The organism is Mesorhizobium sp. P160187 (assembly GCF_057766425.1).
In genome coordinates, this window is sequence record NZ_JBYMDX010000004.1 from 1464100 (window position 1) to 1576308 (window position 112209).

Here is a 112209-nt window from a genome sequence, read left to right on the forward strand (position 1 = left end):
ATCTTATTGACGACCAATGCTCCACGCCCCTCGCAGGCTGTTCGCAATGGCGAGCCCTTTCGGGATCGAGATATTTGCGCAAACTTTTTTGCCCGGCATGCGTTGTTCGTTCTCCGAGCACAGGAGAAAGCCATGCAGACTAAGTCGCAGACTTCAGCCGAAGCCGCCAAGCAACGCCATATCCAGCGTGGTATCGATGCCAAAGACGAGACGAAGAGCAATGGCAAAATGCAACAAGCGATGCAAGCCGGCGCCCGCAAATATCCCGAGCCACCTTTTCCCGAGCAGCATCAACCCAAACCGGGGCATGAATGGGCGATCGAGCCCGCTCCGCTCTACGATGCGCCTTACTACCTCGGATCGAAAAAACTCGACGACAAGGTAGCGCTTATCACGGGTGGTGATTCCGGCATCGGCCGTTCGGTGGCAGTCTTGTTCGCCCGCGAGGGCGCCGACATTGCGATCGTATACTTGAGTGAAGACAGGGACGCCGAAGCGACCAAAAACGCCGTCGAAAAGGAAGGCCGGCGTTGCATACTGATAAAAGCCGATGTCAGTGAACGCGAGCATTGCCGCAACGCCGTGGCGCTGACGGTCGAAAAATTCGGCAGGATCGACGTGCTGGTCAACAACGCCGCTTTCCAAATTCATTCCAGTGACTTCAACGACCTGACCGAGGAACATTTCGACACGACGCTGAAGACCAATCTTTACGGCTATTTTCATATGGCGCAGGAGAGCGTGCCGCACATGGAGCCGGGCTCCGCGATCATCAATACCGGTTCGGTGACCGGCATCGACGGTTCCAAGCAACTGGTTGACTATTCGATGACCAAGGGCGGCATTCATGCCTTCACGCGAGCGCTTTCGGGCAATCTGATCGGCAAGGGCATCCGGGTAAACGCGGTCGCGCCAGGTCCGGTGTGGACGCCGCTCAACCCTTCGGACAAGGAAGCCGACGACGTCTCGAAGTTCGGCGCGGATACGCCGATGAAACGGCCAGCGCAACCGGAAGAACTTGCCCCGGCCTACGTGTTCCTCGCCTCGTCGCATTGCTCAAGTTACATCACGGGAGAGATCCTGCCGGTGGTCGGTGGCTACTGAGGTCGCGGAACGTATTTCATTGCGTTGGCTACCGAGTAGACGGCACGCGACGACGTCGTCTCCAGGGAGACGCTTGCCGCGCTCGATCGCTCAAGAAACGCGTGATCGGTGCCGTGCGCCGCCGCTACACGGCACCCGCCACGGCTCCGGAGCAATAGCGCTCCGTGTTGGTCGAAATCCTCGCTCGCGTTTTCAGTTTCTGAATTTCCGCTTGGAACTCTCCCGCCGGCATACCGTTCAAACATCATTGAGCCAGGAGAACGACCATGCCACGAGGCGACAAATCGAAATACAGCGACAAACAGGAACGCAAAGCCGACCACATTGCCGAAGGCTATGAGAAGCGCGGTGTTTCCGAGAAGGAATCCGAGCGCCGGGCATGGGCGACCGTCAACAAGGACGATGGCGGCGGCAAGAAAGAAGGCGGCTCGGGTCGTGGTAAACACACCGGACACCCCGCGGCCCACAAGGGTGGGAAAAGCGGCGGCAAGGCATCGGCTTCACGGTCAGCCGCAAGCCGATCGGAATCGGCAAAGAAGGCAGCGGCAACCCGCAAGCGGAATGCCGAGCACCATGCCCATTAACTGCCCCGCAACAGGTTCGGAACGCGATGAAACCCAAGCTCGCTAACCAGGTCAGCGGGCAAAGAACTTTCGTCGTGGTGCTCGACCTCGGCGACGAAGGGTTCGGCGCGCTGACAGCCTTCGCAACCGACCAAAACCTCGGCAGTGCCTCTTTGACTGCGATCGGAGCGTTCGGCGCCGCCTTGATCGATCTTAATGCGTGAGGTTGGCAAGCGCCTGCCCGGTTCCTTGGCCATCCATGGCGGATGTCTCTGTGGCAGGATCCGATTCAGCGCCGGGATCGAACCGAGGGTTCACTACTGCCACTGCGATATGTGCAGACGAGCGACCGGCAGCGCGTTTGCAGTTCTTGCCTGGATGCCCTGCCAAAGCCTGACCTGGAATTCCGGAAAGCCAACATATCGAAGGTCTTCGCCGATTGCGCAAAGAGGCTTCTGCCCAGAATGCGGGTCGCCGCTCAGCCTTTGCTACGACGCGTCGCCAACCGAGATCGCGCTGCACGTCGGTACCTTCGATGATCCGGCTCACCTTGTGCCTCGGTACAACTACGGTTCAGCGCGGCGCCTTGGTTGGGTGTGCTGCGGAGTAGACCTACCAGACCGCGACACCGAGGAGCGCTGGTAGCGCCGCCTGTTGCGAATGACCCAGATTGCCGATCAGGAATGCGGCCCTTGTCGCCGTGCCCCGAAGTGCGGTCTCGATCTGCCCGGCCTGCCGACGTGGCCAAACCGCGACAATCCCTAAGCGCTAGCCGGTTTTGATCCTTTGGGGGGCCGCATTCTCTATCGCGAGGAAAATCGCTTCGAACAGATCCTCGTCGCGGAAGGGCTTGCCGAGCAAGGGCACGTCGGCTGGCCGATCGGCAATCTCCCGGGCATCGGCATAGCCCGTGATCATGACCGCTGGCCAGTCCGAGCGCAAATTGCGCGCGAAGCGGATCACGTCGACGCCGGATACGAGCGGCATGGCGAAGTCGGTGATAATGACGTCGAACTCGTCGGGAGTGCGCTCCATCATGGCCAGCGCCTCCGCCCCTCCTCCCGCGCAGGTCACCTCGAAACCACGCTGGCGAAGGGACTCGGCGGTCAATTGCCGCAAAACATGGCTGTCGTCGATCAGGAGGATTGATGGGTGCTCCATCCCGGCATCGGCGAACGCTCGTTCAATGTCGGGTTCCACCACAGGATCGACCGGCTGTTCGGTCGATCGTGGCAGCCAGAGTTGCATGGTAGTTCCGCGATTGACGACGCTTTCTATGCGAAGTGTCCCGCCTGACTGCTTCATGAAGCCGTAAACCGTGCTGAGGCCGAGGCCCGTTCCCTTACCGACCGGCTTGGTGGTGAAGAACGGTTCGACGACCTTGGCGACAAGATCGGGGGGTATGCCGGATCCGGTGTCCTTGACGGCGATCAGCACATAGTCGCCCGGCGGAATATCCTCTGTTGGCGTCCCGATCGATCGATTCTGCGCATGCACGGTTATTGTCCCGCCAGAGGGCATGGCGTCACGCGCGTTGAAAACCAGATTCATCAAGGCCAATTCAAGTTGGCCTGCATCGACATGCACCGGCCAGATCGTGTCATCGATCTGCCAGTCGAAACGGATCAACCCCCCCAGCACAGGCGCCACCAATCCATTCATCGTGTCGCCCAGCGCAGCAAGGCGCACCGCTTCCGGCTTCAGGGTCTGGCGCCGAGAGAATGCCAGCATTCGCGCGACAAGGTCAGCGCCTTGTTTTGCAGAACGCCGCGTCAGGTCGAGTACCTGTTGCGCCTGATCATCCAACGCAGCTCGGCGTTCAAGCAGCCCTAACCCACTGAGAATTGCGGCGAGCAGGTTGTTGAAATCATGCGCCAGGCCGCCGGTTAGCTTGCCGATAGCGTCGATGCGCTGGGATTGAAGCAGCTGGTCCTCAAGACCGCGCCGCTCGGTGATGTCAAGCAATGTGCCGATAATTTCCGGTTCACGGCCATCTGAGCCGTCCGACATCACGCCCTGGTCGAGAAAGATGCGATACTCGCCATTGGCGCATTGCCAGCGGAACTCGCACGTATAGGAGCCGGTGGTTTTTGCCGCCAGCAGCGCTTCCCTCAATCGCGGCAGGTCGTCGGGATGAACGCGGCTGAGACCGAACTCTGGATCCGATGTCAGGTATTCAGGCGCAAAGCCGGTCAAGCGCTCGACGCCCTCGGTAACAAAGCGCGCCGCGAAGGGTGGCTCGGCTGCCCGAGCATGAAAGCAGACCGGCAACGAATTCAGGATGGCGTCCTGCCGTTGCTCGGCGCCGCGCAGCGCGCGTTCGGCCTGAAGCTTGTCCTTGTGCGCCTGCAACGCCTGCGCCAATAGTCCCTGCTCGACCTCCGCCTTGCGCTGGATCTCGAGCGTCTTCTCGTGGAGTTCGACGAAAACCGCGACTTTCGAACGCAGCATGATCGGATCGAATGGCTTGAACACATAGTCGACCGCGCCGGCGTCGTAGCCGCGCAGCATATGCGCATCCTCCTTGTTGATGGCGGTCAAGAAGATGATTGGGGTGCGCTTGGATTGCTCGCGCTGGCGGATAAGTGCGGCCGTTTCATACCCGTCCAACCCTGGCATGAGGACATCCAGGAGAATGACGGCGAACTCCTCTTTCAGCAGAAAGCGCAGAGCCTCTTCGCCCGATTGGGCGCAGATGACCTCTCCGATAGTCGCGAGCACTTCGCTGATCGCCAGCAGATTGCGCTCATCGTCGTCCACCGCCAGGATACGGGCTCTTGCCGGCCCTTCGGCAAGAGCTGCCACCTCAAGTTTCCTTACCCTGTTTCTTGCCAGCTTTTGCATCGAACGGCCGTCAGTTCGCTGCCAGGAGAATTTTTTCCGGGCTCTCGACACGGGATCGGGCACGTCCGATCCAGACACGAAGCAGCGCCAGCAGGAGATCCAGATCGACGGGTTTGGCGATGTAGTCGGAAGCCCCGGCATCCAGACATTTTTGCCGATCCCCCTTCATCGCCTTTGCGGTGACGGAAATCAGCGGGATATGAGCAATCGCCGGTGTGCCGCGAATCCGCCGCATCGTCTCGTAGCCGTCCATCTCCGGCATCATGATATCGATCAATGCCACGTCTACATCGGGCGCCTGTTCAAGAAGCGCGATGCCATCACGGCCCCGCTCGGCATGCAGAACCTGTATGTCATAGGTCTCCAGAACACTGGTGAGCGAATAGATGTTGCGAATGTCGTCGTCGACGATGAGAACTTTCGCCCCAGCGAGATCGGACTTGCCGTTGTGTTCAGTTCCTGCCCAGGCCTCTTGGCGACCTTCTCCCGGCAGCGTTGCCGAAATATGCAGCGCCAATTGAGCGAAGTTCTCCGCCCGCGGTGCTTCCGCCAAGGCCGGGTTCAATGCCAGCACCTGTTCAAGCGCGTCCGGGTGAGGCGTAAAGAACAGCAGCTGCGGCAAGGCTTCGCCGAATTGGCCGGTGATCTCGTCCAGCGCCTTTGCGTTGTCCTTGGCGGAGCGTCCAAAGCCGAGCACGACGGCATCATAGGAGGCGAGGCCAACGTCTTCTGCATTTGCCGCAACACGACCGATCGCGGTGACCGACGTTACGCCGTCGCGGATTGCCTCGACCAGCGCCAGACGCCGCTCCGGGTCAGGGTCCACGACCAGAACGCGGCGCTGAACGCGGAGCTTCTTCGAGTGAATATCCTGAAACACCTTCATCAGCTCGTCCGAGGAAACGGGCTTGGTGGAAATGCTGGACGCCCCCTTGCGTGCGAGACTGTCGATGTCTTCGGCACCCGAGATGACATGGATGGGAATTCCTCTCGTCTTCTGGTCATGCCGCAGCAGATCGAAAAGCACCCAGCCATCGATATCCGAAAGTCCGAGATCAAGTGTGATTGCGTCGGGAACGAGCTTGCGGGCCAATGCCAGCGTGCCGGAACCTGCAGTCGACAGAACGCCTTTCAGCCCGGCCGACCGGGCGAGGCCAAGCAGCAACCCGCCAAAGGTCGGATCGTCTTCGACGATCAACACGATCCGATCGGTGGGTAGGATTGAATCGCGGTCGTCGATCAGCTCTGCCGAGGGCGGACTGCTGAGCAGAGCTGTCGCAGCAACCGCCTCCGCCGCCGGAGCCAAGGTCGACTGTACTGTCGTCACGCGGGGGCCGTCGAACGGGATGATGAGGGTAAATGTCGACCCCTTGCCCGGCGTGCTTTCGACCCGCAATTCGCCGCCAAGCAAGCGAGCGATCTCGCGGCTGATCGAGAGCCCAAGGCCGGTGCCGCCATACTTGCGGCTGGTGGTGCCATCGGCCTGCTGGAAGGCCTCGAAAATCAGCTTCTGTTTGTCTTCTGGAATGCCAATGCCGGTGTCGGTGACGGCGATCGCGAGAGCCTTCACCGGCTGCGTCGCGCCATTGCGGCGGCCGGCCTTCTCAACCCGGAAGTTCAGGCTGACCTCGCCTTCCGAGGTGAATTTGAATGCGTTGGAAAGCAGGTTGAGGACAATCTGCTGCAAGCGTTTCTCATCTGTGCGGACCGTGTCGGGAAGCGCCGGATCGACCTTGATGGTGAAGCCAAGTCCCTTGTCGGCTGCCAGCTGACGAAAAGTTCGTTCCATATGCTGGCGAAGATGCGTCACCGGCATATCGTTGATGTCGATGGAAACAGTGCCCGACTCGATCTTCGACAGATCGAGGATATCGTTGATGAGGCTGAGAAGATCGGTTCCTGCCGAATTGATGGTGCGGGCGAACTCTACCTGTTTTTCGTTGAGGTTGCCGTGCTGGTTGGTCGCCAGCAGGTTTGACAAAATGAGCAGCGAATTGAGCGGCGTGCGCAGTTCGTGGCTCATATTGGCCAGGAATTCGGATTTGTATTTCGACGTGAGCGCCAGTTGCTCGGCTTTTTCCTCCAGCGCGCGTCGCGCCATCTCGATTTCGAGATTCTTGTTTTCGACCTGCTTCTTTTCGTTCTCGAGCAGCTGCGCCTTTTCCTGCAGCTCCTCGTTCGTCGCATGCAGCTCTTCCTGCTTTTTTGTCAGCTCGGTTTGACGCGCTTGCAATTCCGACGTCAGCAGTTGCGACTGCTTGAGCAGGCCCTCCGTGCGCATCGTCGCAGCGATGGTGTTGAGAACGATGCCGACGGATTCCATGAGCTGGTTGAGGAACGACTGGTGTGTGTCACGAAACTCGCCGAACGAGGCGAGCTCGATGACGGCTTTGACTTCATCCTCGAACAGGGCAGGCAGGATGATGACATTGGCTGGCGAGGCGCTGCCAAGACCAGATGTGACCCGAAGGAATTCTGGCGGCACATTGTCCAGCATGATGGCGCGCTTGTCGGCGGCACTTTGCCCAACGAGGCCCTCTCGCAGATCAAGCCGCTGCTTGATGGCAGCTTTGCTCTCGGCGCCATAGGAAGCCGCCAGCTCAAGATAGGATTCCTCCTCGTCGCGATTGGTGACGTAGAACACCCCATACTGGGCGTTCACCAGAGGAGCGAGTTCGGACATGATGAGCCGCGAGACGGTGGCAAGGTCGCGCTCGCCTTGCAGCATGCGCGAAAACCGGGCGAGATTGGTCTTCAACCAGTCCTGCTCGGCATTCTTCAGCGTCTGATCCTTCAGATTGCGGATCATCTCGTTGATGTTGTCTTTTAGCGCGGCGACCTCGCCGGAGGCTTCGACGCTGATCGAACGGGTAAGATCGCCCTTGGTCACCGCCGTCGAAACCTCGGCGATGGCACGCACCTGGGTGGTCAGATTGGCAGCGAGTTGATTGACATTGTCGGTGAGGTCGCGCCAGAGGCCGGCGGCACCTGGCACACGCGCCTGACCGCCGAGCTTGCCCTCGATGCCCACCTCACGGGCGACGTTGGTCACCTGGTCGGCAAAGGTGGCAAGCGTCTCGATCATTCCGTTGATGGTGTCGGCCAGCAGGGCGATCTCTCCCTTCGCGTCGACCGTCAGTTTGCGCCTGAGATTGCCTTGCGCGACAGCCGTCACGACATCGGCGATGCCACGCACCTGATTGGTCAAGTTCGTCGCCATCAGGTTGACGTTGTCGGTCAGGTCCTTCCAGGTACCGGCAACACCTTCGACGCGCGCCTGGCCACCAAGCTTGCCCTCGGTGCCAACCTCACGCGCGACTCGGGTGACCTCGCCGGCGAAGGAGTTCAACTGGTCCACCATGGTGTTGATGGTCGACTTGAGCTCCAGGATTTCGCCCTTCACATCGACGGTGATCTTCTTCGACAGGTCGCCGCGCGCCACGGCGGTCGTGACTTCGGCGATGTTGCGCACTTGGCCGGTCAGATTCTCGGCCATCGAGTTCACATTGTCTGTGAGATCCTTCCACGTGCCGGCAACGCCGCGCACCTGCGCCTGGCCTCCCAACTTGCCTTCCGTGCCGACCTCGCGTGCCACGCGCGTGACTTCCGAAGCGAAGGAATTGAGCTGGTCCACCATTGTGTTGATGGTGTCCTTCAGCTCCAGGATCTCGCCGCGGACATCGACGGTGATCTTCTTCGAAAGGTCCCCGAGCGCCACGGCGGTGGTCACCTCGGCGATGTTGCGCACCTGGCCGGTCAGGTTGGCTGCCATGGCGTTGACGTTTTCTGTCAGATCCTTCCACGTGCCGCCTATGCCCCGCACCTGCGCCTGGCCGCCAAGCTTGCCGTCGGAGCCGACCTCGCGCGCCACACGCGTCACTTCCGAAGCGAAGGAATTGAGCTGGTCGACCATCGTGTTGATGACGTCCTTAATCTGCAAGATCTCGCCCAGCGCGTCGACGGTGATCTTCTGGGTCAAGTCGCCGGTCGCAATGGCCGTTGCCACCTTCGACACGTCGCGCAATTGCACCGTCAAATTGCCGGCCATGGCGTTGACGTTGTCGGTCAGATCCTTCCAGGTGCCACCGACGCCTTCGACATGCGCCTGGCCACCAAGCTTGCCTTCCGATCCCACTTCGCGGGCCACACGCGTGACCTCAGAGGCGAAGGAGTTCAGTTGGTCGACCATCGTGTTGACGGTGTCCTTGAGCTCCAGGATCTCGCCTTTGACGTCGACGGTGATCTTCTTCGACAGGTCGCCGCGCGCCACGGCGGTGGTGACTTCTGCGATGTTTCGAACCTGGCCAGTCAGGTTGGCGGCCATGAGATTGACGTTGTCGGTCAAATCCTTCCATGTGCCGCCGACGCCCCTCACCTCTGCCTGGCCGCCCAGCTTGCCTTCGGTGCCGACCTCGCGTGCCACGCGCGTCACTTCCGAGGCAAAGGAGTTCAGTTGGTCGACCATCGTGTTGATGGTGTCCTTGAGTTCCAGGATTTCGCCTTGCACGGCGACCGTGATCTTCTTGGACAGATCGCCCGACGCGACCGCCGTGGTCACCTCGGCGATATTGCGCACCTGACCGGTCAGGTTCTCGGCCATCGAGTTGACGTTGTCGGTGAGGTCCTTCCAGGTGCCGGCGACGCCGCGCACCTGCGCCTGGCCGCCAAGCTTGCCTTCGGTGCCAACCTCGCGTGCCACGCGCGTGACCTCGCCCGCGAATGAATTCAGCTGGTCCACCATCGTGTTTATCGTGGATTTCAGCTCGAGAATCTCGCCCTTCACGTCGACCGTAATCTTCTTCGACAGGTCGCCCAAAGCCACCGCGGTCGTCACTTCGGCGATGTTGCGCACCTGGCCAGTCAGGTTCTCGGCCATGGAATTCACATTGTCGGTCAGATCCTTCCACGTGCCACCAACACCCTCAACGCGCGCCTGGCCGCCAAGCTTGCCTTCAGTGCCGACCTCGCGCGCCACGCGCGTCACTTCCGAAGCGAAGGAATTAAGCTGGTCCACCATCGTGTTGATGGTGTTCTTCAGTTCGAGGATTTCGCCCTTGACATCGACTGTGATCTTCTTCGACAGGTCGCCCGACGCGACTGCGGTCGTAACCTCCGCGATGTTGCGCACTTGCCCGGTCAGGTTCGTGGCCATCGCGTTGACGTTGTCGGTCAGATCTTTCCACGTGCCGGCGACGCCCTTGACCCGGGCTTGGCCGCCGAGCTTGCCTTCCGTACCGACCTCGCGCGCCACGCGCGTCACCTCGGAGGCGAAGGAGGCCAACTGGCCGACCATGGTGTTGACGATCTTGCCGATGCGCAGGAATTCGCCGCGCAGCGGTCGGCCGTCAATTTCGACCATCATGGTCTGCGACAGGTCACCCTTGGCGACGGCGCCGATAACGCGCGCAACCTCAGCCGTTGGCTGAACCATGTCTTCTATGAGATCATTGACTGAACGGACACTGGATTCCCAACTGCCGGTGGCATTGCGAACCCGGCCGCGCTCGCCTATCCGCCCTTCCTTGCCGACGACCCGGCTCAAGCGCTCGAACTCGCGCGTCACTTGGTCGTTGAGGTCAGCGATCTCATTGAAAGTCTCAGCTATCTCGGAATCGAGGCCTTCATAAACATTGTCGATGCGGACGGAGAAATCGCCGCGCCGGAAGGCTTTCAGAGAATTCAGGATGCTTCGACGGTCCAATTGCTTCTTGGATGCCTGCACGGTCACAGCGCCACTCCCAGCCCTATGGATTTATACGGATAAAGTTGCCCCCGCGGCTAATGGTGGATCGCGCCGCAAGACGCCAAACGCGGCATTTTCAATTTTGTTCCATCGTGCCGTGAATTCCAGGCCGACGATTGCGCCTTGGTTTGAACGCCGGATTTCATGATGCGGTTGTGGATTTATCGGGCTTTAGCCGACCACGACACGCCATCGCCGTTTGCCATTGCCAGAGAGGCATGAATTGCGTTGCGCAACTCGGAAGGCGAGGCAGGCTTTGCGACCCATGTCCCTTGAAGGAAAATCGGATCGTGAAAACCCGAATTGGCGTAGCTTGCCGAATGGACGACAAAGGGGATGTTTCGGGCGTCAAGCAACGTAGCTATTCGTACGCAATCCCCATCCGCCAGGCCGATATCCATGACAACGATGTCGGGAGAACTGCCCCTGAACCATTCCAGCGCGTCGGCGCAGGACGAAAAGACCCCAGCGATGTCGAACCCCGCGTCGCGCAACATGTCTTCAAGTTCGAGCGCGATAAACGCCTCGTCTTCCAAAATCGCAACGGACCTATGGTGGTCCAATTATCGCAGTCCTTTGCTCTCCGAAGCGATCGGCAGCGCAGCACGCCGCCTGACCGGTTCCACCCGGTGGTCGAAGCTCACGGCAATTTTCTTGCCGGACACGGCATGGACCATAAGCCCGACCAATTCCTCGTCGTCGCAGCGACACTCAGGAAACCTTGCGCGGATTTCATCGACCGCAAACGCCGTCGAGATAATGTCGTCAGCGCGATAGCCAGAGATCACCGCGTACTGCGCTATAGGTTTCAAGGTCAATGACTTCGGTTTTCAGCACATCATCCTCCCTGCGGAAGGCCGACGGCAGAGGCGCCGGATGTCTCGCAAAGATTGCTAGATGCCGGCATCGAGTCTTCGGCGCTGTATCCTGTTCATTCTATGACGGTTGGCCGCGCTGTCGATAGCTCTGCAAGGCTTTGTACGCTTCCAGACACTGATTCACGCGAGCGACCAGATCAGGCAATCGTGCCGTTCATATACGTTTTCCGGTTCACTGTAGTGCCGTCCGCCAACTGAAACAGTCCACCCGACCAGAATGACGATTGTCGGCCCTTTCACTTGAAGCCCCCCAGATCAGCGAGTGAGTTGTGGCCAACACTCCAACACCTCCGCCATGCTGGCCGCCTCAATCTGCTCACTGAAGCGGGAATGGTAGACTTCCATCAGTGCGTCATGGGTCTGGTCGGCAGAGCTGCAGATGGCATCGGTGACGAGAATGACGCGGAAGCCACGATCGATGGCGCCAAGCACGGTCGCGAGAACGCAAACGTCGGTTTCGCCACCGGTGATCACGAGCGCACGCACGCCGGAGCCACTCAGCAGCGCGTCGAGCCGCCCCTCGGTCCAGGGCGAATAGACATGTTTGTCGACCACCGTCGCCGGCGGTACAAATCGTGCAAGTTGAGGCATCAGCTCAATCAGGCGCGGATCGATGTTGGAAAGGGTTACCTCCGCCCACCGACGATAGTAGTTTGCCCACATTCCCGGCGCCTCGCCCGGGCGGGCGGCAGGAATGAAGCGCGTGAACAGGGTACGGCTGGCATGTCTGGCGACCAGTTCTTCGATCGCCGGGACCACCTTTTCAGCCCACGGCACGGGCCAAGGTCCACCCGGCGCAAACAGGCGCTGCATGTCGACGCACAGATGCAGGCCATCGTCGCCTATTGGTCCGTGAATCAATCCTTGGGCGGCCACTGGTGGATTCCGTCGGGTTTGGGTTACTGGCCTGCCTGCCGCGCTGCATCGGCCTCAGCCACATCAACAGTGTAAAGCAATTCACCGTTTTCGTTGGATACCCTCACAAGCCAGCCGGACAGAGCGTCCGTGCCAGGCTGCAGGTCGGCAAGAAGATCGATTGCGCAGCGGATAGCTTCGGACCGGGCCGCCTCAAGGCTCGCCATCCTCGACGGCGGTATGCGTCGGCTGGTTTCGCCATCGCGATACTCAAAGACATATACGTCGCCGGCGCCGTCGCTTGCAGAGGTTATCTCGACCTGGTCGAAATTGCCGTTGCTGCTCGCGTCATATCCATTGGCTGCGAGATCAAAGGTCGCTGTCTGGACCAGGATTGCCTTTGCGCGGGCAAGCACGTCATCTTCAGCTTGTATCCCGACGTTTGCCATGTCCACCGTAACGCAGTCGCCGCCCTCGCCGCAAAATATCACCCGGCGAACCGACTGCCCGTCTGGCGCCCTGGCATTCACCACTTCGGTCCGAACGACTTGCATGACACTCTCCTGCCTGTGTCTGACAATGTTCATGGTGCGCTTTCGGTTCCTGCGGATGCAGGCGCTGGCCGGGCAACTTAACGGCTTGCGCCGCCAAAGGCCATTCGGAACCCAAGGCCAACAATGAAGAGGCCGGCGATCCGCTGCTGCCAAAGCCGCACACGAGGGCGCTTCAGGATCCAGGCGCCTATGCTGCCGGAGGCCACGGCATAGGTCCCCAACACCAACACGCCCGTCATTTTCTGAGTTGCTCCCAGCAACAACAGTTGAAGCGTCACGGAACTCCCATGCGGATCAACGAACTGAGGCAGGAACGCTACCATAAACGTGATGGGCCACGGATTGAACAGATTGGCAATCATGCCTTCCCGTGCCGCGGCAACGGCCTTGATCGGCGTCGTATCCGGCCGGGCCTGTGTTTCCGGCTTCGTGAAGACCAGCCCTAGCCCGAGCCATACGAGATACGCCGCCCCAAGCCATTGCAGTGCTCCAAAAGCTAGTGGGGAGGTTCGCACGAGAGACGAAACACCGAACGCTATGAGAGGAAGCTGAACCATGCCGGCGCCGGCCGTCATCCCCAATACCGTGAACAGCGCAACCCTGCGTCCCTGCCCTATGCCGCGCGCCGTTACCAGCATGCTATCCGGCCCGGGCGGCATCTGCAGCAGGACGACCGTTCCCACGAATGCTATCCAGTGGGCGGGATCGATGACTTGTTCCTCTCAACAATGATGCTCTTGTTGGACTTGGAGCGGCGATATAGCCGGTCAACGCGAAGCTGCGGCGCCGAGGCCCTTGCGCAGAAGTAGCTCATGTCTGGTTCAGAATTAACTGCAGAGCCGCGACCGCCTTGCTCCACGATCATCTCGGCAATGTACTCCTTGAGGTCCCCGACTTCGTCCTGAATGTCCTCGGGGGCGATGCCTTCCTCGTCTGCATCCGCGATGCATTGGCTTGCGAGTTCCTCTGCGGCATCGACGCCCTTCCGCATGAGAGCAGGCTTTTCGATCACATGCTCCTCAATCCATACTCCGACGAAATGGACTGTACGATTTACGATGAGGTCAGCGTCTTCCGAGAGCTGCGCCTTGGTTTTCAAATCGTCCCTCGTCGACACTTTCATGGAACTCACCTCGGCAAATGGGCTCACTTCCAACGCCGACGGGTTGCCAAAAGATGCATCGTGCCGATGAAAATCGCTGTCTAGACCGACAGGATTTCCCCGCCGGACATTCACGGTGCACCGAGCCCCCGCCGCAGGAACAATTCGAACGGAAACGCGTTGCCCTAGCTGGAAACGGGATAAGCGCAAAATGGCCGCGCCACGTGCTGCCTGGAAGGGCTTCTTGAAGGTTGGTTCGGTTACTTGCGGCGTGAAGATTGTCGGCGCAACCAGCGAAGCATCCAAGATCCATTTCAAGATTTTGAACCGCAAGGACGGTCTCCCGGTCAGGAGCGTCTACGCCGACGAGGAAACCGGACAGCTGGTGGATGCAGCGGATCAGGTGAAGGGTTTCGAGATCGAAAAGGACGAATTTCTCCAGATCGAACCTGACGACATAAAGGCGTTGAAGCTGACGTCGAAGCACACGCTCGAAGTCGGCGAATTCGTATCGATTGACGATATCGATACGCGCTATCTCGAGAAGCCCTACTATCTGATCCCGGCCGACGGCGCCGCAATCGAAGCATACGGAGTGATCCGCGATGCCATGAAGAACAAGGGCGTGGCCGCTCGATCCTGCGTGGTGCTCTACCAGCGCGGCCGCGAAGTGCTGATTCAGCCCTATGGCAAGGGCATGGTGATGACCGAGCTTCGCAACCACAACGAAATGGTTTCGGAAAGCACTGTGTTCGATGGATTGACCAAGCAGAAATACGACCCCGATCTGCTCGAAATCGCCGGCATGCTTATTGACAAAAAAGTGACGACCTTCGATCCCTCGAAATTTGAAGACAGCTATGAAGACGCGCTGATCGCCATGATCGATGCAAAGCGCAAAGGCAAGAAGCTGCCGAAGCCCGCACCAAGGCCACAGGAGAATGTCATCAACCTCGCTGAGGTGCTGAAGAAGAGCCTCAAACAGGAAGGGCTGGCGAGATCCACAAAGAGAGCCTCACCGAAACGCAAGACAGCATAGTTGATAACTGCCCAGCCAGAAGGTCCGCACAGCAGCTCCAGCCGCCCTTAATAGCTCGGAACAATTCTCGCGGTTGCCCGTTGGCCACCAAGGACGATGCCTTATGGCCGAGATCAAGAACGTCGACAGGGCAGTCCTCAAAGAGCCAGAGGCAGCGGATGCCAACATTGCGCTCAAAGGAGCCGGAACGCAGGACTCTGATCGGGCGCCGACAAGCCCCAGGACCGCTGGCCATCGGTAAAAATACATGGGGTGTGAAAAGACCCTTTCGCCTCCAGACGCGGCGACGCGCGACCGGTGGCGGGCCGAACCCCACGCCCAAGCGAAACCCGGAGAATAGATGTGCCCCCCAAACCAGAGCCAACCGAAGAGCCGCCAGTGGATGCGCCGACGTGGACGCCGGACATACGCGAGCCTGAGCCGGATCTTCTTCCCGACGAAGTGCCAGTTCCTAATCCGGACGAGAACCGTGATCCGCCAAAGCGAGGCGTGGTGACAGACTGAACAACGAGTTTGGTCCGGCATCCTCCTGCAAAGGCGTTTATCTCGCCGCCGGGTTCAAGATCGCCAGTGAAATGCGACTGGATTTGGCTGCGCCGAATGCTTGACGGATTTGGTCTCGATGGTGTGGACCTATCGACGCCTCGCCAAGCCTCATTTTCCAAGTATCTGTTCGAACGTGCATTGCTTCGGGCTTTTGTCAGGACGCCATCGCAGAAATTTGGTGCCATGACGGAAACGATCGCCGGTGACATGATCGAACCGCACCTCCGCCACCAGTTCGGGCCGCAATGGCTCCCATTGTCCGCTTCTTTCCGTGCTCCACCGACTGGGACCGCCCGGTGCTTTTCCCGTAAAGCCAGGAGCCGATCGCAAAGCTTCAAGTTGTCGCGTAAGCTTGGCCCTGTCCTCCCGGGCGATCGTCGAAGTGAACCCGACGTGGTCGAGTTGCCCCTGGTCATTGTACAGGCCGAGCAACAGGGAGCCGACTTCACGCGAATTCGCCAGGTAGCGGAACCCTCCGACGACACAATCGGCCGTGCGCAGGCGCTTGACTTTGATCATGGCGCGCTCGCCGGGTCGATATTCGTCATCGAGAAGCTTGGCAACGACCCCGTCGGTCGAACCTTGTCCGGATTGGCCTAGCCATCTGCCTGCCGCCGCCAAATCAAGCGTTGCCCGAGACAGTTCGAGATCCTTTCGCCCGGCCGACTTTACGAACAGTTCGAGTGCAGCGCGCCGAACCGAGAGCGGCTGCTGCATCAAGACGCCCTCGGAGGTCGCCAACATGTCAAAGAGGATCAGCTTTGCCGGCGTCGCGACCGACAGTTTCCGGATCCTGCTTTCCGCCGGATGCAGCCGCATCTGCAAGGCGTCGAAAGAAAGAGAGCCTGCAATTTCGATGACGATCTCACCATCGACCACGAACTCTTTTGTTTTCAGTTCATGCAACATCGCGACGACTTCCGGGAAATACCGCCCTAACGGCTTGCCGGATTTTGCACGCAACTCCACGGCCGCGCCGGATTTAAAGGCCAGGCAGCGGAACCCGTCCCATTTGGGTTCGTATTGCCATCGGCCAGCATCGGCCGGCAACGTGTCGGCAGCCTTTGCTTCCATCGGCGCCGTGCTCAACGCCACGCCGAAAGACGATTTTACACTCGTCGGCAGATCGCGAGAGATGGCAGATTCGCCCGTCATGAAAGTTCCGTGGACAACGATGGAGATCGACTCAACGCAGCACTGGTGCCGGTTTTGGAAAAATCATGCTTCAACAGGGTTAGGTCATGATGAGATTTCAACCAAATCTCATCATGACCTAGGACGGTCTACTCGGCAGCCTGCATGTTGATCTTGCTTTCCGCCATTTCGGTGAGCTTGCGATCGGTCGCCTGCTCTTCCTTCAGGTTCTTGGCCAATACGTTGGCGCAGTCACTGCGGCCAAGCTGCTTGGCCCAGGCGATGAGCGTGCCATATCTGGTCATCTCATAATGTTCGACCGCCTGCGCCGAGGCTATCAGTGCCGCGTCTAGGACCTCCTTGTCGTCAACGTCGCCGCTCACATCGTCGGCTTCCTCCAGAATGCCGTCTATCGCCGGGCAGTTGACCTCCTTGGCCTTGACGCCATGCAATTCGAACACCTGTTCGACGCGCTCGATATGGCCTTTGGTCTGCTCGAGGTGTTTTTCGAATCCGGCCTTCAATTGCGGATCGGTTGCCTTGCCGATCATCTTCGGCAGCGCTTTCTCGATCTGCTTTTCGGCGTAATAGATGTCGCGCAGCGTGTGCACGAAGAGATCGTCGAGTGTCTTGATGTCCTTCGAAAAGAAGCCCATGGCCTTACCTTTCATTGTGCAGAAGTTCGGGTTCGGCGGCGGCTTGCCCGCCACCCGCGGAGGCCGGGAACTCGTCCCGGCTTGCTGGTCAACGCACCGGTGCTGGAGGAGTTCCTGATTCCGAGCCGGGCCGTTACTTCTTTTCGAGACGCTGCGATCCATCTCCAAAGGAGCTTTGACCCAATCACACGTTCCATGGTCCAGACGACGACCCCAAGGCGCACGCCGGCGCGGAAAAACTGACGGCCAGGAGAGCGGAAACGTGCTCTGCGCCGCAAGCTCTCGCAGGCGATGGCTGCCTCGACAAATGCAATGCCAGCGTCGGGCGCGCACTATTTTCGGGAGAACTCTTGGTCAAGTATGCGAAGGCCCTCTTCATATTTGGCCGCCGACGCTCGGACCTGCCTCGACTGCCAGATGTTGTCCTCCAGATCGGCGCGTTTTACGGGGAGCGCCACTGGGTTCGACGCAGCCCGCCGGACAAAGGCGAAATACTCCTCATCCGGCCTGCGCGACATGGCATCGACCGCCGCGGCAATTGTCGGTCCGAAGCCTGCTTCTTCGAGCTTGGCGCGGGTCCAGCCTTCGCCTTTCTCCAGAACGTCATGAAGGTAGGCAACAGTCTTCTGATCGATTGTCTCGACGGCGTCGACGACACGGCGGCAATGCTCGATGTAGGGCCGCCCGGTCTTATCGCGCTGCGACTCGTGAACCTCCTCCGCAATCTTTGCCGCCTGGTAGAAAATGCTCATCGCGCCTGTCGTTACCGTGATTGTCTCTGCCTGATGAAACCTATTCGACGATATGTGGCGTGTGTCGCTTGTCCTCGGCAGGGTCGACATCGATACGGGCCTTTTCCGGATCGAAAGCGCCGTGACCTGCAATAGCCAGAGCAGCCGCATCGGGCGTTTCGTAGGCCCACATGAAATCGTCGGAAGAACTGCCGACGGCGTGGACACGCCAGTAGCTTGCGGTGCCTTTAAGCGGGCACCAGGTGGTGGTGTCGGTCTTTTCGAAAAGATCGAAATAGATGTCCTCGAAGGGGATATAGAAAACGGGCTCGTGCCCGTCTTCACGCAGGACCTTCGCCCGCTCCGTAGCTGCGACGATGGCGTCGGAAAACCGCACCGTCACCGTGCCGGAAAACGGTTCTATGGCCAATCGGCCAAGGTTTTGCTGTGAAGTTGCGCCTGAAGTTTGCATCTGAATTTCTCCCTGGCGATTACCGCAAGATCGGTCATGCCTGGAGACGAAATGCGCGGCGGCGCTTCAGGTTCCGGCATGTCCGATGAACCTGAATGGCGGGCCAGACTTAAAGCGCCTCCCGCTTGCCGTATCCAGCAGTTCTCGTTGGTAAGGCGCGGTGAAATGCTCGTCCAACCCATTCGAAGACTTTAGAAGGACGACACGGTCGTCGCTTCCGTGGAGCGTCAGGGCTGGCGCCGAAATGATCTTCGCCGCTACTTGCCGGCGGGCGAGTTCGTGGCTGGAGATGCTCCAGCTGTTTGGCCGTCGTCAGCTGCCGCCTCATGTACGGGCTCCGGGGCGGCCTCAGTTGCTGCCAAGTGGGCCGCAAGGTCCCTATAGACCTTGTCCCTGCCGCCATCGTGTTTAGCGATCAGGCCAAGTAAGTCATGACGGCTTAGCTTTGCAATCTTCATTAGGAATTCAAATTCGTGCTTCGGAATCGAGGCTGCTAAGCGATCGAGTTTGGCCCGCCGGGTCTCTTTGGACACATGTGCTCCTATGTATCCAGCCATGCGAGGCACGTACTCGAAGGCCCGCCATTGTCTTGATGGCGGGCCTTCGGGCGGCCGAAGCCGCTAGGTCCATCGGCTACTTGTTGCAATTTTGCACGGTCGAGGTCGTTGCGCCACTTGCAGTGTTGTTATCGATGTCATTGCCTGCGGCGTCCTTGCAACGGTCGGTCATGCCGTTCGATTTTGTAGTCGAGTTTGTGGAATTCGGATCGGTTGGCACGGCCGCATTCCCGCTGCCAGTGCCATTGCCAGCGGCGCCGCCGCTGCCAACAGTTCCAGTACCAGTTCCATTACCCGTGCCAGCCGTGCCGCCAGCACCCGTTCCATTTGTCTGCGCCAAGGCGGAACCGGCCAAGGCAATAGTTATCACCGACGCGGCTAGAATTTTCTTCAACATTGGAGTCTCCGTGTTTGAATCGCCGAATTGCGATCGCTTTCCCAACGACAGGTTTTTCTCATTGTTCCCGGCGTAATGGATTGTGATCCGCAGCAGCCTTCGTCGAGGTGGACACTCTTGACGGCGCACGAATTGTGATAAGACCTGACAAGGGCAGGATGGGCTTTGTTCAACACCAAAGCGATATGTTCGGCGCGGCTGCATGCATCCGACGCGGATCGCGATGCGGAATGTGGGCAAGACGGGTTACAACAGAAGCGGCGATCAGAGCTGCGAGCGAACCGGCCGCCTTGATGTTAATCTGACGGTTGAATCTCAAGACCATTCCGACGCAGGAGCAGAACGCATGCCGGCTCGATCCGAAGGATTTACAATCGCTCTGGCTCACAACGGGGATGCACGAACGCAGGCGGCCGCTGCGCTCTATCGACACAACATCGAACAAACCGGAATCGATGACCGGGCAGTGATCGGCGCGGAGCTTACCGACCCCTCCGGAAAGATCTGGGGTGGAATTTGGGGCAGAACGGAACTGGGGCTCCTGTTTCTCGACATGTTCTTCTTGCCTGAAAAATTGCGTGGCCGATCCTATGGATCACAGCTTCTTATGGCGATCGAGGAGGAAGCCGTTAGGCGTGGATGCAAGAGAGCCGTCGTCGAGACGAGCAGTTTCCAGGCGCCTCAATTTTACCGGCATCATGGGTTTGAGGAATTCGGCAAGGTCGAATTCGTTATTCCAGGACACGCCCGCATCTTCCTTCGCAAGAACCTGCAGTAATCTTTGCGGAGGCGCCATCTGCACGAACGGCTGTTCGCCGGCAAAACGCCGGCGCCTTAGCCCTCCCAGCCGTAGCCATCTACTCCCGAAGGTCCTTTTGCCCTTTCCATCCAGGAAGCTCGGTCATCGGGCATAGTAGCCGCGGTCGCGCCGGATCGGAGATATCGAGTTTATCCCAGGGAATGCGGTACAGGCCGTCGCGGCGGCGCAGCCGAAACAGGTCGAGCATCGCGATGCCGATGGTGGAGGCCGACAGACGCTCGAACGCGGCGTAGATGCCAACGTGGAATTCAGTAACGACGAGCTCGTCGCCACGCTGTTCGGCGAGAATCTCTTCGATGTGACCGATGCTCTTTCCGCGCTGCGAGAGCACGCGTCGCCCGGCAAGATGTTCGAGGTTGACTGTCCTCATCATCACGCTCCTGGGATGCGCCCGATGACATGATCGCGCAACCAGTCCTGCCAGGCGAAAATCGACGTCTCGCCCACCTCGATGTCACATTCGATGTCGAGCCCGTTGTCCTGCACCTTTTTCCACGCAATCCTGTGTGGCTCGGCGTGGCGTTTGCCACCCACCCTCGTCGCCAGTTGCGCCATCCATTCCCCGGGCCGCGCGCCAAGGCGGCGCGCCAAAGTGATGGAGCCGAGTTCTATCGCGACAATCCCTGGTGGTTTGCCCCGCCGCAACTCGGCCACCACTCCGTCGACCTTGCCGATCTTGACCCGCCGGCGGTCGAACACCTGCTTGTCCAGGAGATCACGCATCAATTCCATCATGTGCCTCCGAATATCTGCAGCGGAATCGTCACCACGGCGAGCACGAAGGCAAGCGCGATAATGAAGACAACGGCGGCATTCGAAATGATGCCGTTGCGATGTTCGCCGACATAGCGTTCGTCATTCAGCAGGAAGAGAAATGGAACTACCGTCAGCGGAAGGCTCGCCGCCGTTACCGCCATGGAAAAGATGGTCAGCCTCAGTGGGTCGAGGCCAAGCATGATCGGAATGGCGGCCAAAAACAATGATGCCGTATAGACGGCACTGAAGCCCGGATCATCGCGCGGCTTGCGATCCTCGCCCCAGGTCCAGCCAAAGCCCTGCGCCACCAGATATGCCTGTTGCAACCCGACTTCGAGTGCGGCGCCGAAACAGGCAATGGCGAGCGAGGCAACGAATAGAACGAACCCCCAGAAGCCGAATATAGGGATCAGCATCAACGGCAGTTGGTGATAGTCGTCCACCTGGTCGATGCCGCGCGTCGCGAGAACGAGAGCAGCGACGATCAACACGCCGATCGAAATGGTCCCACCGAAGGTCATGCCCAGCCCGGCGATGGCACGATTGGCCCCAAGGTGGCTTTCATCCCATTTGTCCTCGATAGCTCCCGAGGAATAGAACATGAAAAGATAAGGCGATATCGACGCGCCGAGAATGCTGGCCGCCATGAACCAGTAATTGATGGCATCGTGAGCCGGCAGCGAAGGCACGGCGCTGCCAGCGACCGCTGTCCAGTCGGGCTTTAACATCACCGCACCAACCACGAAGCACAGCGTCACGAGGCCGAGGACCGAAACGCCTTTCTCGATAAAGCCAAACGTGCCTTTCCACAGCAGCAACCATGCCAGCAACGCCACCGGCAGTGCCCACCACTGGAAGCCTATGCCGGTGGCAAGTTCGAGTGCGATGGCCACACCGCCGATCTCAGCGGACAGCACCATGAAATTGACGAGAAGGACGACGAGCAACGGCCATAGAAAGACGTTGAACCCAAATCTTTCACGAATGCCCTCTGAGATCGTGTGATGGCTCATCGCGGCGAACCGACCGGCCATTTCAACCAAAAAGATGATGCATATGGTGCCGAGAACTATGGCCCAGATTAGCTGGAATCCGAAGGCGGCACCCGCCTGCGCCGCCGTAGCCATCGACCCGACTTCGAGGAAACCTCCGACACTGGTGACGACGCCAAGCGATATTTCCAGAAGTTTCTTCACCGCTTTGGTCCGAAAGCGCTGGTGTAAGCGGCGGCGAGCGAGCGCATGCCCGCCCGAAGATCCTGTTGTGCGCTTTCCACCTCAGTGCGATTGTTCACCCGCAATCCCGCCTCGGCATGCGCCACCGCCACCGACAAACTGTTGACTGCTGCCGTCAGTCCTGCTCGCCCGGCTGGTTCAGCGGTCTCGGCCGATCGAATTTGCGCCTCGACATCGGCCAGCGTTTTTCCGACCGAGTGCAGTGCGGCCGTGGCATAGGCGGACGGTGCCGCTCCCTCCACCCAGGCATCCAGCACCATCGATACGGTCTGTGCCGCGGAGGCCGCTGTTCGTGATTGCTGCGCCACCTGATTGGAAGACGAGCATCCGGCCAACCCGGCTAGAATCAGAAGCAAGCACAGGCAGCCAACCGGAAAATGACGGTCGTTATGGGGTACAGCGCGCGTTGGATGCGCCACGCGGATTTCCTCCCCGGCCCGAACCAACTGCGTCCGGCATCAATGATCTAGAGCGCTAGGAGAGCTCGTCAAACGAAACCGACGACGAGCCTGTGAGGTCGGCTAGTCCCACGTAACAAAACGCTCCATCCCGGACAGCCGTGAAAGAGGGCGGGCCCGCGCTTCTCTTTGGCGCGGAGAAGCGCGGGCAGATCGGGCTGAGGGGATGACCCGATCGCGCAGCATCAACATGGGAGGGCAACAACGCTGCACGGTTCGAACTTCCAGCCGGGCCACTTGTTCCAACTTCAACTGATTAGGCTCATCGCCGTTCTGAGTACTCAATCCAGGCGTTGGTGGGCCTTTTGAAGGTAGGCCATGGCGAGTTCTCATGGCGTAGAACGGTTTTTGTCGCAACGGCCCATCCATGAACGCGCGCAACGACCGCGATGACGACCGTCGCCTGACCGTGATGACAGCGCACGATCAATCCAGCCCAAACGCCGCGGAACAATTGTGCCCGCTCGTGGTTCCGATGGCACGAAGATGGAGGATATGATGACGGACGCCAAACTCGCTGTGGTGACCGGCGCCTCGAGTGGCATCGGAAGGGAACTCGCAAAGCTGTGCGCTAAAGACGGTTACGACCTGATCATCGCCGCCGACGAGCCGGCTATCCGGCAGGCGGCAGAGGCACTTGAGACCCACAATGTAACGGTCGAAGCCATTGAGGCCGATCTGGCGACCGTCGAGGGCGCCGATCGGTTGATCTCCCAGATCGGCGATCGCGATATCGACCTGTTGTTTCTCAATGCGGGACGCGGGCTCGGCAACGGCTTCGTCGACCAGGACTGGCGAAAAGTCCGCCGGATCATCGACACCAATGTCACCGGAACGGTCTATCTGGCGCATGAACTCGGCGCCAAGATGGCCCGGCGAGGCCGCGGGCGCATCCTGTTCACCGGATCGATCGCCGGCTTCATGCCCGGCACATTCCAGGCCGTCTACAACGGCACGAAGGCGTTCATCGATTCCTTCTCGATCGCGCTCCGCCATGAGCTGAAAGATAGCGGCGTGACGGTCACCGTGCTGATGCCTGGCCCCACGCAGACGCGATTCTTCGAGCGCGCTGAAATGATGGATACAAAGGTCGGCTCCGATGAAAAGGACAATCCGGCCGATGTCGCCAAAACGGGTTACGAGGCGATGATGGCCGGTGATGAACAGGTCGTCAGCGGTTGGAAAAACAAGCTGCAGGTTGCCGCCGCGCATGTCACGCCGGCAGGCACCTTGGCCGAACAGCACCGTAGGATGGCCGAGCCGGGGTCGGCGTCCAGCGACTGAGCTGATATTTCGCGTCATCAAACGGGCTGGCATTCGCAGAGACCGCATGTGCTGCGCGAGGCAATCTATCGCTGCCGCAAGGCGGCACCATCTCGGTTCCCGGCGTCTGTGTTGGCCTGGTCGATCACATCCCGTCTGGCGGCGATCAATAAGGGACCGGCTTTCCGGATGGGCCAGACGCATACGCAACGCTACCTGGAACCTTTATTGGCGACGGTCCAGAACGGCGAAATCGATTCCTCCTTTCTGACTACCCACCGGCCGATCTGGAAACAGGGCCGGATCTCTACAAGACGTTCCGCGACAAGCAGGAGGTTGTGTCAAAAGTGGTGATGCGGCCTCACGGCCGAGACGGGCAAGGCGACCGACACTCACTGCAATCACAAGGGAACATTCGCGTCGACGGCCGGTTAGGTGCCACTTCCGTAACGGTCACCTGCCGTCAAAGCGAGCCCATGATGAACCACGACCAGCATGACAATGTACCAGACGCAGCGCGTAGACTTGTCGTCGGAAGCATGGCGGGAGGAATTCTCGTCGCTTATGCTTCCACGGCTCAGCCGATACGGGAACAGTGCCTGCTAAAGCAGGCCCTGCGAGCCCGATGCTCAAACAGAATCCGGTGACGCAATATCCCCAGCCGCCGTTCAAGCCACAGGAACAGAAGTGGCCGGGTTTGGCCACCAAGATGGTGCCGCGCCCGGATCACGGCGAAACAACCTACAAGGGATCAGGCAAGCTTGCCGGTCGCAAAGCGCTGATAACCGGCGGCGATTCCGGAATTGGTCGTGCGGCGGCGATTGCATTCGCGCGCGAGCGTGCGGACGTCGCTTTCGGCTACCTCCCCGAAGAACAGGAAGACGCCGACGAACTGGTGGACCTAATAAAAGCGGCAGGTCAAAAGGCTTGCCGGCGATATCCGCAATTAGGCCTTTTGCAGAAAGCTGGTCGATGAAGCAGCAACGCCCCTCGGCGGTCTCGACATCCTGGTCAGCAACGCTGCCCGCCTCACTCGAGTCAACGGTCCTCAAAAAGGGCCGCCAGGCCCACCGCTCCTTAGGCGTGGTGGGCTTTCAGACTGTCCACAGGAGGAACCAATGGCTGGCGATGAAATAGAAAGAAGGCGACTGCAGATGTTGATCGAACAATATCTGGAGACCCGTAAGCGACGGCACGATTTCGTGTCGATCGCGAATGCCGAACTCGCGATCAAGGCGGTCATGCCGCATTGCCCGGTGTCAAGCGCAGCGTTGGCAGAGATGATAGCCGCTGGCGCCGTCACTTACGGCCTTGGCGTCCTATTCGACGCGAGGCAAACCGAGGGCGAACTGCCCGTTGTTTGATAGGCTCATCGCCTGACCAATCGTCGCGCCGTGGCGAAGTTTCGCCCAGCGCTGGAGTACGCCAGACCGGGAGCATGCCAATCGTGCCGGCCGGATCGCAGGCACTTGCCGGCGACGCCGTCTCGGGCCTGGACCCGAATGTCGTCGCATATCTGATGAAAACCAGTGTCTTTGTGCAGTTACCGGGCTTCTCGTTGGGTTGGCACCGTTCCGCTGTCCTGGTGTCTTGCCAAAGACGTCGGTTGAACACCGAGCATATTTCGCACGGCCTCGACCAGCGCAGCAGCCCACACGGGTTTTGACAGCATTTTGTGATGACGCAAATCTTGCGGGATGTCGGATGCCGTGTACCCACTGACGAAAACAAACGGAATTCCGCGGTGCGCTAGAAGAGGGACAAGGGCAGCGCTGGTCTCGCCGCCGAGACCAATGTCCAGGACCGCGGCAGATATGACTTCACCCTCGATCAGCTTTTTCGCGCGAGCAACGGACGGCACTGGCCCGGCGATGGCGAAGCCGGCCTCTTCCAGAATTGCGCGGTGCTCCTCCGCGACCAGCCATTCATCTTCGACGATAAGGATACGAGATGCAGTCACGTTTCGCTCTCCCGATGATCAAACGGAAACTCAATCCGCAAGCTCAAACCATCGGAACCGAAAGATGTTTCAAAATTTCCGCCAAGCCGATACTCAATTTCGCCTTTCACCAGCGAAAGACCAAATCCCGTCTTCTCAGGCGGACTGACAGCGGGACCGCCGCTTTCTAACCATTCGAGCTGAAAACCGTGATCCGACGCCGACCAAGTCACGGACACCACGCCGTTTGGCACGGACAAGGCGCCATATTTTCCAGCATTCGTGGCAAGTTCATGGATCACCATGCCAAGCGACAGGCCCTGCTGAGGCTTGAGCCGAATGTCCTCGCCTGTGGTGTTGATGCGTTCCAGCCCGAACGGCTCGACTTCCTGCCGCACGATTTCCTCTACCGAGACCTCTTTCCAGCTTTCGCGCGAGAGCACTCCGTAGGCCCGCGCCATGGCGCGCAGGCGACCGATGAGCGCTTCGGCGAAAGCCTCCGAAGAGGGAGCATTTTTCAGGGTCTGACTGGCAATGCTGACCGTAACGGCCAGCATGTTCTTGACCCGATGATTGAGTTCCGAGATCAATACCCGCTGGTGGGCTTCGGCTTCAGCCATGGTCGTCACATCGACAAAGGTCACCACCACGCCCTGGATTTTCCGCGCGCTGTCGCGGTAGGGGATCAGCCGCACGAGATAGTGGATGCCGTTGCTATCGCGCGGCAGCTGGTGCTCGATCATCTCGCCGGCCCTGAAAACCTGGGCAATATGGTCGCGCAGGTGCGGATAATCGAGCCGGCTGGCAAGATCGGTCAGCGGTCTTCCGATGTCGGTCGGCAGCAAGTTGAAGAACGAAGACGCCGCCGGCGTGAAGCTGCGGATAACCAGCTTGGTATCGAGAAAAACAGTCGCGATCTGTGTGCTCTCGAACAGGTTCTTCAGATCGCTGTTGGCACGATCGAGATCCTCGATCTTGGAAACCAGTTCGGCATTGATGGTGTTCAATTCCTCATTGAGGGACTGCATTTCTTCCTTGGAGGCCTCGAGCTCCTCATTGGAGGACTGGGCCTCTTCGTTGACCGAGACGAGTTCCTCATTGGAAGATTTCAACTCCTCCAACGCGGTCTCATATTCTTCGATCGTCGATTGCAGGCGCTCGCGCGTATCGCGGAGCTCGCGTTCGAAATCAGCAATCCCAGATGCCACCGGCTGTCGAACCTTTAGAGCCTCCAGCCGCGGCTGCGGCTGGCCCACCGGCTCGAACAGGACGAGAAACAGCGGCTCGCCGCTGCCGCGATCAGTCAAGGGCTCGATCGTCAATGTGACGAATTGGACACGATCTTCATCTTCTTCAATGGCTACCGCTTCGCGCACAACCGTGCGCCGGCCCTCGGCGGCTTCCCGCAAAGCGCCGCGCAATTCCAGACGCAGGCCGCTGCGTGCCATTGTGAGCAATTGTCTGCTCGGCACCCCTTGCGGCGGCTCGAGATATTTGCCGGTTCGGACCGAGTAATAGACGACATCTCCATCACCATTGACGACGACGTGAGCCGGAGCGAAGCGTTCGAGAACCTGCGCTTCAACGGTTTGCCTTAGGGAATAAGACAAGCCGCGGCGGGCATGTGTGTCATTGGCGCTGGAAAAGTTGGTTGCAGGCGCAGCATTCAACAAGATCGGCAGCCGCGGCGGCGCCGAATGTTCTCGTGCCTTGAAGATCCGTTGTTTCTTGTCGACCGGTGCAAACAGGTCGGCATGCTGGCTTATGCTTTCGGAGGTGCCAAGGAACAGATAGCCACCGGGCTTCAGCGAATAGTGGAAGGTCGGAATAACCTGCTTTTGCACATCGGGGCCGAAATAGATCAGGAGGTTCCGGCACGACACCATGTCCATGCGCGAGAAGGGTGGATCGCGGATGACGCTGTGCGCCGAGAAGATGCAGAGATCACGTACGCTCTTGCTCAAGATGAAACTTGTGCCGTCATTGCTGAAGAAGCGTTCGCGACGTCCAGGCGAAACGCCCGCAAGCAATGACTCCGGATAGCGCGCCGAACGTGCGATGCCCAGCGCCGCGTCATCGATGTCCGTGGCGAAAATCTGGATGCGCGGCACAGCCGAAAGTGTATCCATATGCTCGCGCATCAGCATTCCGATCGAGAAGACTTCCTCGCCGGTTGCGCAGCCGGGCACCCAGACGCGGATCGTATCGTTGGCGTCCTTGCCTTCGAAAAGTTTGGGGATGACGGTTTCTTCCAGGGTCTTGAAAGCGTCCGTGTCGCGGAAGAAATTTGTCACGTTGATCAGCAGGTCGCGAAACAGCGACCGCACTTCCTCCGCATTTGAACGAAGCAACTCTATATAGGCATCGATCGCGGTGTTCTGTGTTATTTGCATGCGTCGCCTGACGCGACGCAAGAACGTCTTGGCCTTGTAGCCCGAGAAATCATGTCCCGAATGGCTGCGCAGGATCGCGTAGATTTCCTCCTGGCCCTTGCGGAGTTTCAAAGCACTGGCCTTGCCATCGTCAGCTTCAAGCTCGTCGAGCAGTTCAAAGCTGTGGGCAAATTCCATGAGTTTCGCACCCATCTCATCGGCTGGGATGGCGATATCGATCAGACCGGAACTGATCGCGCTGCGCGGCATGTCGGGATTGCTCGGACCCGACTCGTCGGAGAGTTGCGCCAGCGTCAGGCCGCCATGCTCCTTGATTGCCTTGATGCCCAACGTACCGTCGGAATCGCCGCCCGACAGGACGACGCCGACGGCGTATTCGCCCTGATCCTCGGCCAGCGCGCTGAAAAAGATATCGATGGGCTTGCGCTCCCTGGACACCGAATTCGGTTGGCGCAGCTTTAGGCTGGAATTTTCGATGGTAAGGATCGCGTTGTGCGGCATCACGTAGACGGTGTCAGGATGGATATCCATTGCATCTTCAGCGACACGAACCGGAATTCCGGTGTAAAGCGCAATCACTTCGTGCAGCAGACTTTCCCGTTCCGGGCTGAGATGCGTGACGATCACGAACGCCATCCCGCTCGAAGACGGCATCCCGCGAAAAAATCCCTCCATGGCGGCAATGCCGCCCGCAGAGGCGCCAATACCGACTATGGGGAACCTCGGCAGCTTTTGCATCAATTGTCCTGCTTCAGTGAAATGCAACGCGGCAGCGCTGATTTCGATCCAATGTGTAAACCGTTCCTGGTCGAATTCCCATCCCGCACCGCCGATAGCCACGGAACCGATGGACGCGATCGCCGTTTAAAGCCCGGAGGGCTGCTATGTTATTAGGCATGCGAATTCTGCTCGTCGAGGACGAATTCTTGCTGGCAAGCGAACTTGCCTCCTATTTCAGCGATTGTGGGGCGACCGTTTTGGGGCCGGTGTCGTCAGTCAGCCGGGCTCGACGATATATCGATTCAGCGGATGGGGCGGTGCTGGACATCGACCTCAACGGTGAGACTGTTTTTCCCCTCGCCGATGAGCTGACGGACAGAGGCATCCCGTTCGTATTCTTCTCCGGAAACGATCAGATCACCCTGCCGGAGCGGTTCCGGTACACCCAAAACCTCTCCAAGCCGGCCGGGTTCAGGACGGTTGCCGGGATCCTCGCCGCGCAATCAACAGCGCTTGGCGAAGACAACGTTTTCCGCGCTCTTCCAAAACTGAGGCTGTCCGCGCGGCTGCTGCTGGGCGACCCACAGGCGGCCGATCGCCTCGTCGAACGGACATTGAAGGCGGCGCTGGAGGAGCGGTTGTCGACGCGGCATGACCTTCCCTTGAGCGAATGGCTCAATACGCTCATGGAGGAGGTGCTCCGCAACGACAGGTCTGGAATCATGAATTAAGATTGTCCGATGGTTTGCCGCAGGCCGTCTGTCGACCGCCCCCGCCACGGTACCCCTCCCCCAAGAGCGCTTCGCTTCGTCTTGCAAATACGGCCGCATTCCTGCTAGAAATCGTCGTGGCCAAACCTCCGCAAACCAAACCTGACTCATTCCGCGATCCTGTTGAGGGCGACGCACTCGCAGCGTTGCTCGACGAAATCGCGGAAGAGGAAACACCTGAACGGCTGTTGAAACTCGCCCTTGAGCTGCAGCAGCAACTGCTGTTGTCAAAGCAGCTGAAAAATCCCAACTGAACGGCCTGCAGCTAGGCATCTTGATTTGCCTCGAGTTCCACGATGGCGTCATCGCCTCGTTCGCCAGACCATGCTGCTGCGGTAATCTGTCTGCGCTCGATGTGGGCGAAACCCAGTCTCAATAGCTCAGCGGTTCATGCGCCCAGAAGGCCCTGATCCCATCATGACGCCGATGAGACGATCAGGAAGATCAGGGCCAACTTGGGTCGCAGCCCAAGGTCGATCACTGCTGCCCTGGCATCTCGGTATTTTCTTGCGGGTTCTTTTTAACGCCGGGCGCGGGTGATGTCTCGGCGGGGGCATTGCCGCCTTGGTTCTGTTCCGGGGTGCGCTTTACTGGCGATGTCTGCCACGATCCGCCTGAAAGGGGTATGAACACAAAGAAGGCTAGCAGGGCGACGAAGATCACAGCCGCAATGACGACGCCCCACCCGAGTACATTTCGGGTGCCACGCTGTTCTTCCTTCCGGGACACATGCTCCGTCATCACTGGACTCCTTTGTGTCATTCGATGAGGGTACAAATTTTATCGTGCAGGATCGACCGCACGGTCTGCTCTTCCCCGACGCGTGCCGCCGGCACAGCCGAAGAAGCTGAAGCTAATCTTCTCCAGCTTTTCGGCTGCCTGGTTTGGCGGCCCGCTTTGGCGCTTTCGGCACTGCCGGTTGCCGCTCGGGTGCAGGCGGATTGATCGCCTCGTGCGCCAAACGGGCTTTGCGCAATCGCGCCGTTTTCTCTTCCCGCGCTTTACGCTCGGCCTCCATTACGCCTTGTGCGTAGAGGGTGGCTCGTGCGTCTCTGTCGTTTGCGGATCCACTGGCCGCCATAGTCAGCCCTCCGCCTTGTAGTTTCTTGCTTCCTTCTTGGCGCCGTCTTTGCCGTGCTCGGCTGCAAGCTCTTTGGCCTGCCCGGGTGACACGTCGGTGGCTTCGGCCAACTTGATTGCCTCTTGTTCAGAGAGATCACTGTCCTTTCCCCCGGGGTTCCTTGTCATGGCAGATCTCCTATCAGAGCCCAAACGACCGGACCGGCGGTGTGTTCCGTGGAACCTTCGATAGTCCACCGATTGAGGCGGGCTATCGCGCTTCCGGCAACGAGCGAAAAGTTTCTGATGCGGGCTGACAAGGTACATGATCAGCTTCAAGGCCTTTCGAACTGCTAGGCAAGCCGGGTTATGGCCGGGCTATGACCGTGTGGGACGCGTGACACACGGACGGATTCAGGCATCGATGCCAGGCGCTAGTTCTCACCCGCGAGCGTGGCGAGAAATGACCGCCGCCATTCTGCTGCGTCATTGCGCGTGATGCGCTTGAGCAGTGCACTATGCCTTGCGATTCTTTCCTCAAGCGGCATCGCGAGCGCTTTTGCGATCGCATCGGCAACCTCGTCGACCGCATACGGGTTCACGATCAAGGATTCGGCAAGTTCTTCGGCCGCACCTGCAAAACGCGACAACACCAGCACTCCGGGATCGGCTTCGTCCTGCGCGGCTATGTATTCCTTGGCGACGAGGTTCATTCCGTCACGCAGGGGCGTGACCAATCCGACCTGGCTAGCGCGCAACAGGCCAGCAAGCCGAGAGCGTGATACGGCACGGTGGATGTAGCGGATCGGGGTCCAAGCCAAATCCGCGTATCTTCCGTTGACCGCGCCGGCGGTTGCCTCAAGCTGGGCCCGGATGTCGGCATAGGCGCTGACCTCCTCGCGCGTCGGCGACGCAATCTGCAAATAGGTTGCCGCCCGCTCTTGTTCCGGATGCCTTTCCAAAAGACGCGCGAAAGCCTGCATGCGGCCGGGGAGACCCTTGGAGTAGTCCAGCCGATCGACGCCGATGATTTGCTTGAGGCCCAGAATCTGGCGGCGCATGGAATCGATCTGCACATCCTCCGCCGCCTCATTGGCCATGCGTGCGATTGAATCGACGTCGATGCCTATCGGAAAACACCTCGATAACACCGTGCGGCCGTTCATCTCAGCCGAACCATTGATATCAAAAGTAGTGGAGTTGGCCGCCTGCACTGAGCGCCGGAAATTCCCCACGTCCGTTTCGGTCTGGAATCCCACGACGTCATATTGAAGCAGATCATCGATGAGTTCTTCATGGTCGGGCGTGGCTACAAACAAGTCAGGCGGCGGGAACGGTATGTGAAGAAAGAAACCGATCCGATTCCGGACTCCCAGCCGCCGCAACTGGGCGGCCAAGGGGATAAGGTGGTAGTCGTGAACCCACACCAGGTCGTCGTTGCCCGACAGCAGTCCTGCGAGCGCCTTCGCGAACCGCGCATTGATCTGCCGGTAGGCGTGTAGAAACTCTGCCCGGTGGTTCACCAGGTCGAGTCGGTAATGAAAAAGCGGCCACAGCGTGCTGTTGGCATAGCCATTGTAATAGAGCGAATACTCCTCATACGGCAGGGTAAGCGCAGCGGTCTCGATCTTTCCCACGCGTTCCAAGCGGATCAGCGGTTCGTCGCTCGCGGCGTAGTCCTGATACTCGGCGCTTGCTCCCAGCCACAGGCCTCCACGCTCGGCCAACGCATCCCCGATGCCTACAGCCAGTCCGCCGGCTTGCGACGGATCGCGAATGTTTCCCAGTCTATTCGAGACGACAACCAGACGACGCGGGATGGCGCGATCGCCAGTTAGCTCAGCCTCCCCACCTAAGGCGTCGCGCTCAAGAGGATCACCAACCGTTTGCGAGGCCTCGTTGAAAATTTCATCCGGTCGCTGCAACAAGAGCAAATCCTGAGCGTGAAGATCGCTTGGGGAACGGTCCGCGCGTGCGATTGTTCCCGACGTAAGTGTCCAGCCGGATTCGCTGGATCGCATTCTCGGCCCGCTCGGGCGAATTTTTCAGCGGCTCTCGCAGGATCGTCGTCGGACACACCGGTGATGAGACCCCGATCCAGCACGCCGAGCAGCCGTGGCTTTGGCGAGGGCCGGACTTACCGCTTTGGTATTCATGCTGCCGGATCCCCTGCCCTGTCATATCAACTCCCCACCTTGGCAGAAGCCCCAACGGACCAAACCGTCAGTCCACCTCGATTACCTTGCGCGTCGGCTTTCGTTGGCGGGGCGGCGGCTTTACCGCTGCGGACGACGCGGGCGGGGTCCGCGCTATCGATGCCTCCAACAACTGTCGCTGTTCTCTAAGCCGCGCCGTCTTGGCTTCCCTGGCATGCCGCTCCGCTTCCAACAGCAACTTGGATTCTCGATCCGCCCTCTCGATCTTTTCCCTGTCGATGCGTCGTGTTTTCAAGGTCGCCTCCTTTGGTCAGACGGCGAACAAAAGTGCGGACCTGAAAAAATGTTCCCAACAAACTAAGGCCTGATCTGCCTCAAATGATATTGACGAGCAGCCCGCCGGTTGCGCGCATCTGCGGCTCTGTGATGTCCAAAGGAACTGCTTGCTGGCCGCGGCGTTACGCCACCACGCTGGCGGGAAGATTACCATGGACGACAAACCACGAACGACGATCAGAAAACCCGCCCGGATTGATCGAGGGCATTGCTTTTGCGGAGCCATCACAGCTGAATTCAGTGGCGATCCCTTTTGGATCTGTTTCGACCACGACGATGACTGCCGACGAGCGATCGGCAGCCCACTGACGATCTGGATTGGCTATCGTCCAGATCAGGTCGATTGGCTCGGCCCAAAACCAAAAACATTCTCGAAAACCAGGGGCGTCGTGCGCTCCTTCTGTTCGGAATGTGGCACCTCGATTGGGTACACCGATGAAGGCTTGCCAAACGAGTTCTACATCTCGATCGGATTCATGGACGCGCCCGAGAAGTTCCATCCCCAAGCCCAGGCCTATTGGGAAATGCGACTGCCGTTTATCAGGATGGATGACGGTTTGCCTCGCGTCGAGGGCTACACCCGGGCGCGCGACCTTACCCTGGGCAATCCCAGAGACCGGTGAGGCAGGAGGTTGGACTTTGGGCCGCGTACCTGCAAGCCAGCGCGAACCGACGTCGTCATGCGGCGAGCTTTGCTGAACCAATCCGTTTGATGGCACTGCTGATCGACCGTTCGCCATCGTCGTAGTCAGCCCAGGCGACGGTCTTTTTCAGGTGGCCCGGGACGGTGCGAACGGTGTATTTTTTCGGATCGAGATCCGCCTTCACCTGACTCCAGGTCAGCGGCATGGATACAGTCGCGCCTTCCCTGGCGCGAGGGGAGAGAGGAGCGACGGCTGTCGCCATGCGATCATTCCTGAGATAGTCGAGAAAAATCCGGGATGTCCGCAGCTTCTTGGCCATGTTGACGAGGTAGAGATCCGGGCTGTCTGCCGCCATCTGGATGCAGACGGCCTTTGCGAAGGCCTTGGCCTCGGCCCATGTCGTCTTGCTGCGTTGGGCCGCCAATGGCGTCACGACATGCAAGCCTTTGCCGCCCGTGGTTTTGCAGAAGCTCACCAAGCCCAGATCTTCGAGACGATCGCGCATTTCCTTGGCTGCCGCGACCACCTTCGCAAAAGGGACTTCCGGACCAGGGTCAAGGTCGAAGACAAGTCGGCCAGGTATTTCGGGATGACCCTGCTGGCAATTCCAGGGGTGAAGCTCAAGGCCGCCTATCTGGGCGATCGCGGCCAGACCCTCGACGCGGTCGATTTGCAGATACGGTTTGTGATCGCCGAAGACTTTTACCAGTTCAAGCAGATTGGATGTGCCTGGCATTGCGTGGCGCTGGAAAAACTGCTCGCCGGCGTAGCCATCCGGCGCGCGCACGAGTGAACAGGGACGACCTTTGATATGTCTGATCATCCATGGGCCAACGGTCTCAAAATATTCTGCAAGATCGAGCTTGTCGACGGGCTGACCGTCGCCGGCATTCGGCCAAAGCGGCTTGTCCGGCTTGGAAATGATGACGCCCATGACAACCGGGCTTTTTCCTGTCTTGCCAGTCACCTTGGCAGGGTCGGCAATCGGCGTCTCTTGAGGATCAGCTGGACGCTCGGCCTCGACGTCTTTTGCGGGCTTGTCTTCACGCAGGCCTTTGAAGGCGGCCTGCCGGATATTGCCACCCCCGGTCCAGCCGGCGAACTCGATTTCCGCGATCAATTCCGGCTTCGTCCAGAAGACGGTTGAATTCCTTTTCGGTGCGCCATCGCCGGTAAACGGCGACGTCGCGGCTTTCATCTCCTGCAGCCTGGGCATCAGCTGCTTGACCTTTGCCTCGCTGAATCCGGTCCCCACACGGCCGATATAGGCGAAATGTTCACCGCGATTGACGCCGACGAGCAATGACCGGAATTTGCCGTTGGTCGTCGACCAGCCGCCGATCACCACCTCATGCCCGGCGCGGCATTTCGATTTTGCCCAGGTGTCGGTCCTCCCCGAAACATAGGTTGCATCGGCCTTTTTGGAGACAATCCCCTCAAGCGACAGGCGACAGGCAGAACGCAGCACCGCGTCGCCGCCATTGCTGAAGTGCTCGACATAGCGGATGAGATTTTGCTCGCCGCGATCGACTTCGCCGAGCATCTCGCTCAGACGTTCCTTCCGTTGTGAGAGAGGCATCTTTCGCAGATCGACGCCATTTGCGAAGAGCAGGTCAAAAGCAAAGTAGATCAGGTCCTTCGTCCGGCGCTCCGACAGCGCTGCCTGCAGTGCGGCAAAATCGGGCGCCCCGTTCTCGCCAAGCGCTACGATCTCGCCGTCGATGATGACGTTGGGGAGGCTGGCGGCCTCCTTTGCGATGGCGCCAAATTTCTCCGTCCAGTCAAGACCCTTGCGGGTCTTAAGGGCGATGTCCTTGTCTTCCACGCGCAACTGGACGCGATAGCCGTCAAACTTGATTTCGTGAACCCAGTTCGTCCCGGCCGGCGGCCGGGAAAGCGTTGCGCAAAGCTGTGGTGGGATGAAGTCGGGCATCTTCGCCGCTGAGGCACCAGCGGCTCGCTTCGGCCGCGGAGCAGGCTTTGCCGACCTGGCGGCGCGCTTGTCGGCATGGCCGCGCTTGCTGTCCCAAACGGCATCCGCATCGGCCAACGATGAACCTTTCATCATGAACGGCTTCGGACCTGCCCCCTTCCCCGCTGCAATCCTCTCCATGCTCCGACCCGAGGCGACGGATCGATCCTGAGCCAGCACCGCATCGCCATTGCCCTCTGTCGCGTATTTGTCGCGGTGTTTTATCAGCAGCCAGTTGGTCCGCTTCCCGCCATTGCGGTCATGCTTCATGCGCACGAGGACGAAGCTTCCATGCAGGCGCTTGCCCTGCAGCGTGAATTTCAGGTCGCCTTTTTCCAACGCCTTTTCGGGAGACATGGCGCCTTCCGGTTCCCAATATCCGCGATCCCACAACTGCACCGTGCCGCCACCATATTGTCCTTTGGGAATCGTGCCTTCGAAGTCGCCGTACTCCAGCGGGTGATCCTCAACCTCCACGGCAAGTCGTTTGTCGTGAGGATCCAGTGATGGACCTTTGGTCACAGCCCATGATTTGAAGACCCCGCCAAGCTCGAGGCGAAGATCATAGTGCAGCCGCGTGGCCGCGTGTTTTTGGATGACGAACCGGAGTCGGTTCGAACCCGCAATCGAGCTTTCGCCGCTGGGCTCTTTCGTCTTCGCGAAATCCCTTTTGGCCCGGTAGGTTGAAAGCTCGCCCGTTTTCATGGAAGTGCCCCGACTAATGACGCATCGCCGGACTCAACGCAGTGGGTGAGATTTGGTTCGGTTCATGGCCGAGACGGCGCCGATGCTGCTTTTCCGCTTCAGAGTGGCATCGCCGTCAAATGTAGGCCTTCACGGAGATTACACGTCATGTCGTCACCGCTGACGTTAAGGTTCCTTGGTTTGCCCAACCATTTTTGCAAGCTCTGAAAATGGTGGGATGTCCAGTTCGCCTTGCGCGTTGTTTGCGATCTGCAGAAGCCGGATCGGGAAGCAGATCGCGTCACGGTTGGCCGGTGACATGTCTTCGTAGGTCCGCTCGTCACTTGTGGTTGTGTGCGTCAAGTTCTGCAAAATGGGGCAGCCATGATGCTGGTCATGCGGCTTGGCGCAGAGCGAGCTTCTTGTGCTCGCGCAGGTCGTCCATGTTGATGTATCGGTTGGCCTCCATCCAGTTTTCATTGGTCTCGACGGCCAAGGCCCTGACCAGGCGCAGGCAGCTTTCGGTATTGGGGAAGATGTGCACGACATAGGTGCGCTGGCGGATTTCCTCGTTGAGCCGCTCCAGCATGTTGGTGGATTTGAGATGCTTGTGGTGCTGTCTCGGCAGCCTGAAGAAGGTCAGGGTTTGTTCGATGGCATCCTCGGCCCAGCCTGTCAGGCGCGGATAGCGTGCCGACCATTTGGCAAGCCATGCGGCAAGATCAGCCCTGGCCTCTGCGAGATCGCGCCGGTCGTAGAGCCAGCGCAATTCCTGCAGGCAGTCGTCGCCGTGCTTCCTCGGCAGATGATCGAGCGCGTTCCTGAGGAAGTGCACGTAGCAGCGTTGCCAGGCGGCTTCGGGGATCACCTCGCCGATCGCTGCCACCAGGCCGGCGTGATCGTCGGACACAACCAACTCGACGCCCTTGAGGCCGCGCGCCTTGAGGCCGACGAGGAAGTCCCTCCAGGCCGAGCGGCTCTCGCGATTGGCCATCTCCACGGCCAGGATCTGACGCCTTCCGTCCCAGTCGATACCGACCGCGATCAGCACCGCCTGGCTCATGACAACACCGGCTTCACGCACCTTCTCGTAGCGCGCATCGAGGATGAGGTAAGGAAACGGCTCTTGAAGGGGGCGCCTGGCAAAGGCAGCGAGGCTCTCGTCCAGCCGCTTGTTGATGGCCGAGATCGACGAGGCCGAGAAGGCATGGCCGCACAGTTCTTCCGTGATCGCCTTCACCTTGCGGGTCGACACGCCCTGCACATACATCTCCGCCAGTGTCGCCACCAAGGCCCGCTCGGAACGCTGGTAGCGCTCGAACAGCTCGGTGGAGAAGTGACCCGCCCGGTCCTGTGGAACCCGCAGCTCGAGCTTGCCGACCCGCGTCACAAGGGTACGGCCGTAATAGCCCGAGCGATAGCCAAGCCGTTCGGGCGTGCGCTCGCTCTTCGAGGCACCCAGCGCCTCGTCCATCTCGGCCTCAAGCACCTCCTGCATCACCGCACGGAGCACTTCGTGCAATCCATCCGGGTTCGAAAGCAAAATGTCTTTGACGGCAGCGCTGGCGGTCTTAACTTCAGTCTTGGTCATGGTGGCGTTCCTTCGCGGGAATCAGGTGACGTGAACAATCACCAGCCTGCCATGACCGCCCCCTCTCAGCGAATTTGCAGAACTCTCAGCACACTACCTCACTTGTCATGGACGCCTCTGCCTTTCGCAGGGCGGTATCGATCTCGTCAATTGACAGCAGACCTTTGTGAACGAGCAGATTGTTGATTGACGCGACCGCCATCATCAACCCTTCAAGCTGAAGATTGGCAACGTTCATGGCTTAACCGTGTTTCCGCCGCCCGGCCTCGCCGGGGCGTTCTGGCCATCGGATTGGTGCGTCTTGTCATCCACTTCGTTGACTGGCCGCGTCAGACCGACCCCACTCTTGGGTTTCTTGTTGCCGGCCGCATCCTGAGAGAACGCATCCGAAGGATCAGGACCTGTTCTAGCCGGGTACTTCGTTGCGCCGGTCTCGCGACGGTTTTCATTATCAGGCATTTTTGATCACTCCAATCGGATGACCGATAACCATTACGAGCCCGGCGAGTTCCGGCGCCGCATGGAACATTTCTGGGCGTGGGCAGAGCCAAGCGGGCGTGTCTCGGCAGTCACGCCTCGCGCACTGGCGGCAGGTCTCGCTTTCGTTGCCCACAGCACTAGGTTACTCGTTGAGGCAAAAGGAATTCCCCATGCGGGTGGCACGCGAAGCCTGGGTTCTTGGCAAGGAGAGCATCCTCGGATTCATCAACGACAATGCCCTCAGCCACGGTGCGGCGATGGCATTCTATGCCGTTACGTCCCTGGCCCCGATCTTGTTGATCGTTGTTGCGATTGCTGGACTTGTCTTTGGGCATGAAGCAGCTCAACTCGCTCTGTCGGCCGAAATCGCAGGCGTGATGGGATCGCAAACCGGCGACCTTCTGCGCAGCACCATTGAAAGCGCTTCTCACAGAACCGCCGGCACTGTTGCCACTTTGGTGGGCATTGTCACCCTCTTCGTGACAGCCTCAGGGGTGTTTGGCGAAATGCAGCTTTCGCTCAACACAATCTGGAAGATTGAGCCACCACCCATGTCTGTGTCGCGATTGGTGCGGGCGCGGGCGGCCAGCCTGGGTCTGGTTGCAGCGTTGGGATTTCTACTGCTTGTGTCGTTGGCGGCGAGTGCCGCCATTTCCGCGCTTGGCGCTGTCATCAACGCCCATCTGCCGTTCGGCACGATCATTCTCGCGTCGATAAACGGCATTGTATCATTCGTGCTGATTTCCGCTCTGTTTGCCGCGATCTTCAAGATCCTGCCGGACCGGTCGCTCGCTTGGCGCGATGTCACAATTGGCGCGGCAGTGACCGCTTTGCTCTTCACCATCGGCAAGTCGCTGATTGGCTGGTATATCGGAACCAGCGCGATCGCATCCTCCTATGGCGCGGCGGGTGCACTGCTGGTCGTACTGCTTTGGGTTTACTATTCGTCTGAGATATTCCTGCTCGGCGCCGAGTTCACGCGAGCCTATTCCGTCCGTCTCGGCAGTCGGTCCGACCTTCAACCAATAGTGGAGGCAGAGAGCCCGTCGCGACAGACATCGAACCTTGGACCAACCATCCAGCGCGAGGTGCAGGCCTGGATTGTGATCACGGGTTTGCTGACCTTCGTGGCGACACGGGTCTGGCCATCGCGGCGATCTTAGCTGCTTCCCACCAATTCTGTTTCTTTGGAACGCAACCCGGACACCGGAATTGCATTAGGAACAGGAGGTTGCCCATGCCGAAATTTCGCTTTGAGACGACAGTATCCGGCCAGACTACCGCTCTCGAGGAAGAGCTAGCCAGCGCGGAGATGGCCAGTCCGAGAGCAATAGAGATGGCAGGCGTGGCAATGGCGGCGGACCCTGGGTCAGGTACCAAGCAATCGGGATCGACTATCAAGGTCTACGATGAAGCCGGATATCTGGTCGCCACGGTCAATTTTTCCGATGTGTTGTCGAGTGATCCGGACGCCGGACATCATGGGACTGGCGACGCGGTTGTCGAAGAACCGGGCGTGATGCGGTCTGGCTGACCCGTGGTAGATCAGGGTTTCACGTTTCGCTCACGCGATCCCCGGCAGGGCAATTTGCTGAGATCGCGAGGTCCTCGGCCATCGTCGGATGCTAGAGCTGAGATTCGATCGGGAGGTGACGGACGAAGACCGCCAGGATACGGCGAAAAAATCCGGCTTCTGGTTCATGCGTATAGTCCTGAATCTTGCCTTCGCCGCATCCATGCCAATGCAGAACATTGTGCTTCAGTTCGAGCCGATAGCTTGTTTCCGGAGATATTTCCGATTGGAATCGATGCCGCAGCTCGGCGACCATTTTCGGATCCTCAAACAGAACGCCCATTTCCGAATTCAAGGACACTGACCGTGGATCGAAATTGAAGGAACCAACAAAGCCGATATTGTCGTCGACGGTGAAAGCTTTCGTATGCAGACTGGCGCCCTTCGAGCCAAACACCGAGATTGCCGAGCGCCGGTTGAACGGCTGAAGCTCGAAAATTTTGACGCCATTCCTCAGCAGCCGCTTGCGATAGTTTGCGTAAGCGCCATGGACTGCGGCGACGTCCGTGGCGGCCAGGGAATTGGTCAGAACCGAAACGTCAACACCGGCGCCGACAAGGTCCAGCAAGATCGCTGTGCCCCTTTTGCCGGGGATGAAATAGGGCGACACAATTTCCAGACACCCGCGGGTGGATTGGATGATGGGACGCAGCTCTTTCATAAGCCAGCTGCGACGTCTCCAACCACGAACCTTCTCCGGCGGATCGGAAATGACCCGCACGCCATCCACCCAATGAACGTCGTTGCTGGCCGCAATAAACTCTGTGATCGAGCCCCGGTTGCCGATGCCGTTCAGGAATTTGGGATCGGGGCCGGTATCGCTTCCTTCAAGCCATTTGGCATGCTCATGCTCAGCCACTGATCCCAAGGTTTTGATTGGCTTGGCTTCATTGCAAGCCCAGAAGGCATCGAATATCGCCGCGGTTTGCCGTACCGCAGGCCCCAGGAGCAGCAGATCGAGGTCCCGGAAATTGGTTTCTGCCGCATCGAAATAGGCATCGCCAACATTCCGACCGCCGACAATGGCAAATTTGTCGTCGACGATCCAAGCCTTGTTGTGCATCCGTCGCGTCAATGCAAAGAGCCGCAACAGCACTTCCACACCACGCATGATCTGGCCGCGCCTGATACCGCTCGGATTGAACAACTTCAGTTCGATGTTTGGATGGTGGTTCAGCGCCAGATATGCCGCATCATTTTTGCGCGGATTGACGTCGTCAAGGAGCATGCGCACCCGAACACCGCGCTCAGCAGCTCGAAAAACCTCGCGAAGCAGCAAGCGGCCGGTGTGGTCATCATGCCAAAGGTAATACATCAGGTCGAGACTGCGCTCAGCGCTCCTTGCCGCCAGCACGCGCACGGCGAAAGCGTCATAATTGTCCGAGACAAGCAGCAAGCCGCTCTTGCCGGCCTTGATGTTGTGGTCTGCGGTTCGCGAAAGCGATACGTCCATGAAAATTGCCACCTTTGGACGGCGCTCGCGCCATCCCGCTTAAATCATAGCTAGAACCATTCTGAGGTATTCTGGTTGCATACGCAGCGTCCAATCACCCAATTCCTGGATGCAAGCGGGGCCCAGCAATCAAGCGGCTGCAGAGCGGTAAGGAGGCTTGAGAGGCGTTGCCCCGACTGCTCTGCTGCCGCCGCGGAACTTGCTTCTCCTGCAGTCCCAGGCCCTCAGACCGCACGACCGTTGGCGGGAGCCCGATGGCGTGCGCCCCGCCGCGGCTCTTCGACGAGAATGACGTGGTCGTTGTTCTCAGTGAAGCGCAGGACCCTTTAAATTTAGATATCTCCATTATCCCGGAACCGGGTTCGGGTTTCCGAGTTAAGAAAATGCTCGCGACGGGCAATTTTCAACAGAGGAGACGGCACAATGCCCACTGCCAAGAAAGCCAATGGCAACAACAAGGACCTGGAGGACCTTTTCCTCGATGGCCTCAAAGACATCTACTATGCCGAGAAGAAAATTCTGAAAGCCTTGCCGAAGATGGCCAAAGGCGCATCCGAAGAGCAAGTTTCGGCAGCATTCGAGAAGCACCTCGCTGAAACCGAGGGGCAGGTCGAACGTCTGGAGGAGGTCTTCGAGATTCTCGGCGCGGCCGCGCGCGGCAAAACCTGCCCGGCGATCGACGGCATCCTGGAGGAAGGATCTGAAATCCTTCAGGAGTACAAGGGTTCGACTTCGCTCGATGCAGGGCTCGTCGGTGCCGCGCAAGCCGTGGAGCACTATGAGATCGCCAGGTATGGAACCCTGATTGCCTGGGCTACGACGCTCGGCAAGGATGACGTGGTTGCGCTCCTCAATGCGACACTCGAGGAGGAGAAGGCCACCGACGAGGCGTTGACTGCCCTCGGTGAAGCCGGCGTCAACGAACGAGCGGCAGAACGGAAAGCGGCTTGATTGATCGCCTACCCAACCGCCTCGGCGACCCATGTGCCGAGGCGGTCCCGGGAGATGAAGGACATGATCACGCATATCTACAAAGGACTGGAATGTTTCCTGCTTGAGTGTTCGGCCGCGCTGGTCAGGCGCCGCGCCCTTGGCGGTTCGCGCAGCGATCCTCGGCAGTTGCGAGAACAGCGCAGAGATGAGTTCAGGGCCCGCAAAGTCGCCGAATGAGCGCCAAGATGGAGAGTCGGATGGGCTTCTTTGGAAAATATTTCTCAGGACTGTTGAGCAAGAAATCGGCTGACGGCAAGGGGAGCGGCGATATGCGTAAAGCTACCGGCGCGGGTCCGGCGATTGCCGCGCATTCCAAAGATGCAAAGACATCTGCTGCTTCCGGTCAAAGCACCAATGCTTCGAGCAAAAATGCAGATGGACGATGACAAAAGGCAAGATTTGGCTACCGACTCTATGTCGCATCGAAGCGGCGCAAAGACGTTAAATCGTCGAGATGACCCGCATCGCAACCTTCAACGTCAATGGCGTCAACGGCCGACTGCCAGTGCTTCTCAAGTGGCTTGGCGAAACCGGCTATGACATCGTCTGCCTTCAAGAACTGAAGACCTCTGACGAAAAATTTCCCGTCGACGCGATTAGAAACGCCGGCTATGGCGCAATCTGGCACGGACAGAAGTCCTACAATGGCGTGGCAATCCTCGCTCGCGGGATTGAGCCGCTGGAACGTCGTCGAGGTCTGCCGGGCGATCCCGACGATTCGCACAGCCGCTACATCGAGGCAGATGTGAATGGGCTTGTTGTCGGCTGCCTGTATTTGCCCAATGGCAATCCAGCGCCGGGGCCGAAGTTCGACTACAAACTTCGCTGGTTCCAACGTTTGATCACCTATGGCCAGGTGCTGCTCGGCGATAGCTCACCGACCATCCTTTGCGGCGACTATAACGTCGTTCCAGGCTCGATCGACGCGGCGGTGCCGGGGCGCTGGGTTGGCGATGCCGTTTACTTCCCTGAGAGCCGGAGCGGGTACGCCGAAATGCTTGCTCAGGGCTGGATTGATGCCGTCCGTCGCATTCATCCAGAAAAGGGAATTTACACCTATTGGAACTTCTCCTACCGCGGCGGGTACGATCGGAGTTCCGGGCTCCGGATGGACCATCTCTTGCTAAGTTCATCCCTATTGGATCGCCTGAAGAATGCCGGAGTAGATGCCGAAACGCGTGCATGGGACAAGCCGAGCGATCATGCGCCAGCCTGGATAGAACTTGATTGAGCTTCCTCGGCAAGGAGCCTGAAGAACCTGATGGCGCTCGTTCGTGATTAGATTTGGCCGCATGTCTATTGCCAGCAATGAGGACTGCCGGCGCCAAGCGATTCAGAGGACGCGATCATGACAAACACTCAAAAGGAAGCTGAACTGATTGCGCGCCTTGCACGCCAGCATGGCGTCACCGATGGCGCTGTCATGGCTGTCCTTGAGGCGTTGCGGCGTTGTGGTGGAACCATGGCCCAGTTCAGCCACGTCGACTTCGGAGGAATGTCACAATGGTCCTCGGCATGACGATGGTCGGCGACATGTTCAACGACAGCCTCAAGGCGACGCTCAACGCTATCGCGGCGGAGCTCTCGGCCTACTTGCGCGAACATCCCGCCAAGCCACAACGCGACGACACGAATGTGAGCTATCGTTCTTCAGCTATGGCCCACGCCGGCTCATGGTGGCCTGAGGAGCTTGGGAGCCCGTCTGCCGCTGGTTCTCAAAACAATATGCGCTACGCAGCGTTTCCTGAGCAAAGCCGCGTGGTCATCGACGATCATGGAAAGATGGAGATTTATGACACAGGCGACCATCGCATATCCGGTGTTTCGCAGAGCCAGAGCACGGCCTCCACCCTGACCTTTGTCAGCCAGCACGGCGTGGTCCGCGTATCTGATCTCAAGCGCGTATCTGCGACGTAGGTCAGGGCCGCTTCCATGCAGACAGTCACGCTCGTCGGCTATCTCGCGACCGTCTGCTCAATGAGCAGTTTCACGCCGCAAGCCTGGAAAATCATCAGGACACGAGAGACAAGCGGCATCTCCGCACCGACGTATGCCATCACTGTGTTGGGGTTCGCCTTGTGGCTGGCCTTCGGCATCATGAAGGCAGAGTGGCCGATCATAATCACGAATGGCGTTTGTCTCCTGCTGTCAGCGTTCATTCTCACAATGACAGTCCTGCCGCAGGCTGAGAAAGAGGCGGTTGCCAAGGCTTTCGACCCCGACGACTAAATTAGCGCTTCCAACTTTTCAGCAGCGGACCTTGGCTACCATATGCAGGATCCTTGCGCGGACGCCCCACCCTGGGGATCGTTGCGAGCGCATCGCTATGCTGATCCTTGCTCCTACATTCGTCATAAGTCCCAAACGGAGGATACGCGCCGACAACCAAAAAGTCATCGGATGCCGAGAGACATTGGTGCCCGGTGCCTGCCGGGAGGACCGCGACGTCGCCAGCCTTCAGCGACAGCGTTCGTCCTTTCTTGCCCCCAAACCGGACTTCAGCATTTCCGCGGGCAATGCCCAGAACCTCGTGTATTTGCGAATGATAGTGAACGTAATCATAGATGCCGTTTCGCCAGCTATCGCCCCATCCGTTTGCATCGAAAAGCACCTCCATGACGGCTGCTGGATCAAGTCCTTCGGGCAATTCGACGGCGCCTCGATAAACGACGAGCGGCCATGCTGGATGATTGGGTACAAGTCCATCATCCTTGAACCAGAACTCATTCGACTTTCGCTGCCTCACAAATCCGGCGACAGCTTGCTTGCGCGGTCTTGCGAAACCGGTGACGTTCTCGATCACTTTCTTGCTGGTTTCCAAAATGCTCATCGACGCTGCCTCTAAAGCAGAGGTTAGTTTAGCCGCTCGCTCAGAGCTCGACCTTTGCGTTGTCGCCCACATTCGGCTTGGCGCCGGTAACGGCCGCAAACACCATCGTTGCGGTAGCCATCATTAGCCCCGGGCTGTCCCACAATTCGCCTTCGTCGGGTTTGACCGTTATCAGACGAATCTCGGGATCATCGGCATTATCCCACCAGGCTGAGTCAGTTTTCTCCCAGAGCTCGGCGATCTTTTCCCTGTCATTTGTCACTGTGGCCGGGCCTGACATCGTGACGTATTTGTAGTGGCTGTTGTCACTCCAGGCCAATGTGACCTTTGGATAGGTCGACAGCTGCTTGCTCTTGGCGCTGTCGTCATTGACGAGGAAGTATATGGCGTTTTCCTCACGGACCACACGCGCAGATAGCGGACGGGCTCGATTGTACTCGCCGTCCCAGGTCACAAACATGCAGACGTCGATGTCCTCGGCGAGTTCCCAGATGCGGTCTGTTGCCTCGGCGGGCGTGAGGTCCGTCTGCTGCTCTCGGCGGTTAGCCATACGCGTCCTCCTGCGGGTGAATATCCTCGCTTACAACTCACGTCCCGCCACGACGTTCCGACTCACTGGGTCCTTCGGCTTGCTAAAGCGGTGGAACTTTCGAAATTGCCGGAAGTTTGGATGGTAAACGCGAGGCCATGATGGCGGACAAGACGCTTCGAACATCAAGACGGACACCCGAGCAGGACGCTAAGGGTCAGTCGGAAAAGGACCACAAGGGCGGCGGAAACGATGGCGTCGCCAGCGCCGATCCGCGGGTGATCTCCGGCAAAAAAGACGGCGACGCGACATTCCCTGTCAAGGGACCGAAGAAATAGCTATGAGCCCATTAGTCGGGCATCTGGCGGTGTCATCGATGCGCGGAGACAATTGACGAACGGGCTGAAATCATTTCGCGATGACACTTTGCTACCGTCACCGACGCGGATCACCTTCAACCCTCAGGAGTTTCATGGCCGCATGGCGCGCATCCGCCTGAAGGCGCTAATGGCAGCCTGGAAATCACGCGACCTTTGAAAAGAGAGCGACGTCGCATCTGGCTAAACCATAGCGCCATCGGTGATCGGTTGTTGCAACCCGACTCTGGTAGAACAGTGAAAGCTGACTGCCATCGATCATCACTGTCGAGTGGCCGTTCTCGCCCGGTTGACCTGGCTCCAACACCGGGCCGATCGAAACGTAAGGACCGCTGACCTCGTCGGCGATGGCAAAAAACACCCGTTGCCGGTTTCCCCGAAGGCCGTCCGGAAGAAAGCACGTGGCATTGAGAAGCACCCGGCCGTCCGGCAATTCGATCAGTTGCGCGCCCTCAATGCCCCATTCGTAGTCGGGATCATCTCTGGTGTTATGGTGGGGAACATCGTTGTGGTCGAGGATTTTGCCGATCCGCTTCCACGGACCGAACCACGAGTCGGACTGGCTACGTGCCAGATAGATGTCGGGCTGAGGCACCCTGGTGAATTTTGGCATAGCCGAATAAACCAGGTAGCGCCCACCGCCAATGACTGCCGGATGCGGATCGTAAATGCCGTCCTCTTCCGTGTCCGGGATGGCCAGAATGGCCGGACTGAGGACTACCCAATGGAACCCGTCGTTGGAAACCGCATGCTCGCAACGGCCACCCGACTTCATGAATTCCGTCTGGATGAACATGTGGAAGACGCCGCACTCGTGGGTCACACCGGGAGCCGCAACACCAGTACCGTTGATTGGAAGTTCGATCGGCTCATGCTCGGCCCACGGCCCATAAAGATCGGGCGCCGTGGCATGCAAGATTCTCCACGTCTCGGTGGTGACCGTGCCGCTTGACCCGAAGACGTGCCAGACACGGCCATCAAAGACAGGACACGGGTCCTTGAGATCATCCACGCTTTGCGGATGAAACAGTGGAAAAACGTTGGTTTCAAAGTTGATGTTCATGTCAGCCCCGGAATTCGCCTCGGCAGTCGGAGACGCGCAGAGATACAGGCGAATCATTGATGTTAGGCACATTCTATAGCCAACGAGTTGAACGCAAATACGGCAATGCCGCTGTCCACCAGCATTCGTCGTTCAACCACGCTTTCAGTGGCGGCCGGGTCCCGACAGCCGCCCTCGCCTACGCAACCAGATCCCGCTTCGTGCGTGGACCAAGCGGGCGACCGGGCCTTCTTCATTTCAGTTGGAACAACTCACCTGATCGAAAGTTAGGAGCTGGAACTAAGTAGTTCTCTCCATTCGCGATTAACAAATGTTAATCGTAACATAAATAGTGTCACAGAGGGAGTATGTCAATGGAAGCGGCCTTTGGCGGGGTAACCGGCAGTCAATATGTTCGTCGCGAAAATATACTGGTTTGCTTCTCCCACTTACGATGGAATTTTGTTCACCAGCGTCCGCAGCATCTCCTCACTCTCGCATCCGCTCAGCAGCGAGTGGTCTACTTTGAAGAACCCGTTTTCGAAGAATTGCCGCAGCCGCTGATGCGGACGAGCGTGGCATCGGAAAACATTCTGATTGTCACACCAGTGCTGCCGCTTGGCACGTCGGCCGCGAAAGCAGATGCCGTCCAGCGGAGATTTGTGCAGCAGACCATCGCTTCTATGCCGCATAGCCGGCTGATCGCCTGGTACTACACCCCAATGGCTCTTCGCTTTACGGAATTCCTCGACCCAGACATATGCGTCTATGACTGCATGGACGAACTCTCTGCGTTCAGGAATGCGCCCCCCGAGCTGGGCCAGATGGAAAAGGCGCTTCTGCGCCGCGCGGATCTGGTTTTCACCGGTGGTCTAAGCTTGTTCGAGACCAAGCGTCACCTCCATCCCGCCATCTTTCCATTTCCGAGCAGCATCGATGTGAGGCACTTTCACACCGCAAGACGGCCAGGAAGGGACCCAGCCGACCAGGCGGGCATTCCTTCCCCGAGGGTTGGATATTTCGGCGTCATCGACGAGCGGCTGGACGTCGATCTCGTGGCGCTAGCGGCAAAGACAATGCCGGACGTGCATTTCGTCATGCTCGGTCCGGTTGTCAAGATCGACCCTGCAAGCCTGCCGCAAGCCGAAAACCTGCATTGGCTTGGCCCGAAAGCCTACTGCGATCTGCCCGACTATTTGCGCCATTGGGACGCCGGATGGATGCCGTTTGCCCTCAACGAGGCGACGCGTTTCATCAGCCCGACCAAGACGCCGGAATTTCTCGCGGCGGGTCTGCCGGTGATCTCGACGGCAATCGTCGACGTGGTGCGCAGTTACGGTGCTGCCGGGCTGGTGGAAATCGCCGACTGTGACGATCTGGAAATCAAGCTGCGCTCCGTCCTTTCGCGACCGCGTCAGATGCTCCTGCAGCAAGTCGATGCCTATCTTGCGGACATGTCCTGGGAACGGACATGGAATGCCATGGCAGCTCACATTGAGCGCGCCTACCAACGCAAGAAGGTCGTGCCCCTTCGCAGGAGTGCATAGCCATGTTCGATTGGCTGATCGTCGGCGCGGGTTTCGCCGGCAGTGTGCTTGCCGAACGGATAGCGTCGCAGCGTCAGGAAAGCGTTTTGCTGATCGATCGCCGCAGCCATGTGGGAGGCAACGCCTACGACTGCTACAATGAAGCCGGCATCCTCATCCATCGCTACGGCCCGCACATCTTCCACACCAACAGCCAAACGATCGTGGACCACCTTTCGCAGTTCACGCAATGGCGGCCGTACGAGCACAGGGTGTTGGCGGCCGTGGACGGGCAACTGGTTCCCATCCCGATCAATCTCGACACCATCAACCGGCTTTACGGGCTAGACCTGACCTCGGCACAGCTGGAGGATTTCTTCGCGTCGCGACGCGAAACGGTGGAGGATGTCCGAACGGCTGAGGACGTCGTCGTCAGCACCGTGGGGCGCGAGCTCTATGAAAAATTCTTCCGCGGCTACACAAGAAAGCAATGGGGCGTCGATCCCAGTCAGCTGAGCAAATCCGTGACGGCACGAGTGCCGACCAGGACCAACCGTGACGACCGCTATTTCAGCGACAGCTTCCAGAAAATGCCGGCCGGCGGGTACACGCGGATGTTCGAACGCATGCTCGATCATCCGAACATCAAGATCATGCTGCAGACCGACTTCCGTGAAATTCGTGAGAAGATACCGTTCAGGCGCATGGTTTATACCGGCCCGATCGATGAATATTTCGGCTGGCAGCTCGGGCACCTTCCGTACCGTTCGCTTCGTTTCGAGCACGTTACACTGGATTGCGAGCAATTTCAGCCGGTTGCCGTGGTCAATTATCCCCAGACGGAAGATTACACGCGCATTACCGAGTACAAACATCTGACCGGCCAGCAGAGTTCGCGGACCAGCCTGACCTACGAATACCCCACGGACATCGGGGACCCGTACTATCCCGTGCCCCGGCCCGAAAACGAAGTGCTCTACAAGCGCTATGAAGCGCTCGCGGCAAGCTGCCCAGACGTCTGGTTTGTCGGTCGGCTTGCAACTTACCGCTATTACAACATGGACCAGGTAGTCGGACAGGCTCTGGCCACTTTCTCGCGCATCCAAAAAAGCCTCCCGGCCTGGGCGCGCACGGACGAGCCGTTGTTGGCCGAGCCGAGAAGATAGTTTCTTTCAAGACGGAAGATCGGGCGGGTATCAGAAGGAGAAACTCGATGGATACAAACTTCAACTCGGAAAGCCGTGAGATATTTATCGTCGGCTTGCGCAACGCGCACGCCATGGAAAATCAAGCGCTGTCGATCATGAAGCCTCAGGTCGAGCGTATAGAGAACTATCCGGAGGTGGCCGATCGCTTGCGCCGGCACATTCAGGAAACCGAAGGCCAGATCACGAGACTCGAGTCCGTCCTGGAGGGCCTTGGCGAGGAGCACTCCACCCTCAAGGACACTGCCTTGTCGATGGTTGGCAGCGTGGCCGCCATTGGACATTCGATGGCCGGCGACGAGATCATCAAGAACAGCCTGGCGAATTTCGCATTCGAGAACTACGAGATCGCTGCCTACAATTCGCTGCTGGTACTGGCCGACGCCGGGGGCTTCCAGGATGCTGAAAGGGCCCTCAAGCAGAACCTGAACGAAGAGGAAGCCATGGCCAACTGGCTCAAGGAAAATCTGAGCGACGTTACCATGCGATATGCCAGGCTGCGCGAGGCTGGGGCGACTGCAAAAAGCTGATGCACCGCACCGGCGCGGGCGGCGTTTCGAGACAGACGCTCGCCCGCCCCTCCCTCGTTTTAGGCCTCTTCAAGGTGTCGTGTCCGCCACGAGAAGACCTTGCTGACGGGCCAGTTCATCTGCTGTGGGTTTGCGCAGGTGTCGCCTGCCGTCAGCCTGGATGACGGAAAACAAACCGACCTCGGCATGTCGCGAATTGTCCCAGCCCGGGTAGGCCGTTATCGGGTACAGGCAAATACCCTCGATCGGCGCTCCGAGACTGATTGCGGAACGCACCTCGTCGCAGACATAATGGAGCCAAGCCGGCCCGCCGGATCCCTCGGAGCCGGTCTCCGCAATGAACATCGGCTTGCCGTATCGATGAGCAACTTCTAGCAACATTTCCGACAGGGCGCGGTACTCGTGGTGTCCCATCGGAATCGTCGGCCCGTTTACGTACCATTGATTGTGCGGATAAAAATTCAAGCCCACGACATCGACAACATCTTCGCTCCCGCCCAACTCAGGTTCGACGCGGCCCAGCAACATGTCGTAAGCTTCGAACTGCCCCTGTCGGGCGTTTTCGGCCCGGCGCCGTTCGCTGCGGGTTCGGTCGCGAGGGGCGATATGGATAAGCGGCTCGGCCCAGACAAATCTGCAGGCGGGGTCGATCTCCCGCATTGCACGAACACCCGCGATGGCGGCCTTCACGAGGTGCCGCTTGAACCATCCACGTTTGTTCGGCCCCACGCGCGGGAAATAGCCGACCTCAACAGCCCATGCGAAAAAGGAGATTTCGTTGATGGGACACAACAGAGGCGATGTTCCGGTGATCGAACGGTGTACCTTGACGGCTTCTGCCGCGAACGAGGCATAGGCGTCGATGAAATGCAGCGAGCCCTGATCGACATGGTCCGGAGATCCGTAGTGAAAGATGTCCCAGATTACCTGAACACCTGCCGATCGGGCTGCCTCCACCATTGGCGCCCAACTTGACCAGTCATAGGTTCCGGGAGCGGTTTCGATCAAATGCCAACGCAGGCCGTCGCGGATGGTGCGAAGGCCGAGTTCGGCGCAGCCGCGGTAGTCGCCCAGGGCATGCAAATTATGCGAGGTCGCACGAATAAGATCGAGGCGAACGCCGTCCTTGCGCCGGTGCGAGGAGCATTCAAAGCCTGCCATGAAAAAACTGGCGAAGCGCGAAGCTTCCGGAACCGAGGCCTCCGTCTGGCGTCCCACTTCGCTCATTTTTCGAAGTCTCCTTTGGGCAATCGGCTTCGAACTCGGCCGCCTTGTCCGGACCGGGAACCGCGTTGGCGAAATACCGAATTCAGTCGGGCGCGCCCCATGTTCGTTGCTCAGTCCAGCTCGTCCTTGCGTGGCCGGGTAGTGCCGAACCCATTGGTAGAGCCTTTGTTCCGGTGGTGAACTGTCCGGGCGCCGCGTGCAAATGAGGAACAAGGAGGCCCGTCCCAAGTTCGGGGCGATGTACAGCCGCCGTCATCCACTCGAGCGGCTGCTCGGCAACAACAGAGGCATGGGATCACATGACCGTTCAGATTCGACTTTCCGAGATCGACCACGCCAGGCGCGAGGATCGTGGCGACGGCGCTTGGAGCATCGCACCGGACCTGGGTTACTTGCGGCTAGCAATCGTCAATGTCGTGTTCTTCGGCGCACCGGGCAGCGGAGATCGGAACTGGGTGCTGATCGATACCGGGTTGCCGACGTCTCGCAGCAGCATTCTAGCGGTCGCGGAAAAGCGGTTCGGCGTTAACGCACGGCCGGCTGCAATCATCCTGACCCATGGCCATTTCGACCATGTGGGAACGGTTCTAGAACTCGCAAATGGCTGGGACGTGCCTGTCTTCGCCCATCCACTCGAGCACCCCTATTTGGACGGAACCACATCCTATCCGCCACCGGATCCCTGGGTTGGGGGTGGACTGATGGCGCTGCTTTCACCGCTTTTTCCACGCGGGCCAATCGATCTTGGCAGCCGTTTGCAACCCTTGCCCGCCGATGGATCGATCCCCGGAATGCCCGGATGGCAATGGCTGCACACACCCGGACATGCCCCTGGGCATATCTCGCTCTGGCGCGAGCAAGACCGCTCGCTCATTGTAGGAGACGCTTTCATCACCACCGGTCAGGAGTCGGTCTATGAAGTCGCCATTCAGGATCTCGAGATGCACGGTCCGCCGCGCTATTTCACGCCAGACTGGGATGCAGCGGAAAGGTCCGTGAAGCATCTGGCTGCCTTGGGTCCCCAGATGGTCATCAGTGGACACGGTGCGGCTGCTGCGGGAGTGGGCATGCGGCAGGCTCTCGATAACCTGGCTGAGCGATTCAGGGTATTCGCCGTCCCGCCGAAATTGAAATTCGTGCGCGAGCCAGCGTCGCCGATAGCTAGGCCAATCGAGCCGCCATCGTTCTGAAATTATGGTCGGATTGGCCAACGCGGGACCATCGGACAGAGTAACTCGGTCCAGCGGAACAAACCCGGCCGGCGACAGTTGGGGCACTCGCTCAGGGGGCGACACCCTGCGAAGTGCCGCGAGGTTCCGCGCCATGGGGAGGCTCAGATGGAAACCCGATGAACGCATGCCCCTAGCACGCGTTCCCGCAAAGAGAGATTGCAGAGCCGGTGTTGTTGCCATCCAGCCCTAAGTTGACACGCCAACTGCTCTGGATCCTCGGAGGCGCATTCTTGCCCGGTTGCGCGGGGGGAGTGCTCGATCCCCAAGGACCAATTGGCGTCGGCAATCGCACGATCCTTTTGAACTCGCTGGCGGTGATGCTGGTGATCGTTGTTCCCACGCTTGTTGCACTTCTGGCATTCGCCTGGAAGTTCCGCGCCTCGAACAGCAACGCCCGCTATAACCCGGAGTTCACCTATTCGGGACGCGTGGAGTTGATCGTCTGGTCGATCCCGACGCTCACCATCCTGTTCATTGGCGGTCTGATCTACTACGGATCGTATCAGCTCGATCCGCGCAAACCGATCCCTTCTAGCCAGCCGCCGCTCGACATTCAGGTGGTGGCGCTCGACTGGAAATGGCTGTTCCTCTATCCCGAGCAGGGCGTGGGCGCTGTCAATCAACTGGTTATCCCCGCCGGTGTTCCAGTGCGTTTCAAGTTGACCTCGGCCAGCGTGATGAACACGTTCTTCGTGCCCCAGCTTGGCAGCATGGTCTACGTCATGAACGGCATGCAGACCGAATTGCATCTGCAGGCCGACCGCGAGGGCAGCTTTTTCGGCCAGTCGGCGCACTTCAGCGGCGACGGCTTCTCGGATATGAATTTCAGTGTGAGCGCGGTTTCAGCCGATGCCTTCACCCGCTGGGCGTCATCGCTGCGTGGCGGGGGCGGCGTGCTCAACGCCAACGCCTATCGCGAACTCGCCCGGCAAAGCACAAATGTGGCGCCGGCTTCCTTCGGTCATGTCCAGCCTGGGCTGTTCGAAGCGGTCGTTCAGCAGACGCTCCCACCGGGTCCGGGGCCTGCTGAGAGCGCAGCCAGCGGCGAGCCACAGGTGAGCCCAAGGGCATTACCCGCGGCGGCGGCAACGATGACCCATCATCCACAAGGCGCAGAATGACGTTGCTGGGCAAGCTCGACTGGTCGGCCGTTCCTTTCGATCAACCTATCCCCCTCGGCGCAGCCCTTGGCGTCTTTCTGGCAGCAGCCGCCGTGCTTGGCTGGATAACGGTGAAGGGCTACTGGCCATATCTGTGGAGCGAGTGGATAAGCTCGGTCGACCACAAGCGCATCGGCGTGATGTACATTGTGCTGGCGATGCTCATGCTTCTTCGTGGTTTTATCGATGCTATCATGATGCGCACACAACAGGTGCTGGCGATTTACGGGCCGGGCTACCTCCCGCCGGAGCATTACGACCAGATCTTTTCCGCGCACGGCACGATCATGATCTTCTTCGCCGCGATGCCGTTCATGATCGGCCTGATGAATTTCGTCGTGCCGCTGCAGCTTGGCGTACGCGATGTCGCTTTTCCGACGCTCAATTCCGTCAGCTTCTGGCTGACGGCTTCCGGAGCCCTGCTGGTCAACATCTCGCTTGTGGTCGGCGAGTTCGCGCGCACCGGCTGGCTGCCCTATGCCCCTTTGTCGGAAACCGCCTACTCGCCGGGCGTCGGTGTCGATTATTATCTGTGGGCGATCCAGATCTCCGGCGTCGGCACGCTGCTCACCGGCGTCAACCTGGTGACGACCATCCTCAAGATGCGGGCGCCGGGAATGGGCTATCTGCGAATGCCGATGTTCTGCTGGACCTCGCTCGCGTCCAACCTGCTCATTGTCGCAGCCTTCCCGATCCTTACCGCCACGCTCGCAATGCTGACGCTGGACCGGTATCTCGGCTTCCACTTCTTCACCAACGAAGCTGGTGGAAATCAGATGATGTTCGTCAACCTGATCTGGGCGTGGGGCCATCCCGAAGTATACATCCTGGTGCTTCCCGCCTTCGGAATCTTTTCCGAGATTTTCTCGACTTTTTCATCGAAGCCGCTGTTCGGATACCGTTCGATGGTCGCGGCCACGATGTTCATCTGCATCGTCTCGTTCATGGTCTGGCTGCATCACTTCTTCACCATGGGTGCCGGAGCGGACGTTAATGCCGCCTTCGGCATCGCCACGTCGGTCATTGCCGTGGGAACCGGTGTGAAAATCTACAACTGGCTCTTCACCATGTATGGCGGGCGCGTTCGTTTCGACACGCCGATGCTTTGGGCATTGGCTTTCGTGACCACCTTCACCGTCGGCGGCATGACTGGCGTCCTGCTTGCCGTCCCGCCGGCCGACTTCGTGCTACACAATTCGCTTTTCCTCGTCGCGCATTTCCATAACGTCATCATCTCGGGCGTGTTGTTTGGAGCATTCGCCGGCTTCACCTACTGGTTCCCCAAGGCGTTCGGTTTCCGTTTGCACGAAGGCTGGGGAAAGGCGGCATTTTGGGTCACCTTGGCCGGCTACATGCTGGTCTTCGTACCGCTCTATATTGTCGGTCTGCTCGGCATGACGCGGCGCCTGCAACATATCGATATGGACCTTTGGGCACCGTGGCTGGTGGTGGCCGCTTTCGGCGTGGTGGTGATGATCGCCGGCGCGGCGCTGCAGATCACACAGCTTTTCGTTTCGGTCCGGCATCGCGACAAGTTTCGCGACGAAACCGGCGACCCGTGGGACGGGCGTTCGCTGGAGTGGTCGACATCTTCTCCTCCTCCTGTCTTCAATTATGCACGGCTGCCTCACGTGGAAGACGAAGAGCCCTACTGGAGCATCAAGCAACGAGGGATCGAACAGAGCTCGGACGAGGAAAAGGCATATGAGCCGATCGAGATGCCTCGCAACAGCCCGACTGGCTTCGTCACCGCCTTCTTCAGCACACTGATCGGCTTCGCGCTGATCTGGCATATATGGTGGCTGGCGATCGTCGGCTTCATCGGCGCCTACGCAACCTTCGTCGTATTCGCCTGGCGCGATCATGGAGACTACGAGATCCCTGTCGACGAGGTCGCCCGCATCGATCATGACCACAAGGCAGCCCAGTTTGCCTGGCTGCGCGGGTGGGAGCGCCCGGCATGAGCGATCACGCATTCTCCGGCGACATCAGCGCCGGCACCCAGGCACGGGACCCGTATCGGCTTAATCACACCGGTCGGCATGCGGTGCGCTCTGCGACGGGCCACGGAGAAGGCGGCCCGGCCTCAAAGTTCGTCACGGTGACCTACGGCTTCTGGATCTTTCTCCTGTCCGACATCATCATGTTCTCGGCATTTTTCGCCACCTACGCCGTGCTCGCCAAGGCAACCGCCGGCGGACCGACAGGCAAGGATCTGTTCGAACCGACACGGGTTGCGGTCCAGACGGGCCTTCTGCTCACTTCGAGCTTCACCGGCGGCGTGGCAACACTCGCCACCCGTCGCAGATCAATGGCTGCCACGCAGTTCTGGCTTCTCGTCACGGGGTTGCTCGGGGCAGCGTTCCTGTTCCTGGAACTACAGGAGTTCGCGGCAATGATCGGCGAGCAGGCAGGCCCCTCGCGCAGCGCATTTCTTTCTGCCTTCTTTGCGCTCGTTGGCTGCCACGGTGCCCACGTCGGTCTCGGCCTGCTCTGGCTGGGAACGATGATGGCGCAGCTGTGGGTCAAGGGCTTTCGGCCCGACATCTTGCGGCGGCTCCACTGCTTCGGGCTCTTCTGGCACGCCCTCGACATCATCTGGGTTGCCATCTTCACCCTGGTCTATCTGCTGGGAGCATCGTCATGACCGAGTTCGAGAGCAAGACCGGCGAGTTGCAGGACCGCCGCGATTTAGCGCCGGGCGAGGAACACATAAGCGAGCACGAAACGGCTGGGGGCCTCTCGGGCTATGTGCTCGGCTTCGGCCTGGCTATCCTGCTCACGATCGCGTCATTCCTGGCGGCGCGAACCGACCTGATTTACCAGCCCGCGGTCATCTCGGCCCTGGTGGTGCTCGCCGTTGCGCAGATGGGCGTGCATCTTGTCTTCTTTCTGCACCTGACCACCGGGCCGGACAACACCAACAACATCCTGGCGCTGGCCTTCGGCGTGCTGATCGTCGCGCTGGTGGTTCTGGGCTCTATCTGGATCATGGCCCATCTGAATGAAAACATGGCTGCCATGACACCCCATCAAGCCGGAACCATGCCTTGAACGCTCCCCGCGAACGCACGGCCGCCCGCAGCGCAGCATTCGCACCGATGGCCCGAGCCAAGCTGCGGCGGCAACGCTGAGATGATACTAGGCAGTGAACTCTGGGATCGGTGGGAAACGGGCGCTCCGGACTTCCTGTACTGGGCGGCTTTGATAGGCGCCATGGTCGTCGAGGTCTGGCGATCCTTATTTCAATCGCACTCAGTCGCGGTAGCGCAGCCTTTCCAGCGCGAGTGCGAAAGCCGGCGAGTGTTGGCGCCGGCTTGGATAATACAGGTGATATCCCGGCCGAAGGGGGCACCAGTCCTCAAGAACGCGCACTAGGCGACCCTGTTCGAGTAGGTAGGTCACTAGATCCTCGGGCAGATAGGCGAGCCCGAACCCTTCAAGGCTGGCCTGGCAGATCATCGCGAGGGTGTTGAAGGCGGCGTGTCCGTGAACGCGCACCTTCAATTCCCGCCCCTCCTTGCGAAACTCCCACGGTGCAAAGCCGCCTGTGGGCAGTCGCAGGGGTATGCATGCATGATCGGCAAGATCTTCAGGCGTGACCGGACGGGAGCGGCTTACAAAGTATGAAGGCGCTACCACAACCGCCATGCGGAAGTCTGGCCCAATGCGCGCCGAGATCATGTCCTTATCCACCTGTTCGCCGAGCCGTACACCCGCATCGAAGCGATCGGCCGCAATGTCAGCCAAGCCGTAGTCGTGGATAATCTCGACCCTGATGTCGGGATAGTCGCGCATGAGCCCGACCATGGCGGGCCAGATGATGGTCTCGCCGGCATGCTCCACGGTGGTGATCCGGACTGTACCGGCCGGCTTGTCGCGCAGGGCGCTGAGGGCGGCAATCTCGCTTGCGATCTCATCTAACTTGGGAGCGATGCTTCGAAACAGGCGATCCCCCGCTTCGGTTAGCGAGACGCTGCGGGTCGTGCGGGTCAGCAGCCGAACGCCGAGGCGTTCTTCCATCGTCCGGATCGAATAGCTCAGGGCAGACTGCGACACGCCGAGCATGGCGGCCGCCTTGGTGAAACTGCGCTCGCGGGCGACGGCGATGAAGGTCAGGAAGTCATCCAGACTATCGCGACGCATTCATCAATCCTACTTCTAAGCCCATGCAGATTATACCACCTAATTGCATGTCGCTAAAGGAGCTAACTTCCTGACTCAAGGCCAGACGGTCAACCGGAGCAACTCTCCGCGCAATGCCTACCGTCCCACTGGCCCACTGAAGGAGAACAATATGAAGAAGGTAATCGTGGGCGCGCTCGCCGCCCTCACCATGATCGTGAGCCCGGCCGCCTTTGCTCAGCAAGCGACGGGCGTCGCTCCCCGCGCCTACATGATCGGCAGCTATGACATCAAGGATCAGGCGGTGTTTCAGCAGTACATCGAAGCGGCGTCGCCGCTCGTCACCAAGTATGGCGGCCGCGTGATCGTCTACAATCCCAATGTCACTGCCATCGAAGGAAGCTCGAGATCGGTGATCGCCATCGCCGAGTTCCCGAGCCTTGCTGACGCCAAGCGCTACTACAACTCGCCGGAATACACGGCGGCCCGGCAGTTTTTTACCAGGTCGACCGAAGGATTTCGCATCATCACCGAAGGCGCCGGCCTTCCGCAGTGACGCAGTCCGCCGGCGGATGGATCAACATGGGGATCAGTCCCTGCTGGCCATCGCGTCCAAATCCGGGGCCGAGCTGCGGCCTAGAGAACAGGAGCCCAATATGAGTGTTTGGTTCATCACCGGCGCAGGCCGGGGCCTCGGTCTGGATATCGCCAAGGCCGCATTGGCGGCGGGCCACAAGGTGGTGGCAACCGGCCGCAACACGGAAAAGGTCGCAAGGGCCGTGGGAAACGCCGAGAACCTCCTTATCGTCAAGCTGGACGTGACGAGCGCGGCCGACGCCGAAGCCGCTGCCCAGGCCACGTTTGACCGGTTTGGCCGCATCGACGTGCTGGTCAACAATGCGGCGAGTTTCTTTGCCGGGTACTTCGAAGAGTTGACCGCCGAACAGATGCAACTGCAGCTCAGCACCAGCCTCGTCGGACCCATGAATGTGACGCGGGCCTTTCTGCCAGCGATGCGCAAGCAGCGGTCCGGCAGGGTCATTTCGATCTCCTCGACGGCCGGGCTAATGGGTTTCGAGTTCTGCACGGCCTATTCAGCCTCGAAGTTCGGCCTCGACGGCTGGATGGAGGCGCTGCAGACCGAAGTCGTGCCGTTCGGCATCGAGACGATGATCGTGAACCCGGGCTTCTTCCGCACCGAGCTTCTCACGGAAGAGTCGACCAACTATGCCGCCCCCTCCCTCGAGGACTACCATGAGCGGCGGACGGCGCAGATCGCCTTCTGGCGTTCTCAGAACGGCAAGCAGGGGGGTGATCCGGCCAAGCTCGCGCGCGCCCTGATCACGCTCACGTCTGGGGACGTGCTCCCCCAGCGTTTCCTTGCCGGTACTGACGCCATTGCGACGGCAGAGCAGAAGATTGCCATTCTGCAGCAGCAGATCGGTGCCTATCGCGAGCTCTCGAGTTCCCTCGCCATGGACGAGAACGGCCGCAACTAACGACCCCTGCGGAACATCCGGACTTGCGGTACTGGCGGCTGAACACCACTGGCACTGCAATTCCGAGGTGAAGACTCGTGGCTGCGGCACTCCCATTGTCGTGCCGCCGCCGGATGGAGAGAAAAGGCTAGTCAGATCTCGTGCTTTGGCTGAGCTGCACGTATGGCATCAAGCGCTAAGCGAACGGCGTCGACGCCAGAGACGCCGGGCGGGATCGGCCTGAAAATCAGGCGGCCGTTCCGGTACTCCAGGCCCAACGCCTTGCTGTTCCGCCATTGGGACGCCGACGGCTTGTTCCGAAGGGTGATCGCGATGGCCTCGGGACCCAAATCGACTTTGCCGATGCCCAGTTCCGACGCTGCTATTCGCAACCTGGTAAATTCCAGCAAAAGGGCTACTTCGCCAGGCATGTCTCCAAAGCGGTCCTCGAGCTCTTCGCTGAATGTATCGAGGTCCGGCTCCGAACGGATGCGGGAGAGCCGCGCATAGAGGCCAACACGCACCGTAGGCTCTTCGACATAGCTCTTGGGAAAAGCGCCCTTTCCCGAACCGTTGATCTCGGCAAGTTGCTTGTCGAAGTCGGCCCCTCCGCCAGCCGCCGAGACCGCCCGCTCCAGCAAGTGCTCGTACAAGCCCACTCCGATCAGCTTCATATGCCCGGCCTGGTCTTCTCCGAAAAGATCTCCGGTGCCACGCAGGTCGAGGTCCCTTTGACTGATTGCCAGGCCGGAGCCGAGCCGATCGAGCGCAAGCATCGTCGAAAGCCGGGCCCTGGTGCTGTCGGCCAGTTCAACGCCAGGCTGGGTCAGAAGAAACGCAACAGCCTGCACCGCCCCCCTTCCGACCCGGCCCCGCAGCTGGTGCAACTGCGCCAGACCGAACCGGTCGGGGCGCCAAACGATGATGGTGTTGGCCCGCGGCACATCGAGGCCGCTCTCGATGATGTCGGTGCTCAACAAAATGTCGCCATCACCGTCGGCGAATCCGACCATGACTTCGTCCAGCTGTCTCCCCTTCATTTCACCATGCGCCGTCTTGACCCGGAGTTCCGGCACCAGTCTGTTCAGTTGGTCACAGGCCGGGGCAATATCCTCGATCCGCGGGACCACGAAGAAGCTCTGTCCACCCCGGTGAAATTCACGCAGAAGGGCCGCGCGCACCGATGCTGGATCGAACGCTGCCAAGATCGTGCGAACGGGACGTCTTTTGGCGGGCGGAGAGTTTAGAACGCTGACGTCCTGGATGCCCGACAACGTCGATTGCAGCGTCCGGGGTATCGGTGTGGCGCTCATGCTCAGCGTATGGAGGCGAGGCGTCATGGTCCGCAGGGCCCGCTTCAACTTGACCCCGAACCGGTGCTCCTCGTCGATCACCAGCAGTCCAAGATTGGCGAAGGTGACGCTCTTGGACGCCAGGGCCTGAGTACCCACAACGACCGCAACCTGGCCGCTCCGCAGACCCTCTTTTGCCGCTCTCGCCTCCGCTGCCCCGACCATCCTAGAAAGGTGGGCGACCTGCAGGCCGTTTCCTGCGAAGCGGCGGCTGAACGTCTCATAGTGCTGTCGTGCCAACACCGTTGTCGGTGCTATGATAGCAACCTGTTTCCCGCAGAGAGCGGCGGCGGCGCAAGCACGCAGGGCGACCTCTGTCTTGCCGAAGCCGACATCGCCGCAGACGAGCCGGTTCATTGTTCTTCCGGACGAAAGGTCATCGAGCACAGCGCGGATGGCGGCCGCTTGGTCGGGCGTCTCCGTATAGGGAAATTTCGCCGCAAAACGAGCCAAGTCCGTGCGGGAGGGCTTCAAGATCTCGGCAGGCTCGCTGGACCTGATTTTGGCAAGGCTCAAGAGGCGCTTGGCCAGCCTGTCGATCTCGCGCAACGCAGCTTCGCGTCGCTTCGGCCAGCCCTCGCCGTTGAGGCGATCAAGCGACACTGCCTCCGGTTCCGAGCCGTAGCGCCATATTCGTCCAAAGTCGTCGACCGGAACCAGCAAGGAAGCCCCGCCGTGATATTCCAGTCTGACGACATCCTGTTGCTGGCCAGCCAACTCGACCTGTTCGACCGCGGCGAGCACGCCCAGGCCATGGTCTTCATGGACGACGACATCGCCAATGCGCAACTCGGGTTCGAGTATGCCCGTGGTCGCGCTCCCGTTCGCCTTCAACGCGGGACCAAACAGGTCGGATGCGGCCACCACCGCGATATTGGATTGCGCGTCGACAAACCCTTCGTCGAGGACGAATTCAGCCTTGAGAAGAGAGCCCCTTGCGGCCGAAAGGATTTGCGGCAAGTCGGCCGCTTCCTCTGCCCGCCGGCCTAGTCTCCTATCGAGCAGGCGATCTGCTCGCTGCAATTCAGAGGCATCGCCGGTGAACACTACTCTGACTCCGGCGCTCGTCTGCCTTGTGACGAATTCCGCGAAATCATGCCCGGGTCGGGCCTGGCGGAAGAATTTGGGAACTCCCACGGCAGAAACGGCAAGTCTCACGCAGCAGCGGTTAAGCAGAGCAGCGTCCCACTCTTCACGGGATAGGTAAAATCGTCCCGGCAAAGGTTTTTTCGTTCCGGCTGCCTCCTGCCTGGCACGACGTGCATCCTCGACCAGATCCAGAATTCTGCCGAGCGGCTGCCCGTCGGTCCCTTCAAGGAAGGAGATCGAGGCGCTGGAAGCCGCATCGAAGACGGATGGCATAGCGCCATACGATGCGACCAGGCGCTCTTCCATCGACGTCGCGCGCATCGCTGTCAGCTCAGGATGCTCACCAGCTTTAAAGATCAGCTCGGATGCCGGTCCGACCGTAACCGAGTCTCGAACCTGATCGCTGAGCTGACTGAGCGGGTCGTAGGTCTTGAGCTGGCCGATGCAGGCATCGGGACCAACGATGATGCGAACGGGGCCATCCGCGCCAGCAGGGAAAATATCGATGAGATCGCCCCGAAAGGCTATCTCACCCGGTTCGTCGACCCTCTCGTCGACGACATAGCCAATGGCTTCGGACCTGGTTCTGAAATCGTCACGGTCGAGCTTTTGGCCTACCTCCAGAATTGTGAAACCGCCAGCGATGACGGGAGCAGGCGGCACCCGCTGCAGAATGGCTTCGAGCGACATTACAGCGATGCGCGGGCGATCCGGCTTCGTTGCGATCTCACGCAACGCACGAAGCCTTCGCCCCATATTGGCACGTGTGGGCCACACCCTGTCGTAGGGCAGGCAATCCCAGGACGGCAGCAAGATGATATCCGCGTCAGGCAGGAACTGACGCAAGGCGCCGGCGATCTCCTCGGCACTGCGTTCCGAGGGAGCTATATGGACGATGTGCTTATCCCGACTGGTCTCCAGCCCACGGGCCAGCGCTACCGCGATTGCTGAGGATGGCGGTCCGCCGTGCTCTATCGCAAACCCGCTGTCATCCGTGTGATCGATTTGTTCGACATCCGTCCGCGAAATATGCCTGTTCACTGAAATCTCACCTTGCCACTGAGACAACGTCAGCGGAGCCACCCCGTTCCTGGTGGCGCATCAAAGAGTTCCAGGACTGGCTGCGGGTGCAGCCCTTGAAATTGGGGGGAGCGACTGGGTCAAAGCTGCGCCGTGATCGGCGAACTCCTGGGGCTGGCTGCCCAGCGGGACAATTTCTAACCGAGCCTATGTCATAGGTTAATGCATTGCTGCCTGGCTCACCTATGGCTGTCCTAAAAAACTGGTGCTTGGATCATTCCGGGATCTTCAACCACCCTCGACGCTGGCAAAACGCCCCAGGCACGGGACCATGCCGCACGGCGGCGCCTTCTGCCGCCGCGCATATGTCCCCATGCCAATCGGAACTTTTGGCGCGGATAATAGTTCGATCACCAACATCAGCCAGGTAGTCAATTTGTTCCCCACCTCATCCTCGGATGTACTCATTCGCAAGCTTCAGACCATCTCGGATCTTCGAGAGGCCGACATCGGCGTTCTGAAAGGCATTCCGATCCAGGAGAAGGAATATTCGGCCAACCACGATCTGGTGCGTGAGGGCGACCGTCCTGTTTACTCGTTTATCGTTCTTGATGGCTTGGTCGGTTCCACCAAACATACGGGCGAAGGAAAGCGACAAATCACATCATTCTTCGTCGCCGGCGACATTCCTGATCTGCATGGGCTGCATCTGTCGGTCATGGATTGTAACTTCTCGACCCTTACGCCGGCCCGAGTAGGTTTCATGCGGCATGACACTCTGCGTGCCGTTTGCGACCAGCACCCTCGCATCGCCACCGCTTTTTGGCGGTCGACGTTGATAGATGCCGCGATTTATAGGGAGTGGGTCATCAATGTGGGAAGACGCGAGGCATACACCCGCATGGCTCACATCCTTTGCGAACTGATTTTTCGCTTGCGCTCCATGGGGCGCATTGAGGATCACGTGGCGGATATTCCCATTACCCAGGCGGCCCTTGGCGATGCACTGGGTTTGTCCACGGTCCACGTCAACCGGATGCTCCAGGAACTACGACGCAGAGGCCTCATTGCCACCTCGGGATCAAAAGTTCACGCACTGGACTGGGCCGGCCTCACTCACGCAGGAGATTTCGACACGACCTACCTGCACCAAAGGAACCCCGCAGATTAGCAGTGACGGAAGCTCTCCGATGGCACGATTTTTCTTCGACAGCGGCGATGGCGATCTCATCTTCGAGGACGAAATAGGTGTCGAATGCGCTGGCCTCGAAGAGGTCCGCCGCGCGGGATTCGAGGGCCTTGTCGACCTCACGAGAGAGTCACTGAAGAGCGTCGACGGGCAGCAATTGTTTATCGAAGTGCGTGATGAAAACGGCGCCAAGATTTTGCGGCTGAGCCTCTCGCTTCGGGTAAAATCGATCGCTTAAATTTGCACTCTGCGCTCAGCGTTAGGCGCGCGGATTGAGACTGCAAACATCCACTGGCATGTCGTTGTCTCAAAAACAGGGCCACTTTTGAGCGACATACATTAACCCATAGATTGTGCCTCGATTCGCCTCGATTTGTGTACAGGACGGGGAACCATCAAAGAGCCGCCGAGTTCGTCCAACGGACAAGCTCGGGTTCTAACATGGAAGAAATCGGCAAGGCACAACAAAAGGTCATAGCCCGCCTCATACGGCAGTGGATTTCATCGGACGCCAATCGTCGCCAGCTTCGCCAGTTGCTGGATCTGCCGACAGATACGGACATGCCCAGCGAGCATCGGTCATTGCTTGACGAACTCGACCGAAAGCTCAACCAATGAGCGCCCCTGCTTTCGGGAGGGCTCCCGAGTGGATGCGAGCCGGTGGCGAGGGGAAGGAGCTGAGGTCGACATCTGGTTGAGGCCGCCGGCCCAAGCAGACGCGAACGCTTTACGCCGGACAGCGCCGATTGAATGTTCCGTGGTTTTCGTGGAGCCGCGGTCCGATTCCTAGAGGTGAGTTTCTGCACCTTGCTGCGCGTTTAAAAGTTGAGAAACGGCAGTTATGATCTGCGGCAGAAAAAAGGGCTTGGTGATCATTATGCTGTTGGGCACACCTTCCGCTCCCCAGTGTACCGCGCTGTCGCCACTGATATAGACAACCGGGATGGTAGAGTTGGACCTTCGCAAGTGCCGAGCGACCTCCCACCCCGACTGTCCTGGTCCCAAACGGATGTCCGTGAGTACGGCCTTGAACTTGGTCGGATCGGGGTCGAAAGCCGCCAGCGCCTCGGCGGCACTCCGAGTGCCGACCACCTGGAAGCCGGCCTCCTCCAAAGCTGACTCGAGGTCGAGCAGGATCATTGTCTCATCTTCGACGATCAGAACAGCACCTTCGCTCATCCGGAATCTCCCCAAGCCGCCACCGCTAATACGATTTCGGCGTCAACTTGGTTCCATCTGACGCGCAGCAGCCTGTTGGTTATCGAAGTTCTACGCTGCTTCGATTGCGCGGCGGACTTGTGACGTCGGGAAGCCGCCCTGGAGAACCCCGACGCCGGCTTAGCTGCTTCGACAGCCCTGGACAATGAGGCTGATTACAGGCTGCAGCCGACGCTGAACCGTTGCCGGCGAGGTCGCTTTGATCAAGCGTTCTCCTGATCTTCAGAAGCTTGCTGGATTTGCGTCATCACCTTTTGGGGATCGACATTCTCGGCGAGTTCCGGCAGCTCTTTGTCGGCCGGGGTCGAGATATTCAGACGCGCCGTCAAGGCAGCCACCATCTCGATCAGCCGCGTGGTTTCATGTTCGTTCAGAAGGCTGATCTGCAAATCCAGTTCCGCTCGCCGCTCGCTGTGTGCGGCCATTCTGTTCTGATTGATCAGCACGAAAGTAGACAGGAAGATTGCCTCAACCGAGGCGACCATGGCCAGGATCACGAAAGTCGGGTCCCAGGCTGGGACGGCTGGTATCGCGCCAAGGTTCGCGAGGACCCAGACGACAAGAATTGCAAGGTGCAGATAGACGAAAGTCATGCTTCCCGCGAAGCGCGAAACAGCGCCGGCGACCCACGCTTGAACGCCTTGGTGCTCCTCTTGCTGCCGCCGGTGCTCCACCAGGGCCTGTATGTTCTGGTGGAGCACCGACTGCATGTCGGCTGGACGTTGGTCGCTCATTTGAAAGCCCCGTTTGGAGATCATTCCGTGCAAGCGGCGTCGCTTATCGCCGCTGGCTCCCGCGAGGCCGGATCTGCCTTGAACTCGTCGGCACGCGACTTGGGTCGCTGCCGAGGGCCCGCTTGGAACAAGGCGTGCCGCCCTGCAATAGTGTGCACCATGCCAACCACTGCTTGCGGGGCGCTCTGATGAACCATATGGCCGGCGCCCGGAACCACCTCAAGGAGAGACCCACCGACTTCCCCGTGCAAGCGTCGTGCATCGCGTTGCGCGTCGAACAAACGGTCCCCGGATCCCGCCATGATGCCGGTGGGCACGGCAATGTCCCTATAGTTGGCTTTTCCCAACAGGGACGCGGCCAGCATCGATGCTGTCTCGAGAGAAACCGCCCGCAGTTGGGAGGGGCTGCTGGCGACATCTTTGGCCAGTGCGGCGAAGTCGCTGGCGACGACGGCGGGTTTAAAGATCTTCTCCATTGCCCAATCCCAAGCAAGCCTTACAAGCGGCGGCAGCAAGGTGTGACGAAACGCGGTGCCGATCACAGGCAGTGCAGGGAGTGCGGCCAGTGCAAGATCCAGCCGCGGCGGCGGATAGTAATAGCCCGAGACCAGCACGATGCCGGCGACCGATTGAGAATGCCTGCGCGCCAATTCAAGGGCGATCCAAGCTCCCCAGGAATGTCCAAGCACGAGGTATTTCTCTATACCCAGCCCGCAGGCGGCGGCATGTATAAGGTCGGCTTGGTCGCGAGCGGACCAACGCCGGCCGCGCGGCCGTGAGCTTCGCCCAAAACCGGGACGATCAAATGCAAGCACCCGATAGGTCTTTGCCGCCTCATCGAAGATGCCGCTCGACTTGAAATCCTCCGCCATGGATCCATTGCCATGCAGGAGAAGCAGCGGCATGCCGGTTCCGGCTTCGATAAAATGCAGGCGCACACCATCGATCTCCATCACACGTCCGCATGCCCGGCCGGCAATCGCACGTTTGGCGCGGATGGCATTGTATGCCGCCAGCGCCGCCAACGAGGCCGCGAGCAACCCGGTCGCGAGTTTCGGTCCATCTCTGTCGAACGCCATGCCCGTGCCTGTTGGAAACCATCTGCCGACCCCAACTCTCGGGGCGAAAGCTTGTTCCGCCAGACAAGACAACGCTGTACAACCGGCTCAAGCGGCTAAAGTAGGCCTTCTCCATGGAGTTGGGACCGTTAAGCCTGGGCAGCGCTGCTGCCTCCCATTTTCCAATCACCCTGCCAACGTGCGCGCACGGCAATGATCAGCATGGCCGCTTCCGTCATCCCGGTCTGGAAAAGTCTGACCAGCTCTCTCGCGATGGATTCTGCCGCGGTAGTGTCCGACGAAATCTCAAATTCCTCACACAGCGCGTCGAAAACCGACCGAAGCGTTTTCAGGTCGTCTGGATAGAGAGCGTCCGTATTCGTAAGAATGGGTCGGTCAAGCATCAAACGTCTCCAAACGAGTGAAGTGCGGTTCGGGCACCCAGCCAGCGGGAGCTCGTCAAGTGCCCGCTGGTTTCCCCCTTTATCCGCCACAGCGCGCCAAGCTGTCATTAACCTATGACCGGTGCGGCGTGTTCGGCTGACCGGCCCGCCAAAGAAACTGCCGTCCTGCGGGGAACTCTTGGCCGCAGACTGCATTTAAGTCCGGGCAAAACGGGGGCGAAATGGGGGCCACTTCAAGCAATCCGCGATCTGAACTGCAGCGCTTCGAGCTTTTGCCGGCGCTGGGCGACCGTATTCGCGAGATTACGGATCCCGCAGAACTGGCCTACGCAGCCGCGGAACTGCTGGGGAACCATTTTGGCATCAGCCGAGCCGGATACGGCACGATCGATCTAGAGAAAGAAACGATCACCATCGACAGGGACTGGAACGCGCCAGGCATCAAAAGCCTGGCTGGGACGCTGAATTTCAGGAACTACGGCTCGTATATCGAGGATTTGAAGCGAGGCGAAACCGTTGTCTTTGAAAACGCCGAGACAGATCCGCGAACCAGCGGCCATGCGGAGGCACTCAAAGCCATCAGCGCCCAATCCGTCATCAACATGCCCGTCACCGAGCATGGCGGGCTGGTGGCGCTGTTATACCTGAACCACTCCGCGCCCAGACGCTGGGCGACGGAGGAAGTAGCCCTCATTTCGGCAGTCGCGGACCGGACGCGTACGGCGATAGAACGCCTTCGCGCCGAACTGGCCCTGCGTGAGAACGCCGAACGCCTTGCTTTTCTCGACCGCCTCGGCAGGGAGATAGCCCTCGCGGCCGACGCCGATGCTGTCATGCAGATCACCACTCGGCTCCTCGGCGAACATCTTGGCGTCTCGATTTGCGCCTATGCCGACATGGAGCAGGACCAAGACCATTTCACCATCCGCGGCGATTGGAGCGCACCTGGCTCGCCCAGCATCAGGGGATATTACAGTCTTGCCGATTTCGGTCGCCTGGCTGTCACCAATCTCAGCGCCAACAAGCCGCTTATCATCAACAACAACCTTGAGGAAATTGCTCCCGAGGAAGCGAAGACCTTTCAGGATATCGGGATAACGGCAACCATCTGTATGCCTTTGGTCAAACAAGGCCGACTGACTGCCCTGATGGCCATCCACGACAAGCAGCGCCGCGTCTGGTCCCAACGCGAACTGTCCTTGCTGACCGAGGTGACGGAGCGGTCCTGGGCTCACATCGAGCGCGTTCGCTCGGAGCAGGCGGCACGGGCGAGCGAGGAGCGGCTGAGGCTTGCCACCGACGCGGCCGCTATTGGCACCTGGGATTACGATCCCATCAGCGGAGTGCTGCGTTGGGACGACCGGTGCAAAGCCCTTTTTGGTTTGCCGCCGGACGCGGAGGTGACATATGAAAGCGCCTTCCTGGCGGGCCTCCACCCGGAAGATCGCGCACGGGCCGACGAGGCCGTACGCCAGTCGCTCGCGCCGGGCACCCCCTCCCGCTACGACATCGAATACCGGACGATCGGCCTTCGGGATGGCAAGGAGCGCTGGATTGCCGCAACGGGGGAAGCGCTTTTCCAGTCCGGCCGTGCGATCCGCTTCATCGGCACCGTGGTCGACGTCACCGCGCGAAAGCGGGTGGAGCATCAGCTTCAGTTGATGAACGCCACTGCGGCAGCCGTGGCGGCCGAGCTTGACGTAGAGCGAATTGTCCAGACGGTAACCGATGCCGGCGTGGTGCTGTCGGGCGCACAATTTGGAGCTTTCTTCTACAATGTGATCGACGACAAGGGCGACAGCTATGTGCTCTACGCCCTGTCGGGGGCACCTCGTTCTGCTTTCGAAAACTTTCCGATGCCGCGCAACACCGCGGTGTTCGAGCCCACTTTCCGCGGAACAAGCGTGGTGCGTTCCGACGATATCCTCACCGATCCGCGCTACGGCAAGAACTGGCCCCGCAAGGGAATGCCGGAGGGCCATCTACCGGTGCGTTCCTATCTCGCCGTGCCGGTCGTCTCGCGTTCGGGCGAGGTCCTGGGCGGCCTCTTCCTTGGTCATTCAGAGACCGGCGTGTTCGCCGAACAGCAAGAAGCGGCCTTGCTGGGGCTTGCCGGCCATGCCGCGACGGCCATCGACAACTCCCGACTGTTCAAGGCGCTGCAGACACTCAACGGCACGCTCGAACAACGTGTCAGAGACGAAGTTGCCGAACGTACCAGAGCAGAAGAGCACCTGCGCCAAGCCCAGAAGATGGAAGCTGTCGGACAGCTCACCGGTGGCATCGCGCATGACTTCAACAATATGCTGGCCGTCATCATCGGCGGCCTGAACCTTGTGCAGCGCAAGCTCAGAAACGGCGATACCAACGTCCACCAATTCGTAACCGGCGCGATCGATGGAGCACAACGTGCCGCAGAACTTACCAGGCGACTGCTCGCCTTTTCCCGCCAGCAACCACTGGCGCCGAAGCGGCTGAATCCAAATCGCCTCGTCTCCGGTATGAGCGAATTGCTGAACCGGACGCTTGGCGAGACCATCCAGATCGAGACCGTGCTCGCCGCGGGCCTATGGCATGTCGAGGCCGACGCAGGGCAATTGGAAAGCGCGCTGCTCAACCTTTGCGTCAACGCAAGGGATGCCATGCCTGCTGGCGGCAAGCTGACGATCGAGACATCAAACGCCCACGTCGACGATCGCTATGCCAGGGAGAACGCGATCCCCTCCGGCCAGTATGTGATGATAGCGGTCACCGATACAGGAACGGGCATGACTGCTGATGTTGTCGCAAGAGCCTTCGATCCGTTCTTCACCACCAAGGGGGTCGGCAAAGGCACCGGGCTGGGACTCAGCCAAGTCTATGGGTTTGTTCGCCAGTCCGGCGGCAGTGTGAAGATCTATTCCGAGCAGGGCATCGGAACCAGCTTGAAAATATATTTGCCGCGCTCGCACCATGGCGTGCTCGACAGCCAAATCGACGTCGTGGCAGGCGAGCACCCCGGCTGTGCAGACGAGATCATCATGGTTGTCGAGGATGAAGATCGCGTCCGGCTGATGGCCGCGGAAGCGCTGCGGGAACTGGGCTACTCCGTGCTGGAAATGCAAGGTCCACGCGAAGCGCTGGTGGCCGTCGAAAGCGGGCAAGTGCCGTCGCTTCTGTTCACCGACGTGGTGATGCCGGAGATGTCGGGCCGGGAGCTGGTGGATCAGGTCAAGACAATGCACCCGTCGCTAAAAGTGCTCTACACCACCGGCTACACACGAAATGCGATTGTCCACAACGGCACGCTCGATTTCGGAACCGAACTTTTGACAAAGCCCTACACGATCGACGAATTGGCAGAGAAAGTCCGGAAGGTGCTGGATCGAAAGTGAACGGGCAACAGCCCGCGACGCTCGCCGTGTGACCGAACCCGGCGTTTGCCGCGTAAGGTGTGCGGCGAAACGGGCCGAAGGTGTCGACACCGACATCGTATTAATATGGCCCGGCTTCACTTTTCCGAGCCAGTATCCCTCCAGATTTTGTCTACCTCTTGCCCATCCGCGGCCTTGCTCATTGCCGTGATGGCGCAGCACGATCGAAATCTCGTTGCCGCCGGTCACCGGTCGGAGAAATAAATGCCGCCTCTGGCTCCCTGCGATGCTCAACACTGAAGCTGCCGTAAAAATGCTCGCTGGCCGATGGCCGGATGGAACAATCATCTTGCGGGGATGTTCGGATGATCTAACCGGAGAGATGTCCATGTTCATGCACAACAAGCGCCTGCAATACACCGTTCGCGTCTCGGAGCCGAATCCTCGCCTGGCCTGCATGATCATGGAACAGTTCGGCGGCGCCGATGGCGAGCTTGCAGCGGCCATGCGCTATTTCACGCAAGGGCTTGGCGAGGACGATCTTGGCCGTCGTGACATGTTGCTCGATATTGCGACCGAAGAACTCAGCCATCTCGAAGTGGTGGGATCAATCGTCACCATGCTCAACAAGGGGCTCAAGGCACAGCTGGCCGAGGGCCAAATGAAGGAAGCCGACCTTTACCTGATGATCGGCGCCAGCGGCACAACAGCCAAGGAATCAATTCTGTTCGGCGGCGCTCCCGCGCTGTGCGACTCAGCCGGCGTTCCCTGGACCGCGGCCTATGTCGACTCGCGCGGTGAACCTACGGTGGATTTGCGGTCGAATATCGCCGCCGAAGCCCGCGCCAAGATCGTTTACGAACGCCTCATCAACATCACCGACGACCCGGGAATCAAGGACGCGCTCGGCTTCCTGATGACCCGCGAGATCGCGCACCAGAAGTCGTTTGAGAAAGCACTCTACGCGATCGAAAACAATTTCCCTTCCGGCAAGCTCCCAGGCGTAGAGAAGTACGCCAGCATGTATGTCAACACCTCTCAAGGCGACGGCGATGTCGCTGGCCCATGGAATTCCGGCGAAGAGTGGGATCGGATCGATGACCTTGAAGAGGTGATGCCCGTCGACGGCGGAGACGGCCTGGCAACTGTCAAGCTGGGGGCCAAAGACATGAAGGTGGTGGCCAGGATGGCCGACCGTACGCTTTCCGATCCGGCTTCCGATCCGACAACAGGCGCTGATCTAGGAGCAGGCCCGGGAGCTGGCCGTACCAAGAACGCCGATTTCGGCGGCGCGGCAAGCATTCAGGAGGCCCCGGCCGTGGCAGAGGCTGCTGTCAAACGCGCACGTAGGCGTTAGTACAGAGCCGACGCGGGCATCTATGTTCCGCGATACGGCCGGAAGCTAACACCGACGAAGGCAGGGCGCCCGACCAGCAACGGGCTGGCCGGAGCGCTCGCATCGACATCTGTGCTGAATGTGGGTGAAGCAACCATGGCCACCGCCGCACCACGATCAGATTCGGAGCGTGCGGGCCAGCCGGACAAGGTCCGTCCCGACGGTTGCGAGAACCGGTGCATCGTGACAATCGGAGCATCGGCCGGCGGCGTCGACGCGCTGAAGAGACTTGTCCGCGATCTTTCGCCGGACATCCCGGCGGCTCTCCTCGTCGTACAGCACGTTGGTCCCACGAGTTACCTCGGCGACATTCTCGGTCGCGCTGCCAACATGCCCGTTGCAAATGCCTCCAACGGCATGAAGGTTAAAAACGGGCACATCTTCGTTGCACCGCCCGGAGCTCACCTTCTGTTACATGACGATCATATGCTGCTGCGGCGCGGGCCGCGCGAGAACCTGGCGCGCCCCGCCATCGACCCCCTGTTTCGATCGGCGGCCTGCAGCTTTGGCGGCAGCGTGATCGGCGTCGTGCTCACAGGCAGCCTCTCCGACGGCACCGCCGGCCTGCACGCAATCAAGATGTGCGGAGGCGTCAGCGTAGTCCAGGACCCCGGCGACGCTGCAGTACCCGACATGCCGCTGAGCGCCTTGCAGAATGTGGAAATCGACCATTGCGTCCCTCTGTCCGAAATGGCTGGCCTGTTGCACAGGCTTGCTTCCGAAATCGCAGGACCGACACCAGAAATCCCGTCCGGCATCCGCCTTGAGGCAGCGATTGCAGCTCAGGAGCACAGCACAATGGAACTGACCGAAGGCCAGCTTGGCGCCCCCTCGACATTTGTCTGCCCCGAATGTCATGGCCCCCTATGGGAGATAGAAGACGGGCCGATTACCCGTTACCGCTGCCACACCGGACATGCGTTCGGGGCAGACGTTTTGATGCAGGCCCAGGCTGACGATGCGGAACAGGCTCTTTGGAGCCTTTTAAGAGCGCACCAGCAGCGGGCTGAGTTGGCGAAACGTACGGCAAAACGCGAAGCCGCGCGGGAAAGACACAGCCTGGCCAGCCAAATGGCTGCGCGGGCCGCGGAGTACGAAGCCGACGCGAAACTTATTGAAGAGATCATCCATCGTCGAACGCCGTGACAAGGCAACAGCGTTTGTCAGGGCGGGTGCGTCTGCGCCATCCCGATCGCATTTTCCTGGATCAGCCGCGTTGCCTCACCGCTTGGCCTGTGGCCACGGGTATCCAGGTCCCATGCTTTGATTGAACACCTGCACCCAAATCCAACTGCACGAATTTTATGCAAAGCAGGAACATAGAAGCATTACGCGAGTTAGGCACTGACGCACTGGACGTATCCTCGCATTCTGCGGTCTGCCGGGGTGGTCCTTGTTATGTAAATGAATGCCAGGACAATGTATCGCTCGCAGCTTTTCGTACCTCTTTTTGGCCTGCTGTTGCTGATGGGTGGCCTGTTCCACGGGCACGATGCCATGGCGCAGGAGCCCTGTCCGGCCGATCACGATAAGCTGCTTGCAGCCCTCAAAGCCAACGTGAAGGCAAGCGGCGGACCAGCCAATGGCGGCTTTGAAACCAACGAATGGGCAGCCATCGTTGCCCGTGACGGCACTGTCTGCGCGATTGCGTTCAGCGGCCCCACCCCCGACTCGCAATGGCCGGGAAGTCGGCTCATAGCAGCGGAGAAAGCCAACACGGCCAACGGTCTCAGCCTGGCTCAGATGGCCCTCTCTACGGCCAATCTCTATGCGGGGGTGCAGCCGGGCGGGCCGCTATTTGGCCTGCAGGAGACCAATCCCGTCAACCAGGCCGCGGCCTATACGGGCGATCCCAAAACGTTCGGAAGCGCCGGCGACCCGCTCGTCGGCAAGCCGATCGGAGGCGTCGTGGTGTTTGGCGGCGGGCTTGCCCTCTACGACGGCAAGAGCATTGTCGGCGGCCTCGGCGTTTCAGGCGATTCCTCATGCGCCGATCACAATGTCGCCTGGCGTATCCGCGCGGCGCTCGGCTTCGACAAGGTCCCGGCAGGCGTCAATCCAAATCGCAAGGATGCCATTGTCTACGATCTGGACCCCGGCGGCAAAAGCGCTTCGGGCTGGGGCCATCCGCTTTGTGCCGGAACGGAGGCCGACATCGCGGCCGAACTCGGCGCCGGCGTGGGAGGCTCGATCAATAAATGAAAGCTATGCCGCAGTTGGCATTAACGCGCGTTGACGTAGAACGACGTACCCGCAAATTGGCAGCCGGGAATTCCTTTGGCGCTATCCTTCTGGTGACGCTGCTCGCCTGCCAGCTGCTTCTGGGCGCTGCGTCCGAGCCTCCTAAAACACCAGCGATCGTACCGCCAGCCGCAGCTTCGCCACCCGATGACGGCCAATGGACGATGCCGGCCAAGAACTACGCGTCGACGCGCTTCAGCGAACTCTCCGAGATCAATGAAGGCAACGTCAAGAACCTGCAAGTCGCGTTCACGTTCTCGACAGGCGTGAACAAGGGCCAGGAAGCAGCGCCGCTGGTCGTCGGCAACAACATGTATATCGTGACGCCCTTTCCCAACTTCGTCTATGCGCTCGATCTCTCCAAGCCCGGCGCCCCGATGAAGTGGAAGTACGAACCCAATCCCGAGCCGGCGGCACAGGGGGTGGCCTGCTGCGACGTCGTCAACCGAGGGGTGGCATTCGCCGACGGGCGAATCTTTTTCAATACGCTGGACGGCCACACGATTGCCCTTGATGCGAACACGGGCAAGCCGATCTGGAACACTCATGTCGGCAACATCAACATCGGCGAGACCATCACCATGGCGCCGCTTGTGGTGAAGGGCAAAGTGCTGGTCGGCAATTCCGGCGGCGAGATGGGCGTTCGCGGCTGGGTAAAGGCGCTCGACGCCGGCGACGGTCATGTCGTCTGGATCGCCTATAGCACCGGGCCGGACAAGGACGTGCTGATCGGATCGGACTTCAAGCCGCACTACGACATGGACAAAGGCAAGGATCTTGGCGTCACAACGTGGCCGCCGGAAGCCTGGAAGATCGGCGGCGGCAACATGTGGGGCTGGATTTCCTATGATCCCGATCTGAACTTGATCTTCCACGGCACCGGCAATCCCGGACCATGGAATCCGGATTTGCGGCCGGGCGACAACAAGTGGACGTCTGGCATTTTCGCGCGCGATCCCGACACCGGCGCGGCGAAATGGTTCTATCAGTGGAGCCCGCATGACCTCCACGATTATGACGGCATCAACGAGCAGATCCTGCTCGACATGACCTGGCAGGGCAAGCCGCGCAAGGTGCTGATCCGGCCGGAGCGCAACGGCTATCTCTACATCCTCGACCGGACAACCGGCGAGGTGCTGTCGGCAAAACCGTTTGGTCCGGTCAACTCCAGCAAAGGTGTGGATCTGAAAACCGGTCGGCTGATCGTAAACCCGGACAAGAAGACCGGCACCGGCAAGGTCGTTCGCGATATCTGTCCGACGGCGTCGGGCCTCAAGGACTGGCAGCCTTCCGCGTTCTCGCCGAAGACCGGCCTGCTCTACATCCCGCACAACAATCTGTGCATGGATGAAGAAGGCGTCGAGGTGAACTACATCGCCGGCACGCCCTATGTGGGCATGAACGTCCGCATGATACCAGGGCCTGGCGGTAATCGCGGCGCCTTCACCGCCTGGGACATCGCCGCGGAGAAACCCGCCTGGAGCCTCAAGGAGAATTTCCCGGTGTGGAGCGGCGCGGTGGTGACCGCCGGCGACGTTGTCTTCTATGGCACGATGGAAGGCTGGTTCAAGGCGGTCAGCGCCAAGACCGGAGACCTGCTTTGGCAGTTCAAGACCTCGTCCGGGATCATCGGCCAGCCCATCACCTATCGCGGTCCCGACGGGCACCAATATGTCGCCATCCTCTCAGGCGTCGGCGGCTGGGCCGGCGCCATTGTATCGGGCGATCTTGACCCGCGTGACGCCACCGCCGCGCTCGGTTTCGTCAATGCCATGAAGGATCTGAAGAACGCGACAACCTCGGGAGGCACGCTTTATGTGTTCCGGCTGCCTTGATGGATTGTACTTGACCGTAGGTCCGGCGCGAAAGGGGTGTCAACGGCTGGCGATCGGCATGGCCGCGATTGCCTTCGTGTTCTTGACGGCCACAGCCGACGCACGTGAGCTGAGGGTCTGCGCCGATCCGAACAACCTGCCGTTCTCCAACGCGGCAGGTCAGGGCTTCGAGAACAGGATCGCAGAAATCGTTGCGTCCGATCTCGGCGCCAAGCTGACCTATACCTGGTGGGCGCAGCGTCGCGGCTTCATCCGCAATACGCTGAAGGCGGGCCTGTGCGATCTCGTGCCGGGCACGCCGAGCAACCTCGAAATGCTGCGCACCACCACGCCCTACTACCGATCGTCCTATGTCTTCGTCACCCGCAGGGACGGCCCCGACGTAGCATCGTTCAATGATCCGCGGCTGCGCGACATGCGGATCGGTGTTCAGCTCATCGGCGACGATGGCGCCAATTCGCCTCCGGTCCAGGCGCTTGGCCGCCGCGGTATCGTCGGGCACCTCGTTGGCTATCCGGTCTATGGCGACTATTCCGCCCCCAACCCGCCGGCGCGCATCGTCGAAGCGGTGGCGAGTGGCGAGATCGACCTTGCCGTGGTCTGGGGCCCCCTCGCCGGCTACTTCGCCGCCAGGCAGAAGGTGCCGCTCCGCATCACGCCGGTTGCGCCCCGCATCGACGGACCGCAACTGCCGATGATCTACGACATCTCGATGGGCGTCCGCCGCGAAGACGATGCGCTGCGCGGCGATGTCAATGGCGCCCTCTCCAGGCACAAGGTCGAGATAGATGCCTTGCTGTCACAGTACGGCGTGCCGCGCCTCGATGCCTCGGGGAGCCCGGTGCGATGAGAGCCGTTGTGGCCATGCTCCTGTTTCCAGTCCTGGCGCTCGCTGCCTGCCAGCGCGAGGACCGTGACACGCGCCCGCAATCGGCGCTCGGATCGGGCGAGCAGCCGACGCCTGTGACCACGCTGGAGCCCGGCGGACAGCGCCCCCCCGCCAGCGATAACAAGGCGGCGAGCTTCGAGGCCAACGCCTTCCATATGAGCGAAGGGAAACGGCTTTTCGGCTGGTTCAACTGTTCGGGATGCCACGCCAATGGCGGCGGCGGCATGGGGCCGGCCCTGATGGACCAGAAGTGGCTCTATGGCAGCTCGATCGAAAGCATCCATGCCACGATCCGCGACGGTCGGCCAAACGGCATGCCGAGCTTCCGCGACAAGATTCCCGACGACCAGATCTGGGAGCTTGCGGCTTTCGTGCGCTCGCTGAGCGGCAACGCGCCGTCTTCCGCCGCGCCGCAACGCAATGACGACATGATGGCGCATCCGTCGGAAAACCGCATGCCCGACGCGGCCACGCTGGGGAAGTCGCCGTGAAACGTCTCGTCTCGATGGCGTTCGCCACCACCGGCGCTCTGTTGCTCCAGGGATGCGCGGGCTGGCAATCCGCCCTCGACCCGAAAGGTCCCGCGGCGAGCGAACTGGCATGGCTGATCTGGTTCTTCACCGCGCTCTGCGCCGTGGTGTGGGTGCTGGTGATGATCGCCCTCGTCGTACCCTTGATGATGCGGTCGCGCGCGCAGGCGGAGCCGCTCGCGATCAAGGCCGGCGCCGACGACCGGAAGCTGCGCGCGGTGATGACCGCCGTCGGGTTGACCGCCATTGTCCTGATCGGACTGACCTTGCTGAGCTTCTTCGCCAACAGGACGCTCGCCGCGATCGGCTCGGATGCCGCACTGACCATTCGGGTCACCGGCCATCAATGGTGGTGGGAGGTGCGCTATGAGGATGCCACGCCAAGCCGGATCCTGACCACGGCGAACGAGATCCATATCCCCGCCGGGGAGCCGGTGAAGCTTCTTCTGACCTCGACCGACGTCATCCATTCCTTCTGGATTCCGAGCCTTTCGGGCAAGCTCGACCTCATTCCCGGCCACATGAACGTGCTCGACCTCAAGGCAGACAAGCCTGGTGTTTACCGAGGTCAATGCGCCGAGTTCTGCGGGGCGCAGCACGCAAACATGGGCACCTTCATCATCGCCGAGCCGCGTGCGAAGTTCGACGCCTGGTGGAACGACCAGTTGCAGCCGGCAGCTACTCCGACGGGGGACGAGGCCAAGGCCGGCCAGGATCTGTTTCTGAAGCGCCCTTGCGTGATGTGTCACAGAATAGGCGGCACGCCTGCCGGAGGAACGGTCGCCCCTGACCTCACCCATATAGCCAGCCGGCAGACGCTTGCCGCCGGGACATTGACGATGAGCCGCGGCAATCTCGCCGCCTGGATAGCCGACCCACAGGGCATCAAGCCCGGATCCCACATGCCGGTGGTGGAGCTCAGCGGCGACGAACTCAACGCCATGGTCGCCTACCTCGAGGCGCTTAAATGAGCAGCGCGGACCTCACAAGCGAACGCGACCTGCCGCGCGAAACGCCCGCCACAGGCGACGTCGCACCCGAGCATGACGGACCGCGCGACACCGGCATGGACGATGCCAGCCTGGATCGCTGGCTGGCGCGGACATGGCGCACGCCCCCCGGCATCATCGGCGCGCTGTCGAGCGTCGACCACAAGGTCGTCGCACGGCGCTATCTGATCACCGCCTTCGTGTTTCTGTGCCTGGGCGGGCTCAACGCTGTCGCCATGCGCATCCAGCTCTCAGGGCCGCAGCGCGGTCTGATCGGCCCGGACCTCTACAACCAGCTGTTCACGATGCATGGTGTGACCATGATGTTCCTGTTCGCCGTGCCCATCGTGCAGGCGACAGGCATCTATCTCGTCCCGCTGATGGTCGGCAGCCGCAACATCGCCTTTCCCCGCCTGAACGCGTTCAGCTACTGGATCTATGTTTCGGGCGGTATATTTGCCTGGGTGTCTTTCGCGCTCAACATGGCGCCCGACGTCGGCTGGTTTGCTTATGTGCCGCTGTCAGGCCCCGAATTCGCGCCGGGCAAGCGGGCCGACGTCTGGGCCCAGATGATCACTTATACAGAAGTATCCTCGCTGGCGGTCGCGGTGGCAACCATCGTCACCGTGTTCAAGCAGCGAGCCCCCGGCATGTCGCTGGACAGGATTCCGCTCTACGTCTGGGCAATGCTGGTTACCTCCTTCGTCGTCGTCTTCGCCATGCCCGCGGTGATGATCACCTCGACCTTCCTGATCCTCGACCGGCTGGTCGGCACACATATCTTCAACCCCGCCGAGGGCGGCGACGCACTGCTCTTCCAGCATCTGTTCTGGTTCTTTGGCCATCCCGAGGTCTACATCATCTTCCTGCCGGCGACGGGCATGGTCTCCGCGATCATCCCGGTCTTCGCCCGGCGTCCCGTGTTCGGGCATCTCGGGCTGGTCTTGTCGCTGATCGCCGTCGGTTTCCTTTCGTTCGGCCTCTGGGTCCATCACATGTTCGCGACGGGGCTACCCAAGCTCGGCGCCAGCTTCTTCACCGCGTCGAGCATGCTGATCGCCATCCCCAATGGCGTTCAGATCTTCTGCTGGCTGGCGACCTTGTGGGACGGCAGGCCGGTGATCCGCACGCCGCTGCTGTTCGTGTTCGGCTTCTTTTTCATCTTCGTCATCGGCGGCCTCACCGGCGTCATGCTCGCTTCGGTGCCGCTGGACCTCCAGGTGCACGACACTTATTTCGTCGTCGCCCATTTCCATTACGTGCTGATCGGCGGTTCGGTCTTCCCGCTGCTGGGCGCGGCCTATTTCTGGTTCCCCAAGATCAGCGGCCGCATGATGAGCGAGCGTCTCGGGCGCTGGCATTTCTGGCTGGCTTTCATCGGCTTCAACGCGGCTTTTTTTCCAATGCATCTCGTCGGGCTCTGGGGCATGCCACGAAGGGTCTACACCTATCCGGCCGAGCTTGGCTGGGGCAACATCAACCTGTTCATCAGCGCTGGCGCGGTGCTCTTTTTCCTCAGCTTCGTACTGTTCACTTTCAATCTTGTACACGGCGCGTTGAAGGGCGCGCTGGCCGGAAACAATCCCTGGGATGCCGGTACGCTCGAATGGGCGACGTCTTCGCCGCCGCCAAGCTATAATTTCGCGCGGATACCGATTGTCACACATGTCGAGCCGCTCTGGGCCGAACGGGAGGCGATGCCTGTGGCGACCGGACTCCGCGTCGATGTCCGTGAGCTATTGATCTCAACCGTGGCGGAAGCCCACCCCGACATTCGCGAGAAATCGGCGACACCGTCGATCTGGCCGCTGCTGGCGGCAATCGCCGTCGGCGGTACGTTTGTCTATTCGATCTTCACGCCCTGGGCGATCGTCTGGGGCGCCGCGCCGATCGCCATCACCTTGATCGGCTGGTTCTGGCCCAAGGACGACCCGGAGGATGAGGGATGAGTGAGCGTCCCAGCTTGGATCTTTCGGACCTCCCAACCTTTGGACATGGTCCGCGCAGCCCGACTTGGTGGGGAACGCTCGGCTTCATGGCGCTGGAAGGCATGGGCTTTGCGTTGGCCGCCGGCGCTTATCTCTATCTCGCCACTTTGTGGCCCAACTGGCGTCTAAGCGCCCCGCACCCCAACCATTGGCCCGGAACGATCGTCACCATCCTGTTCATTATCAGCGTGGTGCCGAATCACATCCTCCACGGCCATGCCAAGCAATGCGCGATCGTACCGGTCCGGATCGGGCTGGTGGTGATGTCGCTGCTCGGTCTGGCCCCGCTTGTCGTGCGCTGGTTCGAATTCCCTGCGCTGAACATCTACTGGGACACGAACGCCTATGGCTCGATGCTCTGGGTGCTGCTCGGGCTGCACACCACACACCTGATCACCGATGTCGGCGACACCATCGTTTTGACGGTGCTGATGTTCACACGCCATGGCTACAGCGGCCGGCGCTTCGGCGATGTCGGCGATAATGTCTTCTATTGGGATTTCGTGGTGCTGACCTGGATCCCGATCTATCTGCTCATCTACTGGATGCCGAGGCTAGGCTGATGCGTGCGTTGAAAATGGGAACGTCCTGGGGTGGTCTTCTGTCGGGGCCGATGGCTTGGGCAATCTCGACGCAGCTGAACTACGCACTCGTACCATGGCAGTGCAACCGCCAGGTGCCGGTGGTGCTTCCCGTGGCACTGGTGCTCGCCGTGCTTTCGCTGCTCGGCGGTGCCTTGTCATGGCGGGCGAAGCGGCAGGGCGGCGCCGCCTTCAAGCCTGAGCGCACGCGCAGCACCGAGCAGTTCGTCGCCGATCTCGGCATGCTTGCGGCATTGCTGTTTGCCCTCGTCATCATCATGCAAGGCAGCGCGGCTCTCATTCTCGACGAGTGCCTGCGATGAGCTTCGACGCGTTCTTCTCGACCTCGATCTGCTACGGCGCCGGCGCGCCCGAGGCCGGATGGACGCTCGCATTTCCCATCACGTTTCCGCTGGCCGCGATTGCCTTCCTTTATACCATCGGAGCGACTCGGTTGTGGCGCCGCAGCAGCCGAGGCCGTCCCGAGCGGATGCGGCAGGCGTTGTTTTTCGCCGCCGGTTGGGGCGTGCTGACGGCAGCACTGGTCAGCCCCATCCATGCGCTCGGCGAGCGGGTGTTTGCCGCCCATATGATCGAGCATGAACTGCTGATGGCGGTGGCGGCGCCCCTCCTTGTCGCCGCTTGCCCAGGCGCAGTCCTGCTCTGGTCCTTGCCGGCCGCACTTCGCCGCGGAACGGGCAAGCTCACGCGCGCAAAGACGCTGCAATCGGTTTGGGCCCTGGTGATCCGCCCCCTCAACGCGACGATCATTCACGGCGTCGCTATCTGGATCTGGCACATTCCGGCGTTGTTCCAGGCAGCGCTCCAGCAGGGCTTTCTTCATTATGCCCAGCATGCGAGCTTCCTCGGCACAGCCTTGCTGTTCTGGTGGGCGCTCCTACCGCGCCCCGGTCGGCAGCAGACCTATGGCAACTCCGTCATGCATCTTTTCTTCACCTCGCTTCATACCGGCCTGCTCGGTGTCCTGCTGCTGATGTCGCCCAAACTCTGGTATCCGGAGAATGGCGCCGGCGCGGCATTGTGGGGACTGACCGCGATCGAGGACCAGCAGCTCGCCGGATTGGTAATGTGGGTTCCGGCCGGCTTGATCTATGGCGGCGCCGCCTTGCTGCTCGCCGGCCTCTGGATAAGCAGCAGCGCAACCAGGGAGGCAACACATGCGTTCCGACCTGGTTAGGCTGATCGGGGGCGCCCTTGCCGCAATCCTGCTGCTGACCGCGGCTGTCGCAGCCGCGACTTTGTGGTCCGACCGGCGCGAGCGCGTCCGGCACGAGTCGGATGCAGCGACCGGGGGCGTAGGCGCTCGCGCCATTCCAATCATGACGGCGAATGGCTGCTCCGGCTGCCATACGATACCCGGCGTGCCGGGTGCGCAAGGCCAGGTCGGACCCCGCCTGGACGGTGGCCTTGCCGACAGGGTCTTTATCGGTGGCCTGCTGGCAAACAATCCGGAGAACATGGTCCGCTGGATACGCTCGGCGAGGGAAGTCAATCGGCACACGGCCATGCCGTCGACGAGGATCACCGAGCAACAGGCGCGGGACATCGCCGCTTATCTCTACGCGTTGAAGTAATTCATCCCTCGCCGCCGCGCCGGGACCACAAGCCGCGGCCGGGGTCATAGCCGATGACCGCCGCGAGGAAGAAGGCGATGAGGCAGCCAAGGACCACAACCGCCGCGACAGGATCGAACCGCAGATAGAGCGCGAAGCGTATCAGCTCGACCGCCGAGCTGAACGGGTTCCAGGCGGCGATTGTTGCCAGCACCGGTCCCGCCTCGGCAAGCCGCCACAGCGGATAGAGCGCCGTCGAGGCAAAGAACACCGGAAAGATGACGAAATTCATGACACCGGCAAAGTTCTCCATCTGTGTCGAAACCGAGGAGACAAGCAGTCCGAACGCGCCAAGCATGAGGCCCGCCAGCACGAGCGCCGGAAATACCGCGACGTAGCCGAGAACGGGCGGCCGCACATCCCAGAAACGCGCGATCAACAGAAACAAATAGACCAGCGGCACGCCGACGATCACGCTGGCCAGCAGGCGCGCCGCAAGCAGGTACCAGCGCGGCAATGGTGCGGTCAACAACAGGCGCATGCTGCCCATCTCGCGATCGTAAACCATGGCCAGCGAACTCGCCATGGCATGGAAGAGCAGCATCATGGCCGCTAGCCCAGGCACCACATATACGTCATAGAGAACATAGGTCTGGTAGGGTGGCGTGATCGACAGACCGAGAACGGAGCGGAAGCCAGCGGCAAAGATTGCCAGCCAGACCAGCGGCCGTACCAACGCCGAGAGCAGCCGGCCGCGTTGCCGCAACGTGCGCAGCATCTCCCTGCGCAGGATGCCATTGAGCGCGCGCACCGCGTGAGACGTTTTCATTCGGACTCCGTCAGCGACGCGAAGGCCTCGCCCGTGCTCGCTACAGCGAGATCGGCAGCCAGCCGATCGGCGCGGCCGGCCCACCGGATTGTGCCTCGATGCAGCACCACCACATCGTCATCCGCCTTCAGTTCTTCCAGAAAATGTGTTGCCCACAGGACGGCAATGCCGCGCTCGCGGCAAAGCTCCCGCACGTGCCGCTCGAGCGCGCGGCGGCCCGGCACGTCGAGCCCGGTGGTCGGCTCATCCAGCAGCAAAAGGCGTGGGCTATGCATCAGAGCGCGTGCTATCTCGACACGGCGACGCTGTCCCCCGGAAAGCGCTCGGGCAGGATCGTCGATCCTGTCCAGCACGTCCAGCCGGCCGAGTTCGTGGATGGAGCGCTCCTTGCTCAAGGCCTGGCTAAGGCCATGCAAGGCCGCGTGGTAACGCAGGTTCTCGCCGGCCGTCAGATCGAGATCGAGGGTCGGCAACTGGAAGACGACGCCCATCTGCGCCAACGCGGCGGACGGGTTGACATCCATCGCCTGGTCGAAGACATGCACCGAGCCGGAGCGGGCGTGATAAAGACCGGTGATGAGCGAGAACAACGTCGTCTTGCCGGCGCCGTTGCGGCCTAGCAAGATGCACATCCTGCCTTGGGCCACAGAGAAAGAGACGCCGTCGAGAACCCGCCGGTTCCCGAAACTATGGCCCAGATTCTCGACCGACAAGGCGTTCATGGCCCGATCACGACGCCCCACGGCCCCCGCCCCACCGGCAGCGATTTCACCACCTCCTGGTTTTCCAGATCGATAAACGAGATATCGCCGGAATTTCCGTTTGCGGTGACCAGGCGCTTCTGGTCGCCGGAGAGCGCAACGTGCCAGGGTCGTTGACCAACAAGGTAGAGCCGACGGACCGCCAGCGTTTTCACATCGACTTCCGCAATCCTGTTGGCGGGGCCGAGCGCCACATAGACGGTCGTGCCATCGCGGGACGTCGCCATGCCGACCGCCTGCACGCCCTCGCGTCGTATACCCGGCACCTCGAACTCGACTTTGCCGGTCTGCGCGCGCGTTGCCGTGTCGAAGACGGTGACGGTGCCCCGGATCTCCGAGGACACCCAGAATTGCTTACCGTCCGGCGAGAATAAAGCCGCGCGCGGCCGGGTATCGACCAGCAGATTGTCGACGAGTTCAAGCGTGCCTGCCTCGATCAGATGCACCATGCTGGTGGTCTCCGAAGTGCAGGCGACATAGCGGCCGTCGGCGCTGGCCGCCATTCCTTCCGGTTCGACGCCGACATCCACGGTGCCGATGACCTTGGCCGCGGCGATGTCCACCACCGACACCAGATTGTCATTCTCGTTGGCGACGAACAGCCGCTTGCCATCGGGATGGAGTGCGAAAAATTCCGGATCGGCTCCCGAAGGCAATTCGCCGACGACCCGCCGCTTCGCGACGTCGACCACGTCGATGCGGTTGTCGTCGCCTTCCGCGACGAAAAGCATCTTGTTGTCGATCGACAGCGCCAGCCCGCGCGGACGGCGGCCGACATCGATCGTCGCCAGCAAAGTCATTGTCACGCCGTCGACGACCGCGACCGTATTATCCTGCTCATTGGAAACGTAGATGGTCTCGGCGGCGGCGGGAGCAGCAAGAGCGAACGCCGCCAACAACAGCGTCATCAGAACTTGCATGTGCTCTCCTCCAGGTCGATGCCCAGCGTGTCGAGCGGCGTGCGCTGATGCAGGAAGCCCGGTTGCGGTGAGCTGGAAATCAAGAGGCGAGGCCCGGCGATCAAAATGGGCTGGCGCATCTGTCCGTCCCAGGGACGGAAACTAAGCCCCTGCCCCTTGAAGCCAGCGAGAAGAAACGCGTCGCCGCGTATATATCTGCCGATTGCCGCGGGATCGAGACTGTGCAGGCGCGTCGTCGCTTCGCCGATACTGCGCACAGCGAGCCAGGCCGCGTAGTCGCTGGGCAACATCCAGCGCCCTGCCTGCCTGTGGAAACGGTCCTGCAGTTGCGTGGCGCCCCATTCCTCGCTGACAGCGCTCCAGCCTGTGGCGACCAGCCCTTGCGTGCCGGCGACGATTCTCGGCAGCGCAGTGCGGCCCTCCAGATAGGCGCCGAATTCATCCGCCTCGTCGGCGACCACGAGCACATCATAGTCGCTGACCTGCGTGACCGCGGGTATTTCGGTCTGCAGCGTGACATGCCCTGTATCGGCACGTCCGTTGGCGGGCCTGAATGTCCACGGCTGGTCGATCGTGATCTCGGCTCCGAAGCGAGCCGCCGCCCGTCGAAAGGCCGCAGCCATCGCCTGATCCTGCGAATGCGGCCCCACAAGCAGGAACCAACGCTGCCAGCGCTTCCAGGCGAGATATTGCGCCAGCCCGTCGGCGAGCATGGCGCGGCTCGGGATCGTGTGCAGGACGTTCCCACGGCAGTCCTGCTGGCGAAGCACGTCGTCCGGCGCCCGGCTGTTGAGCAACGTCATCTGCTCGGCACCGGGCGCGGCACTGGCCTGTAGAAGCTGACTGGCGTCGAGATCGGCGACGACAAAGGCGATGCCGGCATCGGCGAATTGTCTTACCGCGTCGTCCGGCGTTTCGGTTGGTTTCAATATCCTTTCCTCCAGCCGAAATTTCTGCCCAAGAAACCGGCCGGTGCTTTCGTCGTCGGCAATGCCGAGCCGTGCGCCTTGCAGGCCGTCGTCGGTCACGGTTTCATCAAGGGGTCCAAGGGGCAGAGCCGGTTTGCGCTCCTGGCCGATATACCCGATCACCATCGTCTGTTGCTCGGTGGCGCCAGGGCCGGTGATCAGCAAAAGAAAGAGAAGGCCCAGCAACAGTCTCATTGTGTCGCCCCCAGCCCAAAGCGCGACGATCCCGCTTCATCGCCACGAGAGATTGCGACATCGCGCACGATGCGGGCCGGCGATCCCTCCAGAACAATAACCCGATCACCCAGCGACGAGGCATATGCGAGATCATGCGTAACCAGCAGCGTGGTAGTCCGCCGACTGGCGAAACAATCCTGCAGCAGGCGGCGCATGTCTTGCGCGGTCGCCTCGTCGAGTGAAGCGAATGGCTCGTCGAGGAGCAGGAGCGCAGGCTCCACGGCGAGCGCCCGGGCAAGCGCTACGCGCCGCGCCATGCCGCCCGAGAGTCGCTGCGGATAGCTCTTCTCATTGCCTTTCAGGTCGACAGCGGCAAGCCACCGGGCCGCATCGGGCGCGCGATCCGGGATGGCCATCTCTACATTGCGCAAGGCGGTGAGCCAGGGCAGCAGCCTCGGTGTCTGGAACAGCATGCCTATCGGAAGCGGTCGTCCGCTCACGCTGCCGCGAAATTCGCGGTCGACGCCCGAAACGATCGACAGCAGCGTCGACTTGCCGACACCGGAAGGGCCGGTCAGGACGCAGACCTGTCCGTCGGCTATATCAAGCGACAGCGCGCGAAAGATCGTCCGGCGCTGTCCGTCGTCACCGGGGAAAGTCTTGTCCTCGATCCTGATCCTCAGCATCAGCGTCGCCAGGCGAACAGACGACGTTCCAACGGCACAAACAGTCCATACTCTATGGCAAGCATCACAACGCCGAAGCTGATCGCATAGGCAAGGATGTGGGTGACGTCGAAGTTCTGAAAATAGACCTGTAGCTGGAACCCGACGCCGTTGGAGCGGCCGAGCAGTTCGGCGAGCAACACGATCTTCCACGTCAATGCCAGCCCGCTGCGCAGGGTGACGAGAAAGAACGGCGCCAATTGCGGCAGCACGACATGCTGCAGCTTTGCAGCACGCCCGAAGCGATAGAGCTCAGCCATTTCGGCAAAGTCCTTGTCCAGCCGGCTGGCGCCTTCACGAATAGTCACCACGACATTGGGGATCTTGTTGAGCGCGACCGCAAGGACAAGCGCGGTCTCGGCAAGACCAAGCCAGATATAAATTAGAATGACCGTGATCAGCGCCGGCATGTTGAGGAGTAACACGATCCAAGGCCTCATCCATATGTCGGCTCTGTGCGAGCGGCCTGCCGCGTAGCCAAGGGCCGCGCCGATGACTATTGCCGACCCGAGGCTTGCCACGACGCGCGCAAGCGAGATGCCCAAATGGTATGGCAGCTCGCCCCGAACCGCTTCGTGCAGGAGAACCGAAACAACCTGGACCGGACCAGGAAACAGCCGATCGGCGGCGATCGATGATGCAATCTGCCAGACGAGCACCATGGTCAGCAATGCCGCAGTGGATTGACAACGCTGCATTGTGATGGGGAACGCTGGGACATCGGTCATTGGCGCGAGCTCAAGCCGGTATGGCCCGGAAGACACCAGGATCGAGGCTCGTCGCCTTGCCGACCAGATCCTCGCCGCCCAATTCGGCCAGGATTGCAAACAACCGGGCCGCGCCATCACGTTCGTCTTTGCCGAACCGACGAGGGATTCCGGCTCGATAGGCGGCGCGTAGCGCCGCCTGTAGGTGAGGATCGTCCGTGCCCAATTGGGGCGCGAGCACCCGCCATTCGTCGTCCGAAGACTCGAGCAGCGACTTCGCTGCCGCGGTCGCGCTCGTGAATCGCGCGAGGGCTATCGGGTTGGCCCGCGCCCAGCTTTCATGGAAGACGTAGCCGAGCATCGGCAAGTCCACGGATACGCCAAGCCCCTGCAGGATTTGCGCGACACTGAGCAGAGGCCTTGCCCCCTCTGACTCGAGACGGGCGGCGAAATTCCAGAACGTCAGCAGTGCATCCAGTCGCCCCGCCAGAAATTCCTGCTCCAACAAAGGCGGCGCGCCGAACACTGGCTCCACCTCTTCAGCAAGATCGCGCTTCACCTGACGGAGGCCGAGCGCGCGCAACAGGATCCAGCTTTTGTCCAGCGGACCACCTGCGATCCCCAGCCTTTTGCCCTTGAGGTCCGCAAGAGTTCGAATGGGCGAGCCTTGCGGCAGTTCCAGCGCGCCGACGGCACGAGAATAGGGATAAAAGACCAGATCAGCGCCTTCGCTGCGCTGGCGCATGACCCACACCCAGTCCGAAACGATGACGTCGACGCTGCCGGCCAGCAATGCGGTCTTACCGGCTTCGGTACCGGCAAGCCGCTGAGCCTCGATTGATACGCCGTGCATGGTGTCCAACGCATGTCGCCGCATGACGTCAACTTCCCAGGCGGCGGTGCCAAATCCCAGCACGCCAAATCGCACGAGCGGCGATGGCTGTGGCGCGGCTTCTGCGGAAGCACCCAATAGCCAGCAACAAATACCCGCAAGAGCGGCCCGCCGCGAGATGTGACCCTGATCATGCCGGGTCAGCCATTCGCCTGGAAGGGTAGCAGTCAGCACGGGCGCACCGGGTGTGAAGGAACTTTCCTAACGCCGTGGCGGCAGGAATGTTCCTCAATGGTGCATGGAACTAACGGGAAAGCACCTAAGGTCCGTTTTTCAGCTCGTATAGCAGCCCGGGGGGCTTGTTCAGGCGAACAGAAGAAGGTGTCAGGGGCTACGGTCCGCTCTTGGCATCATCGACCTCCAACGCGTCCATTACAGGTGCCGGATCGCTCTTTTCGGAGCTCGGGCTCTGCACCCCGGACCCGGCGTTCTCGATCGCTTGCACGATAGCATCTTCGATGTTTCCGAGTTCGTCCTCCCTTACTTCACGCCCATAACCGGCCACCTCGGCATCTTGCTCGAATTGCTGAGCGAGCACCGCGACGCTGACTTCCTCTCGACCAGGAAGTGTGCCGACATTCTCCTGTAGCCAGTTTTGAAAAAACTCTCTGGTCGCGCTCATCTCAGACCACCCTTTCGCCAAACTAAGCGCGACGATGAGCCGAAGTTCCATGATGCGTTCACTTTCCCAGTGGCGCTGTACTCACAGCGTTGGGAGCCACGAGGTTTTTGCAGGCTTGATGAGGCAGTGGCCTTTCTCTTCACGACTCGATTGGAGTTCACTCTTATCGCGCAGTGTGCATCCTGATTGCGTCCATTTCGACCCTGTGGAACAAGCCTGTTGAGTTGAAGTTAGGCCCTATGCCAAGCTTTTCGGGCGAACCAAGTTTTTCGGGCAAACAAGTTTTTGACGTTGCCATCGTCGGCGGCGGCCCCGCGGGGCTCGCTGCAGCCATGTATTTAGCCAGGTTTCTGCGTTCGGTGATCTCGCTCGACGCGGGGCATGCGCGTGCCAAGCTCATCCCAAAATCCCGCAACTGTCCCGGCTTCCCCGACGGCATCAGCGGGGAAGAACTGCTCGGCCGCCTACGAGCCCAGGCACAGCTATACGGCGCGAGCCTTGTCCATGGTTGCGTAGGCCACGCCGAAAAACGCGAGGGTTTTTTTGTCCTGACGACCACCTGCGGGATTGTCCAAGCAAGGCGCGTGATTCTGGCAACGGGCATTGTGGACAAGGCACCTCCCATTGAAAGACTGGAGGAGGCGATCGCAACCGGCATTGTCAGACTGTGCCCGGTTTGCGATGCATATGAGGCCCGGGGTAGCCGCATCGGCGTTGTTGGTCCGGAGCATCTCGCCGTCAGGGAGGCTCTGTTCCTGAAGGGATATGGCAGTCAGGTCGCCTTGCTCGCCAATAACCAGGATGATGTTTCCGAAGCTGCCCGCGGCGCCGCCTTGGCAGGCGGAGTTGAAATCTGGGACGCTGTCGATGACCTGATCCCTCGACGAACCGGGTTCGATGTCGTCATGGCCGAGGGCGCCCCGATGCGCAACATCGATGTGGTGTACCCTTCGATGGGCAGCGACGTACGCTCCGAACTCGCGGTTGCTCTGGGGGCTAACTGTGACGCAGAAGGCTATGTCCTGGTCAACCGACACCTTGAGACTTCAACGCCAGGACTCTATGCCATTGGCGACGTGGCCGAGGGGCTCAATCAAATTGCTGTTGCGTTCGGAGACGCCGCCAAGGCTGGAACTCACATTCATAACGACCTCCGCGATTGCGCCGAGCCCGCGACGAACTTCCGGCGAAGTTGACCTGCAGATGCGAACGCACCCTACCGGCTCACCTTTGGCTGCGTTGATGCCCGGAACCTGTTCCACCCGGCGTGAGACTACCGGCTTCGGCTTTGCTAGAGTTCTCCCAGGCGCAGCCGCTGGGTTGATGGACGGGCACGCGCTGGCGAACGGCTGGAGGAAGGAATGAAAATTCTCGTCACCGGCGCGTCAGGTCTGATTGGAGCCGCGCTTTGCGCGCGCCTGGCCGGCGAGAGACATGAAGTGGTCCGCGTGCTTCACCACGCAGACACTGGCGTCCACCCGGAGATCCCAACCGTTTCCCTGGATATGGCGCGGGCCTTGCGACCTCAGGACTGGACCCCCTATCTCGCCGGTGTGGACGCCGTCGTAAACTGTGCCGGCGTCCTGCAGGATAGTGCCCGGGAAAACACCCGGCATGTCCATTCTACCGGCGCCTCGGCTCTCTTCACCGCGTGTGAGCACGCAGGTGTGAATAAGGTGATCCACTTTTCTGCCATCGGGGTCGATCGCCAGCAGCCGTCCGCCTTTTCCGCCAGCAAGCTCGCCGGCGATGAGGCACTGATGGCACGTAGCCTTGACTGGGTCATCCTGCGCCCCTCCGTAGTACTGGGAAGGCCGGCCTTCGGCGCAAGTGCACTTTTTCGCGGCCTCGCGGCGTTGCTGCTCTTGCCGTTGATGCCCGACACGGGCCGTCTCCAAGTCGTCCAACTCGATGACGTGATCTCCACCGTCCTGTTCTTCCTCAAACCCGGCAGCCCATCGCACCTCACGCTGGACCTGGCTGGGCCCGAGGCACTTTCGATGAGCGAGGTCGTGGGTCGCTATCGCCGCTGGTTCGGATGGAGCAGTGCTCGGGAGTTCATCTTGCCCAATTGGGCCGCAGCTATCTTGTACAGGTTCGGGGATGCCGCGGCTCAGCTGGGCTGGCGCCCGCCGATGCGCAGCAATGCAGCAAAAGAGATTGCCCGAGGCGCTGTCGGCGATCCCCAACCCTGGATGACGGCGACCGGCATTCAACCATCAAGTCTTACATCTGCACTGCGTTTAAATCCTGCGACGGTGCAGGAGCGATGGTTCGCCGGTCTTTACTTCGTCAAGCCGGCGCTCTTTGTCATCTTGCCGCTCTTCTGGATCATGACGGGCATCATTTCCCTCACTGCCGGCTGGCGCAGCGGAGTTGATTTGCTGATTGGCACTGCTGCCGGCCCCTTGGCCGAACCGGCGGTAGTCGCCGGCGCGCTGGCTGACATCGCCGTCGGGGCGCTTATCGCCTGGCGCCCAACCAGCCGGCTTGGTCTTTTCGGCGCAATCGCGGTATCGCTTTTCTATGCGATCGCTGGGAGCATTCTGCGGCCGGATCTTTGGCTCGAGCCACTCGGGCCGTTGATCAAAATCCTCCCGATCCTCGTTCTGCATTTTGCAGCGCTGGCCATTCTGGAGGAACGCTGATGACGTACTTCGTGCTTAAATACCTGCACGTGATCGGCGCTGCTGTGCTGCTCGGAACTGGTGCCGGCATTGCTTTTTTCATGCTTTTGGCACACCGGACCGGGAATGCCGCGACGATCGCAGCCGTCGCCCGCATTGTCGTGCTGGCTGATTTCCTGTTCACGGCTACGGCCGTTATCGCACAACCTCTGACCGGACTGGGCCTCGCTAGGGTTGCGGGGTATTCGCTGTCCGAAGGATGGATCGTTCTCTCGATCCTGCTCTACATCTTGACGGGCCTGTTCTGGCTGCCTGTCGTGTGGATGCAGATCGAGATGCGAAATCTAGCCACACAGGCCGCACTCTCCAACCAACCTCCTCCCGAGCGCTACCATCAGCTGTTCAGACGCTGGTTTGTCTTCGGCTTCCCAGCTTTCGGCGCCGTGCTCGCCATTTTCTGGCTGATGATTGCGCGCCCGGCAATCGAGTGGTCATCGTTGTAGCTGCGATCGGCAAGCACTGGGCCGTGAATTCATCCGTCGCGCCTAGCTGGCTCGTGCCGGCGCGATGCACTGCGGTCGGGAACCACGGTCACTGCCGCGAGTTCTTTCGCATGGCCAATCATCCCGTCACCGGCGTGCTTACCTCAATCGGCACATTAACCTCCCGCCCCGCGGCATTCCTGATCCTGTTGGTCTACGCAATCCTTTGGATGATCTTCGAGCGACAGACCCTGGACTGGCATGGAGCGGCTACCTTGTTTACGTGGGCCATGACGCTGTTCATCCAGCGTGCCGAGCACCGCGACACTCAGGCCATTCACGCCAAACTGGATGAGATCCTGCGATCAGACCACAATGCCTCGAACATCACGCGGATCGACGATGAAGAGCCCGAGGAAATCGAAAAACACCGCCACCGCAAGCAGCAGGACGACTGATGAGCGGCGTTTTGGTTTCACGGCAGGACGAGTAGCGGGTTTCCAGCTTTTGACGCCTATCCAGCCCCGCCGCCAAAACCACCACCCTGCTAATCCTCGCTCCAACTCGGCGTTACGGCGCCCGGCGTTGATCTCTCTTCCCGCCCGGTTTCGCGTCATTCAAGGTTCTCCGTGATAAGGCCGAACTCAACGGCCTCGGGCAGCAGTTCGTCGTCGCCCTTCGCGTCACTTCTCCTCCTGCGCTCAGGGCTCCGATTCTGCTCAGGCCTTCGATCCTTGCTGCGACTGTGGTTCAGCGACCGAAGGATCGGAGCCCTCTATTGTTCCACCGCATCCAGAAAAATTTGCCCGAGAACCAGGTCAGGCAAATCGGCCGGCTCGAAGTGCGTCATTCGCCCTTCTGGTTGCGCTCGACGAACTTGTTGAAACGGCTGGTTTGTCCGTCACCAGTCTTGGACTGGTAAAGAAAGGCCAGATCGTTCTCGTCGAATATGCGGAAGAACTCATCCCATTCGACCGGCTCGAATGCTTCCTCGGGTTTGCCGAAGTCGATCCGCAGGATGCCGCCCGCGCCTTTGGTGCGAACCACTGCCGGCCGTCCATCCCGCTCCTCCGCCCATTTGCGGATTTCGTCGTGATTGGTGGTCGTTTGCGACTGGGACATTGAAATCTCCTTTGATCATCGGCGTTGCCAACATCGGGCATCGTCGGGGCTGCCGGCGTCCTAACAGCACAAGGGCGGCAATGTTCCGGCACGGCGCGGCGAGCGCGATGTGGCTGCTTCCGAACGAAGCCGGCCAAAGGAACTTTGTTGAAGCCAAGGGAACAAACCTTTTGCCGAAAAGTTCGGGTCGCCAAGATTACCTGTCTGAGGAGTGGTCGTGAAACGGATATTGGTTACAGGGGGCTGCGGCTTCATCGGCCGGCATGTCGCCCAGGAACTCATCGAGCAGGATTATTCGGTTCGCATTTTGGATGTGCTGCTGGAGCAGGTGCACGCAGGCGAAACAGTCGCCCTTCCCGCCGGGGCCGAGCTGATCAAGGGCGACATTCGGGACCGGGAGGCGGTCGCCAAGGCGCTGGAAGGCGTTGACGCGGTCATTCATCTAGCCGCGGAAGTCGGCGTCGGACAGTCGATGTACGAGATCGCGCGCTATGTCGGCACCAACGATCTCGGCACCGCGACGCTGCTCGAGGCGCTGATCAAACACCCGGTCGAGCGCATTGTCGTCGCCTCATCGATGAGTGTCTATGGCGAGGGCCTCTATGCTACATCGGACGGCCGGCGCATCGACAATGCCCGGCGCAAGGCGAGCGACATCAAAAACGGACAGTGGAATCCGCTGTCGCCGGAAGGCGAACCCCTCTCCCCCCTGCCGACGGACGAGGAAAAGCCGGTCGATCTCGCCTCTATCTATGCACTGACGAAATACGCCCAGGAACGCGCCGTGCTGATCTTCGGCGAAGCCTATGGCATCGATGCGGTCGCGCTGCGCCTTTTCAACGTATTCGGCGCCGGCCAGGCGTTATCGAACCCCTATACCGGCGTGTTGGCCAATTTTGCTTCGCGTCTCGCCAACGGCCAACGTCCAATGATCTTCGAGGATGGCGAACAGAAACGCGATTTCGTCCATGTGGATGACGTCGCCCGCGCCTTTCGTCTTGCGCTGCAGCAACGCCAGGCAAGGGGTCACGTCATCAACATCGGCAGCGGCCGAGCCTATGCTATCAGCGACGTCGCGCGGGTACTTGCCGAGGCCATGGGAACGCCGGACCGCTCGCCAGAGTTGCTCGGCAAGGCGCGCTCCGGGGATATCCGCAACTGCTTCGCCGATATTTCCAAGGCCCGTGAGCTGCTCGGTTTCGAGCCGAGGCAACAACTGGAGAATTCGCTCGCCGATTTCGTTTCCTGGGTGCGCAACTCGTCCGCCATCGACCGCGGCGCCGACATGAAACGCGAGCTTGAAGAACGTGGGCTGGTGTCATGAATACGCGCAATCGACGCGACGCGCCCGTCGCCATTGTCGGCGGCAGCGGCTTCATAGGATCGAACCTGGCCGACAGCCTGTTGTCGGATGGCGAGCCGGTGCTGGTGATCGACAATCTCAGCCGCCCCGGCGTCGAACAGAACCTTGAATGGCTGGCGCAGAAACACGGAAGCCGCCTCATGGTCGAAACGATTGACGTGCGCGACGCCAACGCGCTTGCGCCCGTTCTGAAGAGTTCCAAGGCGATCTTCCACCTGGCCGCGCAAACCGCCGTCACAACGAGCCTGGTCCAACCGGACGAGGATTTCGACATCAACCTTCGAGGAACGTTCAATGTCCTCGAGGCGGCGCGGCTGAGCAGTGAGTTTGTTCCGGTGGTCTTCGCCAGCACCAACAAGGTCTATGGCAGCCTGCCCGACGTCGCGGTGCGCGAGGACGGCGATCGTTACCTGCCTTGCGATGGCATCATCCAAGCGAATGGCATCGACGAGACCCACGGCCTGGATTTCTGCACGCCCTATGGCTGCTCCAAAGGCGCGGCGGACCAATATGTGCTCGACTATGCCAAATCCTACGGCATGCCGACGGCGGTGCTGCGGATGAGCTGCATTTACGGGCCGCGCCAGTTCGGAACCGAGGATCAAGGCTGGGTCGCGCACTTCCTGCTGAGTGCGCTGACGGGACGTCCAATCACCATTTACGGCGACGGCAGACAAGTGCGCGACATACTGCATGTCTCCGATGCGGTCGCCGCCTACAGGGCCACGCTCGATCGTATCGAGACGACCAAAGGACAGGCATTCAATCTTGGCGGCGGCCCCGATAATGCGATCAGCCTGCGCATGCTGTTGAGCGAGATCGGTAGCTTGACCGGCCGTGAGCTTTCGATCCGCCATGATGGCGAACGCACCGGCGATCAGCCCTTCTTCGTCGCCGACACCCGCAAGATCAAAGCGATGCTTGGCTGGAAAGCTCGTGTTTCATGGCGCGAAGGCATTCGCGATCTCGCAGACTGGCTGCAACAACACCGGCTCCAGCCTCGCCCCGAAGTCGTGAGGTACGTCGCATGAAAATCGCCCTGGTAAACCCGTTCTGGACCTATGACGACAGCATCTATTTCGGCTGCCGCCAACCACATCTCCCGCTGGAACTCGGCTATTCGAAATCCCTCCTCGAAACAGCCGGCCATGAGGTGTTGATGCTGGATGGGCAATTGCAGAAGCTCGACAACTCGGACCTCTCCGAGCGTGTGGCTGATTTCGCGCCTGCAATGACGGTCGTCAGTACCGCCCCGACTTATCTGTTCTGGCGCTGCGCACCACCCGAGTTGCGCGTGCCGGCCGATTTCCTCAACCGTCTCGCCGGGCGCGGTGGACGCACAGTCGCGGTCGGGCCGCATGGCTCGGCTACGCCCGCGCCAACCTTGCGCAAGCTTGGCGTCGACATTGTTGTGCGCGGCGAATGCGAGGAAATCGTCGCGGAACTTGCCCGGCGCGACGACTGGAGCGCGGTCCCCTCGACCGCTTACCTGCGCGACGCCAAGGTGGTTTTGAACGGCGGCGTCCACGCCAGCTCGTTTGTCGATCATCCGCCACTCCAATGGCCATCAGACTGGATCGCAGCCCATTCGCATCACCATCACAGGTTCGATGACAAGCAGGTTGGGTTCGGCGCGGAGGTCGAAGCATCGCGCGGCTGCCCCTACAATTGCAGCTTCTGCGCCAAGATCGATTTCCGCGATGCCTATCGCCGCCGCAACCACGAGGCGGTCATAGCGGAAATCGATGGGCTGATTGCCCAGGGCGTCGGCTACATTTATTTCATCGATGAAATCTTCCTGCCGCAGAAAGCGCTGCTGGAAGCGTTGATCGATCGCGACGTGAAGTTCGGTGTGCAGACCCGCATCGACCTTTGGAAACCCGATCTGCTGGAACTGCTCGGTGCGGCTGGCTGCGTCTCCATCGAGGCCGGCCTCGAAAGCCTGACCGTGGAAGGTCGTGCGATGCTGGCGAAACGCTGCCGGCTGGGTACCGAGGAACTTGCCGCGCTGCTCGTCAATGCCAGGCGTCACGTTCCGTTCGTACAGGCCAATCTGATCGGCGTCGTCGAGGATGACCCTGCCCTTGTGGACTACTGGCGAACGCACCTCATCGACAACGGCGTGTGGGCCAATGAACCCGTACCGCTTTATCCATATCCGAGTTCGCCAAGCTATCGCGAGCTTTGGGGCGAACCCGACGACCTCGCCTGGGAGCGCGCCCATGATCACTATCTCGCATCATTCCAGAAGTTCAGCGACATCCAGGAAAGGCGCCCGCGTCCGCTGGCGGAACTGGAGGCGACATGTTGCGGACACTGACGCCGCGCTCGCGGCGCATCCTGATGACGGTCGACGCCGTGGGCGGCGTGTGGCGCTATGCGCTCGACCTGGCCAGGGAACTTGTCAACGGCGGCGATACCGTGGTGCTTGCCGGCCTCGGTCCGCCACCGTCCAGGCAGCAGGCCGACGAGGCGGAGGCTTTCGCGAAGCTGATCTGGCTGAACACGCCGCCGGATTGGATGACCCGCAACGGCGGTGATCTCGACGCGCTGCCGCGGGAGTTGCATGCGCCCATGCGCGACCACGCCATCGACCTTGTCCATTTCAACGCGCCTTCGCAGGCAGCGGGATTCGACGCGCCATGCCCGGTCGTGGTGGTCTCCCATTCCTGCGTGACGACTTGGTTCCATGCGGTCAGAGGACAGGCGGCGGATGGGGCATGGGCCTGGCAGAAGGAGCGCAACAGACGCGGCATGGATCGGGCCGACGCGGTCATCGCGCCGAGCCGCAGCCACGCCGACATGCTAGAGACCTGCTACGGCCCGATCGCGCGCTTGAGTGTGGTCAGAAATGGTGCCCGTCCTCTGCTGAATGCCGAAAAGCACCAACCGCTCGTGTTCGCTGCTGCCCGCTGGTGGGACGAGGGCAAAAATGCCGCGGTGGTCGACCAGGCGGCGTCCCTGACGCGATGGCCTCTGTTTGCCGCCGGGTCGACGAACGGCCCAAACGGCGAGCATGTCAGCTTCAGCCATGCTGTTCCTCTGGGAGCAGTGCCGTCCGACGAGGTGCGTTCGTTGATGGCTCGCGCCGGCGTTTTCGTATCGCCATCGCTCTACGAGCCATTCGGCCTGGCCGCGCTGGAAGCCGGCATGTCGGCTACGCCCCTGGTGCTTTCCGATATCGCCACCTATCGCGAACTATGGGACGGGGCCGCGATGTTCTTTGACGCGCGCGATCCGCACGATCTCGCTGCCTGCCTCAATCGTCTCTCCAGCGATGCCGAGCTCCGGCGAGAGCTTGGCCAGGCAGCCATCCGACGCAGCCGCAGGTTTAGGCTGACAAAACAGACAGCGGCCATGCGCGGCGTCTACGACAAAGCGGCCTTAGCGATGGCGGAGCGCTGATCATGCGCTTTGTGTTCTACACCCATTCGGTCGTTTCCGACTGGAATCATGGCAATGCCCATTTCCTGCGCGGCGTCATGCGAGAGCTGGTCCAGCGCCGGCATCAGGCGATTGCGCTGGAGCCGGCGGATGGCTGGAGCCGGTTGAATCTGCTGGCTGAGAAGGGGTCGTTCGCCATCGAACGCTTCCGCAAGGATTTCCCCGAACTGATGCCGGTGACCTACGATGCCGGATTTGATCATGAAGCCTGGATCGCTGAGGCCGACGTTGTGATCGTTCATGAGTGGACGGATCCGGAGCTTGTCGCACGTATTGGCCGTGCCCGGGCCGCCGGCGGCAACTTCATCCTTCTTTTTCATGACACCCACCACCGGGCCGTGTCGGCGACCGAGGCGCTCTCGGCGCTCCGGCTGGAGCACTATGACGGCGTTCTCGCCTTTGGCGAGACCTTGCGTGAGAGCTATTTGCGCGCCGGCTGGGGCAAGCGCGTCTTCACTTGGCATGAAGCCGCGGACGATCGCCTGTTCAAGCCGCACCCGGAGATCCGCCCCACCTCCGATCTGGTCTGGATCGGCAACTGGGGCGATGATGAGCGGACCGCCGAACTCAATGAGTTTCTGATCGAGCCGGTGCACGATCTCGGCCTTGATGCCGCTGTTCACGGCGTACGCTATCCCAAGACCGCACTTGCGGATCTGGCCACCGCAGGACTGCGCTATGAGGGGTGGATTGCCAATGCCGACGTGCCGAAGGCTTTCGCCGCGCATCGTGTCACCGTTCACATCCCACGGCGCCCCTATCGCGAGAGGTTGCCCGGAATCCCGACGATCCGCATGTTCGAGGCACTCGCCTGCGGCATTCCGCTGATTTCAGCGCCATGGTCCGATGTCGAGCAGCTTTTCAGGCCCGGTGTCGACTTCCTGTTTGCCGAGAATGGCTCGCAAATGCGGCAACAGCTTCGGACGGTGTTGTCCGACGAGGACTTTGCGGCCTCCCTGGTGACCTCGGGTCTCGAGACCATCCGCTCGCGGCACACCTGCCGCCACCGCGTCGACGAGTTGCTCGGCGTGCTCACGCAATGCGGGAACCGACACACCGCCGTCCCGACAGCCGCAAAGGAAGCCGTCGCATGAAGATCGCATTCTATGGATCGAGCCTTTTGTCGTCCTACTGGAACGGTGCCGCGACGTACTATCGCGGTTTGCTCAAGGCACTTTCGCAATTGGGTTACGAGATCACGTTCTACGAACCCGATGTCTACGACCGGCAGAAGAACCGCGACATCGAAGCTCCCGACTGGTGCACTGTCGTCGTTTACGAGGCGACCCAGCATGCGCTGATGCAGGTCGCGGCACGTGCCGCCGGCGCCGACATCGTCGTCAAGGCGAGTGGCGTCGGTTTCGAAGACGAGGCGCTGCTTCGCGCCGTTCTCGACCACGCCCGCAGCGACGCGCTTGTCGTATTCTGGGACGTGGATGCGCCAGCCACGCTTGCCCAGTTGCGCGACGAGCCGGACCACCCGCTCCATCGTGCACTGCAGGAGATCGACCTCGTGCTGACCTATGGTGGCGGCGATCCCGTTGTCTGGGCCTATCGTGCCATGGGCGCCAAGGAGTGCGTGCCCATCTACAATGCGCTCGATCCCGAAACGCACCATCCGGTCGCCAGCAAAGCGCATTTTGCCTGCGACCTGGCGTTCCTCGGAAACCGGCTGCCGGACCGTGAAGCGCGTGTCGAATCGTTTTTCCTCGATCCCGCCAGCCAGCTGCCGAAACAGCGTTTCCTGCTCGGAGGCTCGGGTTGGGGCGACAAGCCGCTCCCCACCAATGTAGGCTGGCTCGGCCATGTCCGCACCCGCGATCACAACGCCTTCAATGTCACCCCAAAAGCCGTGTTGAACATCAGCCGCGACAGCATGGCCGCCAACGGTTTTTCACCGGCCACGCGAGTGTTCGAGGCGGCCGGCGCGGGCGCCTGTCTCATCACGGATGCATGGCTGGGCGTGGAACTGTTCCTGAAACCAGGCGAGGAGATCCTGGTCGCGCGTGACGGCGGCGATGTCGCCGAAATAATGCGCTCGCTGACCCCCGGGCGGGCCAAGGCAATCGGCCAAGCCGCACTTCACCGCGTGCTGGCGGACCATACCTACGCGCTTCGGGCGGATGTGGCGGATGCCGTCTTCAAACGTCATTTCGAGCACGGGGCCGTGGAGGCAGCGGAATGACCAAGAAACTGGACATCGTCTTTCTCGGCCTGTCGCTGTCCTCATCCTGGGGAAACGGCCACGCCACGACTTTCCGGGGTCTTTTGAAAGGCTTGCACGGACTCGGTCACCGGGTGACTTTTCTGGAGCGCAACGTGCCCTGGTACGCCAATCACCGCGATCTGCGCGATCCGGAGTTCTGCGCCTTGCGCTACTACGAAACCACTGCGGAGCTGCAACGCGACTACGCACAGTGCCTGGAGCAGGCCGACATCATCGTCATCGGATCCTTTGTTCCAGAAGGACGCCAGGTCATCGACATCGTCGCCTCGCTTTGCAAGGGGCAGCTCTGCTTTTACGACATCGACACCCCGGTGACCCTGGCCAAGCTTTCAGCCGACGATTGCGATTATCTGAGTTCGCGGCAAATTCCGTATTTCGATGTCTATTTCTCCTTCACTGGCGGACCAACGCTCAACCATCTGGCGCAAGACTTCGGCGCGCGCCATGCCGAACCTCTCTATTGTTCGGTCGATCCAGAACGGCATCACCCGACAGGAGATCCGATCCGCTGGGATCTCGGCTATCTCGGCACCTACAGCATGGACCGGCAGACAACGCTGAACGCTCTGCTGCTCGAGCCCGCACGGCATATGCCGAACCTCCGTTTCGTCGTGGCCGGCTCCCAATATCCATCCGACATCATCTGGCCGGACAATGTCGAACGCATCGAACATTTGCCGCCAGCCGATCACGCCGCGTTCTATAGCCGTCAGCGCTACACGCTGAATGTCACACGCAGTTCCATGATCACCGCAGGATGGTCGCCCAGCGTGCGCCTGTTCGAAGCGGCGGCTTGCGGCACGCCCATCGTCAGCGACCACTGGCCAGGGCTCGACAGCTTCTTTCCCGCATCGGCGATCCACACCGCCGCGGAGACGGACGAAGTCATCGATATCCTCGTTGGCGAGTCCGAGCGCGCACGCCTGGCCATGGCCGGCCGGGCTCGCAAACTCGTCCTCGCTTCCCACACCGGTGGGGCCAGGGCTCGCGAATTCGTGGCGGCGCTGACCCAACCAAGGGCGACGGCCCTCGATCTCGACATTGGAAGTGCAGCATGAACGGCAGACAGGAGAAAACAGCGATGCGACAGACAAGAAAGGCGCACAGGGCAAAGACGGTGCTTGTTGCCGGCGGCGCGGGTTTCCTCGGTTCGCATCTTTGCGAAGTATTGCTCCGCAACGGCTGGCGCGTGATCTGCGTCGACAATTTTCTGACCGGGCGCATGGAAAACATCATCTCGATCATGGACCGGCCGGGTTTCCGGTTGATCGAGCAGGACATCTGCCGGCCACTGGATCTCGGCGAGCCCGTGGATCACATCTTCAACCTGGCCTGCGCCGCCTCACCGCCGCGTTATCAGGCCGACCCGATACACACCACGCGTACCTGCGTGATCGGAACCCTCAACCTGCTCGAACTCGCTGTCCGCAATGACGCGCGACTGCTGCAGGCCTCGACGAGCGAAGTGTATGGCGATCCGGAACAACACCCGCAAAGGGAGGACTACGTCGGTCATGTGAACTGCACCGGCCCACGCGCCTGCTACGACGAGGGCAAGCGCACCGCCGAAACGCTTTGCTTCGACTATCTAAGGGCCGGCAAGGCCGACGTCCGCGTCGCGCGCATCTTCAACACCTACGGTCCGAGAATGGATCCGGCCGACGGTCGCATCGTCTCGAATTTGATCATGCAGGCGCTCGAGAAGCGTCCGCTGACGATATTCGGCGACGGCCAGCAAACGCGATCCTTCTGCTATGTCTCCGACTTGATTGATGGATTGATGCGCCTGATGAACATCGACCCCAATCCGGGCAAGCCGGTCAATCTGGGCAATCCCGGAGAATTCACCATCGTGCGACTGGCGGCATTGGTGAAGGCGATGACCGGCACCAAGTCGGATCTGAAATTTCTGCCCCTGCCGCAAGACGATCCTCGGCGCAGGCAGCCTGATATTTCGCGTGCGAAAACGCTGCTCGGCTGGTCGCCGAGAGTGCCGCTCAACGAAGGGCTCAAGCTGACGATCGATTATTTCGCGGCGCTCGAAGGCACCGGCATCGGCGATCAGATGACAGGCCTTGCCAAAAGGAGACCCGCAGGCGGGCTGCAGAACCTTCCTGCATGACGTGGGCCGCGGCCGGACCTGCCCGGAGATCGTGCGGAACATCCATCCAACCTTGTAGTTTGGCGGGAGGGACCCGATACGGAGGATCATCCTCATGCAACCCAAGCGACCCGCGAAGGATGTCGACAAGATTGCCGAACGCGAGGCGGCTGCCTATTTGCGGCGCTCCTCGATCACCTATCTCGAGTGCTGCGTCAGCTTGATGATGACGCATCTGCAGCGCGAGGAAGTGGCCGCTATTCTTGAGCAGGAAGCAGACATGCTGCGAAGGCTGGATTGATCGAAACGTTACACCTGAGATTCGTCCAGGAATCGTATCAGCCCCGCCCTGTATCGGTCTGCCGTCCCGGCCAGCCTTGCTTTTTCCTGGCCATTTTCGGATTGCGCAGCCGTGCTCCAGAGCCCGATTTGGAACGCCAAATAGCAGGGTTCGAAAAAATCGATGTGGCCATTGTCAATATCGAGCCCCATCCCCTCGACCAATGTCGTCACATCGCTGTCGGACAGTCCATATTCGACACAGGCGCCGGCAATGTCCCACTCTATCGGCTGGCAGCCAATCAAATCGTGTGCCCGGCAATGGTCGACGGCATCTGTCTTGACCACCGTGCCATCGGCACAAACGAGAAACTCCCACGCGTGAAGCTTTCCGTCGATTTCCACCCGCTGCAGAACATGCGCAGGGGTTTTTTTCGAGAGCCAATGGCGCAACGTCGCCGCTCGGTTCTCGCCCAGGGCTTCAGATGTATTGGAAACAGCCATTTCCGCGAGTGCGAGCAATGATGCACCCGGTTCGCAGGTTCGGAGATTGAGCGCCCGCCAGGCTAGATAGCGCGTCAACTCCGCGACCAGCCTTCCTCTGGGCAGCGGCGCCTGGTCCATCGTGGTGCCGTCAATCCACCGTTCGACCAGAAAGCCGTGGCAAAGCCCGACCACTTGCGATCCGAACCCGGCTTTCCCCAACATTTCCGCGGCTCGTCTCTTACGCCGTCCGGTTTCGCCGAGGCCGGCGAATTTGACGAGCCAGCGACCACACCCCGCGGACGCCAGGAATTTACGCCGCTCGATGCCGCGCGGGCTCGGCGGCCAATGCTTTTCGTCGACGTAGTGGACGCTCCTCCATTCGCCACCAGACAGTTCGGTCAGGCGTAATTCGGGGCTGCCGACCGCCTCGGCCACCCATTCGCTAAGCGTGGGAATGTTCGAGCTTTCGGGGAAGGTGCATTCGAGCGCCGTCGCCACATGTTTCGGACAGCGCGACCATGTCTCCCTAGCCTCCCGTGACGCTTCGATGCCCGGGTTGCCAGGATGGCTGGGAAACAGGTGAATGCGGTCCATACCAATACCCAGTTCCCGCAGCCACGCGACGACGGCGTGCATCGAACTGCCGGACAGACCGGGACCTTCGTCTACAACGGCGAAGCGTGCCGATGGATTGTTCTTCCAGGAAGCGATCGAGCGCGAATCGGCATTGATGTGCCTGCGGAAAGGATGGCCGACCGGACGAACGCTGAACGGCGCCGGCGCGCCAATCGCGGCAGCCACTATGGCGGCAAGCCCCAGGCCGATGCTGCGGATGCCGATCACGCATGTGTTCGCATCGAGACCTGACTCCTGCGCCGCTCCCAAATAGCTTTCGGGATAAAGCGCGTAATGCGCGTAACCCTCGGCAGAACCGGTCAGAACCTCAGCCTCGCAATCCAACCCGTCCAGCAGTTGGAGAAGTCCCGGCTCGATGCCACCGCCCACGGCGAAACCGCTTCGCCACGACTTCGCCACCTCTGCCGCAAGACCAACCAGCAATCTGGCGCCTTGCTGTTGCCGCGGCGAAAAGATGTCGATGCCCCTGTTCTCGAAATCGACATCGGCAAGCGCGCGAACCAGTTCCGATACGCTGATGAATAGGCCGACCAACGCGGCATGGCGTCGGACGCCATGAGCCATGCGGTCCAGACTTTGAGCAACTTCGCTCGCAGCATCGCGAAGCCGTTCTGCGCTCTGCCTCCGCTTCTGGTCGCCGTAAACGATCATCGACCGGTTTTCCAATGCTTTGCCTTGCGGCAACGCAGCCAGCGCTGCTTCGATCCATGCTGTCTTGCGCAATTTTTCGGCAGGCCAAGGAACATTCCGGCACGCTGGTGGTTCGGCGGCAGGAACTTACCTTTGAACAGCATAGGGCGGCAGTTTCGTGGGATCGAAAAAGGTTCGTGTCGGTATCGTCGGGGTCGGCAATTGCGCATCCTCCCTGGTGCAGGGCCTCTCCTATTATCGTCACGCAAAAAGCAACGAACCAATCCCAGGGCTGATGCATGCCGACCTCGGCGGTTACCATGTCGACGACATCGAGATTGTCTGCGCATTCGACGTCGCCAGGAGCAAGGTTGGCCTCGACGTCGCTGAAGCAATCTACGCCGCCCCGAACAACACGTTCCGCTTTGCCGATGCGGCGGCAAACGGCGTTCGCGTCGAGCGCGGACCGACACTTGACGGCATCGGAAAATACTTGCGCGACGAAATCGAGGAGGCGCCGGAGCCGGTTGCCGACGTCAGCGAAATCCTGCGCAACAGCGGCGCCGACGTGCTGGTCTCTTACCTGCCGGTGGGCTCCGAGGAGGCGACGCGCTTCTACGCCGAATGCGCGCTTGAGGCCGGCTGCGCCTTCGTCAACTGCATACCCGTTTTCATCGCCTCACGTCCGGAATGGCGCCGGCGCTTCGAGCAGCGAGGGCTGCCGCTGGTCGGCGATGATATCAAGAGCCAGGTCGGGGCGACCATCGTTCACCGCCTGCTGGCCAATCTCTTCCGCGAGCGCGGCGTGCGCATCGATCGCACTTATCAGCTGAATTTCGGCGGCAACACCGACTTCCTCAACATGCTGGAACGCGAGCGGCTGGAATCAAAGAAAATTTCCAAGACCCAGTCCGTGGCCAGCCAGTTCGATGTTCCCCTGGAGCCGGGCAATATTCATGTCGGACCCAGCGACCACGTACCGTGGCTGACCGATCGCAAATGGGCCTATATCCGGGTGGAAGGGACGACCTTCGGCGGCGTGCCGCTCAACGCCGAGCTCAAGCTGGAAGTCTGGGATTCTCCAAATTCAGCCGGCGTGGTGATCGATGCGATACGCTGCGCCAAGCTTGCGCTCGATCGCGGCATAGCGGGAGCACTGACCGGTCCCTGCAGCTATTTCATGAAGTCGCCTCCCGAACAGTTCACCGACGCCGAAGCGCGGCAGCGCACGCTCGCTTTCATCGCCGGCAAGGACGAGCCTTTGCTGGATGCCGCGGAATGACGACAACGTTCTTTTTGATCCGTCATGCAGCGCACGACAATGTCGGCTCCTATCTTGCAGGACGAATGGACGGCGTTTGCCTTGGCGAGGCTGGGAAGGCGCAGGCCGCGCATCTTGGTGGCCGCATGGCCCGGGAGCCGATTGAAGCCATCTTGTGCAGCCCGCGTGAGCGTACGCAAGAGACGGCCGTGCCGATCGCGCTTGCCTGCGGCGTCGGTGAAATCGCGATCTGCGCCGAACTCGACGAGATCGATTTCGGCGATTGGTCGGGAAAGACCTTCGACGAGTTGAACGGCGACGCCGGCTGGCGGGCGTGGAACGACCAGCGGCAGGAGGCCAGGACACCGAGCGGCGAGACCATGCTGGATGTCCAGGAGCGGATCGTCGCACTGATGAACGCAGTGCGCGAGCGGCATCCGAACCAGTGTGTCGCCCTGGTCAGCCACGCCGACGTCATCAAGGCCGCCGTCTGCAAGGTGCTTGGCTTGCCGGTCGGCGACTGCTTCCGCTTCGACATCGATCCAGCCTCGATCACGACGATCGTGTCGGGTGACTGGGGCTCCAAGCTCCTGCGAATGAACGAAGCTGCCTGACGAGGACTTTCCGGATGCAGATGGTCATTTTCGGTCTCACCGTTACATCATCATGGGGCAACGGCCATGCCACGCTCTGGCGCGGACTGATCCGCGCCCTGGGTCGGCTGGGATGGTCCATCACCTTCTTCGAACGCGATACCCCCTACTATGCCGGGACGCGTGATCTCGATCGGCTCGATGGCGGCAACGTCGTCATTTATCCGGACTGGGAAGACATCCGTCGCGTTGCGGAGCGGGCAATGAAGCAAGCGGATGTCGTCGTCGTTACCTCCTACTGTGCCGACGCCGTGGAGGCCTCGCGGCTGGCGCAGCAGACAGGTCGCGGATTGCGTGTCTTCTACGATCTCGACACTCCGGTCACGCTTGCCCGCATCGAGCAAGGCGAGCGTCCGCCCTATTTCGGACCTGAGGGTCTTGCCGATTTCGACCTCGTTTTGAGTTACACCGGCGGCTCTGCGATCGAGGCGCTTAAGTCGGTTTTAGGCGCGCGTCACGTGGTGCCTCTCTATGGGCATGTCGATCCCGACCAACACCGGCCGGCAGAGAAGCGGGCCGAATTCGCCGGTGATCTGTCCTATCTCGGAACTTACGCGGCGGATCGCCAGGCCGGCGTCGAAAAGCTGCTGGTCCGCCCGGCCGCGCGCCTGCCCGACCACCGTTTCATCATTGGCGGCGCGCAATATCCGCAGGAATTCCCATGGAGCGACAACATCTTCTTTGTCAGGCATCTTCCGCCAGCCGACCATCCGGCTTTCTTCTCATCATCTCGCCTGACACTGAACGTCACCCGGGAGGCGATGGCGCAAAAGGGCTGGTGCCCGTCGGGACGGCTCTTCGAAGCGGCCGCGTGTGGGGCTGCCATCGTCACCGATGCATGGCCGGGCCTGGCCGAATTTTTCGAACCCGGCCGCGAAATCTTGTTGGCGCATGACACCGATGATGTGGTCGCCGCATTGCGATTGCCGGAGCGCGAGCTCGACGGCATTCGAAGGCGTGCCCGCGACCGGGTCTTGGGCGAACACACTTCCGCACGGCGCGCGGCGGAACTGGATCGCATCCTGAACGAGGCCTTTCAAAGATCTCCCGGCGAACCGATGAGGGAAGCGGTCTGATGTTGGGCATCGTACCCGCTGCCGGGCGCGGCAGCCGCATTCAGCCGCTCGGCTTCTCGAAAGAGCTGCTGCCGGTCGGTAGCCGGATCGATGGACAGACCGAGCGTCCATGCGCCGTGAGCGAGTATCTGGTACGGCGCATGGTGCAGGCCGGCGTCGACAAGATTTGCTTCATCATCGGATCGGGCAAATCCGACATCCTTGAATACTACGCCGCCGGCTACGGTGACGCGGCGGCTCTCTTCGTGGTGCAGCCGAACCCCGTCGGTCTGTGCGATGCGATCTTCCGGGCGGCGCCCCTCGTCGCGCCCGACGAGGTCGTCCTGGTCGGCCTTCCCGATACGATCTGGTTTCCCGAGGACGGTTTCCGCCATTTGCCCGACGATCAGCTCTCATTTCTGCTTTTCCCGGTGGATCAGCCGGAATTCTTCGACGCCGTCGTCATCGACGTCCAAGAGCGCGTGATCGAAATCCAGGTCAAGCGACAGGATGCCGCCACGAACTGGGTTTGGGGTGCGTTCAAGATGCCGGGCCATATCCTGCATCAGCTTGCGGCACTCTGGCGTGAGCGCGAGCGCAGTGACGAATATATCGGCACTTTGGTCAACGCCTATATCGCGGCCGGCGGTACAGCTTTTGGTGTCAGGGCTGGGTCGGACTATGTCGATGTCGGCACTTTCAACGGCTATCGAACAGCTCTGCGGTTGCTTGAAAACGACGCCTCATCCGCGCAGCGCCGGCCCACCATGATCATGCCCGGCGCGCAGTCGCATGTACCCGTCGTTCCTGGCGAAGGAGCCTGAGCCATGCTGCATTCCCATGCCGAAATCCGCCGCCGCATCGATGCGCTCGGCCCATGGTTCCACAACATGGAACTTGCCGGCGTCGAAACCGCTCCCAACCATTTTCTGGGCAACTACCCGCTGATCAAATGGCGCAAATTTGCCAATGCCATTCCCGCTGATCTGAGGGGCAAGGCCGTACTCGATATCGGCTGCAATGCAGGATTTTACTCCATCGAGATGAAACGGCGAGGTGCTGACCGTGTCCTCGGCATCGATTTCGATGACGCCTACCTGGCGCAGGCTCGCTTTGCCGCCGAGGTTGCCGATTGCGAGATCGAATTCCAGAAGCTTTCGGTCTACGACGTCGGCTCGCTGCGCGAGACGTTCGATGTCGTGCTGTTCATGGGAGTGCTTTACCATTTGCGCCACCCCTTGCTCGCGCTCGACCTGATCCGCGAACATGTCGCCCGTGACCTGATGATCTTCCAGTCCATGCAGCGCGGCAGCGCGGATCTGCCCGAGTTGGAAGAAAACTATCATTTCTGGACGCATGACCTGTTCGACCAGCCGCAGTTTCCCAAGCTGCATTTTATCGAGCACCGCTATGCCGACGATCCCACCAACTGGTGGATTCCAAACCGCGCCTGCACCGAAGCGATGCTGCGCAGCGCCGGTTTCGAGATCGTTCTGCACCCCGAGCAGGAGGTCTATTTCTGCCGCGCAGCCGGGGACCCGGCCGGCGGCGGCGCCATCTACCCCTCGAAAGGACAGCTCCATGATTGAAGCCGCCATGATCTGGAACGAGCCCAACAACAAATCGCATTGGGACCCAGAGCTCGATCCCGATTGGAGCCGCTTTGCCAGGATGGCTATCTTGTCGGCTGACGCAATCGCGTCAGAGAACCCGTCTTTGACGAAAGTACTCGGTGGCATCTCGCCGATAGATCCGGGCTTTATCACCCGCATGAAGGAATTCGGCGTGCTGGACCATGTCGATGCCGTCGCCGTGCACGGCTTTCCGCTCGACTGGAACCTGTGGCAGATCCACGAATGGCCACAGAAGATCGGCGAGATCGCGACCGTCACCAACCTACCCATCTGGGTCAGCGAAGTCGGCGTATCAACCTTCGGCGCGGAAGAAATCCAGGTTTGGGGGCTCAAGCGCACCGCTGAGTTGCTGATTGGCAACGCACCACGCATCCAGTGGTACAGCCTCTACGACCTTCCGCGCGAATGGGAAGCAACGACGCGGCATCGCGAGGCGGAGGGCTCTTCTTACTATCGACATTTCCACATGGGGCTGCTGCGCCAGGACGGTACGCCAAAACCTGCGCTGGAGGAGTTCCTGCGCTACACGCCCGCAATGGGGCTGGTGCAGTGGTTTCATTTCGAGGACCCCCGGCTGGACGATGCCGTCGCCTGGATGAAGCGGCTGGGCGTCACCAATATGCGCACGGGGCTTTCCTGGGCAGACAGCTTCCGGCCGAACGCGCTGGACTGGTTTGACCGGCAGATGGAGGCACTCGCCGATTTCGACGTGACGGTCACCTTTTGCTTTACACCGCAGCATCGCGGAATGATGCCCCACCACACCAGCCCACCTCTGGTGCCGGAGGAGTTCGCGGAATTCTGCGCAACCATGATCCGCCGCTATGCGCCCGGCATGACGTCCGCTTCGCTCCCGACGCGGCGGGCCTCGGCAGCGTGAAAGTGTCATGCTGCCAATGCATCAGACGCCTGACACATTGGACGAATTAGCGGCATCATCGACAGGTGGTGCGGCATACGGGACCGAGGCGCAACCAGCCGCGGCGCTCACTGTCCTCAATGTCGCCTACCCTCTCGCACCCGTCGGACCCGATGCTGTCGGCGGTGCCGAACAGGTTCTGTCGATGCTCGATCGGGAGCTGGTTCGCGCCGGCCACCGCTCTATCGTCATTGGCTGCCGCGGCTCCAGCGCGAGCGGTACCCTTGTGGAAATACCGGCTGAAAGCGGCGTGCTCGACGAGGCGGCGAAGAGCCGCGCGCAGCAGGCTCATCGCAAAGCGATCGCCGCTGCCCGCGCCCGATGGCCGATCGATGTGGTTCATCTGCACGGCATCGATTTTCATGCCTATCTGCCCGACGATGGTCCGACCCTGGTGAGCCTGCACCTACCCTTGGACTGGTATCCGGCCGAGGCTCTGCGACCGACGCGCGACGACCTGTGGCTCCATGCGGTCTCGCCCACCCAGCAGCAAACGGCGCCACCAGGGGCCAGACTGGTGGCGCCGATTCCCAACGGCGTTGACATCGAAGCATTGAACCTGGTGCAGCTGAAGCGAGACTTTGCCCTGGTTCTCAGCCGGGTCTGCCCGGAAAAGGGCATTCACCTGGCCCTGGACGCGGCCAAACTGGCGGGCGTGCCCCTGGTCATCGGCGGCAAGGTCTATCCCTACGAAACACATACGCGCTACTTTCGCGACGAGGTCCAATCCCGTCTTGATGCTCGCCGCCGCTTCCTGGGCCCGCTCGGTTTTTACACCAAGAGGCGTTTTCTCAACGCAGCCCGCTGTCTTGTCATTCCAAGCCTCGCCGCCGAGACAAGCTCGCTTGTCGCTATGGAGGCCCTCGCCTGCGGTACCCCGGTGGTCGCATTCCCGAATGGTGCGCTTGCGGATGTCATCGAGCACGGCAGGACGGGCTTTCTCGTCAATACAGTCGACGAGATGGCCCAAGCCATTCTTGCGGCGCCCAGCCTGGACGCCGAGGCGTGCCGGGTTGAAGCGCGGCGGCGGTTTTCGCTGGAACGGATGATCTCGTCGTATATGGCTGCCTATCAGGCCCTGGCACAACTTGGCACCGATCGCAGGCGCTTCGCTGCGGCACCGTGAGAAAAGCAGTGTTGCGCAGCGAAATCATCGATGACCTCGTAAAATTCCATGCCTTGACACCGCACTGGTGGAAACTGTGGGAGCAGAGTTCCTCTGCGACGCCGTTCCAATCCCCCGCCTGGCTGGTGCCATGGTGGCGCGCATTCGCACCCGGTGAACTGGCGACAGTCGCGGTCTGGCGTGGCGGCGATCTGGTCGGGCTGGCGCCACTCTATCTCGAGCATGGAACGGCCGGTTCGAAGCTGCTTCCGGTCGGTATTTCGCTCAGCGATTATCTGGACATCCTGGCTGTCCGGGATATCGAGGCGGCGGTCGTGTCCACAATTGCCGAAACGATCTGCTCGGTCGGGTGGTCACAATGGATCTTGTCTGATCTGCCGCAAAACAGTGCC

At 60.5% G+C, this 112209-nt stretch carries 116 protein-coding genes and 1 pseudogene (1 of these 117 only partly in view); 68 read left to right on the top strand and 49 right to left on the bottom strand.

What is annotated here, in order from left to right; genetic code table 11:
* Positions 1–132 precede the first annotated feature (132 nt).
* The 4 genes from AC3CCE_RS24065 (at position 133) to AC3CCE_RS24080 (ending at position 2312) form a co-directional block, all read left to right on the top strand.
* Entirely contained in the window at positions 133–1104 is a 972-nt protein-coding gene (locus tag AC3CCE_RS24065; RefSeq protein ID WP_023687856.1) for an SDR family oxidoreductase, read from the top strand.
* Between the two features lie 266 nt (positions 1105–1370).
* Positions 1371–1688 (top strand): hypothetical protein, encoded by a 318-nt coding sequence (locus tag AC3CCE_RS24070; protein ID WP_023668087.1) that lies wholly within the window; start codon positions 1371–1373, stop codon positions 1686–1688.
* Between the two features lie 26 nt (positions 1689–1714).
* Positions 1715–1891 carry a PCC domain-containing protein gene (locus AC3CCE_RS24075; RefSeq protein ID WP_352512502.1) on the top strand — a complete coding sequence of 59 codons (177 nt, stop codon included), beginning with the start codon at positions 1715–1717 and terminating at the stop codon, positions 1889–1891.
* Positions 1884–2312, top strand: a complete 429-nt coding sequence (locus AC3CCE_RS24080) for a GFA family protein (protein WP_352512501.1) — start codon at positions 1884–1886, stop codon at positions 2310–2312. Before AC3CCE_RS24075 ends, AC3CCE_RS24080 begins: the two co-directional genes overlap by 8 nt.
* 123 nt (positions 2313–2435) lie before the next feature.
* Here AC3CCE_RS24080 and AC3CCE_RS24085 read toward each other — a convergent pair whose 3' ends face one another.
* From AC3CCE_RS24085 to AC3CCE_RS24120, 8 genes are all read right to left on the bottom strand, one after another.
* Positions 2436–4511 (bottom strand): response regulator, encoded by a 2076-nt coding sequence (locus AC3CCE_RS24085; protein WP_352512500.1) that lies wholly within the window; start codon positions 4509–4511, stop codon positions 2436–2438.
* Positions 4512–4521: 10 nt separating this feature from the next.
* Positions 4522–10233 (bottom strand): HAMP domain-containing protein, encoded by a 5712-nt coding sequence (locus AC3CCE_RS24090; RefSeq protein ID WP_031198412.1) that lies wholly within the window; start codon positions 10231–10233, stop codon positions 4522–4524.
* Positions 10234–10415: 182 nt separating this feature from the next.
* Positions 10416–10751 (bottom strand): response regulator, encoded by a 336-nt coding sequence (locus AC3CCE_RS24095; protein WP_488377216.1) that lies wholly within the window; start codon positions 10749–10751, stop codon positions 10416–10418.
* A gap of 66 nt (positions 10752–10817) precedes the next feature.
* Complete coding sequence (locus AC3CCE_RS24100; protein ID WP_352626353.1) at positions 10818–11072, bottom strand: hypothetical protein; 255 nt, start codon at positions 11070–11072, stop codon at positions 10818–10820.
* A gap of 315 nt (positions 11073–11387) precedes the next feature.
* Complete coding sequence (locus tag AC3CCE_RS24105; protein WP_023687850.1) at positions 11388–12008, bottom strand: cysteine hydrolase family protein; 621 nt, start codon at positions 12006–12008, stop codon at positions 11388–11390.
* Between the two features lie 23 nt (positions 12009–12031).
* Positions 12032–12574: a DUF6894 family protein gene (locus AC3CCE_RS24110; protein WP_023714623.1), complete on the bottom strand. Its 543-nt coding sequence runs from the start codon at positions 12572–12574 to the stop codon at positions 12032–12034.
* Between the two features lie 44 nt (positions 12575–12618).
* Positions 12619–13224: a LysE family translocator gene (locus tag AC3CCE_RS24115; RefSeq protein WP_352512497.1), complete on the bottom strand. Its 606-nt coding sequence runs from the start codon at positions 13222–13224 to the stop codon at positions 12619–12621.
* A 5-nt stretch (positions 13225–13229) separates the two neighbouring features.
* Positions 13230–13949 carry a hypothetical protein gene (locus AC3CCE_RS24120; protein WP_352512573.1) on the bottom strand — a complete coding sequence of 240 codons (720 nt, stop codon included), beginning with the start codon at positions 13947–13949 and terminating at the stop codon, positions 13230–13232.
* On the opposite strand from AC3CCE_RS24120, the gene ku reads away from it, so the two are divergent.
* Positions 13915–14682 carry a non-homologous end joining protein Ku gene (ku, locus tag AC3CCE_RS24125; RefSeq protein WP_488377208.1) on the top strand — a complete coding sequence of 256 codons (768 nt, stop codon included), beginning with the start codon at positions 13915–13917 and terminating at the stop codon, positions 14680–14682. The genes AC3CCE_RS24120 and ku overlap by 35 nt on opposite strands.
* A 654-nt stretch (positions 14683–15336) precedes the next feature.
* Here ku and AC3CCE_RS24130 read toward each other — a convergent pair.
* The 5 genes from AC3CCE_RS24130 to AC3CCE_RS24150 form a co-directional block, all read right to left on the bottom strand.
* Positions 15337–16383, bottom strand: a complete 1047-nt coding sequence (locus tag AC3CCE_RS24130) for an ATP-dependent DNA ligase (protein WP_050588795.1) — start codon at positions 16381–16383, stop codon at positions 15337–15339.
* Between the two features lie 128 nt (positions 16384–16511).
* Positions 16512–17018: a YciE/YciF ferroxidase family protein gene (locus tag AC3CCE_RS24135; protein WP_023668075.1), complete on the bottom strand. Its 507-nt coding sequence runs from the start codon at positions 17016–17018 to the stop codon at positions 16512–16514.
* A gap of 332 nt (positions 17019–17350) precedes the next feature.
* Entirely contained in the window at positions 17351–17770 is a 420-nt protein-coding gene (locus AC3CCE_RS24140) for an HD domain-containing protein (RefSeq protein WP_352512495.1), read from the bottom strand.
* A 40-nt stretch (positions 17771–17810) separates the two neighbouring features.
* A complete protein-coding gene (locus AC3CCE_RS24145) occupies positions 17811–18221 on the bottom strand; it encodes a DUF427 domain-containing protein (RefSeq protein ID WP_023691393.1) in 411 nt (136 codons plus the stop codon).
* A gap of 633 nt (positions 18222–18854) precedes the next feature.
* Complete coding sequence (locus tag AC3CCE_RS24150; protein ID WP_023807304.1) at positions 18855–19175, bottom strand: hypothetical protein; 321 nt, start codon at positions 19173–19175, stop codon at positions 18855–18857.
* A 202-nt stretch (positions 19176–19377) separates the two neighbouring features.
* Here AC3CCE_RS24150 and AC3CCE_RS24155 point away from each other — a divergent pair, with 202 nt between their 5' ends.
* Positions 19378–19953: a GNAT family N-acetyltransferase gene (locus tag AC3CCE_RS24155; RefSeq protein ID WP_023681170.1), complete on the top strand. Its 576-nt coding sequence runs from the start codon at positions 19378–19380 to the stop codon at positions 19951–19953.
* Between the two features lie 79 nt (positions 19954–20032).
* Here AC3CCE_RS24155 and AC3CCE_RS24160 read toward each other — a convergent pair whose 3' ends face one another.
* Genes AC3CCE_RS24160 through AC3CCE_RS24175 form a run of 4 tightly spaced genes read right to left on the bottom strand, consistent with a single transcriptional unit; the run spans position 20033 to position 22405 of the window.
* On the bottom strand, positions 20033–20365 hold the full coding sequence (locus tag AC3CCE_RS24160) for a hypothetical protein (RefSeq protein ID WP_023681169.1): 333 nt from the start codon (positions 20363–20365) through the stop codon (positions 20033–20035).
* 2 nt (positions 20366–20367) lie between these two features.
* Positions 20368–20730: a hypothetical protein gene (locus AC3CCE_RS24165; protein ID WP_245265502.1), complete on the bottom strand. Its 363-nt coding sequence runs from the start codon at positions 20728–20730 to the stop codon at positions 20368–20370.
* The gene (locus AC3CCE_RS24170; RefSeq protein ID WP_023668066.1) at positions 20727–21947 is read right to left on the bottom strand and encodes an NRAMP family divalent metal transporter; all 1221 of its coding nucleotides are present in this window, start codon (positions 21945–21947) and stop codon (positions 20727–20729) included. The genes AC3CCE_RS24165 and AC3CCE_RS24170 overlap by 4 nt, the downstream gene beginning before the upstream one ends.
* A complete protein-coding gene (locus tag AC3CCE_RS24175) occupies positions 21944–22405 on the bottom strand; it encodes a hypothetical protein (RefSeq protein WP_352512493.1) in 462 nt (153 codons plus the stop codon). The genes AC3CCE_RS24170 and AC3CCE_RS24175 overlap by 4 nt, the downstream gene beginning before the upstream one ends.
* 525 nt (positions 22406–22930) lie before the next feature.
* On the opposite strand from AC3CCE_RS24175, the gene AC3CCE_RS24180 reads away from it, so the two are divergent.
* The 3 genes and pseudogenes from AC3CCE_RS24180 to AC3CCE_RS24190 all read left to right on the top strand — a co-directional run bounded on the left by AC3CCE_RS24180 (position 22931) and on the right by AC3CCE_RS24190 (position 25071).
* Positions 22931–23728, top strand: a complete 798-nt coding sequence (locus AC3CCE_RS24180) for an SDR family NAD(P)-dependent oxidoreductase (RefSeq protein WP_023696321.1) — start codon at positions 22931–22933, stop codon at positions 23726–23728.
* A gap of 604 nt (positions 23729–24332) precedes the next feature.
* A pseudogene (locus AC3CCE_RS24185) lies at positions 24333–24735 on the top strand (SDR family NAD(P)-dependent oxidoreductase); the annotation flags it as partial.
* A 90-nt stretch (positions 24736–24825) separates the two neighbouring features.
* Positions 24826–25071, top strand: a complete 246-nt coding sequence (locus tag AC3CCE_RS24190) for a hypothetical protein (protein ID WP_023687844.1) — start codon at positions 24826–24828, stop codon at positions 25069–25071.
* Positions 25072–25250: 179 nt separating this feature from the next.
* Here the strand turns inward: AC3CCE_RS24190 and AC3CCE_RS24195 are convergent, their stop codons facing one another.
* Together AC3CCE_RS24195 and AC3CCE_RS24200 are read right to left on the bottom strand one after the other, a co-directional pair.
* A complete protein-coding gene (locus tag AC3CCE_RS24195; RefSeq protein WP_352512491.1) occupies positions 25251–25667 on the bottom strand; it encodes a response regulator in 417 nt (138 codons plus the stop codon).
* Positions 25664–28777, bottom strand: coding sequence for a CheR family methyltransferase (locus tag AC3CCE_RS24200; RefSeq protein ID WP_352626362.1), 3114 nt, complete (start codon positions 28775–28777; stop codon positions 25664–25666). The genes AC3CCE_RS24195 and AC3CCE_RS24200 overlap by 4 nt, the downstream gene beginning before the upstream one ends.
* A gap of 146 nt (positions 28778–28923) precedes the next feature.
* Here AC3CCE_RS24200 and AC3CCE_RS24205 point away from each other — a divergent pair, with 146 nt between their 5' ends.
* Both AC3CCE_RS24205 and AC3CCE_RS24210 read left to right on the top strand, forming a co-directional pair.
* Positions 28924–29490, top strand: a complete 567-nt coding sequence (locus AC3CCE_RS24205) for a response regulator (RefSeq protein WP_023668059.1) — start codon at positions 28924–28926, stop codon at positions 29488–29490.
* Positions 29491–29606: 116 nt separating this feature from the next.
* Positions 29607–29783: a hypothetical protein gene (locus tag AC3CCE_RS24210; protein ID WP_023681160.1), complete on the top strand. Its 177-nt coding sequence runs from the start codon at positions 29607–29609 to the stop codon at positions 29781–29783.
* Positions 29784–30006: 223 nt separating this feature from the next.
* On the opposite strand, the gene AC3CCE_RS24215 is transcribed toward AC3CCE_RS24210, so the two are convergent.
* The 4 genes from AC3CCE_RS24215 to AC3CCE_RS24230 form a co-directional block, all read right to left on the bottom strand.
* Positions 30007–30270, bottom strand: coding sequence for a hypothetical protein (locus AC3CCE_RS24215; RefSeq protein ID WP_023681159.1), 264 nt, complete (start codon positions 30268–30270; stop codon positions 30007–30009).
* A gap of 342 nt (positions 30271–30612) precedes the next feature.
* On the bottom strand, positions 30613–30777 hold the full coding sequence (locus AC3CCE_RS24220) for a hypothetical protein (protein WP_352626355.1): 165 nt from the start codon (positions 30775–30777) through the stop codon (positions 30613–30615).
* A gap of 245 nt (positions 30778–31022) precedes the next feature.
* Positions 31023–32516 (bottom strand): alpha,alpha-trehalose-phosphate synthase (UDP-forming), encoded by a 1494-nt coding sequence (locus tag AC3CCE_RS24225; protein WP_023833975.1) that lies wholly within the window; start codon positions 32514–32516, stop codon positions 31023–31025.
* A gap of 295 nt (positions 32517–32811) precedes the next feature.
* Entirely contained in the window at positions 32812–33039 is a 228-nt protein-coding gene (locus tag AC3CCE_RS24230; RefSeq protein WP_352626356.1) for a hypothetical protein, read from the bottom strand.
* Between the two features lie 193 nt (positions 33040–33232).
* Between AC3CCE_RS24230 and AC3CCE_RS24235 the strand changes: the two genes are divergently transcribed.
* The gene (locus tag AC3CCE_RS24235; protein ID WP_352626357.1) at positions 33233–33703 is read left to right on the top strand and encodes a GFA family protein; all 471 of its coding nucleotides are present in this window, start codon (positions 33233–33235) and stop codon (positions 33701–33703) included.
* Between the two features lie 55 nt (positions 33704–33758).
* Here AC3CCE_RS24235 and ligD read toward each other — a convergent pair whose 3' ends face one another.
* The 4 genes from ligD to AC3CCE_RS24255 all read right to left on the bottom strand — a co-directional run bounded on the left by ligD (position 33759) and on the right by AC3CCE_RS24255 (position 38430).
* Positions 33759–36401, bottom strand: a complete 2643-nt coding sequence (gene ligD, locus AC3CCE_RS24240; RefSeq protein WP_352626358.1) for a DNA ligase D — start codon at positions 36399–36401, stop codon at positions 33759–33761.
* A gap of 373 nt (positions 36402–36774) precedes the next feature.
* Entirely contained in the window at positions 36775–37971 is a 1197-nt protein-coding gene (locus AC3CCE_RS24245) for an IS256 family transposase (RefSeq protein ID WP_488377209.1), read from the bottom strand.
* Between the two features lie 85 nt (positions 37972–38056).
* Complete coding sequence (locus AC3CCE_RS24250) at positions 38057–38209, bottom strand: hypothetical protein (protein WP_352626612.1); 153 nt, start codon at positions 38207–38209, stop codon at positions 38057–38059.
* Positions 38206–38430: a hypothetical protein gene (locus AC3CCE_RS24255; RefSeq protein ID WP_155921617.1), complete on the bottom strand. Its 225-nt coding sequence runs from the start codon at positions 38428–38430 to the stop codon at positions 38206–38208. Before AC3CCE_RS24255 ends, AC3CCE_RS24250 begins: the two co-directional genes overlap by 4 nt.
* Before the next feature lie 191 nt (positions 38431–38621).
* On the opposite strand from AC3CCE_RS24255, the gene AC3CCE_RS24260 reads away from it, so the two are divergent.
* Both AC3CCE_RS24260 and AC3CCE_RS24265 read left to right on the top strand, forming a co-directional pair.
* On the top strand, positions 38622–39614 hold the full coding sequence (locus tag AC3CCE_RS24260; protein WP_352626605.1) for a YihY/virulence factor BrkB family protein: 993 nt from the start codon (positions 38622–38624) through the stop codon (positions 39612–39614).
* 74 nt (positions 39615–39688) lie between these two features.
* Positions 39689–39985: a hypothetical protein gene (locus tag AC3CCE_RS24265; RefSeq protein WP_352626603.1), complete on the top strand. Its 297-nt coding sequence runs from the start codon at positions 39689–39691 to the stop codon at positions 39983–39985.
* A 91-nt stretch (positions 39986–40076) separates the two neighbouring features.
* Here AC3CCE_RS24265 and AC3CCE_RS24270 read toward each other — a convergent pair whose 3' ends face one another.
* Positions 40077–41477, bottom strand: a complete 1401-nt coding sequence (locus AC3CCE_RS24270) for a phospholipase D family protein (RefSeq protein ID WP_352626601.1) — start codon at positions 41475–41477, stop codon at positions 40077–40079.
* A 423-nt stretch (positions 41478–41900) separates the two neighbouring features.
* Between AC3CCE_RS24270 and AC3CCE_RS24275 the strand changes: the two genes are divergently transcribed.
* The 4 genes from AC3CCE_RS24275 (at position 41901) to xth (ending at position 43701) form a co-directional block, all read left to right on the top strand.
* A complete protein-coding gene (locus AC3CCE_RS24275; RefSeq protein WP_023681150.1) occupies positions 41901–42428 on the top strand; it encodes a YciE/YciF ferroxidase family protein in 528 nt (175 codons plus the stop codon).
* Between the two features lie 63 nt (positions 42429–42491).
* The gene (locus AC3CCE_RS24280) at positions 42492–42647 is read left to right on the top strand and encodes a hypothetical protein (RefSeq protein ID WP_155923313.1); all 156 of its coding nucleotides are present in this window, start codon (positions 42492–42494) and stop codon (positions 42645–42647) included.
* Positions 42644–42856, top strand: a complete 213-nt coding sequence (locus AC3CCE_RS24285; RefSeq protein ID WP_245270903.1) for a hypothetical protein — start codon at positions 42644–42646, stop codon at positions 42854–42856. Before AC3CCE_RS24280 ends, AC3CCE_RS24285 begins: the two co-directional genes overlap by 4 nt.
* Before the next feature lie 68 nt (positions 42857–42924).
* A complete protein-coding gene (xth, locus tag AC3CCE_RS24290) occupies positions 42925–43701 on the top strand; it encodes an exodeoxyribonuclease III (RefSeq protein ID WP_352626598.1) in 777 nt (258 codons plus the stop codon).
* Between the two features lie 102 nt (positions 43702–43803).
* Here the strand turns inward: xth and AC3CCE_RS24295 are convergent, their stop codons facing one another.
* Entirely contained in the window at positions 43804–43950 is a 147-nt protein-coding gene (locus tag AC3CCE_RS24295; RefSeq protein WP_352626596.1) for a hypothetical protein, read from the bottom strand.
* A gap of 23 nt (positions 43951–43973) precedes the next feature.
* Between AC3CCE_RS24295 and AC3CCE_RS24300 the strand changes: the two genes are divergently transcribed.
* Positions 43974–44387 carry a hypothetical protein gene (locus AC3CCE_RS24300; RefSeq protein WP_352626595.1) on the top strand — a complete coding sequence of 138 codons (414 nt, stop codon included), beginning with the start codon at positions 43974–43976 and terminating at the stop codon, positions 44385–44387.
* Positions 44388–44402: 15 nt separating this feature from the next.
* Positions 44403–44699, top strand: coding sequence for a SemiSWEET family sugar transporter (locus AC3CCE_RS24305; protein ID WP_352626593.1), 297 nt, complete (start codon positions 44403–44405; stop codon positions 44697–44699).
* A gap of 1 nt (position 44700) precedes the next feature.
* On the opposite strand, the gene AC3CCE_RS24310 is transcribed toward AC3CCE_RS24305, so the two are convergent.
* Together AC3CCE_RS24310 and AC3CCE_RS24315 are read right to left on the bottom strand one after the other, a co-directional pair.
* Positions 44701–45300 (bottom strand): cupin, encoded by a 600-nt coding sequence (locus AC3CCE_RS24310; protein ID WP_023741827.1) that lies wholly within the window; start codon positions 45298–45300, stop codon positions 44701–44703.
* Between the two features lie 40 nt (positions 45301–45340).
* A complete protein-coding gene (locus AC3CCE_RS24315; RefSeq protein WP_023712198.1) occupies positions 45341–45850 on the bottom strand; it encodes a pyridoxamine 5'-phosphate oxidase family protein in 510 nt (169 codons plus the stop codon).
* Positions 45851–45987: 137 nt separating this feature from the next.
* Here AC3CCE_RS24315 and AC3CCE_RS24320 point away from each other — a divergent pair, with 137 nt between their 5' ends.
* Complete coding sequence (locus tag AC3CCE_RS24320; protein ID WP_023712199.1) at positions 45988–46167, top strand: hypothetical protein; 180 nt, start codon at positions 45988–45990, stop codon at positions 46165–46167.
* A gap of 184 nt (positions 46168–46351) precedes the next feature.
* Here the strand turns inward: AC3CCE_RS24320 and AC3CCE_RS24325 are convergent, their stop codons facing one another.
* Positions 46352–47269, bottom strand: coding sequence for a glycoside hydrolase family protein (locus AC3CCE_RS24325; RefSeq protein ID WP_023691417.1), 918 nt, complete (start codon positions 47267–47269; stop codon positions 46352–46354).
* Between the two features lie 353 nt (positions 47270–47622).
* Here AC3CCE_RS24325 and AC3CCE_RS24330 point away from each other — a divergent pair, with 353 nt between their 5' ends.
* Genes AC3CCE_RS24330 through AC3CCE_RS24340 form a run of 3 tightly spaced genes read left to right on the top strand, consistent with a single transcriptional unit; the run spans position 47623 to position 50509 of the window.
* The gene (locus AC3CCE_RS24330; RefSeq protein ID WP_023704621.1) at positions 47623–48795 is read left to right on the top strand and encodes a glycosyltransferase family protein; all 1173 of its coding nucleotides are present in this window, start codon (positions 47623–47625) and stop codon (positions 48793–48795) included.
* A gap of 2 nt (positions 48796–48797) precedes the next feature.
* Positions 48798–49940, top strand: a complete 1143-nt coding sequence (gene glf, locus AC3CCE_RS24335; RefSeq protein ID WP_023668033.1) for a UDP-galactopyranose mutase — start codon at positions 48798–48800, stop codon at positions 49938–49940.
* A 47-nt stretch (positions 49941–49987) separates the two neighbouring features.
* Entirely contained in the window at positions 49988–50509 is a 522-nt protein-coding gene (locus AC3CCE_RS24340) for a ferritin-like domain-containing protein (protein WP_023687824.1), read from the top strand.
* Between the two features lie 69 nt (positions 50510–50578).
* Here the strand turns inward: AC3CCE_RS24340 and AC3CCE_RS24345 are convergent, their stop codons facing one another.
* Entirely contained in the window at positions 50579–51736 is a 1158-nt protein-coding gene (locus AC3CCE_RS24345; protein ID WP_023668031.1) for a hypothetical protein, read from the bottom strand.
* Positions 51737–52035: 299 nt separating this feature from the next.
* Here AC3CCE_RS24345 and AC3CCE_RS24350 point away from each other — a divergent pair, with 299 nt between their 5' ends.
* From AC3CCE_RS24350 to cyoD, 5 genes are all read left to right on the top strand, one after another.
* Positions 52036–52926 (top strand): MBL fold metallo-hydrolase, encoded by an 891-nt coding sequence (locus tag AC3CCE_RS24350; protein WP_023668030.1) that lies wholly within the window; start codon positions 52036–52038, stop codon positions 52924–52926.
* 197 nt (positions 52927–53123) lie between these two features.
* Positions 53124–54089 carry a ubiquinol oxidase subunit II gene (gene cyoA / locus AC3CCE_RS24355; protein WP_084627195.1) on the top strand — a complete coding sequence of 322 codons (966 nt, stop codon included), beginning with the start codon at positions 53124–53126 and terminating at the stop codon, positions 54087–54089.
* A 2-nt stretch (positions 54090–54091) separates the two neighbouring features.
* On the top strand, positions 54092–56092 hold the full coding sequence (gene cyoB / locus AC3CCE_RS24360; protein ID WP_488377217.1) for a cytochrome o ubiquinol oxidase subunit I: 2001 nt from the start codon (positions 54092–54094) through the stop codon (positions 56090–56092).
* Complete coding sequence (locus AC3CCE_RS24365) at positions 56089–56775, top strand: cytochrome (ubi)quinol oxidase subunit III (protein WP_023668027.1); 687 nt, start codon at positions 56089–56091, stop codon at positions 56773–56775. The genes cyoB and AC3CCE_RS24365 overlap by 4 nt, the downstream gene beginning before the upstream one ends.
* On the top strand, positions 56772–57182 hold the full coding sequence (gene cyoD, locus AC3CCE_RS24370; RefSeq protein WP_488362033.1) for a cytochrome o ubiquinol oxidase subunit IV: 411 nt from the start codon (positions 56772–56774) through the stop codon (positions 57180–57182). The genes AC3CCE_RS24365 and cyoD overlap by 4 nt, the downstream gene beginning before the upstream one ends.
* Before the next feature lie 201 nt (positions 57183–57383).
* On the opposite strand, the gene AC3CCE_RS24375 is transcribed toward cyoD, so the two are convergent.
* Positions 57384–58274 (bottom strand): LysR family transcriptional regulator, encoded by an 891-nt coding sequence (locus AC3CCE_RS24375; protein ID WP_023752165.1) that lies wholly within the window; start codon positions 58272–58274, stop codon positions 57384–57386.
* A 151-nt stretch (positions 58275–58425) separates the two neighbouring features.
* On the opposite strand from AC3CCE_RS24375, the gene AC3CCE_RS24380 reads away from it, so the two are divergent.
* Together AC3CCE_RS24380 and AC3CCE_RS24385 are read left to right on the top strand one after the other, a co-directional pair.
* On the top strand, positions 58426–58809 hold the full coding sequence (locus tag AC3CCE_RS24380; protein ID WP_023748057.1) for a DUF1330 domain-containing protein: 384 nt from the start codon (positions 58426–58428) through the stop codon (positions 58807–58809).
* 100 nt (positions 58810–58909) lie between these two features.
* Positions 58910–59752 (top strand): SDR family oxidoreductase, encoded by an 843-nt coding sequence (locus AC3CCE_RS24385; RefSeq protein WP_352626609.1) that lies wholly within the window; start codon positions 58910–58912, stop codon positions 59750–59752.
* Positions 59753–59883: 131 nt separating this feature from the next.
* On the opposite strand, the gene AC3CCE_RS24390 is transcribed toward AC3CCE_RS24385, so the two are convergent.
* A complete protein-coding gene (locus AC3CCE_RS24390; RefSeq protein WP_352626586.1) occupies positions 59884–63213 on the bottom strand; it encodes a DEAD/DEAH box helicase in 3330 nt (1109 codons plus the stop codon).
* Positions 63214–63523: 310 nt separating this feature from the next.
* On the opposite strand from AC3CCE_RS24390, the gene AC3CCE_RS24395 reads away from it, so the two are divergent.
* The 3 genes from AC3CCE_RS24395 to AC3CCE_RS24405 all read left to right on the top strand — a co-directional run bounded on the left by AC3CCE_RS24395 (position 63524) and on the right by AC3CCE_RS24405 (position 64999).
* Complete coding sequence (locus AC3CCE_RS24395; RefSeq protein ID WP_245259912.1) at positions 63524–64363, top strand: Crp/Fnr family transcriptional regulator; 840 nt, start codon at positions 63524–63526, stop codon at positions 64361–64363.
* Positions 64364–64382: 19 nt separating this feature from the next.
* Positions 64383–64619, top strand: coding sequence for a DUF6894 family protein (locus tag AC3CCE_RS24400; protein WP_023725511.1), 237 nt, complete (start codon positions 64383–64385; stop codon positions 64617–64619).
* Positions 64620–64822: 203 nt separating this feature from the next.
* Positions 64823–64999 carry a hypothetical protein gene (locus tag AC3CCE_RS24405; protein ID WP_023725512.1) on the top strand — a complete coding sequence of 59 codons (177 nt, stop codon included), beginning with the start codon at positions 64823–64825 and terminating at the stop codon, positions 64997–64999.
* 168 nt (positions 65000–65167) lie between these two features.
* Here the strand turns inward: AC3CCE_RS24405 and AC3CCE_RS24410 are convergent, their stop codons facing one another.
* From AC3CCE_RS24410 to AC3CCE_RS24425, 4 genes are all read right to left on the bottom strand, one after another.
* Positions 65168–65560, bottom strand: coding sequence for a response regulator (locus AC3CCE_RS24410; RefSeq protein ID WP_023668021.1), 393 nt, complete (start codon positions 65558–65560; stop codon positions 65168–65170).
* A 242-nt stretch (positions 65561–65802) separates the two neighbouring features.
* Positions 65803–66333, bottom strand: a complete 531-nt coding sequence (locus AC3CCE_RS24415) for a DUF1003 domain-containing protein (protein ID WP_023668020.1) — start codon at positions 66331–66333, stop codon at positions 65803–65805.
* A gap of 20 nt (positions 66334–66353) precedes the next feature.
* Complete coding sequence (locus AC3CCE_RS24420) at positions 66354–67412, bottom strand: alpha/beta fold hydrolase (protein WP_352626583.1); 1059 nt, start codon at positions 67410–67412, stop codon at positions 66354–66356.
* Between the two features lie 128 nt (positions 67413–67540).
* Complete coding sequence (locus AC3CCE_RS24425; RefSeq protein WP_023681126.1) at positions 67541–67795, bottom strand: hypothetical protein; 255 nt, start codon at positions 67793–67795, stop codon at positions 67541–67543.
* A gap of 221 nt (positions 67796–68016) precedes the next feature.
* Between AC3CCE_RS24425 and AC3CCE_RS24430 the strand changes: the two genes are divergently transcribed.
* From AC3CCE_RS24430 to AC3CCE_RS24490, 13 genes are all read left to right on the top strand, one after another.
* Positions 68017–71169, top strand: a complete 3153-nt coding sequence (locus AC3CCE_RS24430; protein WP_352626581.1) for a GAF domain-containing protein — start codon at positions 68017–68019, stop codon at positions 71167–71169.
* A 367-nt stretch (positions 71170–71536) separates the two neighbouring features.
* Positions 71537–72505: a manganese catalase family protein gene (locus AC3CCE_RS24435; RefSeq protein WP_023681124.1), complete on the top strand. Its 969-nt coding sequence runs from the start codon at positions 71537–71539 to the stop codon at positions 72503–72505.
* A 135-nt stretch (positions 72506–72640) separates the two neighbouring features.
* Positions 72641–73690, top strand: coding sequence for a chemotaxis protein CheB (locus AC3CCE_RS24440; RefSeq protein WP_023681123.1), 1050 nt, complete (start codon positions 72641–72643; stop codon positions 73688–73690).
* A gap of 321 nt (positions 73691–74011) precedes the next feature.
* Positions 74012–74746, top strand: a complete 735-nt coding sequence (locus AC3CCE_RS24445; RefSeq protein WP_352626607.1) for a heme-binding protein — start codon at positions 74012–74014, stop codon at positions 74744–74746.
* Positions 74743–76620, top strand: a complete 1878-nt coding sequence (locus tag AC3CCE_RS24450; RefSeq protein WP_352626578.1) for a methanol/ethanol family PQQ-dependent dehydrogenase — start codon at positions 74743–74745, stop codon at positions 76618–76620. Before AC3CCE_RS24445 ends, AC3CCE_RS24450 begins: the two co-directional genes overlap by 4 nt.
* On the top strand, positions 76601–77470 hold the full coding sequence (locus AC3CCE_RS24455) for a substrate-binding domain-containing protein (RefSeq protein WP_023754469.1): 870 nt from the start codon (positions 76601–76603) through the stop codon (positions 77468–77470). Before AC3CCE_RS24450 ends, AC3CCE_RS24455 begins: the two co-directional genes overlap by 20 nt.
* On the top strand, positions 77467–78000 hold the full coding sequence (locus AC3CCE_RS24460; protein WP_023756323.1) for a c-type cytochrome: 534 nt from the start codon (positions 77467–77469) through the stop codon (positions 77998–78000). Before AC3CCE_RS24455 ends, AC3CCE_RS24460 begins: the two co-directional genes overlap by 4 nt.
* Positions 77997–79010, top strand: a complete 1014-nt coding sequence (gene coxB / locus AC3CCE_RS24465) for a cytochrome c oxidase subunit II (protein ID WP_488377210.1) — start codon at positions 77997–77999, stop codon at positions 79008–79010. Before AC3CCE_RS24460 ends, coxB begins: the two co-directional genes overlap by 4 nt.
* Entirely contained in the window at positions 79007–80977 is a 1971-nt protein-coding gene (gene ctaD, locus AC3CCE_RS24470) for a cytochrome c oxidase subunit I (RefSeq protein ID WP_023725519.1), read from the top strand. Before coxB ends, ctaD begins: the two co-directional genes overlap by 4 nt.
* Entirely contained in the window at positions 80974–81579 is a 606-nt protein-coding gene (locus tag AC3CCE_RS24475; protein WP_023681116.1) for a cytochrome c oxidase subunit 3, read from the top strand. Before ctaD ends, AC3CCE_RS24475 begins: the two co-directional genes overlap by 4 nt.
* Complete coding sequence (locus tag AC3CCE_RS24480) at positions 81579–81920, top strand: hypothetical protein (RefSeq protein WP_023681115.1); 342 nt, start codon at positions 81579–81581, stop codon at positions 81918–81920. The genes AC3CCE_RS24475 and AC3CCE_RS24480 overlap by 1 nt, the downstream gene beginning before the upstream one ends.
* Positions 81917–82795, top strand: coding sequence for a cytochrome c oxidase assembly protein (locus tag AC3CCE_RS24485; protein ID WP_023668006.1), 879 nt, complete (start codon positions 81917–81919; stop codon positions 82793–82795). The genes AC3CCE_RS24480 and AC3CCE_RS24485 overlap by 4 nt, the downstream gene beginning before the upstream one ends.
* On the top strand, positions 82776–83192 hold the full coding sequence (locus AC3CCE_RS24490; protein ID WP_023668005.1) for a c-type cytochrome: 417 nt from the start codon (positions 82776–82778) through the stop codon (positions 83190–83192). Before AC3CCE_RS24485 ends, AC3CCE_RS24490 begins: the two co-directional genes overlap by 20 nt.
* 1 nt (position 83193) lies before the next feature.
* Here AC3CCE_RS24490 and AC3CCE_RS24495 read toward each other — a convergent pair whose 3' ends face one another.
* The 8 genes from AC3CCE_RS24495 to AC3CCE_RS24530 form a co-directional block, all read right to left on the bottom strand.
* The gene (locus tag AC3CCE_RS24495) at positions 83194–84000 is read right to left on the bottom strand and encodes an ABC transporter permease (RefSeq protein ID WP_023668004.1); all 807 of its coding nucleotides are present in this window, start codon (positions 83998–84000) and stop codon (positions 83194–83196) included.
* Complete coding sequence (locus AC3CCE_RS24500; RefSeq protein WP_023668003.1) at positions 83997–84722, bottom strand: ABC transporter ATP-binding protein; 726 nt, start codon at positions 84720–84722, stop codon at positions 83997–83999. Before AC3CCE_RS24500 ends, AC3CCE_RS24495 begins: the two co-directional genes overlap by 4 nt.
* Positions 84719–85681: a PQQ-dependent catabolism-associated beta-propeller protein gene (locus tag AC3CCE_RS24505; protein ID WP_352626574.1), complete on the bottom strand. Its 963-nt coding sequence runs from the start codon at positions 85679–85681 to the stop codon at positions 84719–84721. The genes AC3CCE_RS24500 and AC3CCE_RS24505 overlap by 4 nt, the downstream gene beginning before the upstream one ends.
* Complete coding sequence (locus AC3CCE_RS24510) at positions 85669–86844, bottom strand: ABC transporter substrate-binding protein (protein ID WP_352512461.1); 1176 nt, start codon at positions 86842–86844, stop codon at positions 85669–85671. The genes AC3CCE_RS24505 and AC3CCE_RS24510 overlap by 13 nt, the downstream gene beginning before the upstream one ends.
* Positions 86841–87512 carry an ABC transporter ATP-binding protein gene (locus AC3CCE_RS24515; protein WP_352512460.1) on the bottom strand — a complete coding sequence of 224 codons (672 nt, stop codon included), beginning with the start codon at positions 87510–87512 and terminating at the stop codon, positions 86841–86843. Before AC3CCE_RS24515 ends, AC3CCE_RS24510 begins: the two co-directional genes overlap by 4 nt.
* Positions 87512–88396, bottom strand: a complete 885-nt coding sequence (locus AC3CCE_RS24520; protein ID WP_352512458.1) for an ABC transporter permease — start codon at positions 88394–88396, stop codon at positions 87512–87514. Before AC3CCE_RS24520 ends, AC3CCE_RS24515 begins: the two co-directional genes overlap by 1 nt.
* Positions 88290–89111 carry an ABC transporter substrate-binding protein gene (locus tag AC3CCE_RS24525; protein WP_245262596.1) on the bottom strand — a complete coding sequence of 274 codons (822 nt, stop codon included), beginning with the start codon at positions 89109–89111 and terminating at the stop codon, positions 88290–88292. Before AC3CCE_RS24525 ends, AC3CCE_RS24520 begins: the two co-directional genes overlap by 107 nt.
* Positions 89112–89481: 370 nt before the next feature.
* Complete coding sequence (locus tag AC3CCE_RS24530; protein WP_023667997.1) at positions 89482–89823, bottom strand: DUF768 domain-containing protein; 342 nt, start codon at positions 89821–89823, stop codon at positions 89482–89484.
* Positions 89824–90011: 188 nt separating this feature from the next.
* Here AC3CCE_RS24530 and AC3CCE_RS24535 point away from each other — a divergent pair, with 188 nt between their 5' ends.
* The 4 genes from AC3CCE_RS24535 (at position 90012) to AC3CCE_RS24550 (ending at position 93339) form a co-directional block, all read left to right on the top strand.
* A complete protein-coding gene (locus AC3CCE_RS24535) occupies positions 90012–90968 on the top strand; it encodes an NAD(P)/FAD-dependent oxidoreductase (RefSeq protein ID WP_352512456.1) in 957 nt (318 codons plus the stop codon).
* A 165-nt stretch (positions 90969–91133) separates the two neighbouring features.
* Positions 91134–92420 carry an SDR family oxidoreductase gene (locus AC3CCE_RS24540; protein ID WP_352512454.1) on the top strand — a complete coding sequence of 429 codons (1287 nt, stop codon included), beginning with the start codon at positions 91134–91136 and terminating at the stop codon, positions 92418–92420.
* Complete coding sequence (locus tag AC3CCE_RS24545) at positions 92420–92902, top strand: DUF2269 family protein (protein WP_023741841.1); 483 nt, start codon at positions 92420–92422, stop codon at positions 92900–92902. The genes AC3CCE_RS24540 and AC3CCE_RS24545 overlap by 1 nt, the downstream gene beginning before the upstream one ends.
* Positions 92903–93012: 110 nt before the next feature.
* Positions 93013–93339, top strand: coding sequence for a low affinity iron permease family protein (locus AC3CCE_RS24550; RefSeq protein WP_023687797.1), 327 nt, complete (start codon positions 93013–93015; stop codon positions 93337–93339).
* A gap of 388 nt (positions 93340–93727) precedes the next feature.
* On the opposite strand, the gene AC3CCE_RS24555 is transcribed toward AC3CCE_RS24550, so the two are convergent.
* Positions 93728–94003 carry a hypothetical protein gene (locus AC3CCE_RS24555; protein ID WP_023667991.1) on the bottom strand — a complete coding sequence of 92 codons (276 nt, stop codon included), beginning with the start codon at positions 94001–94003 and terminating at the stop codon, positions 93728–93730.
* Positions 94004–94220: 217 nt separating this feature from the next.
* On the opposite strand from AC3CCE_RS24555, the gene AC3CCE_RS24560 reads away from it, so the two are divergent.
* The 9 genes from AC3CCE_RS24560 (at position 94221) to AC3CCE_RS24600 (ending at position 103439) form a co-directional block, all read left to right on the top strand.
* Positions 94221–95327, top strand: a complete 1107-nt coding sequence (locus tag AC3CCE_RS24560; protein WP_023681102.1) for an NAD-dependent epimerase/dehydratase family protein — start codon at positions 94221–94223, stop codon at positions 95325–95327.
* Positions 95324–96397: a GDP-mannose 4,6-dehydratase gene (locus AC3CCE_RS24565; protein ID WP_352626567.1), complete on the top strand. Its 1074-nt coding sequence runs from the start codon at positions 95324–95326 to the stop codon at positions 96395–96397. The genes AC3CCE_RS24560 and AC3CCE_RS24565 overlap by 4 nt, the downstream gene beginning before the upstream one ends.
* Positions 96394–97686 (top strand): TIGR04295 family B12-binding domain-containing radical SAM protein, encoded by a 1293-nt coding sequence (locus AC3CCE_RS24570; RefSeq protein WP_023729531.1) that lies wholly within the window; start codon positions 96394–96396, stop codon positions 97684–97686. The genes AC3CCE_RS24565 and AC3CCE_RS24570 overlap by 4 nt, the downstream gene beginning before the upstream one ends.
* A complete protein-coding gene (locus AC3CCE_RS24575) occupies positions 97671–98771 on the top strand; it encodes a glycosyltransferase family 4 protein (protein WP_031209094.1) in 1101 nt (366 codons plus the stop codon). Before AC3CCE_RS24570 ends, AC3CCE_RS24575 begins: the two co-directional genes overlap by 16 nt.
* Positions 98772–98773: 2 nt before the next feature.
* Entirely contained in the window at positions 98774–99904 is a 1131-nt protein-coding gene (locus tag AC3CCE_RS24580; RefSeq protein ID WP_352626565.1) for a CgeB family protein, read from the top strand.
* A complete protein-coding gene (locus AC3CCE_RS24585; protein ID WP_352626563.1) occupies positions 99901–100995 on the top strand; it encodes a CgeB family protein in 1095 nt (364 codons plus the stop codon). Before AC3CCE_RS24580 ends, AC3CCE_RS24585 begins: the two co-directional genes overlap by 4 nt.
* A complete protein-coding gene (locus AC3CCE_RS24590; RefSeq protein WP_023725529.1) occupies positions 100992–102095 on the top strand; it encodes a CgeB family protein in 1104 nt (367 codons plus the stop codon). The genes AC3CCE_RS24585 and AC3CCE_RS24590 overlap by 4 nt, the downstream gene beginning before the upstream one ends.
* Positions 102096–102118: 23 nt before the next feature.
* The gene (locus AC3CCE_RS24595; RefSeq protein WP_023681096.1) at positions 102119–103159 is read left to right on the top strand and encodes a UDP-glucuronic acid decarboxylase family protein; all 1041 of its coding nucleotides are present in this window, start codon (positions 102119–102121) and stop codon (positions 103157–103159) included.
* 94 nt (positions 103160–103253) lie between these two features.
* Entirely contained in the window at positions 103254–103439 is a 186-nt protein-coding gene (locus AC3CCE_RS24600) for a hypothetical protein (protein ID WP_023667982.1), read from the top strand.
* 8 nt (positions 103440–103447) lie between these two features.
* On the opposite strand, the gene AC3CCE_RS24605 is transcribed toward AC3CCE_RS24600, so the two are convergent.
* The gene (locus tag AC3CCE_RS24605; RefSeq protein WP_352521484.1) at positions 103448–105262 is read right to left on the bottom strand and encodes a hypothetical protein; all 1815 of its coding nucleotides are present in this window, start codon (positions 105260–105262) and stop codon (positions 103448–103450) included.
* Between the two features lie 85 nt (positions 105263–105347).
* Between AC3CCE_RS24605 and AC3CCE_RS24610 the strand changes: the two genes are divergently transcribed.
* The 8 genes in view from AC3CCE_RS24610 to AC3CCE_RS24645 are tightly spaced (at most 14 nt apart) and all read left to right on the top strand, a layout consistent with a single transcriptional unit that may run on beyond the window.
* A complete protein-coding gene (locus AC3CCE_RS24610) occupies positions 105348–106451 on the top strand; it encodes an inositol-3-phosphate synthase (protein WP_023681094.1) in 1104 nt (367 codons plus the stop codon).
* On the top strand, positions 106448–107044 hold the full coding sequence (locus AC3CCE_RS24615; RefSeq protein WP_023667978.1) for a histidine phosphatase family protein: 597 nt from the start codon (positions 106448–106450) through the stop codon (positions 107042–107044). Before AC3CCE_RS24610 ends, AC3CCE_RS24615 begins: the two co-directional genes overlap by 4 nt.
* Before the next feature lie 14 nt (positions 107045–107058).
* Positions 107059–108159 (top strand): CgeB family protein, encoded by a 1101-nt coding sequence (locus AC3CCE_RS24620; RefSeq protein ID WP_023699986.1) that lies wholly within the window; start codon positions 107059–107061, stop codon positions 108157–108159.
* Positions 108159–108962, top strand: a complete 804-nt coding sequence (locus AC3CCE_RS24625; RefSeq protein WP_023739577.1) for a sugar phosphate nucleotidyltransferase — start codon at positions 108159–108161, stop codon at positions 108960–108962. Before AC3CCE_RS24620 ends, AC3CCE_RS24625 begins: the two co-directional genes overlap by 1 nt.
* A gap of 3 nt (positions 108963–108965) precedes the next feature.
* On the top strand, positions 108966–109727 hold the full coding sequence (locus AC3CCE_RS24630) for a TIGR04290 family methyltransferase (protein ID WP_023733222.1): 762 nt from the start codon (positions 108966–108968) through the stop codon (positions 109725–109727).
* Positions 109720–110652 carry a glycoside hydrolase 5 family protein gene (locus AC3CCE_RS24635; protein ID WP_023739578.1) on the top strand — a complete coding sequence of 311 codons (933 nt, stop codon included), beginning with the start codon at positions 109720–109722 and terminating at the stop codon, positions 110650–110652. The genes AC3CCE_RS24630 and AC3CCE_RS24635 overlap by 8 nt, the downstream gene beginning before the upstream one ends.
* A gap of 7 nt (positions 110653–110659) precedes the next feature.
* Positions 110660–111817: a glycosyltransferase gene (locus tag AC3CCE_RS24640; RefSeq protein ID WP_352626559.1), complete on the top strand. Its 1158-nt coding sequence runs from the start codon at positions 110660–110662 to the stop codon at positions 111815–111817.
* An 8-nt stretch (positions 111818–111825) separates the two neighbouring features.
* Positions 111826–112209: the 5' portion of a GNAT family N-acetyltransferase gene (locus tag AC3CCE_RS24645; RefSeq protein ID WP_352626558.1), read on the top strand. 597 nt of this gene lie beyond the right edge of the window; the window shows 384 of its 981 coding nt (coding positions 1–384); the start codon lies at positions 111826–111828; its stop codon lies off the right edge, out of view.

Coding starts and splice junctions, on each gene's coding strand:
- AC3CCE_RS24555 (WP_023667991.1), bottom strand. CDS start 94,003: ATGTCCCAGTCGCAAACGACCACCAATCACGACGAAATCCGCAAATGG.
- AC3CCE_RS24545 (WP_023741841.1), top strand. CDS start 92,420: ATGACGTACTTCGTGCTTAAATACCTGCACGTGATCGGCGCTGCTGTG.
- AC3CCE_RS24630 (WP_023733222.1), top strand. CDS start 108,966: ATGCTGCATTCCCATGCCGAAATCCGCCGCCGCATCGATGCGCTCGGC.
- AC3CCE_RS24440 (WP_023681123.1), top strand. CDS start 72,641: ATGGCCACCGCCGCACCACGATCAGATTCGGAGCGTGCGGGCCAGCCG.
- AC3CCE_RS24200 (WP_352626362.1), bottom strand. CDS start 28,777: ATGCAAAAGCTGCCGAGGTTCCCCATAGTCGGTATTGGCGCCTCTGCG.
- AC3CCE_RS24475 (WP_023681116.1), top strand. CDS start 80,974: ATGAGTGAGCGTCCCAGCTTGGATCTTTCGGACCTCCCAACCTTTGGA.
- ctaD (WP_023725519.1), top strand. CDS start 79,007: ATGAGCAGCGCGGACCTCACAAGCGAACGCGACCTGCCGCGCGAAACG.
- AC3CCE_RS24445 (WP_352626607.1), top strand. CDS start 74,012: ATGGGTGGCCTGTTCCACGGGCACGATGCCATGGCGCAGGAGCCCTGT.
- AC3CCE_RS24600 (WP_023667982.1), top strand. CDS start 103,254: ATGCAACCCAAGCGACCCGCGAAGGATGTCGACAAGATTGCCGAACGC.
- AC3CCE_RS24500 (WP_023668003.1), bottom strand. CDS start 84,722: ATGAACGCCTTGTCGGTCGAGAATCTGGGCCATAGTTTCGGGAACCGG.
- AC3CCE_RS24520 (WP_352512458.1), bottom strand. CDS start 88,396: ATGGCGCGGCCCGGTTGTTTGCAATCCTGGCCGAATTGGGCGGCGAGG.
- AC3CCE_RS24535 (WP_352512456.1), top strand. CDS start 90,012: ATGCCAAGCTTTTCGGGCGAACCAAGTTTTTCGGGCAAACAAGTTTTT.
- AC3CCE_RS24420 (WP_352626583.1), bottom strand. CDS start 67,412: ATGGCGTTCGACAGAGATGGACCGAAACTCGCGACCGGGTTGCTCGCG.
- AC3CCE_RS24455 (WP_023754469.1), top strand. CDS start 76,601: ATGTGTTCCGGCTGCCTTGATGGATTGTACTTGACCGTAGGTCCGGCG.
- AC3CCE_RS24425 (WP_023681126.1), bottom strand. CDS start 67,795: ATGCTTGACCGACCCATTCTTACGAATACGGACGCTCTCTATCCAGAC.
- AC3CCE_RS24415 (WP_023668020.1), bottom strand. CDS start 66,333: ATGAGCGACCAACGTCCAGCCGACATGCAGTCGGTGCTCCACCAGAAC.
- AC3CCE_RS24165 (WP_245265502.1), bottom strand. CDS start 20,730: ATGATGGAATTGATGCGTGATCTCCTGGACAAGCAGGTGTTCGACCGC.
- AC3CCE_RS24585 (WP_352626563.1), top strand. CDS start 99,901: ATGAAGATCGCATTCTATGGATCGAGCCTTTTGTCGTCCTACTGGAAC.
- AC3CCE_RS24510 (WP_352512461.1), bottom strand. CDS start 86,844: ATGAGACTGTTGCTGGGCCTTCTCTTTCTTTTGCTGATCACCGGCCCT.
- AC3CCE_RS24305 (WP_352626593.1), top strand. CDS start 44,403: ATGCAGACAGTCACGCTCGTCGGCTATCTCGCGACCGTCTGCTCAATG.
- AC3CCE_RS24245 (WP_488377209.1), bottom strand. CDS start 37,971: ATGACCAAGACTGAAGTTAAGACCGCCAGCGCTGCCGTCAAAGACATT.
- AC3CCE_RS24205 (WP_023668059.1), top strand. CDS start 28,924: ATGTTATTAGGCATGCGAATTCTGCTCGTCGAGGACGAATTCTTGCTG.
- AC3CCE_RS24395 (WP_245259912.1), top strand. CDS start 63,524: ATGCCGCACGGCGGCGCCTTCTGCCGCCGCGCATATGTCCCCATGCCA.
- AC3CCE_RS24235 (WP_352626357.1), top strand. CDS start 33,233: ATGGACGACAAACCACGAACGACGATCAGAAAACCCGCCCGGATTGAT.
- AC3CCE_RS24130 (WP_050588795.1), bottom strand. CDS start 16,383: ATGACGGGCGAATCTGCCATCTCTCGCGATCTGCCGACGAGTGTAAAA.
- AC3CCE_RS24515 (WP_352512460.1), bottom strand. CDS start 87,512: ATGCTGAGGATCAGGATCGAGGACAAGACTTTCCCCGGTGACGACGGA.
- AC3CCE_RS24075 (WP_352512502.1), top strand. CDS start 1,715: ATGAAACCCAAGCTCGCTAACCAGGTCAGCGGGCAAAGAACTTTCGTC.
- AC3CCE_RS24380 (WP_023748057.1), top strand. CDS start 58,426: ATGAAGAAGGTAATCGTGGGCGCGCTCGCCGCCCTCACCATGATCGTG.
- AC3CCE_RS24495 (WP_023668004.1), bottom strand. CDS start 84,000: ATGAAAACGTCTCACGCGGTGCGCGCGCTCAATGGCATCCTGCGCAGG.
- AC3CCE_RS24615 (WP_023667978.1), top strand. CDS start 106,448: ATGACGACAACGTTCTTTTTGATCCGTCATGCAGCGCACGACAATGTC.
- AC3CCE_RS24190 (WP_023687844.1), top strand. CDS start 24,826: ATGGCTGGCGATGAAATAGAAAGAAGGCGACTGCAGATGTTGATCGAA.
- AC3CCE_RS24280 (WP_155923313.1), top strand. CDS start 42,492: ATGATCACGCATATCTACAAAGGACTGGAATGTTTCCTGCTTGAGTGT.
- AC3CCE_RS24250 (WP_352626612.1), bottom strand. CDS start 38,209: ATGAACGTTGCCAATCTTCAGCTTGAAGGGTTGATGATGGCGGTCGCG.
- AC3CCE_RS24315 (WP_023712198.1), bottom strand. CDS start 45,850: ATGGCTAACCGCCGAGAGCAGCAGACGGACCTCACGCCCGCCGAGGCA.
- xth (WP_352626598.1), top strand. CDS start 42,925: ATGACCCGCATCGCAACCTTCAACGTCAATGGCGTCAACGGCCGACTG.
- cyoD (WP_488362033.1), top strand. CDS start 56,772: ATGACCGAGTTCGAGAGCAAGACCGGCGAGTTGCAGGACCGCCGCGAT.
- AC3CCE_RS24285 (WP_245270903.1), top strand. CDS start 42,644: ATGAGCGCCAAGATGGAGAGTCGGATGGGCTTCTTTGGAAAATATTTC.
- AC3CCE_RS24085 (WP_352512500.1), bottom strand. CDS start 4,511: ATGCAAAAGCTGGCAAGAAACAGGGTAAGGAAACTTGAGGTGGCAGCT.
- AC3CCE_RS24525 (WP_245262596.1), bottom strand. CDS start 89,111: ATGCACGGCGTATCAATCGAGGCTCAGCGGCTTGCCGGTACCGAAGCC.
- AC3CCE_RS24620 (WP_023699986.1), top strand. CDS start 107,059: ATGCAGATGGTCATTTTCGGTCTCACCGTTACATCATCATGGGGCAAC.
- AC3CCE_RS24430 (WP_352626581.1), top strand. CDS start 68,017: ATGGGGGCCACTTCAAGCAATCCGCGATCTGAACTGCAGCGCTTCGAG.
- AC3CCE_RS24330 (WP_023704621.1), top strand. CDS start 47,623: ATGGAAGCGGCCTTTGGCGGGGTAACCGGCAGTCAATATGTTCGTCGC.
- AC3CCE_RS24265 (WP_352626603.1), top strand. CDS start 39,689: ATGCCGAAATTTCGCTTTGAGACGACAGTATCCGGCCAGACTACCGCT.
- AC3CCE_RS24550 (WP_023687797.1), top strand. CDS start 93,013: ATGGCCAATCATCCCGTCACCGGCGTGCTTACCTCAATCGGCACATTA.
- AC3CCE_RS24320 (WP_023712199.1), top strand. CDS start 45,988: ATGATGGCGGACAAGACGCTTCGAACATCAAGACGGACACCCGAGCAG.
- AC3CCE_RS24625 (WP_023739577.1), top strand. CDS start 108,159: ATGTTGGGCATCGTACCCGCTGCCGGGCGCGGCAGCCGCATTCAGCCG.
- AC3CCE_RS24080 (WP_352512501.1), top strand. CDS start 1,884: ATGCGTGAGGTTGGCAAGCGCCTGCCCGGTTCCTTGGCCATCCATGGC.
- AC3CCE_RS24350 (WP_023668030.1), top strand. CDS start 52,036: ATGACCGTTCAGATTCGACTTTCCGAGATCGACCACGCCAGGCGCGAG.
- AC3CCE_RS24375 (WP_023752165.1), bottom strand. CDS start 58,274: ATGCGTCGCGATAGTCTGGATGACTTCCTGACCTTCATCGCCGTCGCC.
- AC3CCE_RS24065 (WP_023687856.1), top strand. CDS start 133: ATGCAGACTAAGTCGCAGACTTCAGCCGAAGCCGCCAAGCAACGCCAT.
- AC3CCE_RS24145 (WP_023691393.1), bottom strand. CDS start 18,221: ATGCAAACTTCAGGCGCAACTTCACAGCAAAACCTTGGCCGATTGGCC.
- AC3CCE_RS24365 (WP_023668027.1), top strand. CDS start 56,089: ATGAGCGATCACGCATTCTCCGGCGACATCAGCGCCGGCACCCAGGCA.
- AC3CCE_RS24530 (WP_023667997.1), bottom strand. CDS start 89,823: ATGGAACTTCGGCTCATCGTCGCGCTTAGTTTGGCGAAAGGGTGGTCT.
- AC3CCE_RS24110 (WP_023714623.1), bottom strand. CDS start 12,574: ATGAACATTGTCAGACACAGGCAGGAGAGTGTCATGCAAGTCGTTCGG.
- AC3CCE_RS24155 (WP_023681170.1), top strand. CDS start 19,378: ATGCATCCGACGCGGATCGCGATGCGGAATGTGGGCAAGACGGGTTAC.
- AC3CCE_RS24260 (WP_352626605.1), top strand. CDS start 38,622: ATGCGGGTGGCACGCGAAGCCTGGGTTCTTGGCAAGGAGAGCATCCTC.
- AC3CCE_RS24480 (WP_023681115.1), top strand. CDS start 81,579: ATGCGTGCGTTGAAAATGGGAACGTCCTGGGGTGGTCTTCTGTCGGGG.
- AC3CCE_RS24505 (WP_352626574.1), bottom strand. CDS start 85,681: ATGCAAGTTCTGATGACGCTGTTGTTGGCGGCGTTCGCTCTTGCTGCT.
- AC3CCE_RS24270 (WP_352626601.1), bottom strand. CDS start 41,477: ATGGACGTATCGCTTTCGCGAACCGCAGACCACAACATCAAGGCCGGC.
- AC3CCE_RS24150 (WP_023807304.1), bottom strand. CDS start 19,175: ATGTTGAAGAAAATTCTAGCCGCGTCGGTGATAACTATTGCCTTGGCC.
- AC3CCE_RS24095 (WP_488377216.1), bottom strand. CDS start 10,751: ATGTTGCGCGACGCGGGGTTCGACATCGCTGGGGTCTTTTCGTCCTGC.
- AC3CCE_RS24575 (WP_031209094.1), top strand. CDS start 97,671: ATGTTGCGGACACTGACGCCGCGCTCGCGGCGCATCCTGATGACGGTC.
- ligD (WP_352626358.1), bottom strand. CDS start 36,401: ATGAAAACGGGCGAGCTTTCAACCTACCGGGCCAAAAGGGATTTCGCG.
- AC3CCE_RS24300 (WP_352626595.1), top strand. CDS start 43,974: ATGGTCCTCGGCATGACGATGGTCGGCGACATGTTCAACGACAGCCTC.
- AC3CCE_RS24410 (WP_023668021.1), bottom strand. CDS start 65,560: ATGAGCGAAGGTGCTGTTCTGATCGTCGAAGATGAGACAATGATCCTG.
- AC3CCE_RS24590 (WP_023725529.1), top strand. CDS start 100,992: ATGACCAAGAAACTGGACATCGTCTTTCTCGGCCTGTCGCTGTCCTCA.
- AC3CCE_RS24160 (WP_023681169.1), bottom strand. CDS start 20,365: ATGAGGACAGTCAACCTCGAACATCTTGCCGGGCGACGCGTGCTCTCG.
- AC3CCE_RS24635 (WP_023739578.1), top strand. CDS start 109,720: ATGATTGAAGCCGCCATGATCTGGAACGAGCCCAACAACAAATCGCAT.
- AC3CCE_RS24325 (WP_023691417.1), bottom strand. CDS start 47,269: ATGAACATCAACTTTGAAACCAACGTTTTTCCACTGTTTCATCCGCAA.
- AC3CCE_RS24180 (WP_023696321.1), top strand. CDS start 22,931: ATGGAGGATATGATGACGGACGCCAAACTCGCTGTGGTGACCGGCGCC.
- AC3CCE_RS24490 (WP_023668005.1), top strand. CDS start 82,776: ATGCGTTCCGACCTGGTTAGGCTGATCGGGGGCGCCCTTGCCGCAATC.
- AC3CCE_RS24405 (WP_023725512.1), top strand. CDS start 64,823: ATGGAAGAAATCGGCAAGGCACAACAAAAGGTCATAGCCCGCCTCATA.
- AC3CCE_RS24400 (WP_023725511.1), top strand. CDS start 64,383: ATGGCACGATTTTTCTTCGACAGCGGCGATGGCGATCTCATCTTCGAG.
- glf (WP_023668033.1), top strand. CDS start 48,798: ATGTTCGATTGGCTGATCGTCGGCGCGGGTTTCGCCGGCAGTGTGCTT.
- AC3CCE_RS24385 (WP_352626609.1), top strand. CDS start 58,910: ATGAGTGTTTGGTTCATCACCGGCGCAGGCCGGGGCCTCGGTCTGGAT.
- AC3CCE_RS24435 (WP_023681124.1), top strand. CDS start 71,537: ATGTTCATGCACAACAAGCGCCTGCAATACACCGTTCGCGTCTCGGAG.
- AC3CCE_RS24345 (WP_023668031.1), bottom strand. CDS start 51,736: ATGAGCGAAGTGGGACGCCAGACGGAGGCCTCGGTTCCGGAAGCTTCG.
- AC3CCE_RS24070 (WP_023668087.1), top strand. CDS start 1,371: ATGCCACGAGGCGACAAATCGAAATACAGCGACAAACAGGAACGCAAA.
- AC3CCE_RS24540 (WP_352512454.1), top strand. CDS start 91,134: ATGAAAATTCTCGTCACCGGCGCGTCAGGTCTGATTGGAGCCGCGCTT.
- AC3CCE_RS24565 (WP_352626567.1), top strand. CDS start 95,324: ATGAATACGCGCAATCGACGCGACGCGCCCGTCGCCATTGTCGGCGGC.
- AC3CCE_RS24310 (WP_023741827.1), bottom strand. CDS start 45,300: ATGAGCATTTTGGAAACCAGCAAGAAAGTGATCGAGAACGTCACCGGT.
- AC3CCE_RS24570 (WP_023729531.1), top strand. CDS start 96,394: ATGAAAATCGCCCTGGTAAACCCGTTCTGGACCTATGACGACAGCATC.
- AC3CCE_RS24340 (WP_023687824.1), top strand. CDS start 49,988: ATGGATACAAACTTCAACTCGGAAAGCCGTGAGATATTTATCGTCGGC.
- AC3CCE_RS24140 (WP_352512495.1), bottom strand. CDS start 17,770: ATGAGCATTTTCTACCAGGCGGCAAAGATTGCGGAGGAGGTTCACGAG.
- AC3CCE_RS24275 (WP_023681150.1), top strand. CDS start 41,901: ATGCCCACTGCCAAGAAAGCCAATGGCAACAACAAGGACCTGGAGGAC.
- AC3CCE_RS24135 (WP_023668075.1), bottom strand. CDS start 17,018: ATGGGCTTCTTTTCGAAGGACATCAAGACACTCGACGATCTCTTCGTG.
- AC3CCE_RS24255 (WP_155921617.1), bottom strand. CDS start 38,430: ATGCCTGATAATGAAAACCGTCGCGAGACCGGCGCAACGAAGTACCCG.
- AC3CCE_RS24460 (WP_023756323.1), top strand. CDS start 77,467: ATGAGAGCCGTTGTGGCCATGCTCCTGTTTCCAGTCCTGGCGCTCGCT.
- AC3CCE_RS24215 (WP_023681159.1), bottom strand. CDS start 30,270: ATGACGGAGCATGTGTCCCGGAAGGAAGAACAGCGTGGCACCCGAAAT.
- AC3CCE_RS24220 (WP_352626355.1), bottom strand. CDS start 30,777: ATGACAAGGAACCCCGGGGGAAAGGACAGTGATCTCTCTGAACAAGAG.
- AC3CCE_RS24595 (WP_023681096.1), top strand. CDS start 102,119: ATGCGACAGACAAGAAAGGCGCACAGGGCAAAGACGGTGCTTGTTGCC.
- AC3CCE_RS24450 (WP_352626578.1), top strand. CDS start 74,743: ATGAAAGCTATGCCGCAGTTGGCATTAACGCGCGTTGACGTAGAACGA.
- AC3CCE_RS24485 (WP_023668006.1), top strand. CDS start 81,917: ATGAGCTTCGACGCGTTCTTCTCGACCTCGATCTGCTACGGCGCCGGC.
- AC3CCE_RS24640 (WP_352626559.1), top strand. CDS start 110,660: ATGCTGCCAATGCATCAGACGCCTGACACATTGGACGAATTAGCGGCA.
- AC3CCE_RS24580 (WP_352626565.1), top strand. CDS start 98,774: ATGCGCTTTGTGTTCTACACCCATTCGGTCGTTTCCGACTGGAATCAT.